This is a genomic window from Mesorhizobium sp. P2_B11 (assembly GCF_056404855.1).
Genome location: NZ_JBFUDF010000006.1, coordinates 388,513 through 499,255, shown reverse-complemented (window position 1 = coordinate 499,255; position 110,743 = coordinate 388,513). Strand labels below are relative to the sequence as shown.

The following is a 110,743-nucleotide window of genomic DNA, read 5'->3' as shown; positions in this document are numbered from 1 at the left end:
CGGACACATACCTTCGTCGCTGTGGCCGCCATGACGCGGCGGCAAACCTTAAGGATCTGGGTTCGTTATCATCCTGTTAGGGTTAATGGCCGGTAAAGGGACGTGGCCGATTTGGCGGCAATCGACAAAAAGCCGAGTAGTTTCACGGCCTTTGTTTACCCGCTGTCAGCAAACCCTAATGGCTGCTTACCGCCATCTTAACGCCTGAGTTACCATAGTTGTTTACGGTACTTCCTAGACTCATGTTCCGGAGCAGGAATGCATGTCCGTTCAGTCCGCGGCCGCAGATGTCGATGTCGACCTGAGACAGCTCTTCGCCAGCCTGGCGAGGAACTGGCTGCGCATCCTTGTGGTCACGCTCGTCGTCACCGGTCTCGCCTTCGCCTTCGCCTGGCTCGCCACGCCGCATTACAAGGCGACGACGCAGCTGAAAATCCAGCTGAGCGAATCGGCTTATACGCGGCCTGCCGGCACCAATGACGACGACAAACCTGTGCTCGATGCGGAAGGCGTGGCAACCGAGGTTCAGGTCATTTCCTCGTCCGACATTCTCAATAAGGTGGCTGAAGACCTGAACCTGGGCGACAAGCCCGAATTCAACGATGCGCTCGACATGTCGCCGGTGAGCTGGCTTCTGGTCACTGCTGGCCTGAAAAGCGACCCGCAAGAGATTCCGCTTGAAGAGCGCGTGCTGATGAAGATGCGCGACAATCTCAACGTCTATGGCGTGGAAAAGACGCGCGCCATCGCCATCGAATTTTCCTCGGAAGATCCCAAGCTCGCCGCCGAGGTTCCCAACGCCATTGCCGCCCGCTACCTGGCCTACCAGGCGGATGCCAAGACCAAGTCGAACGCCGCCGCGACCGCCTTCCTGGGGCCGGAGATCGACGAATTGCAGAAGCAGGTCAGGGATGCCGAGGCCAAGGTCGCGGCCTTCCGCTCCGCCCAATCGGACCTGTTGATGGGCGGCAACAATTCGGTTCTGGCGACACAGCAATTGTCCGAACTGTCGACGGAGCTGTCGCGTGTGCGGGCCAACCGCGCCTCGGCCGAGGCGACGGCCGAAAGGGTGCGCCAGGCTTTGCAGAATGGCGGCTCTCTCGATGCCGTGCCCGAAGTCCTGTCTTCCGACTTGATCGGCCGGCTGCGTGAGCGCCAGATCGAGCTGAAGACCAACATCGCCGATCTTTCCACCACCTTGCTCGACAACCATCCGCGCCTGCGGGCGATGCGGTCGCAGCTTGCCGATCTCGACGGTCAGATTCGCAACGAGGCCCAAAAGATCATGCGCGGGTTGCTGACGCAGGCGCAGACCGCCCAGGCACGCGAAAACCAGCTGATATCGGACGTCAACAAGTTGAAGGCGGCGTCGTCGCGCGCCGGCGAGGAACAGGTCCAGCTGGATGCGCTGCAGCGTGAGGCGAACGTCCGGCGCCAGCAGCTTGAATCCTATATGACAAGTTTCCGCGAAGTGTCCTCGCGCAAGAACTATCTGCCGGTCGACGCCAGCGTGTTTTCCGAGGCGCGCGTGCCGTCGGAACCCTATTTCCCCAAACTGGTCCCGATCGTCGGTGCCGCTTTCGTCGGCTCGCTGCTGCTGATGTCGGTCATCACGCTTCTGCAGGAGCTGTTTTCGGGCCGCGCCATGCGTCCGGCGCCCGGCGCCCGGTACGAGCGCATCGAGCAGGTCGCAATGCCGGCCATGTCGGCGCCGGTTGTCGAGCCGGAACCGGCGGCTGCGGTCGTGGACGTGGACGATCAGCGGACGGCCATGGAATCCGAACTGGAGCCAAAGGCGACGGTAACCGAATCGGCACCCACAGCGCAGGAAGAACCGGCGGTCGCAGACCCCGAACCCGAACCTGAGCCCCAATCGGCACGCTCCAGCCTTGGCGAAATCGATGTCGAGAAGGCGGCGGAAAAGCTGATCGCCAGTGGTGCTGCACGCGCTATCTTCGTCTCGCCGGAAGGCGATGAGGCGGCGGCCTCGGCCGTGCTGGTGGCGCGCGAGGTCTCCGACGCCGGCCTGCGCGTGCTGCTGCTCGATCTCACAGCGTCGGGTGCGGCCTCGCGGCCGATGCTGGACAGCGGACTGTTCCCCGGCATCACCAATCTGCTGGCTTCGGAAGCGCAGTTCAGCGACGTCATCCACGCCGACCTCTATTCCGACTGCCATGTCGTTCCCGTAGGCACCGCGGACCCGGTTCGCGCCATGCGCGCCGCCGACCGGCTGCCGATCATCATGCAGTCGCTGACCACCGCCTATGATCTGGTCATTGTCGAATGCGGACCGGCCGACGCGAACGGCATCAGCCGGCTGGTCGGCGACAGCACCGAGGTCTTCCTCTCCGTGCTGCAAGCCGACGACGAGGTGGCGCAGGCCGCCGTCAAGCTGATCGAAAGCGGCTATCCCGACCTCACTCTGGTGACGCCGATTGGCCATGAGACGCCGGGACACCCCGTGCCGGGACGACGTAGCGCCGCCTGAGACATCAGACACTTCACCTTAGGCGGCGCCCGCCAGTTTCTTGCCCCACCAGTCCATCGCGCGCCGGTTCCAAAAAGCCAAATCTGTCAGCTGTGCGGTGTGAAGAAACGCAAGCGCCTGGCCAAGCCTGTCAGGCTGCGCCGGGATCTAGCCTAACTCCAGGGTTGTCACGCCAAATATTCGGCGCGAGTCGACGTTCGGAGGCGGGCCTTTGTACATGCGGGTGGTGCTGAAGGTCGGCGTGAAACCAATCGCTGCAAGCGCCGCGGTGAAATCGATATTGCCGGCTGGAACGTCGATATGCAGGTCGCCGCCTTGGCATGCACCAGCCAGACTGCCCAACAGTTGCATCGCCGTCTCGGTGTCGTCGGCAAACAGCGGGCCGATTTTGTAACCCGAACGGCAGGGACGAGCCACGGCGTAACCTATGGTGCCGAGTGAACTGATCGCGGCGAACCCGACATGCGGTGGTTGCGGCCAACGGTGCAGGAAGGCTCGCCGGGGTGCGGGGAAGCATTGGGCGTCATAGGCGATGATGTCGGGCACGAGTTGCGTGGTTATCACGCGCATCCCTTCGCTACGGACGGACGGGATCGCGGTACGGCCGCTGAAGCGGATAGTTTCGTAAGCCGGCCTGAATCCCTTGCGCCGGTAGTTGGCCAGTTGCGCTGCGACGCCGTCGAGGCCGACTGTTCTGCCGGCCAGCCTGGCCATGCCGGCGCTCCACACCGCTTTGCCATGGCCTCGGCCGCGCATATCTGGTCGGCAGATGTAGAGGCCGATGAAACCGAATGTGCTGCCATAGGCGACAGCCGAGATGGCGGCGGCCAACTCGTTGCCGACGAAGGCGCCGATGAAGCCTTCAGGGTCGGTTGGCTGAAACGCGGCGGCGTCGTCAAGGCCAGGGTTCCAGCCTTCGGCGGCCGCCCAGTCGATAAGAACAGCCAATTCTTGTAGCGACAGTGCACGGATGGTCGGCTTCATGGCTCACTCCGCGGCGATAGTTCCGGGCGAGAAGGATTTCAGCACGCCGCGATAGGGCTTGGCCAGCGGGCTGGCATAGGCGCCGCGCTTCGAGGTCGAGAGCCCCAGTGCGATCAGCGCCTCAGCCTGTTTCAGCGCCGCGCCGACGCCGTCGATGACCGGCAGGTCGAACTCTTCCTGCAACCGATGGGCCAGGTCGGCCATACCGGCGCAGCCGAGCACGATGGCCTCCGCGCGGTCCTCCTCGATGGCGCGTGCGATCTCGGCGCGCAGTTTCGCCACCGCGCCCGAGGCCGGGTCTTCGAGGGAGAGCACGGGAATGTCGGCGGCGCGCACGCGGGCACGCCCGGCCATGCCGTAGCGCTGCACCAGTCCCTCGACAGGGACACGCGAACGTTCGGTGGTCGTCACCACGGTGAAGCGCTGGGCGATGAATGACGCGACGCTGAGGGCGGCCTCGCAAATGCCGATAACGGGGATGGCAGACATGGCGCGTGCGGCGTCCAGGCCGGTATCGTCGAAACAGGCAATGATGGCTGCCTGCGCGCCGGCACGCTCACCGGCAGCGATTTCCACCAGCAGGCCAGGCACGGCGAGCGCCTCGTCATAATAGCCCTCGATAGACGCCGGACCCATGGAGGAGGTGACGGCCACCACCTCTGTCCAGGCGCCGGCGACGGCTCGAGCCGCTGCCGCTATCGTCTCAGTCATGCTCGCCGTCGTGTTGGGGTTCACCACCAGTATCTGCACGATCACGTTCTCGCCCGGCGGCGGCCGACATAGAGGATAGCGCCCAGCGTCGCCAGGATCACCAGGAAGGAGAACACGGTGGTCACCGTGCCCAGCGCGTAGAGCACCGGGGTCGTGACGTTGGTGGTCATGCCATAGATCTCGAGTGGCAGCGTGTTGAAGGTGCCCGACGTCATCAGCGTCCGAGCGAACTCGTCATAGGACAGCGTGAAGCCGAACAGGCCGACGCCGATCAGGCTCGGCGCGATCATCGGCAGCACGACATGGGCGAAGGTCTGCCACGACGACGCACCCAGGTCGCGCGCGGCTTCCTCGTAGGCTGGCGAGAAGCGGTTGAAGACGGCAAACATGATGAGCACGCCGAAGGGCAAGGTCCAGGTCAGATGCGCGCCGAAGGCCGACGTGTACCAGGCTGGGCGGAGCCCGACCTGTTGGAAGACGACGCCGATGCCGAGCGAAATGATGATCGAGGGTACGACGAGGCTGGCCACCGCCAGATAGAACAATGCGGTGGCGCCGCGAAATTTCTGCCGGAAAGCAAGTCCCGCCAGCAGCGACACCACAACGGTGACGACCATCACCATCAGGCCCAGCACCAGTGAGCGCTTGAAGCTGCCGCCGAAATCGCCGACCGCCTGGCGCTCGAACAGATTGGCGAACCAGTGCAGCGACACGCCGTTGAGCGGGAAGGTCAGGCCGCCGGTCTCGCCCTGGAAAGACAGGATCAGGATCGCCGACAGCGGGCCGTAGAGGAACAGCACGAACAGCGTGAAGAAGGCCGCAAGCACATAGAATTCGAGGGTGCGTTTTTCGTGGCTCACCTCAGAGCTCCTTGCGGATGTCGACGATGCGCAGGATGCCGGCGACCATCAAAAGCACCAGCACCAGCAGCACGACCGCATTGGCGGCGGCCGCCGGATACTGCAGAAGCGACATCTGGTTCTTCATCATCAACGCCACCGAGGCGCTCTGGCCGCCCGACATCACCTGCACGGTGGAGAAATCGGCCATCACCAAGGTGACGACGAAGATGGTGCCGATCGCCATGCCGGGCTTGGCCAGCGGGATGACGACGTTCCACAGCACCTGCCAGCCTGAGGCGCCGGCGTCGCGCGCGGCCTCGAACAGCGAACGGTCGATACGCATCAGCGTGTTGAAGATCGGCGTCACCATGAACAGCGTGTAGAGATGCACCATGGCGAGCACGACGGCGAATTCGGAATACAGCAGCCATTCGATGGGTTTTGGCACCAGCCCCAATTGCACCAGCGTCGAGTTGATCAAGCCGTTGCGGCCGAGCACCGGGATCCACGAAATCATGCGGATGATGTTGGAGGTCAGGAACGGCACGGTGCAGACCAGGAACAGCACCATCTGCATGGCCGTGGTGCGGATATGGAAGGCGAGGAAATAGGCCACCCAGAAGCCGATGAACAAGGTCAGCGCCCAGACGATGGCTGCGAATTTGATGGTGTTGAGATAGGTCTTCCAAGTGACCCAGGAGCCAAGCACATCGGAATAGTTCGTCGTCAGGAAATCCGGATACATGGCGGCGAAGTCGTAATCCCAGAAGGACACGACGGCGATCATGATGATGGGCAGCAGCAGGAACGCGCCGAGGATGAGTGCCAGCGGTGCCGATTGGAGATAGGGCGTGACGGCGCTGAGGGACAAGCGGCGCCGCTTGCCGGGTGTGGCGGCTGCGATTGCGGGGCGTTCGAGCGCGACGGTCATCAATGCTCTCAGTGCAGGTTTGCGGAGCGGCCTTTCCTTCTCCCCTTGTGGGAGAAGGTGGCCTCGCGCAGCGAGGTCGGATGAGGGGTGTTCCAGCTTGGCAATGACGGCACTCCGTCCCGCACGCCTCATCCGTCTCGGCGCTACGCGCCGATCCACCTTCTCCCACAAGGGGAGAAGGTGAAGAGGAGGGGGCGCTTGTTCCTTACGCCGCGATGAACTCGTTCCAGCGCTTCACCATGTAGCGGTCCTCGTCCATCACCGAGTTCCAGCAGGCGACCTTGCCCATGCGTTCCTCGAACGAGCCGCCGTCGCGCACGGCGCCGGCCTTTTCCATGACGGTGCCGTCGGGCGCCTTGATCTCGCCCTTGGCCGGCTTGCCCTCGATCCAGTAGCCCCATTCGTCCTCGGTCATGAACTTCTTGGCCGAGACCATGTTGGCTGAGTAGTAGCCCTGGCGGTTGAGATAGCCGCCGACCCAGCCGGACGTGTACCAGTTGATGTATTCGTAGGCCGCGTCGAGCTCGGCGCCCTTGAGATGGGCGGCAAGGCCAAGGCCGCCGCCCCAGGAGCGATAGCCTTCCTTGAGCGGCTGGAAGCGGCAGGCGATGCCCTTGGAGCGCACGGCGGCCACGGCCGGCGACCACATCGACTGGATCACCACTTCGCCCGACGCCATCAGGTTGACGCTCTCGTCGAACGACTTCCAGAAGGCGCGGAACTGGCCGGCCTGCTTGGCCTTGATCAGGAAGTCGATCGTCTTGTCGATCTCTTCCTTGGTCATGTTGCCCTTGTCGGCATATTTGATGTTGCCGGTGGCCTCCATAATCATGGCCGCATCCATGATGCCGATCGACGGGATGTTGAGGATGGCGGTCTTGCCCTTGAAGGCCGGGTCCATGATGTCGGCCCAGGTGGTGATGTCGCGGCCGACGAGGTCGGGACGGATGCCGAGCGTGTCGGCATTGTAGATCGTCGGCACCATGGTGAACCAGTTGGTGGGGGCCTTGGCGAAGGTCTTTGAGTCCTGCGCCTCGACATAGCCGACCGTGTGCGGCGCGGTGCCCTGGGCGATGACGCTGTCGGGCGTCAGCTTGCCGGTTTTGAACAGCGGCACCAGCTCGTCGTAATATTTCAGCTTGCTGACATCCATCGGCTGCAGCACGCCGCTCGGGAACACCTTCTTGCAGATCCAGTATTCGATGTCGGCGATGTCGTAGCTGTCCGGCTGGGTCACGGCGCGCTGGGCGGCGGCGTCGGAATCGGTCGCCGTCATCTCAAGCGTGATGCCGAGGTCGGCCTTGCACTTGTCGGCGATGGCGTTGAGGTTCGACACGCCGGTGCCGAACTGGCGCAGCGTGATGTTGGACTGCGCCCAGATGGTCGGGAAGCCGGTGATGACGCCGGAGCCTGCGGCGAGGCCGACGGCGGCGGCGCCCGTCTTGAGCAGCGAGCGGCGCGAAATGCCAGTCTTGGTTTGCGGTGTGTTTGTCATGTCTATTCCCCTGTTTTGTTTTGCTTCGTTGAATTCATGAATGAAGGCGCCCGAGGACGATGGCATCCTCGGAATCCCAGGCGAGCGTTACGGCGTCGCCAATGGCGACGGGTTTGGCGAAGAAGTCGCAATCGTCGACGATGACCGTGAAGTCGTCGACGCCTGCGCCGGTCACCGAGAGCTTCACCGTGGCGCCGCGATATTCGATGTTGGAGACGATGCCGGTGAAGCCGAGGCCGGGCGAGGGCGCTTCACCCATGCGCACATGGTCGGTACGGATGGCGATATCGATTGGCGTCCCCACGTCCTGGCCCTGACCGCAGGCGGCGAGCGAGGTGCCGCCATTGACGTCGAAGACGACCATGCCGTCGCGCGCGCCGCTGACCCGGCCGGAGATGACATTGTGGTCACCCATGAAGCGCGCGACAAAGGCCGTGGCCGGTCGTTCGAACACATCGCGCGGAGGTGCCGCCTGTTCGATGCGACCGTCATTCATCACCACGATCAGATCCGCCAGAGCCATGGCCTCCTCCTGGCTGTGGGTGACGTGGACGAAAGTGATGCCGAGCGATGTCTGCAGCTTCTTCAACTCGGCCCGCATGCGGATTTTCAGGAACGGGTCGAGCGCTGAAAGCGGCTCGTCGAGCAGCAGCGCCTCCGGGTCGGTGATCAACGCGCGGGCGAGTGCGACGCGCTGCTGCTGGCCGCCGGAAAGCTGTGCGGGGCGTCGCGTCGCATAGGCCTCCATCTGCATTAGCTTGAGCATATCGAGCGCCTTGGCACGGCGCTTTTCCTTGTCGACCCCCTTCATCTTCAGGCTGAATGCAACATTGTCGATGAGGTCGAGATGCGGGAACAAGGCATAGGACTGGAACATCATCGCCGTGCCCCGCTTGGCGGGCGGCAGGTCGGTGACGACGGTGTTGCCAAGCCGGACATCGCCCGACGAAATGCTTTCATGGCCGGCGATCATGCGCAGCGTCGAGGTCTTGCCGCAGCCGGAGGGACCCAGCAGGCAGCAATAGGTGCCTGCCGGTATTTTCAGGCTGATGGCCTCGACGGCAGTCGTCGTTCCATAGACTTTCGAAACGGACACGATGTCGATCTCGGCGGCTTTGGACATTCAGGCTTCCCCGTTTGGTCGCATTAACCAAAGCATCATGCGTGCCAATTTCGGGGTCAGCGGCCAAGCGGTTGAATTGTCTGAAAAATCAAGCTTCGGCAGCACTGCCTATCCGGCGAGCTGCCTTGTGCATTGCACAAATTATGGGCGATTGTGCGCGATTTGCACAAGAATCGTATGCAATCTTTTTTAGCTTCGTGTCCACTTTGCCTCTCGTGCGCAGACGACGAGTCGCGCTAGAAGGGGGTGGGAACCATCGTCGCCATGAACATTGCCGATCAGATCTATTCCGCAGCCGACAGCGCCAATCAGGATCGCGCCCAGGCGATCCGCGACAATCTGCGGGACGCCATCGTCGACCGCCGGCTGGCGCCGGGCACCAAGCTGTCGGAAGGCGAGGTCGGCACGCTGTTCGATGTCTCGCGCACCGTCGCGCGCGCGGCGCTGCAGATGCTGTCCTTCGAGGGGTTGGTGCGCACCGAGCGCAATCGTGGCGCCTTCGTCGCCAACCCGTCGCCCGAGGAAGCGCGCCAGGTGTTCGCCTCGCGCCGGCTGATCGAGCCGGGCCTTGCCATTGCCGCCTGCGGGCGGGTCACAGCCACCGATATCGCCGCCTTCCGCGCCCAACTCGATGAGGAGGGCCGCTTCATCGCCGAACGCGGTCCGACCGCGCGGCGCTCCGAAATCAAGGCGTCAGGTGATTTCCATCTGCTGCTGGCTTCCGTCGCCGGCAATGCCATCCTGCAGCGCTTTATGGAGGAACTGGTTGCGCGCTCCTCACTCGTTATCGCCCTCTACGGGCGCTCTGGCGTGTCAGCCTGCGGGCATAGCGAGCACACGGGGATTGTCGGCGCGCTCGAGGCGGGCGATTCCGGGTTGGTGAGCCGACTGATGCTGCATCACATCGACCACATCGAGGCTGATCTCGATCTGCGTGTCAGAGCCGGTCCCGCGCTGCGCGAAGCTCTCAATTTTTGACGCTAGTTATCGTCGTCGGCAGTGGCGGGCGCTGCCTGTCCGGCCGCCTTTCGGCGCAGCATCTTGGTCAGCTTCCAGATCGTCGGGCTGTTCTTGATGAAAGCCTTCGCCCGCGCGCCTTGCCGCAGCGCCGATGCGAGCGCTCGTCCCTTCAGCGTCAGGGGCACCAGCACCTCGAAATGCTGGGTCTCGATATCGCACCAGAGCCGCTTGTAGGGCTCGTCGCCGACCGAGAAATCATAGACTTCGAAGCCGACCTCGCAGGCTTCCTGGATGTTGTCGAAGAACAGGAAATCGCCGGGGCTGGTGTGGCCGAGATCGTCCTCGGCAATGGCTCCGAATTCGCAGATCAGGCGTTTGCCCGACCGGCTCGAACCGGTGATGGCGCGCAGCTTGCCGGCGACTTCGAGCCCATGCAGCACAAAGGCCGGTTTCTCCTCGGCCAGCGCGCCGGCGAACAGGGCGCGGAAGAAAGAACGCACCTCAGGCTCGCCGAAGACATTGGCGATGCCCATCTTGGCGAAGCGGAATTCCTTCATCTCGAAGAAGGCATCGAGCAGCCTGTTCACCTCATCCGGTGTCCGCGCTTCAATGCGGCGATGACTGCCGACCGCCTCGAACTTGCGCGTCTGCGAACGGTGCTTCTTGCGTTTGCGCTTGCCGCTCGCGCGCGACAGCAAGGCATCGAAACCACCATCGAGGTCGACGGCGAGCGACAGGTTTGGGCTTGGAAAATTACAGAACGTCGCGAGCGGATTGGCAACGCCTTCGAGATCGGGCAGCAGCCTTTCCAGCGCAACGAGGTCGATGTCGCGGCGCGCCTTGCCGATCGCCGTCACCAGCCTGCGGATCGTTCCGGCATCGGTCTTTGCCAGCCAGCTCGGATCGGCGGCGGCGAAATTGCCGTTGGCGTGACGTCCGCCCATGAAGCGGGCGACACGGAATGGACCGGTTCGCGTGATTTCCAGTGCCAGCGAGAAGACCGGCCGGTCCTCGATTTTCAGCGTGGCGACGATGGCATCGGGATTGGCCTGCGCCGTCCAGGCACGGGCCCAGGCTGCGCTCTGCGCCGGCGCAAACAACGCCGAACGGCAAAATTCCCCGTAAGAGGCGAGCGCGGCAGCGTCGGCGATCGACACCGACAGGCCGGTCTGGTCGGCAGCCGTCGCGCGCGCAGACGCCTTGCTTGCGGCGAGCCGATTGCCGTCAAAAGACGCGGTGGCGTCAACCATACCTCAATCCTTAAGGCGTATTCGTCGCGATCAGGGAGTTCGCGTCGGCGCGTTCCGTGCTTGGATTGAGCCTAGGCGCAAAAGGTGAATGAATGATCGACGGCGGGGAGGCAGTTCGGAAACTGGCGCTTAACATCGCCCGCTTTACCGGCCTTGCACCGCTGGCCAAGCCCTTCGTCGGCGGCATCGGCGCCATCCTGATGTTGCACCGGGTCACCGCCACGCCGGAGAAGCCCGACGGCGTCAATCGCCACCTCAACATCGCCCCGCGTTTCCTCGACGCTCTCGTCGCCGACATGAAGGCGCGGGGCTATGCCTTCGTCACGTTCGACGAGGCGATCGAGCGCATCAAGGCCGGCGGCAAGGACGGCCAGTTCGCCACCATCACCGCCGACGACGCCTATCGCGACAACATGACCGAAGCGCTGCCGGTGCTGGAAAAGCACGACGCGCCGATCACCATCTATGTCGCGCCGGGTCTGATCGACGGCAGCGCCGATTTGTGGTGGGACGTGGTCGAGGACATCGTCAACGCGCGCGACCGGCTGACGCTGGCGACGGCGAAGGGACCGGTGACGATCGACTGCTCGACCCATGGCAGAAAACTCCAGGCAAATGCGCGCCTGCACGCATATCTGACGCTGGAGGTGCGCGAGGAGGATCAGCGCGCCGTGCTGCGCGAGCTCGCGCGCTCGAACGGCATCGAACTCGATGGCTTGCGCTCAAGCACGCTGATGACCTGGGACGATATACGCGCCATGGCCGCGCACAGGCTGGTGACCATCGGCGCACATACGGTCAACCACCGCAATCTGAAGCGGCTCGACGAAGCCGATGCGCGCCATGAGATCGGCGACGTCAGGCGCCAGTTGCAGGCGCAGCTGGGCGAAGAGCCGCGCCATCTCGCCTATCCCTATGGCTATGCCAGCGCCGTCGGCTGCCGTGAAGTCGGCTTTGCCCGCGATGCCGGCTACGCCTCGGCGGTGACGACCCGCCATGGCGTGCTGCATGCCGAGCATGCCGGCTTCCTGCACGCGCTGCCGCGCATTTCGGTCAATGGCCGCTACCAGAGCGTCGCCCATATCCGCACCATGCTGTCGGGCGTCACGACACCGCTGGCCAATGCCGGCAAGATGGTCGTGACGATTTAGGGCGTGACTCACAAGCGCGTAGCCAAATGCGGATCGAAGCCAGTTTGATGAAGGCAAGCTAGTTTGCTGCGACCTTGTCATATCGGGTTGCGATCCTTCGGCATTGCTTGATCACGAGCCTCGCCGGGCGACAGGCCAAGGCACACCGGCAGACCGTTGGCGTCCACTACGGCGAGCACCTTGCCGGTCAGTCCGTCACGCGCGCGGCCCAGAGCGGCAAATCAGGCGAATAGACTCCTCCTGGGGATACAAATACAGTTTGCCGCACTGAGAGCACCCCTGCGATGTCCGAGGAACGCGTTCAACGCCGCCTTGCTGCCATTCTGGCCATCGACGTGGTTGGCTATAGCCGCCTCACGGAGCGCGACGAGGTAGGTACCTTGGCTGCGCTCAAATCTCGGCGTCGAGAGATCCTTCAGCCAATGATCTCCAAACATCACGGTCGCATCGTCAAATTGATCGGGGATGGCGCGCTAATAGAGTTCGGAAGCGCAGTCAACGCCGTAGACTGCGCTGTCGAATTGCAGAAAGCTATGGATATCGCAAATGCAGATTTGGCTGGGGATCGACGCATTGTATTGCGTGCTGGAATTAATCTCGGCGATGTGATGGTGGAAGGCAACGATCTCTACGGCGACGGAGTCAACGTCGCGGCTCGACTCGAGAGTATGTCGGAGCCCGGGGGATTGTGCATCTCGGGAAGTGTCTTCGAGCAGATTAACGGCAAGCTGCCACATTCATTCGTTTCGTTGGGCCCGCAGACTCTCAAGAACATCGATCGACCGATCCAAACCTATCGGCTCGCGGGCAAGGATGGAGCCGCGGTGGTCACCTCCGCCGTTGAACTTTCCCTTCCCGTCAAGCCGTCAATAGTCGTCCTCCCCTTTGTGAATATGAGTGCTGACGCCGAGCAGGCGTATTTCGTTGATGGATTGGCGGAGGATCTGATTACCGACCTCTCCAAAGTGCCCGAGCTCTTCGTCATCGCCCGGAACTCATCCTTTGCCTATAAGGGCAGATCGGTAGACATCCGCCAGATCGCTCGCGAACTGGGCGTGAAATATGTACTGGAGGGCAGCGCCCGACGCGTGGCGGACCGTGTGCGGATCAATGCTCAGCTCATCGATGCACCCGCCGGGGGGCACATCTGGGCGGATCGCTTTGACAGGGACCTTGCCGATATCTTCGCTGCACAAGACGAAGTCGTCGGCAAGATTGTGGAGGGGCTGGCCGGCAAGTTGGCCGCGGCAAATCTGAAGGAGCGTTATCGGCCAACGAACCTGGGGGCCTATGATCTCTATCTACGGGGGCGGGCTGAATGGGCACACTCCACGGAGGCGGGAGTGGCGGCCATTCCCTTGTTCGAGCGGGCCATCGCGCTCGATCCTAACTACGCCGATGCCTATCGCTGGTTGGCGATCAGTCAGTGCGAGGCCTGGGTCTTTAGGAACCATCCGATGAACCCCCTTCGTCAACAGTCCATGGCGTCGGCAAGAAAGGCGATTGAACTCGATCCCGAAAATTCTGGCACGCATTGGGTGCTCGCGTTCATACTCCTCCTCGAGCGGCAGTGGGATGAGTCTGCCAAAGAGTACGAGATTTCGCTGCGGCTCAACCCGAACGATGCCGATGCTTGGGCAAACTTTGGGGACCTGAAGACCTATGAAGGTCGCGGAGTAGAGGCCCTCGCCTGCATCGAGAAGGCATTGCGCCTGAATCCGCGCCCGCCGAGCTGGTATTTCTGGTTACTCGGAGGTGCCCAATCCGCTGCCGGCAAGTATGAGCAAGCAGTGAAAACTCTGAGGAATGATGCTACATATCGAACCGAATCCAGGGTTAATTTGGCGTCGATTCTGGCTCGGCTCGGCAGGTTCGAGGAAGCGCGTGAAGAGGCCACGCTATATCTGGCAACAAACCCCCATTTCAAGATTAGCCATTGGGTCAAATCCCAGCCCTATCGCGACCTGGCCTTGCGAGACATGTACGTCGAAGGCCTTCGTAAGGCTGGCTTTCCGGAATGACTAACTTTTTACTCGACGGGGCCACCATGCTGGAGTCGGCTTAGGCCCCTTTTGCCAATGCAACGGCAACCGATAATGGCCGCTTTCGTCTCAGAAGCAGACATTCGTGCATGATCTAACCATGCGCTTTTATGAGTTCACGCCTCAGGCCGAGCGCTTTCAGCCTTTCGGCCGCGGCTCCAGGATCAGCCATTTGATGATGCCCATCGCCGGCAGTATCCAGAACAGGCCGCTGAACAGGAAGAACAGGAAATGCACCAGCGGACCGGATTCCGACAGCTGCGCCACCGCTATGATCGACGCGACCAGCGCATAGATGATGACCAGCGCCACCAGCAGGAAGGTTCCGATCAGCTTTTTCAGGCGGATGGGCATGAAGCGTTCTCGTTGATCGCCTTCGCTTAGGCCCAACCGGGCGCCTGTGCAACCTGTGACTTGCGGCGCGACGGCGTGCCGCGCCGTCCGGTCTTGTCAGCCGGGTTGCGATGGTTCACCAATCCGCCAGTTGCAACCGCCGGGACAAATCCATGGCCGCCATCTCAGCAGCCGCGCCCTACACGGCCCGCGACCGCGACCTCTCAAACCGGGCGCTGGTGCGCGGCTGGCTCTATGTCGTGCTTCTGGTGGTGTTTGCGCTGGTGCTGGTCGGCGGCGCCACCAGGCTCACCAATTCCGGCCTGTCGATCACCGAGTGGAAGCCGATCCACGGTGTGATACCGCCGCTCAACGACGCCGAGTGGCAGGAGGAATTTCAGCTCTACCAAAAGATCCCGCAATATGCCGAACTCAACAAGGGCATGAGCCTCGACGCCTTCAAGTCGATCTTCTGGTGGGAATGGGCGCACCGTATTCTGGCGCGCAGCGTTGGGCTGGTCTTTGGCCTGCCGCTACTGGTCCTGTGGGCAACACGGCGCATCGAGCGCGGGCTTGGGCTAAAACTGCTCGGCATTCTGCTGCTCGGCGGCCTGCAAGGCGCCATCGGCTGGTGGATGGTGGCCTCCGGCCTGGTCGACCGCGTCTCCGTCAGCCAGTACAGGCTGGCGACGCATCTGACGCTTGCCGCGCTGATCTTTACCGCCACCATGGTGGTCGCGCGTGGGCTGGCGCCGCATTCCGAGCCCGCCGCCGACCGTTCGACGCAAAGGCTGGCCGGTTTCATCGTGCTGCTGGCGCTGGTCCAGATCTATCTCGGCGGCCTGGTCGCCGGGCTTGATGCCGGCCTTTCCTACAACACCTGGCCGTTGATGGACGGCAAGATTATCCCCAGCGACCTGCTGCTGCTTGAGCCGGCCTGGCGCAATTTCTTCGAGAACCCGAAGACGGTGCAGTTCGTTCATCGGCTGGGCGCTTACACGGTCTTTGCTGTGGCGCTCTGGCATATGATCGCGACACGCCAGCGTCTTTCAGGAACGACACATGCGCGGCGCGCGACGCTGCTGTTTCTGCTGGTGCTGGTCCAGGCCTCGATCGGCATCGGTACGCTGTTGATGCAGGTGCCTTTGCACATGGCGCTGACCCATCAGGCTTTCGCACTGATCCTGCTGGGCTTTGCCGCCGCGCACTGGCGCGGCACAAAGGGCGCCTATCCGCTGCCGCACGAGATAGAAGTCAGAAGCTGAGCCGCACCTTCCGGATCGCTTCGGCGACCGATAGTTCGCGGTTCTCGTCGACCGCATTCTTATCCTCATGGTGCCACGCGGCTGACAGGCAGCCCCAGGCGATGCCGTGGTCGAGGATGGCGGCCGGCGTCTGGCCGAGCGTCTTGCCAAAGATGTCGGCCATATGCGCGATCCGCTCCGGATCGAGGCAGAGGTCGTCGCGCTCGAGCGGGTTGTAAAGCATGTTGGCGGCGTCGAAGCCGGGATCGCCGAGCACGCCCTTGGGGTCGATCGCCAGCCAGCCGCGCGCGCCGTGCAGGATGTTGTCGTGATGCAGGTCGCCATGCAGTGGCTTCACCGCATGCGGGGCATCGAGCAGCCGGTCCGCAATGGTAGCGGCCTCGACATATGGGCTAGGCTCTCCCGCGTCGCGATCGGCTTTGGCCTTTTTGAACAGGCTGGCAAACCGTGTCCGCAGTGGCTGCAGGTCCGGCGGGGCAGGGTGCTCTGACGGCGAAAACAGCTTCGCCATCACTTCGGCCGCGATTGCGGTCGCGGCGTTATCGCCCTCTTTGTCGAGAATCTCGGCAAGCAAGGTTTCGCCGGCATATTCGAGCAGCATGCGGTGGCCATCGCGGCCAAGCAGCCGCACCGCGCCTTCGCCGCGCCGCCAGGCGAGATAGTGCTCGCCGCGCAGCTCATCCTGGACATCGTCGAACGGCTTCAGCGCCTTGACGATGGCAGGTGAGCCGTCTTCGCGCCGCACCTTCCAGATGCGGCTTGAAAACGTCTCGGCAATAAGTTCGGGGGCGCTGACCTTCCAGCGCTTGGGAAATGTTGGCGCGTCCATCAGAGCAATTCCAGAAAAAGTGTCAGCGGTTTTTCGTCCGGAATTGCTCCAAACAAAGCGATAGAGCGGTTCGCCGTTCTCCGAAACGGTGAAACGCTCTAAAGACCGAGCATCAGGTCCATGTTCTGCACGGCCGCTCCCGAGGCGCCCTTGCCGAGATTGTCATAGACCGCAATCAGCAGCGCCTGCGCCCTGTCGTCATTGGCAAAGACATAGACCTTCATGCGGTTGGTGCCGTTATACACCTCGGGGTTTATCTCCGGCAGGCGCTCGGCGTGTGCATAAGGCGCCACCTCGACCACGCCGCCCTTGATGGCGGCAAAATGGTCGGCGATCGCAGCATGCAGTTCGGCACCGGTCGGCACATGGCCGAGGCCGCCGAGTTGCAGCGGCACCACCGTGATCATGCCTTGGGCGAAATTGCCGACCGCGGGCTGCATGATCGGATCGTGTGACAGCTTCGCATAGGTGCGCAGCTCCGGCACGTGCTTGTGCTGCAGGGTCAGCCCATAGACCTGGAATTCAGAGGCATCCTCGCCCTTGGCGACATAGTCCTCGATCATCGGCCGGCCGCCGCCCGAATATCCCGAAATGCCGTTGACCGTGATCGGGAAATCCGGCGGCAACAGGCCTGCCGTTACCAGCGGCCGCAGCGTCGCGATCGGCCCTTGCGGCCAGCAGCCGGGATTGGCGACGCGCTTGGCGTTGGCGATGATCTTGGCCTGAGCCTTGTCCAACTCGGCAAAACCATATTCCCAGCCCTCGGCGACGCGATGCGCGGTCGAGGCGTCGATCACCCTTGTGGTGTCGTTCTCGATCAGCGCCACGCTTTCCTTCGCCGCCGCATCCGGCAGGCACAGGATCGCGACATCGGCGGCATTGAGGAATTCGGCGCGCGCCGCCGTTTCCTTGCGGCGTTCGGTCGGGATCGAGATGATCTCGAGATCGCCACGCTCGGCCAGCAGCGCCCTGATCTGCAGGCCGGTGGTGCCGTGTTCGCCGTCGATGAAGATTTTCGGTTTCATATCCCAGAATATTCCCAGCTAGTTCGCCAAATTCCCTGCTCGTCCAAACCTATATGCCTTGGCCGTTGTTCGCGGCGCCGTGATTGCCGTTGTTCAACTCTTCGGCTCGCGCCTTACGTTCCGCCACCAGGCCGAGATAGTGCATGGCCACCATCGAACCGGCGATCGCCGTTATATCGGCGTGATCATAGGCCGGCGCAACCTCGACGACGTCGGCGCCGACAATATCGATCTGGCCGAGCTGGCGCAGCGTCGACAGAATCTTTGCCGAGGACGGGCCGCCGGCGACCGGCGTGCCGGTGCCGGGCGCGAAGGCCGGGTCGAGGCAGTCGATGTCGAAGGTCAGATAGGTCTTCCTGCCGCCGGTGCGGTCGACGATGGCATAGGCGATGTCGGACGCCCGCATCTCCTCGATCTCGTGGCCGTAGAGGATCTTGATGCCGAACGTATCGGGGGCGTGCGTGCGGATACCGATCTGGATCGAGCGGTCGGGATCGATGATGCCTTCATTGACGGCGCGGCCGACGAAAGAACCATGGTCGATGCGCTTGCCGTCGTCCGGCCAGGTGTCCTGGTGCGCATCGAACTGCACCAGCGCCAGCGGCCCGTGAATGGCGGCATGCGCCTTGAGCAGCGGCCAGGTGACGAAATGGTCGCCCCCGAGCGACAGCAGGAAGGCGCCAGATTTCAGGATTTTTGCTGCCTCGCGCTCGATCGTGCCGGGCGTCTTCTGGTGATTGCCCGAATCGAGCAGGCAGTCGCCATAATCGACGACCGAGAGATGCTCGAACAGGTCGCGCGAGAACGGATATTGCGGGTCGTTGTCGAGGATCGCCGAGGCGCGGCGGATCGCCTGCGGCCCGAAGCGCGCGCCCGGCCGGTTGGTGACGGCGGCATCGAAGGGAATGCCCCATACGACCGCGTCCGCGCCCTTTACGTCCTTGGTGTATTTGCGCCGCATGAACGACAGCGCGCCGGCATAGGTCGGCTCGAAGGATGCCCCCGTCTTGGAGCGAGCGGTGAAGGCGTTGTCGATGGTCTGGTTCGCCATTACGGGTCCTCTTTGTTCATCGGGCTGCCACAACTACAGAACCGGCACGCAAGATGCCAGTCACAGCTTGGCGAAAGGCATGGCGCTCTGCCGGGACCTCTCAATTCCGCTCTGGCGCGCTGCCGGCATGGTTTCAGCACGACTTTGTTGCAGCGGCGCGACAATCCACTAGCCGGCTTCGTTCACCTGGATGTCACTGACGTCGCCTATCCCCGGTCCGATCCGGCAAGGAGCGATTCTCGATGCGGACCATCTGCCTTCTGCTTTGCGCAGCATTTGCCGCCTTCACCGGCTCAGCCTCGGCAAGCGAAACCCGCGCCCGGCAGATTCTCGACCGCTTTGAACACGCCAACCAGTGGCGCGACCATGTCATGGTCGCCGCCCACCGCGCCGGCAGCATGCAGGCCGGCAAGACGCTCTATGCCGAAAACTCGCTCGCCGCCGTCGAAGGCGCGATCGCGTTGGGCGCCGAGATCGTCGAGGTCGACATCAGGCGTTCGAAGGACGGCGAATTCGTCGTTATGCATGACAGCTGGCTCGACCGCACCACAAATTGCAAGGGCGAGGTGGTCAACTACACGCTGGCCGAACTGAAGCACTGCAGGCTGGTGGTCGAAGGCACCGGTGCCGTCACCAATGAAACAGTGTCCACGCTGCGCGAAATGCTGCTGGCGACCAGGGATCGCATCCTGGTCAACCTCGACAACAAGCTCGATGTCCAGGCTCTGCCTGGCATGATCGCCATTGCCCGCGACCTCGGCATGGCCCAACAGGTGATCGTCAAGGAGAACCTGTGGAACCAGCAGCGGATCGACACCGTCAAGGCGGCGCTCGATGCTGCCGGCGGCGGCTTCCAGTTCATGCCGATCATCGCCGACGACGCGGTGCATGATGCTGCCTTTGCCGAACAAGTCGGCAAGGCCTTTGCGCCCGGCGCGATCGAACTGATCAACTGGCGGGCAGGGGCTCAGACGCTGACCGAGAATGGCGGTCCGTTGTTCAGCGCGCGCATGCGGGCTGTGTCGGTGCGGGGCGGCTGGCACATCTGGGCCGACACTTACGCCATCGTCAACAAACCGGGCGGCTTCCTCTCCGGCGGCCGCGGCGACGAACTGGCGGTCGCGGCCAGCCTGCCGGCCGAGACCTACGGTTTTTGGGCCGACCGCGGCGCCACGATCATCCAGACCGACGAACCGAAGGCGGCGATTGCCTGGCTGGCGGCGAACGGGTTTCGGGTGCCTTATGCGGATGAGGCGCGACCGGCCGAGCCGGCGAATACGGCGAGCATCAACTGAATATTCAACGCCGGCGCTGCACCCCACCCGGCGCTACGCGCCGACCTCCCCATCGAGGGGAGGTAGGGCGTTGGCGCCTTTGGAGCCCGACAGTCGCAATGATTGCGACGTAGGGAAGGCTGCCGTGACCTCCTACCTCCCCTCGATGGGGAGGTCGCGCCGCAGGCGCGGGTGGGGTGATAGCGCCACCCGCAAAAGTCTTTACGCCGCCTTCGCCACCCCATCCAACTCGGCCACCACATCCGCCGACAGCTCCAGCTCCGCCGCCGCCAAATTCTCCCTCAAATGCCCGACCGACGACGTCCCCGGGATCAGCAGGATGTTCGGCGAGCGCTTGAGCAGCCAGGCGAGTGCGACCTGCATCGGCGTGGCGCCGAGCCGCGCCGCCACGTCCGACAAGGTCGACGATTGCAGCGGGCTGAAACCGCCGAGCGGGAAGAACGGCGTGTAGGCGATGCCGTCGCGCGCCAGCTTGTCGATCAATCCGTCGTCGTGCCTGTGCGCCAGATTGTACATGTTCTGCACGCAGACGATCTCGGCAATCCCCCGGCCTTCCGCGACCTGCGCAGGGGTGACGTTGCTCAGGCCGATATGGCGCACCAGCCCCTTGCGCTGCAGCTCGGCAACAGCCGTCAGCTGCGCCTCGATCGAACCCTCGGTCGGACCCATCCCGAACATGATGCGCAGATTGACGACGTCCAGAATCTCAAGCCCGAGATTCCTGAGGTTGTCGTGGACAGCTTGCTCGAGTTCCGCAGGCGAATTGGCCGGCAGCCAGGAGGCATCGCTGCCGCGCCGCGCGCCGATCTTGGTGACGATGACGAGATCCTGGGGATAGGGCGCCAGCGCCTCGCGGATCAGCTGGTTGGTGACATACGGGCCGTAATAGTCCGAGGTGTCGATGTGGTTGACGCCGGACGCGACCGCCTCGCGCAGCACGGCAATGGCCGCGTCATGGTCCTTCGGCGGACCGAACACATGGGGGCCGGCAAGTTGCATGGCGCCATAACCAAGCCGCTTTACGGTGTGGCTGCCGAGGGTGAATGTGCCGGACTTTTGGATGGTGGACATGGTCGATCTCCTTTGAGGAGGCGAAGATAGACGCTGCTCAACCTCGGGATAATCAGGTACAATCCGTACAGCTTGTGCGGAATTACGAACAATGATGGATCTCAGCGATCTGAACGCCTTCGTGGCGGTGGCGCGTGCCGGCGGTTTTCGTGAAGGGGCTCGCGCCGGCGGCGGCAGCGCGTCGGGCTTGAGCGAAGCCGTGCGCCGCCTGGAGACGCAGCTCGGCGTCAGGCTGTTCAACCGCACAACGCGCAGCGTTGTTCCGACCGAGGCCGGCCTCAGCCTCTTGGGACGGCTTGGCCCGGCGCTGACGGAGGTGGAGGCGGCACTCGACGTCGTCAATGGCTTTCGCGACAGGCCGGCCGGTTCGCTGCGCCTGAATGTACCAAGCGTTGCCGCGCGGCTGATATTGCCCGGCATTGTCCCGGGTTTTCTCGCGGCATATCCCGGCATCCGGCTGGAGGTCATCGCCGACGAGAACTTTGTCGACGTTCTGGCGGCCGGGTGTGACGCCGGCATCCGCTATGACGACCGGCTGGAACAGGACATGATCGCGGTGCCGATCGGTCCGCGCGTCCAGCGCTTCGCCACAGCCGCCAGTCCTGCCTATCTCGACCGCCATGGAAGGCCACAGCACCCGAGTGACCTGCTTGGCCACGCTTGTCTGCGCGGCCGCTTTGCCAGCGGCGCGATGGTGCCGTGGGAATTCGAGCGCGACGGCGAGGTGGTGCGGGTCGATACGACAGGGCCGCTGATCGTGCGCATCGGCGGAGCGACCGATCTTGCCGTCGATGCGGCCATCGCCGGCACCGGAATTGTCGGCCTCTTCGAGGGCTGGCTTCGGCCGTACCTCGACAGCGGCGTCCTCGAGCCCGTCCTCGAACCCTGGTGGCAGGGCTTTTCCGGGCCGTTCCTCTATTATCCCGGGCGGCGTCTGGTGCCGGCGCCGCTGCGGGCGTTCATCGATTATATCAAGGCCGTCAGGTCCTGACACTCGACCGAGGCCGGCGCCATCACCCCACCCGGCGCTTCGCGCCGACCTCCCCATCGAGGGGAGGTAGGGCGTCGCGCCCTTATATCCTGGGAGCTCGCCGTACCTGTTGCATGCTCGTCGAACGAACTGCCGTGACCCCCTACCTCCCCTCGATGGGGAGGTCGCGCCGAAGGCGCGGGTGGGGTGACTGCCGAGACTTCAAACAAAAAGGCCGCCCGAAGGCGGCCTTTTCGATATCCAAAACTGCGTAGCGCTTAGCGCTTCGAGAACTGGAAGGAACGGCGGGCTTTCGCCTTGCCGTACTTCTTGCGCTCGACGACGCGGCTGTCGCGGGTCAGGAAGCCGCCCTTCTTGAGCACGGCGCGCAGTGCCGGCTCGTAGTAGGTCAGCGCCTTGGAGATGCCGTGACGAACCGCACCCGCCTGGCCGGACAGGCCACCGCCGACGACGGTGGCGACGATGTCGTACTGGCCGGCGCGGTTGGAAGCGATGATCGGCTGGTTGAGGATCATCTGCAGGACCGGGCGCGCGAAATAGGTCGCGAATTCCTTGTCGTTGACGACGATCTTGCCGGAACCCGGCTTCACCCAGACGCGCGCAATGGCGTTCTTGCGCTTGCCGGTGGCATAGGCGCGGCCCGACTTGTCGAGCTTCTGGACGTGGACGGGGGCTGCCGGCTGGGTGTTGGTGTTGCCGGTGGCGGCGCCCAGTTCTGCGAGCGAGGAAAGCTCAGCCATCTTATGCGACCTTCTTGTTCTTGGAATTCAGCTTGGCCACGTCGAGGACTTCTGGCTGCTGGGCGACATGCGGATGCTCGGCGCCTGCATAAACGCGCAGGTTCTTCATCTGGCGACGGCCGAGCGGGCCACGCGGGACCATGCGCTCAACGGCCTTCTCGACGACACGCTCGGGGAAACGACCCTCGAGCAGCTGGCGCGCGGTGCGCTCCTTGATGCCGCCGGGGTGGCCGGTGTGCCAGTAATAGACCTTGTCGGTGAACTTCTTGCCGGTAAACACCACCTTGTCGGCATTGATGACGATGACATTGTCACCATCGTCGACATGCGGGGTGAAGGTGGGCTTGTGCTTGCCGCGAAGATGATTGGCGATGACAGTGGCGAGACGGCCGACGACGAGACCCTCGGCGTCGATCAGGATCCACTTCTTCACCACATCCGCAGGCTTCTGCGAAAAGGTTGTCATGTTTTCTGCTCTCGGTTCTGACCTTCATAAGCGAAGGCGTTTCTTGTTGCTTGGATTGGCGATAAGGCGCTTGCCCGCCGCCAATAACAAAACGGCGGCCTTTGCGGGCCGCTGCTTCGGGAGGGCTTATAGGTGAGGTGCGTGTGCGCGTCAAGGCATAGGAAAAGCCTGCCATCGCCAAAAATATAGCAAAAACAATTGGTTGAGTAAAAGGTATTATTTTACCACATCATTTATCCGCCTCGGCGGGATCGAATAGGTGCCTGTGGCATGGGCTACCGTGTGTCCCTCCGGTCCGGCGACGATGTCGATGTCGAACACCATCAGGCTTCTTCCCAGCTTCAGGATGCGGCAATGGCCGTCGATCGGGCCGGCTTCGGCCTTGCGCATGAAATTGATGTTGAGGTTGACGGTGACCGAGAGCGCATCCGGCCCGGCGTGGCTGAGCACGCAGACATAGCCGCCAATGTCGGCCAGCGTGAACAGCGACGGGCCGGACACCGTGCCGCCGGGCCGCAAATGCCGCTCGTCCGCATTGAGCCGCACCGTGCAGCCGCCGGGGAACACGTCGATTGCCTGATAGAAGCTGAATTCGTCATTGAGCTGCGGGTAGACGCTGGCCATCAGCGCATTGACTTCAGCCGCATTCAGCACCGGCTTGAGATTGTCCTGGGCGGGCATGTCGGTTTCCCCTTGGCACCTGTGCCTGTATGAACGTGGTCCGGTGCCTGTTGCAACCGTCGCCGATGGCGTCAGATCAGCACGTCGCTTGTGCCAGCATCGGTTTCGGGGTGTTGGACGATCACGGATCAGATACTAGATTGTAGCCCATCCAACTCGACTGGGGAGAAGCGACCCATGGCCGAAATCGTTGCCATCAAGCCGCCCGAAGGTCCGGTCATCACCAGGCTGGACAAGGGGGTGCTGCGCCTGACGCTCGCAAATCCGCCCGCCAATGCCTTGTCGCTGTCCGTCATGGCGGCGCTGAGTGCCGAACTCGAGCACGCCAAGACCAACAAATCCATCCGCGTCGTCGTCCTGGCGGCGTCCGGAAAAGTGTTCTGCGCGGGCCACGACCTCAAGGAAATGACCGCGCGCCGCGCCGGACAGGACAAGGGCAGGGCGTTCTTCGAGCAGACGTTTTCGGCTTGTGCTGCGTTGATGCAGGCGATCGTGCGCCATCCGCTGCCGATAATCGCCGAGGTTGATGGCCTTGCCACCGCCGCCGGGCTGCAACTGGTCGCCAGTTGCGACCTTGCCATCGCCTCGCATGAAGCGACCTTCTGCACGCCGGGCGTCAATATCGGCCTGTTCTGCTCGACACCGATGGTGGCGCTGTCGCGCAATGTCTCGCGCAAGCAGGCGATGGAGATGCTGCTCACCGGCGAGACCATCGACGCGGCAACCGCCAAGGAGTTCGGCCTCATCAACCGCGTGGTGCCGCGCGAATACCTGAATCAGATCGTCACCAAATACGCGCAAACCATTGCTTCAAAATCATCTTTGGTGGTCAAGACCGGCAAGGAAGCCTTTTACGCGCAGGCCGAAATGGGGCTGGCCGACGCCTACGCCTATACCGGCCGCATCATGGTCGAGAACATGCTGGCGCGTGACGCCGAAGAAGGCATCGGCGCCTTCCTCGGCAAACGCAAACCGGAATGGACGGACGAATAGGTTTTTCGACCCATGGAACCGCGCATCTCCATCATCACCGTCGCCACCGACGATCTCGACCGCGCCGTGCGCTTTTATGAGGGCATGGGCCTCAAGCGCCATGCCGGCATCACCGACGGTGTAGCCTTCTTCCAGATGGGCGGCGCCATTCTCGGCCTGTTTCCGCGCCCAAGCGCCGAGGAGGATTCAGGCGTCGCCTTCGCCAAGGCGCCTTCCGCCGTCTATCTCGCCTACAACACCCGCTCCGACGCCGAGGTCGACGAGGTGCTTGCCATGGCAGAGAAGGCCGGCGGCAGGATCGTCAAGCCGGCCGGCCGCGCCTTCTGGGGCGGCTGGTACGGCTATTTCGCCGATGCTGACGGCCATGTCTGGGAAGTCGCCCACAATCCGGCCTTTCCGATCGCGGAAGACGGCACCATCTCGCTGCCCGACTGATCCCGCATGGCGTACCGCAAGCAACTGACGCGGCTGAAGGCGCCTTACCTCAAGCGCATCCTGCTCGATCCCGAGCGGGTCGAGGACTGGGAAAAATACCCCTGGAACCTGCCGCTGTTTCGCGGCCACGAATTCGAGTTCGAATTCACCACCCCGATCACCATCATTGTCGGCGAAAACGGTACCGGCAAATCGACGCTGCTTGAAGCCATCGGCGCTTTGGCCGGCTACGACGAGGCCGGTGGCGGCAAGGGCTACATGCCCGTTGACCACTCCGGTGCCATCGATAAGAGCGGCGCGGCGCTTGCGGACACGCTGCGCGGCCACTGGCTGCCGAAGGTCACCGCCGGCTGATTCTTCCGCGCCGAATCCTTTTACGCGGTGGCCCGTTATCTTGACCAGGCAGCGCTGACTTCAGGCGGTGCACCACCCGACTTCCTGTCCTGGTCGCACGGCGAGGGCTTCATCCGCTTCTTCGAGGAGCGCTGCCGCCGGCAAGGCATCTACATCCTCGACGAGCCTGAAAGCGCGCTGTCGCCGTCGCGGCAGATCGAGCTCTTGAAAATGCTGCGGCGCATGGACCAGTCGGGCACGGCGCAAGTTATCATGGCCACCCATTCGCCGCTGTTGATGGCCTGTCCAGGCGCTAGGCTGTTCCGCATCAGCCGTTTCGGCCTCGACCCGACCGATTTCAGCGATACCGACCATTTTCGCATGATGCGCGACTTCTGCACCGACCCGCAGGCGTTTATGGAAGAGGCGCTGCGGGAAGACGACGAGTGACGGTGCGGGCATGAGCGACGACGATCTCAACTGGCGGAGCGAACAGGCTTGCCGCGAAGCCTGGCCGGCAGCGGTAGAGACGGTTGTCGACGGCTGGCTGCTCAGGCGCTCTGGCGGCCGGATCCGGCGCAGCAATTCGGTAAACCCCTTGCGGGGCAAGCGCGGCACGCCTGAGAGCGTGCTCGATGTTGCCGAGGCCTTCTATCTCGATCATGGCCAGACGCCGCTGTTTCGGGTTCCCGACATTGCCGCCGAGATGGACACGCTGCTCGAGCGCCGCGGCTACGATTTCGAAGGCGGGACCATCCATCTCTATGGCGGGATCGACGAACTGGCTGATATCAGTGACGAGCACGTCACCGTGTCGCCGACGCCCAGCGAGGATTGGTTCGCCGCGCGGTTCCGCATGGGCGCCTATGACGACATCGATCGCCGCGTCTTTCGCGAGATGCCCGGGCTGATCACCGGCGACAAGGCGTTCGTATCCTGCGAGCGCGACAGCGAAATTGCCGCCTTGGCCTATGGCGTCATCCGCGATGGGCTGCTTGTGGTGGAGTCGGTTGAGACCGACAGCCGGTTCCGGCAGCAAGGCCTCGGCCGCAGGACGGTCGGCAGCCTGATCGGCTGGGCGCGGCGGGCAGGGGCCTCGGCAGCCTGCCTGCAGGTCGTCGCCGATAACGCGCCGGGCCGTGCGCTCTATGCCTCGCTTGGGTTCAGCCGTGAACTCTATCGCTATCACTACCGCAGGAAAGCCGCATGAACCACGACGCCTACGACAATGCCTATATCGGCGGCATTCTGAATTCGGTGAAGACCATCGCCATGGTCGGCGCGTCGGCCAATGACGTCCGGCCGAGCTTTTTCGTGCTGAAATATCTGTTGGCCAAAGGCTTTTCGGTGTTTCCGATCAATCCCGGGCAGGCCGGCAAGGAAATCCTTGGCCGCACAGTCTATGCCAGCCTTGCCGATCTGCCCGAGCCGGTCGACATGGTCGACATTTTTCGCGCCTCCGCAGCGGTGCCTGGCATTCTGAAGGAGGTGCTGAAGCTCGATCCCTTGCCGAAAGTCCTCTGGATGCAGCTTGGCGTGCGCGATGACGAGGCGGCAGCGCGCGCCGAGGCAGCCGGCATCAAGGTGGTGATGAACCGCTGTCCCAAGATCGAATATGGCAAGTTGTCCGGCGAGATCGGCTGGACCGGCGTCAACTCCGGCGTGCTGTCATCGAAAAAGCCGCTGATGCGATCGGGATTCCAGAGTTTTGGCGTGCGCCAGAAATAGACCGCGATCCCGAAAGCCATGCTCGGTTCCCAAGCGAGCAAAATTATTCCGGGAAGCGATGAAGTCCCCCGCGCGTTGATCGTAGATCGCTTGCCGAAAGGTATTTTCTTCTTTGCATTCGTGACCGCGCTTCGCCAAGAATGCCCGGCGATTTTCAAAAGTTCAGGAGAGGGAGGTTTCGATGACCCGTACGCCCGGTTTTAACACGCTCGCCGTCCATGCCGGCGCCAAGCCCGACCCGGCGACGGGCGCGCGCGCCACGCCGATCTACCAGACGACCTCCTTCGTCTTCGACGATGCCGACCACGCCGCGTCGCTGTTCGGGCTGAAGGCATTCGGCAACATCTACACCCGCATCATGAACCCGACCCAGGCGGTGCTGGAGGAGCGCATCGCCGCGCTTGAGGGCGGCACGGCGGCGCTCGCCGTCGCCTCCGGCCATGCGGCGCAGGTTCTGGTGTTCCACAATCTGCTGCGCCCCGGCGACAATTTCGTCGCTGCGACAAGGCTTTACGGCGGATCGATCAACCAGTTCGGCCATGCCTTCAAGAATTATGGCTGGGAAGTGCGCTGGGCCGACACCAACGACATCTCCACCTTCGAGAGCCAGATCGACGACAAGACCAAGGCGATCTTCATCGAGAGCCTGGCCAATCCGGGCGGCGAATTTGTCGATATCGAGAAGATCGGCGACGTCGCCCGCAAGCACGGCCTGCCGCTGATCGTCGACAACACGCTGGCATCGCCCTATCTGGTTCGGCCGATCGAGCATGGCGCCGATATCGTCGTGCATTCGCTGACCAAATTCATCGGCGGCCACGGCAATTCGATCGGCGGCGCCATTGTCGATGGCGGCACCTTCGACTGGTCGAAATCGGGCAAATACCCGATGCTGTCGGAGCCGCGCCCCGAATATGGCGGCCTGGTGCTGCACGAAACCTTTGGCAATTTCGCCTTCGCCATCGCAGCACGCGTGCTTGGCCTGCGCGACCTCGGCCCGGCGATCTCGCCGTTCAACGCCTTCCTGATCCTGACCGGTCTCGAAACCTTGCCGCTCAGGATGCAGCGCCATTGCGACAATGCGGTTACCGTCGCCGGCTGGCTGTCCAACCACCCCAAGGTCGCGTGGGTGAATTATCCCGGTCTGCCCAGCGACAAGAACAATGCGCTGCAGAAGAAGTACTCGCCGCAGGGCGCCGGCGCTGTTTTCACCTTCGGCCTGAAGGGCGGCTACGACGCCGGCGTCAAATTCGTCGAGGCGCTCGAACTGTTCTCGCACCTGGCCAATGTCGGCGACACCAAATCGCTGGTCATCCACCCGGCCTCGACCACGCACCGCCAGCTCTCCGACGAGCAGAAGGTCAAGGCCGGTGCGGGTCCGGACACGGTCCGGCTTTCTGTCGGTATCGAGGATGTCAACGACATCGTCGCCGATCTCGAACAGGCTCTGGCCAAGGTCTGATCATGGCTGAACCGAAATTCGTGTCCGTCGGCGTCGACACTGTCGACGCCGAGCATGGCGCCCCGGCGCCGGATCGCCTGATTGCGGGCGATCCAAAGTTTCGCACCTGGAATGTCGAGGAGCGCGACGGTGGCCTCTTTGCCGGCATCTGGGAAGCCACGCCCGGCAAATGGCGCATCGTCTATGATGAGTGGGAGTTCTGCCACATCCTGTCCGGTGTCTCGGTGGTGGCCGAGGACGGCGGCGAGGCGCGCACCGTGCGCGCCGGCGACAGCTTTGTGCTCAGGCCGGGCTTCAAGGGCAGCTGGGAAGTGCTTGAAACGACCCGCAAGGAATATGTGATCAAGCTCTGAAGGACTACTTCGGAAACGAAGTGAGGCAGGCTTCCGACGCCTTGTCGTGCATAGCCAGCGCATTCTCGGCCTCGGCATCACTGTCCGATATTTCGTCGCGATAATAGCGCGTCACCAGGTCGAGCCCCGCTTGCGTCATCCCTTGCGTCGGCATTTCGCGGGCAAGGCAGCCGCACAGGCCGAGCGCCCGGTCCGGCGTGCCGATCTTGCGGTTGCTCAGGATGAAATCCCGTGCCGGGCAGGCGTCGAGAAAGGCGTCGAAGTCGAGCTTTTGCGGCGGCTGGTCGCCATGGTTGATATAGGCCTGTGGCCATTGGCTTCTGCCGCTGGCAACCTCGCAGCCGATCGCGACGTCATAGGCATTGCCTGAAAGCGTTTGCCAGGCCGCCTCCTTGTCGCCGGTGGGATAGACGAAATTCTTGGCCAGCGAGGCCGCATAGAGGTCGAGATCTGCCTGCGAGAAGCCGACCGCCTGCAGCCGGTTGAACTGACATTGGCAATCGGTCGCCGCGCGCTCGGCTTCACCCTCTTCAGGCGGCTCGCTGACCTTCGATTTCTCACAGGCGGCAATGAACGTATCGCGGTTGAGCGATGTGATCGGCAGCGTCGAGATGTCGGCATAGCGCTCACCGTTCCAGCCGATCGTCAACTGGTCGGACTGGATATCGAAATAGCGGTTGCGCTTGAAGGTGCTGAGGCTGATCTTGTCCTGCGGCACCAGCCTGGCGCCCGGTATGTCGCCCAGCACCTCGCGGTAGCTGTCGCCTTCCAGCACGAACAGGAAATTGCCGCACGTCGTGCCGTCGCAACCCGGTTGATAGCGATAGGCGAAGATTTCGGGAAAGCCATCGAGATTGAGGTCGACGTCGATGGCGAAGGAGGTCAGCGGCAGACCCTTCACCCCGGTCTGACGGTCGAGCAGGCCGGTCGCCATTTTCTTGGCAATGGCCATGCTGTTTTCCCAGGCAATGTTTTCAGCCTGTTGTTGAGCGGACGCTCCGTCGATGCCGGCGCACAGTAGAACGAGGGCGAACGCGATCGCCCGCATTGGAAACAGTCTCATCTCGCAACCCCACGCCCGCAATCGTCAGAACCCGACGGCAAGCCTTTCCAGCCCATGGAAGTGGTAAGTGTCGCGGAAGCGCGGCTCCTCCGCAAGATGGAGGTGCGGCTGCCGCTCGAAAAGCGTTTTCAGCGATACCTGCAATTCCAGCCGCGCCAGCGGCGCGCCGATGCAGAAATGAATGCCGGCGCCGAACGAGACATTTTTTTGGTCCGCCCGGCCAGGCCGGAAGGCGCCGGGTTCGGCAAAGGCAAGTGGATCATGGTTGGCCATGCCGAGCAGCAGGCCGATCGTCTGGCCCGGTTGTACGATAACCCCTGATGTCACCTCGATCTCCTGATAGGCGTAGCGGGTGAACATGTGCAGCGGCGCGTCGAAGCGCAGGCATTCCTCGACCGTGGCGGCAGTCGCCTCCGGCGAGGTGAAGAAGCGGGCGGGATCGCCGCCTTGCGCCAAGAGCGTGCGCACGGCGTTGCCGGTCTGATGGACCGTCGCTTCGTGGCCAGCATTGAGCAGCAGGATGGCGGACGAGACCAGTTCGTCCTCCGACAGCTTCTGGCCATCCTCCTGCGCCGCGATCAGCAGCGACAACAGGTCGTCGCCCGGGTGCTTGCGCCGCTCAGTGACATAGCCGCGCAAAAAGTCGGAAAAGTCGCGCGCGGCGCGGTTGGCCGTTTCCTCGATCTCGCGTGTGCGGCTGTGCATGTACATGGCCACCATCTGGTGCGACCAGTCGAGCAGTTGCGGCCCCATTTCGACCGGAACGCCGAGCATTTCGGCGATGATGGTGATCGGCAAGGGCGAGGCGAAGGCAGGCAGCAGATCGACCTTGTCCGGTTCGAACCGGTCGATCAACTCGTTGGCGAGCGCTTCGACGCGGGGTCGCAACCGTTCGACCTGCCGCGAGACGAAGGCGCGGTTGACCAGGGTCCTGAGCCTGGTGTGCACCGGCGGCTCCAGCTCCAGCATCGAATTGGTCTCGATGCCGTCGAAGGCGGCAAGATGCGAGCGATCCATGCCGACGCCGCGTCTGTCCGGAACGCCGGTCGGGCTCTGCCGGCCGAAGCGGCGGTCGCGCAGCAGCCGGTTGACGTCGTCATAGCCGCCAAAACACCAGAAGCCGAACTCTTCCCAGAAGAAGGCGTTCGATGCGCCATGCAGGAAGGCGTAGGCGTCGTAAGGGTTCTGGAAAAACGCCGGCTCGTGCGGATCGAGCCGCAGGCGGCGCGTGGCTGGATCAAAGGCGAGGTAGGGCGGCATGGATTTGGTCATGCCAGACCATTAGCGCGGCTTGCCAGCTTGGTGCCAGACCGTATGTTGCCCACCCAAAGCCAATGGATTGAGCCAGCCGAACGGGCTGCGGAAAGACGGTTAGATGAATGTGATCGTGGTCGGTGCAGGCATTGCCGGTCTGTCGACAGCATGGTCGCTCGTCAAGGCGGGCCATAGCGTTTCCATCGTCGAACAAGGGCCGATCCCCAATCCGCTCGCAGCCTCCGGCGACCATCACCGCATCATCCGCCGCGCCTACCTGGCTGGGGCGGGCTATGGCAGGCTGATCGCTGAGGCCTATGCGGCCTGGGACGAGATGTGGGCCGATCTCGGCGAAAGCCATCTCGATGTCAGGGGCTTCCTCTGCGTTTCGCGCGAGCCGGGCGACAAGGCCGAGCAATACCGCGAACAGGCGAATTTCGCGTTCGAACTGCTCGAACCCGAGGCCGCAGTCGAACGCTGGCCGTTCCTCGAACCGGGTTCGATCCGCTACGCCTATGTCTCGCCGGAAGGCGGCGCGCTGCATTGTCGCAAGATCGCTTCCGGCCTGGCCGAATGGCTGCGGACAAACGGCGCCAACGTCTATGAAAACGCCAGGGTTGTGAGGGTCGACGCCGGGGCCGGCCATATTGTGCTGGCCAGCGGCGAAACCATGCAGGCCGACCGTATTGTCGTCACCGCCGGCGCCTGGGTGCTGAAACTGTTTCCCGAACTCGGCGGCGACTTGAAAACCTTTCGCAATGCGCTTGCCTATGTCGAACCGCCGGCGGACCTCAAGGCGGCATGGGAAGCGGCCCCGATCTTTTTCGATGTCGGTGGCGGCACCAACGGCTACATGATCCCGCTGTCGCGCGGCGCCGGCATGAAATTCGGCTCAGCCCTGCACAAGGTTCCGACCAGCGACGCCGACTGGAACCGCGAGCCGGTGCCGGGCGAGGGCGAGGCGATCCGCAATCTGTTTTCGCCGCCGATCGCCCGCATCGAAGAGTACAGGGTGACGGACGTCGTCACCTGCGCCTACACTTTTACGGCGGACGAGAAATTTTTCGCGCACGAGAAAGGCAGATGCCTGATCGTCTCCGCCTGCTCCGGCCATGGCTACAAATTCGGCGCAGCCGTCGGCAGGCGCGTCGCCGCCGCGCTTGGCGATGGCGATATTGCCGGTTTGAAGCGATGGTTGCGAGCGGAGGTGGCCTGACAGGTCCTATGCCGGACATTTCAAAAGAGACCATACTGGTTGAGCTAAAACGGTCGCTTCCGTCGTCTTACGTTGATTTTCTCAATCAGCATGACGGAGGCGAATGGGTCCGCGGCGACGACCTTGTCGTTACCTGGAGCGCGGCGCAACTGGTGCCGTTCAACCGTGAATACCGCGTTCAGACGCTTGCGCCTGGACTGATTTTGTTTGGCTCCGACGGCAGCGCGGAGGCCTATGGATTTGACATGCGCTCGCCGGCCATGTCCGTGGTTCTCGTTCCATTCGTCGGCATGAGCTGGGAATTGGCGATCGCCGTTGCTAAGGACTTTGGCGATTGGAGCAGGACCCTGAAGCCCGAGCAGGCGAACAGTTCCCACGCCGGAATGCAACTTGCGGAACTTACGCCGATCCTGCTCGGCGGGGATCCTGTCGATCCGGCCAATAGGGTCTGGCTGACGCGCAACCAGCATTTTGAGTATGTGCGGTTTTGGAACGACGTGGTCATGGCGGCCAACGCGAAGTCGGCGCCTCAATAGCACTCGACGACGTGCCGATCCCTAATCCTGGCAATGGCGCGCAAGATGCACGCGGCGCCAGCTGGTAGAACCTTCCCGCACCACCACCCGGCGCGCCACCCTTTGGTATGACGGCGCAATCTCGGTGACATGCCGCCGCTCGGGCCGCACCAGCACTTCATGCGCAACGCTCTCATATTCGGCCGGCAGCACGACCCGTCGGGTACGCGCGGGTTCAACCACCACCGTTTCGGCGACACGTGCGTAGCGGGCCTTGCGCCAGACCTTGCACAGCACCCGGCGGCCGTGGATGACGCGCCATTCCCAGGCATAACCGCCATTGTCGACCTGGACCGTGCGGTAAACGGTGCGGGTTCGGGCCGGCACGACCTCATAGGTGACGCGGGGCGGCGCGATCTGCTCGACGCGCTCGTACGTGCCGTAGATCGGCGGGTCGTAATCGACCAGCTGCCCGCCGGGGCTGACCATGACGTCTTCATAGAAAGTGTCATAGAGCGCCGGCCTGTGCACCGGCTCGTAGCACTCGACGGCGCGGCCGCCGGCGACCGCTTCGGACACCATGCCGAGACCGGCAAGGCCGGCAATGGCCAAGGAAACTGTCTTCCTGATCATGGCACTCCCCCTGTTTGAACGCGAGAACGCAGGTTCAACGTTGAATTGTAGGGTATGGTTCTCCCGGGGAAAGCGGTTTCGCCGCATTTCGTTAAGCGATGCGGTTAAGGAATTGCTACACCTAAAACCGTAGTTGGCCGCGTCCTGGCTTCCCCTTGCGCGGAAACCTTGATTCGACTTAACCAGATGGCTAGGAGAAGGCGGCCTTGCGCTAGGGTGAGCCGGCATCCTATTTACATCCTAACCGTCCAGAACCGATTCTGCCCGATTGCTCATATTTCCGGCGCCGGAATCCCCATCTCCAAAAAGGGATAGTCCATGAAGAACCCCGTCGAAACCTACATGAACCTCGTTCCGATGGTGGTCGAGCAGACCAATCGCGGCGAGCGGGCCTACGACATTTTCTCGCGCCTGCTGAAGGAGCGCATCATTTTCATCACCGGCCCGGTCGAAGACGGCATGGCGACGCTGGTCTGTGCACAGCTTTTGTTCCTCGAGGCCGAAAACCCGAAGAAAGAGATCAACCTCTACATCAACTCGCCGGGCGGCGTCGTGACCTCGGGCATGGCGATCTACGACACCATGCAGTTCATCAAGCCGGCCGTGTCGACGCTGTGCATCGGCCAGGCGGCCTCGATGGGCTCGCTGCTTCTGACCGCCGGTCACAAGGACATGCGCTTTGCCACGCCGAACGCCCGCATCATGGTTCACCAGCCGTCCGGCGGCTTCCAGGGCCAGGCTTCCGACATCGAGCGCCATGCCATGGACATCGTCAAGCTGAAGCGCCGCCTCAACGAGGTCTATGTCAAGCACACCGGCAAGAGCTACGAGGAGATCGAAAAGACGCTTGACCGCGACCATTTCATGACCGCCGACGAAGCCAAGGATTTCGGCCTCATCGACAAGGTCATTTCGTCGCGCGAGCCGGTCGAAGGCGTTGCCGCATAAGGCTGCATGGCAGTTGGATGGCGGGATAACGCGCTTTTGCTGGGATTTGCGGCATTTCGGCCACAATTGGCTGTTCCCTCGGCGGATGGGATTGCCTACGTTAATGCTATGTTGATTTTCGACGGCTTAGCTTTGGGTGGGGTTGTCGCGAATCATTGCTACGTTTTCTGATTTGTGTTTCGTACGGATTGCGTTGCGGGAGCCGGGACACTGGCGGCGGCGAATTCCCGCGATAGATAGAATATGCGCCGTTTCCGCCAGACCATCGGCGGGCGGCGATGAAAGGACAGGAAAATGAGCAAGGTCGGCAACAACAGCGGTGATTCCAAGAACACGCTTTATTGCTCGTTTTGCGGCAAAAGCCAGCACGAGGTGCGCAAGCTGATCGCCGGCCCGACGGTGTTCATCTGCGACGAGTGCGTCGAGCTCTGCATGGACATCATCCGCGAGGAAAACAAAACCTCGATGGTGAAGTCGCGCGAGGGCGTGCCGACACCGCAGGAGATCCTGAAAGTTCTCGACGACTATGTCATCGGCCAGCCCTACGCCAAGCGCGTGCTGTCGGTGGCCGTGCACAACCACTACAAGCGCCTGGCGCATGCCGGCAAGAACAACGACGTCGAGCTGGCGAAGTCCAACATCCTGCTGATCGGCCCGACCGGCTGCGGCAAGACGCTGCTGGCGCAGACGCTGGCCCGCATCATCGACGTTCCTTTCACCATGGCCGACGCCACGACCCTGACCGAGGCCGGTTATGTCGGTGAGGACGTCGAAAACATCATCCTGAAGCTGTTGCAGTCGGCCGACTACAATGTCGAGCGCGCCCAGCGCGGCATCGTCTACATCGACGAAATCGACAAGATTTCGCGCAAGTCGGACAATCCCTCGATCACCCGCGACGTGTCGGGCGAGGGCGTGCAGCAGGCGCTCTTGAAGATCATGGAAGGCACCGTTGCCTCCGTGCCGCCGCAGGGCGGCAGGAAGCATCCGCAGCAGGAATTCCTGCAGGTCGACACCGCCAACATCCTGTTCATCTGCGGCGGCGCCTTCGCCGGGCTGGACAAGATCATCTCGGATCGCGGCCGCAAGACGTCCATTGGCTTCGGCGCCATCGTCGCTTCGCCCGAGGATCGTCGCACCGGCGACGTCTTCCGCCTGGTCGAGCCCGAGGATCTCTTGAAATTCGGCCTGATCCCAGAGTTTGTCGGCCGTTTGCCTGTCCTGGCGACGCTGGAAGACCTCGACGAGCCGGCGCTGATCCAGATCCTGACCGAGCCGAAGAACGCGCTGGTCAAGCAGTATCAGCGGCTGTTCGAGATGGAGAGTGTCGACCTGACCTTCCACGAGAATGCGCTGTCGGCGATCGCCAAGCGCGCCATCGAGCGCAAGACCGGCGCCCGCGGCCTGCGCTCGATCATGGAAGCGATCCTGCTCGACACCATGTTCGAACTGCCGGCGCTGGAAGGCGTGCGCGAAGTGGTGATTTCGGAAGAAGTGGTGACCGGCAGCGCCCGGCCGCTCTACATCTATTCCGAGCAGAAGGAAAAGAAGGGCAACGTCAGCGCGTAGCCTTTCTGCCACCAACTGCCTTGATTTGAACGGCGCCTGCGGGCGCCGTTTGCTTTTGGTGGATTGAAACGGCCAATGCCCTGCAACGTTGGGTCGCATTTGAACGAGCAGGTTTGTGAGATGTTATCCCGGCGCCACTAGGCTCTTGGCGGGCAGTGGGGTAGCGGATGGCAATCCTTGACGTTGATTTCCGACCGGTTGCGGACGACCACACATCGTCTGAAGTCGCGCGGCTAAGGGCGGAGGCTGAAGCGCGGGCTGGCTCGCTCGACGATATGGCTTTGCGCGCCGCATCCTACTACGAGCTGTACACCGGCAGCGGTCGCAGCTTCCCGTTTACGATCATCGCCGCCCATGGAGCCTTGTGGGCGCACTGGTATCTCAAGCTGGCCGATGCCGCGGCGAGGGTGCTCGCGGTGATCGACGTCACCTCGACCTTGCCGCATGCGGAACGCATCGCCTCCTACGACAGGTTCGTCGACAAATTTCGCGACATCAACCGCGTGGTGTTCATGGAAACCTGGGTGACGCTGCATTTGCTGCGGCTCGACCCTGACCATCCGCATCTGGCCGATCGCATGCCAAAGCCGCTCAGACATGCGATCGCCGACGCCCAGAAGCAGGCTCTGGCGGGCCGCGAACCGAACAATGACGACAAGCGCCGGGTCTACCAGGACTATTTCAGGTGGGAGCAGGTCGTGGTCGTCGGGCCGCTGGTTCAGGCTGCAATCGACGAATTTCATTGGGAATTGGCATGCTGGTTCTGCCGCCGCCCCTGGGTCTGGTTCTCCTATTTCCGCGTCGGCAAGGCGCTGGTGTTCCGCGATTTCACCGATGCCGAGGAGCGCACGGAAAAGGGTCTGGCGGCGTTCGATTGGGCGGCACGCAAGGGCTGGGACAGGATCGAGGCCAACCTGCTCAGCAATCCGCTCTTTCCAAAACCTCGTATTTGACTGGCAAACAGCCCTTTTTGGGGTGGATTTTCGGCCGCTGCCGCAACGTTGCCTTGATGTTGCGCCCCTTTGCTGTTGCGGATGGGTCGCGTTGCAGGCGAACGGACCGCAATACGCTAGGAACCGCCGGTGTTAACCCTTGATCTTTGCCCCTTGTGCATCCAACTAACACTGGAAGGCCGTGGTGCCGAATTCTGTGCTGTAAAACTCCCGTCACAAACGGTGGTAGGCGGAACGACCCACGGTCGTTAATATGAGATTCGCGGTTGGCTAAAATTAGTGGCCGCGACATGAAAGGTTGGACAATGGCCAAAATATCCAAGGCTCCCAGCGACGGCGTCTTCGCAGTCCTCCCACTGCGCGACATCGTGGTGTTCCCGCACATGATCGTTCCGCTCTTTGTCGGGCGTGAAAAGTCGATCAAGGCGCTGGAAGAGGTTATGGGTCAGGAAAAGCAGATCCTGCTTGCCACCCAGATGAATGCCGCCGATGACGATCCCGAGCCCGATGCGATCTTCGACATCGGCACGCTAGCCAATGTGCTGCAATTGCTGAAGCTACCCGACGGCACCGTCAAGGTGCTGGTCGAAGGCGCTTCGCGTGCCAAAATCGTCTCGTTCACCGACCGTCCGGACTTCCACGAAGCCCGCGCTGCCGCGCTGGTCGAGCCGGAGGAGGAAGAGGTCGAGGTCGAGGCGCTCGCCCGTTCGGTCGTCACCGACTTTGAAAACTACGTCAAGCTGAACAAGAAGATCTCGCCCGAAGTGGTGGGCGCTGCCAGCCAGATCGACGACTATTCCAAGCTCGCCGATACGGTCGCTTCGCACCTCGCCATCAAGATCCCTGAAAAGCAGGAGATGCTGGCCACGCTGTCCGTCAAGGAGCGGCTGGAAAAGGCCATGGGCTTCATGGAAGCCGAAATCTCCGTCCTGCAGGTGGAGAAGCGCATCCGTTCGCGCGTCAAGCGCCAGATGGAGAAGACGCAGCGCGAATACTACCTCAACGAGCAGATGAAGGCGATCCAGAAGGAGCTCGGCGAAGGCGAGGACGGCCGCGACGAGGCCGCCGAGATCGAGGCGCGCATCAAGAAGACCAAGCTCTCCAAGGAGGCCCGCGAAAAGGCGGAAGCCGAACTGAAGAAGCTGCGGACGATGTCGCCTATGTCGGCTGAATCGACCGTCGTGCGCAACTATCTCGACTGGATCCTGTCGATCCCGTGGGGCAAGAACTCCAAGGTCAAGCAGGACCTGGCGTTCGCGCAGAACGTGCTCGACACCGATCACTTCGGCCTCGACAAGGTCAAGGACCGCATCGTCGAGTATCTCGCCGTGCAAAGCCGCCAGAAGAAGCTGAAGGGGCCGATCCTGTGCCTCGTTGGCCCTCCCGGCGTCGGCAAGACCTCGCTCGGCAAGTCGATCGCCAAGGCGACCGGCCGCGAATTCATCCGCATGGCGCTTGGCGGCGTGCGTGACGAGGCTGAGATCCGTGGTCACCGCCGCACCTATATCGGTTCGATGCCCGGCAAGGTCATCCAGTCGATGAAGAAGGCCAAGAAGTCCAACCCGCTCTTCCTGCTCGACGAGATCGACAAGATGGGCCAGGACTTCCGCGGCGATCCGTCATCGGCCTTGCTCGAGGTGCTCGATCCGGAGCAGAACTCGACGTTCATGGACCATTACCTCGAGGTCGAATACGACCTGTCGAGCGTGATGTTCGTGACGACGGCGAACACGCTGAACATCCCTGCGCCCTTGATGGACCGCATGGAGATCATCCGTATCGCCGGCTACACCGAAGACGAGAAGATCGAGATCGCCAAGCGTCACCTGATGCCCAAGGTGGTCCGCGACCACGCGCTGCAGCCGAAGGAATTTTCGGTCAGCGAGGACGCGATCCGCGGCATCATCCAGACCTACACCCGTGAAGCGGGCGTCAGAAGCCTGGAACGCGAGCTGATGAAGCTCGGGCGCAAGGCGGTGACCGAGATCCTGAAGACGAAGAAGAAGACGGTGAGCATCACGGCGGCGAACCTCGCCGACTACCTCGGTGTTCAGCGCTACCGCTTCGGTCAGGTCGAGGCTGACGATCAGGTCGGTGTCGTTACCGGTCTTGCCTGGACGGAAGTCGGCGGCGAGCTGCTGACGGTCGAAGGCGTCATGATGCCCGGCAAGGGCCGCATGACGGTGACCGGCAATCTGCGCGACGTGATGAAGGAATCGATCTCGGCAGCGGCCTCCTATGTCCGCTCGAGAGCCGTCGATTTCGGCATCGAGCCGCCGCTGTTCGACAAGCGCGACATCCACGTGCACTTGCCGGAGGGCGCCACGCCGAAGGACGGACCTTCCGCAGGCGCCGCCATGGCGACAGCCATCGTGTCGATACTGACGGGCATTCCGGTCCGGGCCGATGTGGCGATGACTGGTGAGATAACGCTTCGCGGCCGCATCTTGCCGATCGGCGGCCTCAAGGAGAAGCTGCTCGCCGCACTGCGCGGCGGCATCAAGAAGGTGCTGATCCCGGAAGACAACGCCAAGGATCTGGCGGAGATTCCGGACAATGTGAAGAACGGCATGGAGATCATTCCGGTCTCACGCGTCGGCGAGGTTCTGAGGCACGCGCTGGTGCGTATGCCGGAGCCGATCGAGTGGGTCGAGCCGGTCAATCCGCCGGCCACGACCGACAGCGCAGACGATGCCGGAAAGTCGCTTGCACATTAGAAATTACTAAAGTTGCAGTGCACAAAGAGAGAGCCGGGCCTTGCGCCCGGCTTTTTCATGTGAAAAACCCACCTTTTCCGGGCTTTTTCCAACTTTTTCCGCGCTTTTCGACTTGGTTGCGGGAACGCTTCTTTCTAAAGTCCGTTTCCTGCCGGATGAGTCGAAGAGTTCCGGTTTTTCTCATGGAAGGGAATTTTTATGAACAAGAACGAACTGGTTTCCGCTGTCGCTGAATCCGCGAGCATTTCGAAGGGTGACGCACAGTCGGCGGTCGATGCGGTGTTCTCCGTCATCACTGGCGAACTGAAGAAGGGCGGCGATGTACGGCTCGTCGGCTTCGGAAATTTCACCGTCTCCAAGCGCGCGGCGTCGACTGGCCGCAACCCGCAGACTGGCGCGGAAGTGAAGATTCCGGCGCGTACCGTGCCGAAGTTCTCGGCCGGCAAAGGCCTCAAGGACGCGGTCAACTAAGACCTATTTTTTCTTTTCTGAGATCAGAAAAGCCGGGCTTGCCCGGCTTTTCTTTTGCCTCGACCGCAACGCGGCACGGCGGGCCAGCCCGCTGAGGCTCGCCTTCAGCCCGCTGAGGCTCGCCTTCAGCCCGCTGAGGCTCGCCTTCAGCCCGCTGAGGCTCGCCTTCAGCCCACCGGCGCATCCGCGCGCATAAGACCTTCCTGCTTGAGATCGGCCCAAAGTGCAGCCGGCAGCCTGGCGTCGAGTAGCGCGCGGTTGCTTTCGACCTCGGCCGGCCGCTGGCCGCCGGGGATGACCGACACCACGGACGGGTGCAGCAGCGGGAACTGGAGCGCCGCTTCGATCAGCCTGACGCCATGGCGCTTGCAGACCGCCTCGATGCGTCCGACACGATCCATGATGTCCTGTGGCGCCTCGGAATAGTTGTAATAGGCGCCGGGCTTCGGGCCTGTCGCCAGGATGCCGGAATTGTAGGGGCCACCCAGCACGATGCCGATGCCGCGTGTCTCACAGAGCGGCAGGAAGGTGGCAAGCGCCTCCTGCTCCAGCAGCGTGTAGCGTCCGGCCAGCAGGAACAGGTCGAAATCGCCGCGCTCGGCCAGCGTCTGACAGACATCCCATTCGTTGATGCCGCCGCCGAACGCCTTGATCACACCCTGGTCGCGCAGCGCCAGCAGGCCGGAATAGCCCGAGGCCATGAACTCCTCGATGCGCCGGTCGGACGCTTCCCTGCTGCCATGGGTGAAGATGTCGAGGTCATGGACGAACAGGATGTCGATACGGTCGACGCCGAGCCGTTCCAGCGAGGCCTCGAACGAGCGCATGACGCCGTCATAGCTGTAATCGTAGACCTCGCGGCGCGTCGGCGTGTCGAAGAATTTTCCGATGCCGGTGCGCTCCTCCGGCAGGCAGGCGCGCAGCAGCCGACCAACCTTGGTCGACAGCACATAGTCATCGCGCTTCCTGCCGCGCAGGAAGGCATTGAGGCGCGTTTCGGCGAGACCCAGGCCATAGAGCGGCGCGGTGTCGTAGTAGCGGCAGCCGGTCGCCCATGCGGCCTCCAGAGTGGCATTGGCTTCCTCGTCGGGCACGGCGCGGTAGAGGTTGCCGAGCGGCGCGCTGCCGAAGCCAAGTTCGGTGAAGTCGATGCCGCCATTGCCGATGCGGTCGAAATGCCGTGTCTTCATGTCGCTTGAAATGTCCTGGATTGATTTGTCTGACATGACACTATCACGCCGCTGGCACAGCAAAAGCCGCGGCGGCTGTTGGACACGCATTTTCGCGGTGATAGCATGAACAAAAACAAGCCTTTCCCCTGAAATGCGCTACCGGAAATCCCGGCCACAACCCTGGCGGAACCCCGATGACGAATGCCGGCCCGGATATGTTCGCGACCGCCCTGCAGGAGCTGGGCGCCGTGCTGGCGCGGGTCGACGAGGCCGGCATCGACTCCGCCTGCCAAATGCTCGCCCGGGCACAGAAGATCGTTGTCTATGGCTGTGGCCGCGAGGCCCTGCAGCTCAAGGGCCTCGCCATGCGGCTCTATCACCTCGGGCTCGAGGTCTCGGTGGTCGGCGACATGAACACGCCGCCTGTTGGCCCGGGGGATGTCTTCCTGGTCAGTTCCGGTCCGGGCGAGACCACGACGGTGCTTACCCTGATGCAGGTCGCCCGTGACGCCGGCGCCACCGTGCTGCTGCTCACCGCCGAGGTTGGCGGCAGTGCGACCGCACTCGCCGACTTCACCTTGCTCATCCCGGCGCAGACCATGGCGCGCGACCAGGGGCCGCAAAAGAGATCGCTGCTGCCGATGGGCTCGGTCTTCGAAGGCGCGCTGTTCCTGCTGTTCGAGGTGATGGTGCTGAAGCTCAAGGGGCTGACCGGCCAGTCGTCCGAGGCCATGCGCGCCCGCCACACCAACATGGAGTAGGCGCGATGCGCTACGAATTGATGCTGCCGCACCAGATCCGCACGGCGATCGCCGAGAACTGGCCGGTGGTGCTGCCGCTCGGCGTGCTCGAATATCACGGCGAGCACATGGCCGTCGGCATGGACACGCTGGCCGTCATCAAGACGCTGGAGCTCTACGAAAAGGAGAGCGACATCGTCATCCTGCCGGCTTTCTACTACGGCGCGGCGAGCTACGCCGTGGCGGCGCCCGAAGGCAGCGGTTCGGTGCAGGTCGGCGGCAATCAGCTGGCGCCGTTTGGCGAAGAGCTGTTCTACGGCCTGCTGCGCATCGGCTTTCGCAACATCCATGCCATCATCCACCACCAGACCGAGAATTTCGTGGCGGGAATGCCGACCGATCTCGCCTTCAAGACCGCAGGCCGCCAGGCGATCTTCCGCTTCCTCGAAAAGCAGCGCGGCGAGGGCTGGTGGGGGGCAAACGAGATGGCCGACTATTATGCCGGCCACGCCGCCGGCGAAAACTTCTTCAACTGGGTGCAGGTGCATCCGCTGATGTCGGCCGAAATGAACGGCAAATACCCGTTCGATCATGCCGGTATCGGCGAGACGTCATTGATGCTGGCGCTATGCCCGGAGGCTGTCGATGCCGGGCGTTTTGGCGAGAATACCGGGTGGTATACGGCCAGTGCCAAGGACGCCTCAGCGGAGCTGGGGCGGAAGGGCGTGGCGATGATCATGGATCATCTCAAGGCGATACTGGGGCACTAGAGCGAAAGGCGCTCTAATTCAATATCGGCGACTTATGAGACCGATGGTTGAAGCCGCCATCATTACAAAAATGAAAACAAAAAAGATTATGAAGAACCAATATCTTACAGGTTCTGTTGACCTCCTGTGGGTCCTTCCTCTTGCCGGGAAAACTCCGGCCGATACGGCCGGATAGACGACCTTGGCAAGGAAGCCAAGCAGCCAGAAATCCGCCCATATCAATGCGGCGATTGCCAGAATTTCATGTATCTTCAAAAAAGATCCGTCCAAAACCGATGCAGTTTACAGGGCTCTATTACTTCACCGCCCCAGCCGTCATGCCCATGATCAGATAGCGCTCCAGCGCAATCCCGATCACCGCCAGCGGCGCGATTGCGGCTGTGGCGAGTGCTGCCATCGACCACCAGTTGATGCCTTGCGAGCCGGTCTGGCTCGCCACCATCACGGGAATTGTCTTGGCGTCGGTCGAGGTCAGAAGGGCCGCGAAAAAATACTCGTTCCAGCACAGCACCATGGCCAGGATGAAGGCGGCGACCATGCCCGGCAGCGCAATCGGCATGACGATGCGGAAAAACGCGCCCCAGATCGACAGGCCGTCGACGAGGGCTGCCTCCTCGAGCTCGACGGGGATCGAGTTGAACTGGTCGCGCATGATCCAGATGACGATCGGCAGCACCATCAGCGTGTAAAGCAGGATCAGCCCGATGCGTGTGTCGAGCAGACCGACCTCGCGGTAGAGCACCAGGAAGGGCAGGGCCAGCACCACCGGCGGCAGGATCAACTGCGACAGGAAGAAGAACGAGATGTCCTCGTTCTTGAACCAGGCGAACTGATAGCGATAACGGGTCAGCCCATAGGCGGCGAGGCTGCCGATGACGATCGCCAGGCTCGATGCGCCGACCGACGTGATCACCGAATTCATGAAGCGCTTGAAGAATTCCTCGCGCACCGTCGAGGTCTGGAAGATCGAATCCGGCGACAGGCCGAGCGAGCGCCAGCCCTTCCAGTCCGGCTGGAAGTCGACGAACGGGATCAGATGGCCCTGGGTGACGTCGACGGCCGTCTTGAACGAGGTGGTGATCGTCCAGTAGATCGGGAACAGGCAGATGAAGGCCCAGAACGCCAGCGCGCCATAGATGAAGACGCGGTTGGCCAGAAAACCCAGCGGCGAGCGGATTTCGGACGCGGCATAATCGGTGGTCTGGACGCTCATTGTCCCCCGTCAGTTCACATTGCGCACGAAGCGATTGGCGAATTTCAACAGCCAGGTCACGAACACCACGATGATGACAAGGTAAGCCATCGCCAGCATGGTGCCGTAGCCGACATTCGAGCGGTCGCGGTATTCGCGGTAGATGAAGCTCGACACCGAATCCGTGGCGCCACCGGGGCCGCCGGAGGTGACGGTAATGATGATGTCGGCCAGCTTCAGCTTGAAGATGATGCGCAGGATCACCGCCGTCACCGACACCGGCAGCATCAGCGGGAAGGTGACCTGCCAAAAAGTCTGCCAGGTCGTGGCGCCGTCGACGCGTGCGGCCTCCAGCACGTCGCGCGACATCGCCTGCAGACCGGCCAAGAGCATGATCATCATGAACGGGATGAAGGTCCAGGCATCGAGCACCATGATCGAGATGCGGGCGGTGATCGGGTTGGAGAAGAAGGCGGGGTTCTCCCAGCCGAGATGACGCGCCAGTGTCGCCGCCGGCCCGAAGCGGTATTCCATCAGCGATTTGCCGATCATCCACGACACCGCGACCGGCGACAGCATCAGCGGCATCAGGAAGACGACACGGAAGAACTTGCGCGCCCGGATCTGCGCGTTGAGCAGCAGCGCCAGGCCGAAAGCGATGACGTACTCGACCAGCACGGCCAGCACATAGAGCACCATGTTGAACAGCGCATTGCGGTAGTAGGGATCGGCCAGCATCTGCCAGAAATTGTCGAGCCCGTTGAACTTGCGGCCGGCGAAGGAGGACAGGTTCCAGTCTGTCAGCGCGATGTAGAAGCCGAACAATGTTGGGAAGATCACCATGGCGATGGTGAACAAAAGCGCCGGCAGCAGGAACAGCGCGCGCTGGCCGTCCTCGCCGCGCGTCAGCACCTGGCCGACGCCGAGCGCTACGCCCCACAGAATGTAGGCGTAGACGATAGGGCGCCAGGTATCGAAACCGAGCGTGGTGACTTCGCTCTTGTAGAGGATCTCCAGCGCGATCACCGCCAGCAGGCCGAGCGTGGCCAGCGCCATCACGGCAAAGCCAAGCTGCTTGCGGCCCGGCGAGATCAGATCGGCTGGACCGGCGTTTGCCGGCCATGCAGTGGTGGTCTGGTCAGCCACGCGTCCCCGTCCGTTCAAAAACTAAAACCTGCAACCGGCTCGAGCCGGTCAGGTCCGGCGGCTTGCACCGCCGGACCTGTTGTCACGATAGGATCAGCCTACACGCCGAGCGAGGCCTTGTAGAGCTTGATCTGGTTTTCGCGGCCGATCTGGTCGGTCAGCTTCTCCCAGGCCGCGGCAATGGCGTCGGCGCCTTCCTGCGCTTTCATCTTGCCGGCGAATGTGTTGGCCAGAATGTCCTCGGCAGCGGAATAATACTGGAAGATGCCGGGGATGCGCGGCTCGATCGCCGCGTTCGGATGGTTGTAGCTGTCGGCTTCCGACTTGAGATACGAGGTGATGAACGCCTCGTCGTAGCCTGCCGCAACCCATTCGGGAATGTCGAAATGCGAGTTGCGGTAGGGCTGGAAGCCGGACGGATACATCGCCGTCCAGATCGACAGGTCCTTGCCGCCGAGATGGGCCGCGGCCGACCATGCCGCCTTCTTCTTCTTTTCGTCGCTGTCGACGCGTGCCATGACATAGACGCCCCAGCCGAGATAGGCGCAGTTCGGCGCATAGTTCGGGCCGCTGGCGAGCTTGTCCCAGGCGCCGGTCTTGGAATTGTAGACATCGTCGGATCCCGGCAGGATCGAGAAGCCGGTGACGTCGCCGATGACCGACGAGTCATTGGTCTTGACGTTGGAGCCGACGTCGCCCCACCAGGTGACCATCGAACCCGTGCCGGCCAGGAACTGCTGGAAGGCGGTGGTGTTCGGGTCGGCATTGATCTGGTCGGCCGGTTCCGAAGGCAGCGCGTCGATGACGTCCTGGATGGCGCGCACCCAGGCCGGATTGTCGACGCGCGGCTTCATCGTGTCGGCGTCGAACAGCCAGGCCTTGTCGTCTGGATGCTTGGCATAGGCGGAGGCGCGGCTGCCAAGGAAGTAGAAGCCGAAACCGCCCCAGGCCTTGGGCGCATCGAGATAGCCAAACACGTCCTGGCCCTTGAACTGCTTGCCCTTGAGGAATTTTGTGACGGCCTGGACTTCCTGCCAGGTCTTCGGCACGCCCCATTCGGTGGTCGCGCCGCCATCCTTCCATGCCTTGGCGAGGTCGGCATCGGCAAACACGTCGGTGCGGTAGTTGAAGTTATGCGCATCGCCGTCGACGGTGATGCGATACTGCTTGCCGTCCCAGGTGCCGACCGGCGGCTGCAGATAGGCCACGACATCCTTCATGTCGATCTGCTCTTTGACCCAGTCGGGCATTTCGGAGGTCAGGCCCTTGCCGCAGACATCGCCTTCGAAGGGCGCGCCCATCTCGATGATGTCGAAATCGACGGTGCCGGTGGCGATCGACTGCTGCAGGCGAGCGTTGTAGTCGGCCTGCGCCAGGTCGATCCAGCTGATCTTGGCGCCGGTGTAGGCCTCCCACGGCTTCAGGAAGCCGCGGAACAGAACATTGTGAAGGTTCTGGTTGTTGAGGCCCATGAAGGTGAGTTCGACACCGGCGAATTCGCCTTCCTTGACGTTGGCCTTGGTGGCTTCCAGGCAGAGTTCGCCGACCTTCTGGAAGTCGGAATCCGTCGGCTGGCCTTTGCCGACACCGGGAATCTGCAGGATTTTCGAGCGCAGTTCGCTGGCGGCTTCAGCCGGGCGCGTTAAAGCGCCGAGGCCTGCACCGGAAGCGGCGGCGATAGCGGCCATAGAGGCCGCGCCTTTGAGTATGTCACGCCGGGTCGCACCCGCGCGGACGAGTTTTTCGTACAGACCGACTCTCATCTATTCCTCCCAGAACAACTGTCGTGAATTGAAATGCCAATCCCTCGGACGCCGAACGTCGGCGGTTCTCCTTTTATCATACGGGGACGTGGGACCCCACCCTGCGTCGCCTGGAGCTCCGATTTTCGGGAAAAAATCCGACTGTCGGATTGGCACTCGCCACTATTCGCGTAATCGATTACCTTGTCAACACGAATGACTTTTTATCGATAACATACTGACTTGCCCTTGCCGTTGGCAATGGCTAGCTTCACCGCAAGAAAAGGGGGGACGATGGCTCAAGTCGCGATCAGCAATGTGGCCAAGGCGTTCGGAACCGTCAAGGTCCTGCACGGAGTCAGTGTCGATATCGCCGACGGCCAGTTCGTGGTGCTGGTCGGCCCATCGGGCTGCGGCAAGTCCACGCTGCTCAGAATGGTGGCCGGGCTGGAAACCGTCTCGGGCGGCACCATCGCCATCGGCGACCGCATCGTCAACAATCTGCCGCCGGCCAAGCGCGACATCGCCATGGTGTTCCAGAATTATGCGCTCTATCCGCACAAGACGGTGGAGCAGAACATGGCGTTTGCGCTGAAGCTGCGCGGCACCGATCCGGCCGTGGTCGCCGAGCGGGTCAAGCGCGCCGCCGACATTCTCGACCTCAACCCCTACCTGAAACGCTATCCGCGCCAGCTCTCTGGCGGCCAGCGCCAGCGTGTCGCCATGGGCCGCGCCATCGTGCGCAACCCGCAAGTGTTCCTGTTCGACGAACCGCTCTCCAATCTCGATGCGAAGCTCCGCGTACAAATGCGCACCGAGATCAAGGAACTGCATCAGCGGCTGAAAACCACCACCATCTACGTCACCCACGACCAGATCGAGGCCATGACCATGGCCGACAAGATCGTCGTCATGCGCGATGGCCGTATCGAACAGGTCGGCGCGCCATTGGAATTGTTCGACCGGCCGGCCAATCTGTTTGTCGCCGGCTTCATCGGCTCGCCGTCGATGAACCTGCTCAAGGGCGTGGTGCGCAAGGGCGACAAGGTCGAGATAGCGGGCACGCTGTTCCCGATCGCTGCCGGCAGCGCCGCCAAGGAAGGCCAGGCCGTGGTCTATGGCGTGCGGCCCGAACATCTCGAAATCCACGCCGACGGCGTGCCGGTGAAAATCTCGGTGGTCGAGCCGACCGGCTCCGAAACCCTGGTCTTCGTGCGCTTCGGCGACGGCGAGATGGTGGCGCTGTTTCGCGAGCGCCACGACTTCAAACCCGGCGACACGCTCAATCTCAAGCCGCGCCTCGACCAGGTCCACCTCTTCGACGCCGAGACCGGCAACCGGCTCTGATTTTCCAATCGACTTTGACCAAACCTGTTTGACGAGGACTGCCATGCTCAAAGGGATCAACCCATTGCTCAACGCCGATGTGCTTCAGGCGCTGAGGGCAATGGGGCAYGGCGACGATCTGATCATCGCCGACACCAATTTCCCCGCCGATTCGGTGGCGCGCCAGACCGTGCTCGGAAAACTGCTGCGCATCGATGCGCCGGCGGCCGATGTGGTCAAGGCGGTGCTGTCGCTCTATCCGTTGGACACTTTTGTCGACGACGCGGCCGCCCGCATGGAGATCGTGGGCAAGCCCAACGAGATTCCGCCGGTGCAAAAAGAGGTGCAGAAACAGATCGACAAGGCCGAGGGCAAAGCCTGGCCGATGATCTCGGTCGAGCGCTACGCCTTCTACGAACGTGCCAAGAAGGCCTATTGCGTCATCCAGACCGGCGAGCGCCGCTTCTATGGCTGCTTCGCCTTCCGCAAGGGCGTCGTGCCGCCGGATGCGGAGTAGCACAATGCCATCCGGCCAATCTGTTGTCACAAAGCCTGTTGTCATATTGGGCGTCTTCGTCGCCGACACCGCCTATCGCGCCGATCGCCAGCCGCGCATGGGCGAGACCATCCTTGGCAATTCCTTCAAGCTGGGGCCGGGCGGCAAGGGCTCGAACCAGGCGGTGGCGGCCGGCAAGCTTGGCGCCGACGTCACCTTCCTGACCCGGCTCGGCGTCGATGCTTTCGCCGACATGGCCAAGGCGACCTGGAAAGATGCCGGCGTGAAGAGCGCCGTCATCGACACGCCGCAAAGCTATACGGGTGCGGCCTATATCTTCATCGAGGAGACCACCGGCAACAACGCCATCATCGTCAGTCCCGGTGCAGCGATGCTGATTACGCCTGATGACATCGAGGCCAATGCCGGCCTGATTGGCGGGGCTGGCGTCTTCGTCACCCAGCTCGAACAGCCGATCGACGCAGCTTTGCGCGCACTCGAGATCGCGCGCGGGGCAGGGGTGACCACCATCCTCAATCCGGCGCCGGCGGCAAAACTGCCCGACCGCATCTACGCGCTTTGCGACTACGTCACGCCCAACGAGACCGAGGCCGAGGAGCTGACCGGCATCAAGGTTGCCTCCATCGACGACGCCCGCCGCGCCGCCGACAGCCTGCTGCAAAAGGGCGTCGGCTCGGTCATCATCACACTCGGCGAAAAAGGCGCGCTGCTGCATACCGCGAACCGTTCCGACCATGTCCCCGTGGTCAGCGCCGGCCCGGTGGTCGAAACCACCGGTGCGGGAGATGCCTTCAATGGCGGCCTAGCCGCCGCCCTCGCCAAAGGCGTGGAGCCGCTGCAAGCAGTGCGCTTCGCCTGCGCCGTCGCCGGCATTTCGGTGACGCGGCCAGGCACGGCGCCATCCATGCCGACGCTGCAGGAGGTCGAGGCGCTGCTGGAGGGGATTTGAGGCCGCAGCGTTCTTGCATGGCCTCACCAGTCGCGATTGTCGTCCAGCCAGTATGCGCCAAGGCAGCCGAGTTGGCGCCGAAGGCCAAGCCGCCGCTTCGTGTCAAACGCCATCTGCGAGCGTGTCCAGAGAGCGCTGTTCTCGTTCGAATTGGGCACGATGGTATATCCACTCGCGACCAGTTGCAGCCTCATTTCCTCGAAGTGCCTTTTGAAACCGTTCTCGATCCGGCTTTGCGAGTAGCGTCGTCCGTGCAGGCATTCCTGGGCCAGGATGTCGGAATACATCTGGGCGCTGATCGTTCTCAACGCTTCTTCGGAGATCGGCTTGTGGCTGTCCTCGGACCAGCATCGCCCTGCCGACGCTACCAGCATCGCGGCCACCATGCCTGCCGACAACCTCTCCACTTTGGTCCTTCCCGACCGGGGTGTCATATTAGCCACAGATAATGTTAATCGGCAATCCGGTCTTGCGCCATTGGCATAGGTGTCCAGTAATGGGTCGCCGTGTCTGGCACCGCAATTGCAATGTCAGCAATGCCGGGGGCATCCGTCGCTCCTGGCAAGCCGGGGGGCGATCGGGGCCCGCCGCTTCTCAAAATGAGCGGCGGGCTCTTTAGTGCCGGTTTGAAAGCCGCCTGAATCGCCGAAACATTGGGTGCTGGGCCATTATGTATTTTCCGCAATTTCTGGTGGGCATGTTCGCAACGTCGTTCATCGTTGCGATCTGGGCCGACATTGCAACTGGCTCCGTCTGGAAGGCGCTCGGCTGGGCTGTTCTTGCAATGGTTATTCTTCAGCTTGGATACATCGGCCTTGTCGTCCGCCTGATCTACAAACGGGAATCGGAAGGCGTCGAGGGACATGGTGCGAGCGCGGCTCGAACCCGCAACCTCCGGCGTGACAGGCCGGCACTCTAACCGACTGAGCTACACCTCGCGCAGCATTGATCGCTGCAAGGCGACCCATCTGAACGAACGCATTCAAGGCGCCAAGGGGTAACTGCGGGACAGCGCAAGGAGGTCTTCGATGCTCTGGGTTGCACTGGTCATCGGCGCCTTGCTTGCGGGCAAGTGCCTGTCATTCGTCTCGACGCTTGCCGACACGGCGACCAAAATGGCTGGCTCCGCTCCTGAACCCAATTCTTATCAGGCCGACATGACCCCGGACTGGCTGATGGGCCTGATGGGCATCTGCTTCATCGAGCTGGTCGGGGCGGTCTGCGGCATCTGGTATTTTGAGGGATGGATCCTTGGCCTCGTCGCGCTGGTCGCAGCGATCGCCCTCCCTGCGATTTTCAACGTGGCGGTGCCACCGCGCCGAGGGTCGATCGTCTACTTGCGGAGCGCGGCATTCACGCTGCTGACCCACCCCAGCCGTGTGGAGATGATGGGCCGGCTGCTTGCCGCCCGACCCGATATTGCGCGATATCTGTGAAAGAATGCCTTGGCATTCAGACTTTCGGCCACTTCAAATCAGCGAACTGATTGAGAAGTGGCGCGAGTGACGGGGCTCGAACCCGCGACCTCCGGCGTGACAGGCCGGCACTCTAACCAACTGAGCTACACCCGCGCATTTGACGAGCACGTGTCAGCCGTGTTCGTCGTTGGGGCGGTGGATAAGGGGTTCGCCACCGGGTGTCAAGCGCAGCTAGGCAGCATAAACGCAAACAGGAGAAGGTTTTTTGACAGGCGGCGTTTTGCCCGGGAAAACCGCTATGCGGCTAAGCACGCGCCTGTTCATTTGGCCTTGCGAAGCCGGTTGCGACCGCTTAAAGGTCCGGCCCGGAGCGGGCGATTAGCTCAGTTGGTAGAGCGCTTCGTTTACACCGAAGATGTCGGCGGTTCGAGCCCGTCATCGCCCACCATTTTATTTTAAGGCAGAATTTCCACCCGGCTGGACCATCAAGTCGGTGAGTTTGCAGCTGCCTGGCTACAGAACAGTAACAGCGCTGGGCAGCCAGCACCCGAGCTCCCGACTCCGCCAGAAACGTCGATCTCCGCCCGGCTGACAGCCCAAAATCAAGTCTCACACCTTGGCGGTGTTCAGTAGCTGCATGTCGCCCATCCAAGCGGGACGATGAAACGAGAGCGGGCGAAGAAACATCTCCCAGCCACCTGGCGTCAAGCCGAACGCCGGACTTGCCAAAGGCTCTGCTTTCGATAAAACCGAGCAGACCAATAGTGCGTCTAACGAACCCTGCGGCGGAGTTGTTTCACGATGCTCTTCTTGGCAACTCTGGCGATAGAGGCTTTTTGGCCTGTGTGGTTGTTCTTGCTTTGCATTCTCGTGCTTATCCTTGCGCTTCGCCGTCCGCGCCCTCGGGTCGTTTTCGTAGCACAGCCGGGACAGGATATGGCGCAGCAGGCGAAGCAGATTCAGCAAGCGCAGGCTGATCACATTCGCGCCTTGCAGCAGGACTGGGACGCGTTGCCTTGGCATAGGAAATTGGCCAGCAATGGAAGGCCGAGGTAATCCGCGGCGGCGGCCTTTAGTTGGGCCGCGATCTACAAGCGCCGAGGGTGGGAAGCAGCGAGGTGATTCAGCATCTTCAACTGAAGATCGCGGTCGAGGATCATGGGAAAACGGTCCTCCTTTTGCCGTTGTTGTGAAAGCAACTCGTTCGAAGACCTAGGGCGAGATTCGCCCTATGATACAGGCGGTAAAATACCGGCGGTAGGTTCTCGGCAATCGCCTTTCACGCCCGCAAGTCGGCCGCGTATGATCGGTGGCGCGGGCGCGGCCACAACGGCCACGCCCGCCTTTCTGCTGCTGACAGACTACTGCTTGACGTAGCAGGCCTTCTTCACCCGGCGGATTGGGTCCTCGCCAAAGGTGTCGAGGCTGCACATAACGCCATTCCTGAAAACGCCTTGGACGTACTGGCCGCGCGCGCCGTAGCGGACCAGTTTGCGGCCACGGAAATCACAGTACTGATTCTCCCTGGCGCAGGCCACCCAGCGGCCACGGCCCTGGCCGTAGTCGTCGTCGCCGTAATTGTCGTCGTCATTGTCGCTGTAATCGTCACCGCCGCGCCGCGTCACGATATAGCAAGCCTTGTCGCGGCCGGGCGCGGGATCGCCAAAGATGCGGTTTGAACAAGGCACCGCGCGGCGGTCGAAAAAGCGGGACGTGGTCTGGCCGCGCGCGCCGTAAACCACTTCGGCTGGATAGGGCAGGCGGCAGATGCCACCCTCTTCAGCGCATCGCTGCATGCGCTGGGCCGACGCGGTGGCCGGGAAAAGAACAGAGGCGGCCGAGGCCAACCCGACCAGGCAAATGAATGTGAACACCATCCGGATCAGGGTGCTGGAGGTTTTTGACACGACTTGTCTCCCTTATTGATTCACGCGCCATCTTACAGCAGCCTACCCAAATGCAAGATGAACGAAAGCCATTGCCGACAGCCGGGATGAGCTGAATTTCTGTTTTCTGGCCAGGGAGCTGCCGCCACCGATCCGGATTTGGTAAGGGTCTTGGTCAGCAATCGACGGCTCTCCGGAGAGGCAGGACCATGATCGACCATCCCAGGCGCCTGCTGCTTCAGCTGATGTTCGTCTTCGCAATCTGCGGCACCGGGCACCTCGCCTATGCGGCAAAGGCCGGCGACGGTGTGGACCAGCCGGCCGCCAAAGCCGCCTTGCTCAAGGCCTATCCCGGACTTTTCACGATCAAGAGCAATGTCCTGACCTGGACCGACGGCACCACGATGGTGTGGGACGACGGCAAGCCGCGCGACGCCGAGGCGCTGCTGGAGAGCCCTGACATCGAAGACATGTTTCGCTACGTCTATCCGACGGCAGCGGAGGGCGCGCTGGTGCCTCCGGAGGATTTCGATCCCGGCCGCATCCGCAACGAAGCCTTCTTCGAGAAGCTTTACGGGGCAAGTGCCGCGGAAGTGGGCAAGCACATCGCCAACGTCAAATGGCTGCCGAAACTCGGCAAGAAAACCGTGCAGGTGACCGAAATTTTCGGCATCAACGACCGGCTAGGCAAGGTTTCCGATGCGCTGGAGGCTATGCCCGCGGAGCTCAGCCGTTACGGGCTCAAGCCCGGCGGCGGCTTTGTCTGGCGGCCCATCGCCGGCACAAACCGCCTGAGCGTCCACTCTTTCGGGGCAGCCTTCGACATCAATGTCGGTTTCTCCGACTATTGGTATAACAACAGAAACAAATCCGACCCGAAGGCGCACATTCCATTCAAGAACCGAATTCCGCTGCAAATCGTGGAATTGTTTGAGAAAAACGGCTTCATCTGGGGCGGGCGCTGGTATCATTACGACACCATGCATTTCGAGTACCGGCCTGAGCTGCTGCTTTACAAGAAACCCGGCTGATCAAAGCGGCAGCAGCCGTAAGGCACATACGCGGGGACGAAACCCGCCGATGCCGCCTTTATGCGCGTCAATAACGAAGCCCCAGGTTGGTGGCGGCTTGCCGGCCATTGGCGGTCGCGGCACTACAAACCCGGCGAAGATCGGCACGGATGTTTTCGGAGTTGAGCATCTCGGCGGCTTCCGGAAAGCCCTCGGCCAGCAACGTGGCAACAATCTCGGCCGGCGACTGGTGGAAACCATCTTCTGCCAAAGCCTGAGCCCTCTGGTAGATATGGCTGGTTCTGATGTTGTCTGCCATTCATAAGTACCTCCGTTGATTGGCACTTGATGAACAACTTTCGAGAAGTATTCGAGTTCCATACAACTTAGAGAGGAAGTTGTATCATCGACGCAGGGAGCGCCGTATCTTTCGCTGGAATGACCTCTCGTCGTCGGGAGGCGCGGTCCGGTCCGTGGCCGATCGATACAAGGATCAAGGCGGCAGCAGCCGGAAATCCTTGCCTTCGGGCAGCAACTGGCCGCCGTCGACGACGATGGTGGTGCCAGTGATGTAGCTGGCGTCGTCGGAGGCCAGGAACAGGAAGGCGTTGGCGACATCGCGCGGGCTGCCGAGGCGTCCCAGCGGGATGGAGTCCTCCATGTTCTTGATGTAGGCCGCGCCGCGATGCAGCTCGATCGCCTCGGTCAGGATGTTGCCGGGCTCGACGCCGTTGACGGTGATGCCGTAGCCGGAAAATTCCAGCGCCGCCGAGCGGATGAAGCCGTTGATGCCGGCCTTGCTGGCTGCGTAATGCCCGTGGCCGGGGCTGGTGACGTGCGGGCCGGTGATCGACGAAGTGTAGAGCATGCGCCCGTAATGCTGCGCCTTCATCGGCGCCAGCGCCGCCAGCGTGGCGTTGAACGTGCCGCGCAGATTGACCGCCATCACCCGGTCCCAGTCGTCCGGGCTGGTGTTTTCGATCAGCTGCCAGGGATAGATGCCGGCATTCTGCACGACGATGTCGAGACGGCCATGGCGGCTTAGCGTCAGCGCCACCGCGGCCTCGGCGTCGGCCATTTGCGAGATGTCGGTGCGGATGAAGGCGGCGCCAAGCTCGTCGGCGGTTGCCTGACCGGCTTCGGCCTCGCTGTCGGCGAGGACCAGCCTTGCGCCTTCTTCGGCAAAACGCTGGGCAATGCCTTTGCCGATGCCGCGCGCGCTGCCGACGATCAGCGCGACCTTGCCTTGCAGTCGTCCGGTCATGCGAGCCGTCCTCTCACGCGAGTCTTTGGCGAATGGTTTGCTTGAAGGCGTCGAGCAGCACGGCGGCGAGCACCAGCAGGCCGTGGATCACCAGAGTGAAATTGGCCGGCAGGCCCATCAGATTGATCGCCGTGTTAATGGCGGAGAGCAGCAGCACGCCGGCATAGACGCCGGGCAAGGTGCCGACACCGCCTTTCAGGCTGACGCCGCCGATGACGACGGCGGCAAAGGCGTTGAACAACAGCCCGGTGCCGAGATTGGCGCTGGCGCCGGAGGTGCGGATGGCCAGCAGCCAGCCGGCCAGCCCGGCAATGGCGCCGGCAAGCACGAAGGCGATGATCAAATTGCGGTTGACGCGAATGCCGGCACGGAAGGTCGCGGTCTCGTTGCCGCCGATCATGATCAGGTGGCGGCCGAATGGCGTCTTGGCCATGACTAGCGAAGAGATGACGAAACAGGCAATCGCGATCCAGGCGGTGAGCGGCAGGCCGGCGAGGCGCTGGATGGCGAACCAGCGGATTGCCGGCGCCAGGTCCTGTGCCGAGCGGCCGCCCGAGATGACCAGCACCAGGCCGCGCACCCAGATGTAGGACGCCAGCGTGATGATGAAGGCGCTCATCTTGAGCTTGACCACGAGGAATCCGTTGAGGGCGCCGATAATGCCGCCGACGGCCAGCGCAATGAGCAGCGAGACCGGAACCATAAGCCATTGCGGGCTGAACTGTATTCCGATGCCGATACCCGAGGAGCAGAACAGGATGCCGACGGTCATGGCGCTGAGCGCGGCCACCGATTCCACCGACAGGTCCATATGGCCGGCAATGATGACCAGCGACAGGCCGATCGACATCACGCCGAGAACGCTCGAGGCTTCGATGATGTTGGCGAAGATGCCGAGCTGGAAATAGTTCGGGATGAGAAGAGAAAAGACGATCAACACAAAGACCAGCATGAACCAGACGAGGTTGTCGAGGACGAACTCCAGGGCTTTGCGGGTGCGCGGGTTCATGGGCTGATCCGGTTGGCGCCCCCCTTGGAAATCAGGTTGAGAAATCAAACTGATTTCGTCGGGCTAAGGCGCGGATTCAAGTTCGCCATAGCATCCGTGGGATGCGGCGTTGCGACACGGCAGGCTCCGGGCCTGAACGGCCCGGAGCGCTTCGCTAAGCGACTATTCGACCGACTTGACGGTGTCCGTCGGCGGCTTCTGGTTGCCCCAGAAGGCCGGATTGTCGACGTTTTCCTTGGTGATGGCAGCACCGGGGATCTTGATGTTCGGTCCCCAGGCTTCCTTGGTCACGGTCGACTTCAGGCCGAGCACATCATATTCGCCGGGCTTGATTTCTTCCTTCTTGACGACCTTGTCCATGAACATGGCGACGGCCGCGGCCTGTGCGTAGAGCGGCTGTTCGACTTCGACATTGAGCCAGCCCTTGCGGATCAGGTCGAGACCGACCGGAGCACCGTTCGAGCTCATCAGCATGACGTCGCCCGGCTTCTTGCCGGCGGCCTCGAGCGAGGCGACGGCAGCGACCGAGAGGTGCGCGGCATGGCTGAAAATCAGGTCGATGTCAGGGTTGGCCAGCATCTGGTCGTTGACGATGGTCCCGGCTGCATCCGCCGCCCACTGCATGGCCGGCAGCGAGATGATCTTGACGTCCGGGAACGCCTTCATCTTCTCCTCGAAACCCTTCTGGATGTCGAGCGTGTAAGGGTCGCCGGGATCGCCGAGCACCTGCAGCACCTTGCCCTTCACCGAGCCGTGCTTGGCTTTCAGGAGTTTTTCCGCCTGGTCGGCGGCGACGTAGCCGATCTCGACCGTGCCCGCCACCGAAGTGAAGTCCGACGGGGTCGAGGTAATCTGGCGGTCGAATTCGACCACCGGAATGCCGGCGGCGCGCGCCGCTTCGATGGACGGTTTCAGCGCGTTGAAATCAACGGCGGCGAGAATGATCGCCGCCGGCTTCAGCGCAATGACGTCGTTCATCTGCGATTGCTGCGCGTCGGTCTTGTTGTCGGCGTTGAGTGTCTTCACCTCATAGCCGACCTGCTTGAGGAACAGCTCCAGCGCGCTCACCGAGCCGGTCTGGAATTCATCGAGCAGGGTCGGGACCATATAGTAGACGGTGCCCTTGGTCTGGGACATTGCCGGCGTGAGCGAGGCAAGAGCCAGTGCCAGGATACCGAAGACAAGAACTAATATTCGCTTCATGTCGTTCGCTCCTCTTTTATTACCGGACCCCTCTTGTGTCCCTCAACTTGCCGGTCCGGCACCGGCAAGCGTCTCACCGGTGATCATGTTGATCACCGCATCGGGACTTGTTTTGTTGCGTGCGACATCGCCGGCCACGACGCCCTGGCGGATCACCACGATCCGGTCGGCGACCTGAAAAGCCTGTTGCATGATGTGGGTGATGATGACGACGCCGATGCCCTGGTTGGCGACCTGGCGGATCATCTCGAGGCCGCGCCTTGTCTGCTCGACGCCAAGGGCCGCGAACGGCTCGTCGAGCAGCACCAGCTTGCCGCCCCAATGCACGAAGCGGTTGAGCTCGATCGCCTGGCGCTGGCCGCCCGAGAGGTGCTCGACATTGGTGCGCAGCGACGGAATGCGGGTGCCGGCACTGGCCAACGCCTTGCCGACGACGGCCTCCATGGCGCGCTCGTCGAGGATCGGGACGCCGAGCACCTTGCGGGTGATCTCCCGGCCCATGAAGAAATTGGCGACGACGTCGACATTGGTGCACAGCGACAGGTCCTGGTAGACGGTCTCGATGCCGGCAGCCTTGGCCTCCGCCGGCGATTTCGCCAAAAACTCCTTGCCCTCGAACAGCATGCGGCCGGAACTCGGCTCGAGGCCGCCGGCGATGATCTTGACCAGCGTCGACTTGCCGGCGCCATTGTCGCCGAGCAGCGCCACGACCTCGCCCTTGCCGATCGAGAAGCTGATGCCCCTCAAGGCGTGGATGGCGCCGTAATTCTTGGTGACGTTTTCGAGTACCAGCAGCGGTTCGGTCATGCCGCCACTCCCTTGCTGTGCATGAGGTCTGACCGGCGCTCGCGCTCGGCAATGAACATCTGGCCGAAGCGCGGTGAAAGCACGCCGGACACGGCCAATGCCGCAGCGCCGCGCAGCACCGAATGCTGGCCGCCGGTGGCGACCATCACGCGCGGGGTCTTGCGGTCGCGTCGCGCAGAGATCGAATTGGGAAGCTGCGCCGCCGCGCCGACCAGTCTTTCCAGGAGGTCGGTAGGGGCGAGCCCGCCGAGGATGACGGTTTCGGGATCGAACAGGTTCTCGATGGTGACGATGGCGTTGCGGAAGACCGGCGCGACTTCGGCCACCCAGGCGGCTTCGCCGATGTTGCGGCGGCGCAGCGCTTCGAGCGAGAGGTAGCGTTCGAGGCAGCCGTGGTTGCCGCACGGACAGAGTTCGCCGCCGGGAACGGCAGGGATGTGTCCGATCTCGCCGGCATTGCCCCAGGCGCCGCGCATCACCGCACCGTCATGGACGATGGCGCCACCAAGGCCGACGCCGAAATAGAGGTAGTAATATTCGGAATGGCCGGCCCCAAGGCCATAGAGGCGCTCACCCATGGCGGCCGCCGCCATGTCGGTTTCAAAGAAGGCCGGCAGCCCCGTCGAGGCCGTCAACCGTTCCGGCAGCGCGACATCCTTCCAGCCGGCCATCGTGGTCGGGCCGATAAAGCTCATCGATTCCACGCCGAACGGCCCGGGCAGCGCCATGCCGATGCCGAGTACGCGGCCGCCGGGCCGCAGCGCGGTCAATTCGGGCACCATGGCGCCGATCAGCTCGAAGGCATGGTCGGGCGTCGCGTGCGGCGCCTCGCGATGCGTGCTCTCGATGACGTCGCCGCTGAGATTGATCAGCGCAGCGTCGATGCCGAGCGGGGTGAGATGGATCCCAACGGCATAGCCGCCTTCAGGGTTGATCCGGAGCGTCGCCGGCGGCAGTCCGCGCCCGCGCGGCTCTTCGCGCAGCGACAGCACATAGCCGTGCTCTTCGAGCTCGCGCACGATGGTCGACACGGTCTGGACGGTGAGGCCGACGCGGCTGGCAATGTCGCCGCGGGCGATGGGGCCATGAAGACGGATCGACTCCAGCACGATGCGCCGGTTGTAGGGTCGTCCGAACTCCTGGTTGGTTCCCCGTAGTGCCATTTTCCCTCTCCCTGGGAGAGGCGAGACTTGCACAGGCAATTTATTCAGTCAAATGGAATTCAAAAATAATTTGTGACAGATCTGGCTCGAGATGCAGGACCTGTCCCATGCGCCGCGCTGGCCGATTGCCGTCGGGCTGAAACCACTTCAATGGTGAATGAGGTCAGGCGGGCGCGGGGCTTGCCTGACAAGTGATCCAGCAGGGAAAACCGATGATCGAATTGCCTTTTGCGCGCGGCGAGTACCAGCAGCGGCTCACGAAAATCCGCGCTGAGATGGCAAAGCGGGGGCTCGAGCTTCTTGTCATCAACGATGTCGCCAACCAGCATTACGTCACCGGCTATGACGGCTGGTCGTTCTACACGCCGCAGGTGGTGCTGGTTCCGATCGAGGAGGAGGCCGAGCCGGTGTGGATCGGCCGCGCCATGGATGCGGCCGGCGGCCTGCTGACGGCGTGGATGAAGCCGGAAAATGTAGTTGGCTTTCCCGAAGACCATGTGCAGCGCGCCGACCGTCATCCGATGGACTGGATCGCGGCCTGGATCGTCGCCAAAGGCTGGGGCAACCGTCCTATCGGTATCGAGCTCGAAGCCTACTATTTCTCGCCCAAGGCCCATGCGCGGCTCGTCGCCGGCCTGCCTAATGCGAAATGGCACGACGCCGACCTGCTGGTGAACTGGATCCGTGCCATCAAATCCGCGCCCGAAATCGCTTACCTGCGCAAGGCATCGAAGCTGGCAGAGGCGGCGGTCACGCGCGCCTATGAGATCATCGCGCCCGGCGTGCGCGAATGCGATGCGATCGCCGCCATCCAGGCGGCGCAGATCGCCGGCAGTCCTGACTTCGCCGGCGACATCACCGCGCTGCCGCCGACGATCCTCGGCGGCGAAAATGCATCGGCGCCGCACATCATGTGGAGCGGCCGACGGTTCGGCAAGGACGAGACGATTGCACTCGAATTGGCCGGCGTCTGCCGCCGCTATGCCGCAGGCCTCGCCAGAACGATGCAGCTCGGCAAGACGCCGACGCGTGTCGCCGACACCGCAAAGGCTGTCATCGAAGGCATGGACGCGGTGCTCGATGCGGTGAGGCCGGGCACATCGGCCGAAGCGGTCGAGGCGGCCTGGCGCACAGTCATCCAGCGCTACGGGCTGAAGAAGGAATCGCGCATTGGCTATTCCATCGGCGTCGCCTATCCGCCGGATTGGGGCGAGCACACGATCAGCCTGCGGCCCGGCGACAAGACGGTGCTGCAGCCCGGCAACGTCGTGCACTCCATTCTCGGCATGTGGATGGATGGCTGGGGTATCGAGGTCAGCGAGACGATTTTGGTGACCGAGACCGGCAATGAGACGCTGACGAAATTCCCGCGAGATATTTATGTCAAATCCTGACCGGCCGGTCGCAGCGGGTGGCACTGCGCCCGACATCGACGCCGGACTTCTCGACCGGATGATCGAGATCCGTCGGCATCTGCACCGAAACCCTGAGCTTTCAAACCGCGAGGCGGGCACGCAGGCCTATCTCCGGCAGATGCTGGCCAAGGAGGGGATTGAGGCTGTCCGCGACGTCGCCGGTTATGGCCTGGCGGTAGATGTGGTCGGCACTGGCCGGCCGTCGAACCGTAAACTGGTCATCCGCGCCGACATCGACGCTCTGCCGATCGAGGAAGAGTCCGGGGTCGACTTTGCTTCGGAAAACCCCGGCGTGATGCATGCCTGCGGTCACGACGCTCACACCGCAATGGGCTTTGCCGTGGCTACCCACCTGCATCGCACGCGCGACACCTTTGGCGGCACCGTGCGCCTCATCTTCCAGCCGGCTGAGGAAGACGAGCCGTCAGGCGGCAAGCGTGTGGTGGAGGAGGGGCTGCTCGACGATGTCGATGCGGCGATCTGCGTCCACGTCGATCCGTACACGGCATCCGGCAAGGTCGCCGTTGGCCCCGGCCCCTACACGCTCGCCTGCGATACGTTCGATGTGCTGGTTACCGGATCGGCGGCGCATGCGGCGAAACCCTATGAAGGCATCGATGCGCTGACCGTCGCCTGCTCGATGGTGAGCGAGTTGCAGAAGATCGTTGCGCGCGAGACCGACCCCTACGACCCGCTGGTCATCTCGGTAACCGCCATCAATGGCGGCAACGCCTACAATGTCACCGCCGGCAAGGTTACCTTTAAAGGCACCATCCGCAGCGGCAGCGACGCCACCCGCGAGCGCGCCCAACGGCGGCTTCGCGAGATACTGGAAGGAATCGCGGCAAGCCATGCCGCCAGCGTCCAGGTCGAGATCCACCAGGGCGAGCCCGGCGTCGTCAACGATGTCGAGATGACCGAGCTGATCCTGGCCGGCGCGAAGGCCGCCATCGGCGCCGACAATGTCCTTAACCTGCCGGGATGGAGCATTGCCGACGACTTTGCCTATTACAGCGAAAAACGCCCGTCAGTGTATTTCCGGCTCGGCATTCGCAACGAAGCGGTCGGTTCGGTCTATCCGCTCCACCACGCCCGCTTTCGCGTCGACGAGGTCGCATTGAAAGCCGGCGTCGCCACCATGGTTTCAGCGGCGACGCTGTTCTTGTCGACATCGGCGGATGATACCGCCTGACGGCACTCAGTACTTGATCGCCCGGCGCTCGATCAGCACCACGAGGCAGAACAGCACGATCGACAGGCCTGATGACAGCACGATCGCCGCATAGAGGCGGTCCGACTGATAGTTGAAGGACGCCTGGATGATCAGCGCCCCGAGCCCTTTGTCCGACCCGATCCATTCGCCGACAATGGCGCCGATGACGGCCGTGGCCGAGGCGATTCTGAGCGATGAGAACAGCATCGGCAAAGCGCGCGGCAGGCGCAGGCTCCAAAACACTTCCCAGCGTGTCGCCGACAGCACACGAAACAGTTCGTGCTCGTTGCTGCTGGCCGAATCCAGGCCGCGGATCATGTTGACCAGCGTCGGGAAGAAACAGATCACCGCCGCAATGACGATCTTCGGCGTCATGCCCAGCCCAAAGATCAGCATGATGATCGGCGACAGCGCCAGGATCGGAATGGTGTTGAAGAACAGCACGATCGGAAAATAGGCGGCCTGCAGCACACGGTTGTGCACGAACAGCACCGCCAGCAGCACGCCGGCGAGATTGCCGATGGCAAAGCCGGCCAGCGCCTCGATCAGCGTCGGCCAGAGATTGCCGATGAGCAGGGAAAAGCTCTTCTGGAAGACACCCAGTATGGCTGTCGGCGTCGGCACGATATAGGCGGGCACGCCGAGCCAGGGCAGCAGGAACTGCCAGGTCAGCAGGATGGAAGCGGCGCCGAGAACGGGCAGCGCAATCGCCAGCGTCGGTGGCAAAGGGTCCTGTCTCATGAGGCCAGTTCCAGGGCTTTGCGCAGCTCCGCCATGGCGGCGACGATGGCCGGGTCCTCGCGCGTGCAACGGTTGCCGTCCTGTTTGAACGGCCGCATATCGAGATCCTTGACCAGCCGTCCGGGGTTGGCGGCGAGCACGATCACCCGCTCGCCGAGATAGGCGGCCTCCGCAATCGAATGGGTAACGAACAGGATGGTCGTGCCGGTGCGCCGCCACAGTGCCAGCAACTCGTCATTGAGGCGGTCGCGGGTGATTTCGTCGAGCGCCCCGAACGGCTCGTCCATCAACAGCAGCTTCGGCTGTCCGAGCAGCGCGCGGGCGATCGCCACGCGCTGCCGCTGGCCGCCGGACAATTGGTGCGGCAGGCGCTCGCCAAAGCCGCCAAGCCCCATCAGCTCCAAAAGTTCCTCTGAGCGGTCCTCGATCTGGCGCGTCAGGCTGCCTTGCCCGACGCCGAGCGGCAGACGCACATTGTCGCGCACGCTGCGCCACGGCAGCAGGGTGGAATCCTGGAAGACAAAGCCGACATCCCGGCGCGAACGCACCGCATGCGGCGTGTCGCCAAGCACGCTGATCGTGCCGCCGAGCGGATCGAGCAGGTCGGCTACGACCCTGAGCAAGGTGGACTTGCCGCAACCCGATGGTCCCAGGATCGACAGGAACGAACCGGCCGCGACGGTTAGGTCGAGGCCGGTGAGCACCTTGACGGCCGAATGTCGGCCGCCATAGCCGACATCCAGCCTTCTTGCCTCGATCGCACTCACCATCAGGCAGCAGGCGCGTCGAGCTTGGGCCGGTCGGCGGCCGACAGTTCGAGGATTTTTGTCGTGTAGACGTCAGCCGCGGCAGGCCGGCCATTCGGGTACTGCCCGACCTTGTCCAGCAGCGCCAGCTGCTCCTCGATCGAGGCCGGGTCGAAGGTTCCCCAGCCATCCTTGGCTGTCGCGCCATCGAAGGAAAGCTTCAGCACCAGATTGACGGTCTTTTCTTCCCAACCAAGATCCATTTCCGGATAGGCGGCGACCATTTTCTTCACCGCCTCCTGCGGATTGGCGTGTACCCAGCCCCAGCCCTTGGCGACGGCGCCGATGAACTTCGCCAGCGTTTCCGGGTCCTTCTCGATTGCGGTATCGGTAGCGAAATATACATCGGCATAGGAGTTCAGCCCGAGATCGCGAACCAGAAGGTCGATGCGGTCGTCGCCGACGACGCTCAGCGCCTGCGTGTTGGTGATCCAGCCGCCAATGGCGTCGACGTCGCCGCGCACCAGCGGCGCCTTGTCGAAGCCGACATTGACGACGGTGACGTCGGCCGGGTCGATGCTGTTCTTGGCCAGGATCTCGTCGATGACGAAGCGCGCCGTCGGCTGGATGCCGATCTTCTTGCCCTTGAGGTCGGCAACGCCGCGGATCGGCTTGGCCGGCTTGGAGGTGAAGGCATAGGGTCCGGTGCGGAAGCCGCACGCGATGATCTTGACCGGCACGCCGCTGGCGCGCGCGGCAAAGAGCTGCGGCGTCTCGGAGAACTGGCCGAGCTGGGCCGAACCCGAGACCACCGGCGGCACGGTCGCGGAATTCGGTCCGCCCGGGCTGAACTCCACGTCGAGACCGGCGTCCTTGAAATAGCCATTGGCGACGGCGGCGATGTCGCCGATCTGGCCGTTCGACACCAGCCAGTCATACTGGATGACGACCTTGCCGGCCGCCTTGGCGCCCGGCGTCAGCACCAGCTGCATGCCGACCGATGCGGCGGCCACGACGGCGATGCCGGATGTCACGAAGCTGCGGCGGTTCATTTCGAAATGCTTGTTCCCACTCATTTTTCGCTCCTGTTGCAAGCGTTGCTCTGTTCATTGCGCACCGCTCCCACGGCGCGCTGTCGTCTACGGCTGTTCGTCGTGGTAGTCGCCGGGGCCGCCGTCGAGCCAGGCGTATAATTCCCAGAGCGTGTCGTCCGGGTCGGTGAAGTAGGCGCAGCGCGCGTTCCAGACATAGTTTTCCGGCGGGCCGTAAAAGGGCACGCCTTTGGCGCTGAGCTCGCTGTGCAGCCGGTCGATGTCGGCAGGCCTATCGAGCCTCACTGCGACGCAGACCTTGTGCGCCTGGCGCGGCGACCGGAGCTTCGACACGCCGGTGTGCTGGCTGATGTGGTCGATCTCCCATGCCGCCAGCGTCACGCCCTCGCCATGGAAATCGGCAAAGCCTTCGGCGCGGCGACGCAGCCGGAAGCCGAGTTTCTCGACATAGAAGTCGACTGTCCGCCCGATGTCCTCGACCAGAAGGCAGACATCCGAAATCGCGTGGTCAGTTCCGAGCGGCATGGCTAAATCCCTTTGCTGGTGCGCCGCACGGCGGGCAGCCTGACGCCGACGCGCTCAGCCGCGCCGATGATGTGGGCGCGCATCGCCGCTTCCGCCGCTGCGGGATCACCGGCGACCAGCGCCTCGTAGATGCGCACATGCTCACCGACATTGACCTCGACCAGATCGTGCAGCGGGTTGGTCTGCCGGGCGTAGTAGATCGAGCGGCGGATCTGCTCGCAGACGAAGGAAATGAAGGTGTGGATGTAGCTGTTGCCGGTGGCCCGCGCGATCTCGCGATGGAACAGAAGGTCGGCGTCGATGCTGCCTTCCTCCCAGCGCTCTTCGCCGCTCATGCGGTCGAGCGCCGCCTTGATGGCATCGAGATGCTCCTGGCCGCGCCGTTCGGCGGCAAGTGCAGCGGATTCGGCCTCGAGGATGCAGCGCAGCTCGAACAGCCGCTCCATATTCTGGCCTTCCCTGAGCGCCTCGCCGTCGATGCGGATCGAGGCCCGCTGCTCCGGCGCCAGCACGAAAGCGCCGATGCCTTGCCGCGCCTCGATCATGCCGTCGGCCCTGAGCTGGGCGATCGCCTCGCGCACGACATTGCGGCTGACGCCGAATTTTTCCGACAGCTCCTGTTCCGTCGGCAGCCTTGTGCCCGGGCTGAGATCGCCCGATTCGATCTCCCGACCGAGGAAGGTCGCGACGCGATGCGGCAGCGTTTCGACAGTGCCGATGGCGGCCAGTCTTTGTTTCATTAGGGGATCTCCGTTGCCGGCAGAAGGCAGCCGGGGTTCATCAGCCCTTGCGGGTCGAGTGCGTCTTTCAGAGTGCCGATGAGGCGGCGATGGGCAGGCGACAGGCCAGCCACGAAAGTGCGGTGGCGGGTGCGGCCGATGCCATGCTCGGCGCTGATCGAGCCGCCGAGCGCGTGGGCGATCCGGTAGAGCCCGGCGGTGATGTCGGCGCCTCTGGCGCGGGCCGCGCGCTCACCAAGGCCTTCCGGCGGCAGCACGTTGAAATGGATGTTGCCGTCACCGGCATGGCCATAGGCCAGTGGCAGCCATCCCGGATGTTCCTCAGCCACGAAGCGGCGGGCCTGACCGATCAGGGCAGGGATGTCCGAGATCCTCACCGAAAGATCGGTGCGCACATGATAGCCGCGCTTGGCCTGCCCCTCGACCAGCCCTTCACGGATCGCCCAAAAGGATCTTGCCTGGGCGCCGCTTTCGGCAAGCACGGCATCGATGACCTGGCCGCTCTCCATGGCCTCGGCGAGGAAATCGACCAGAAGGGTGCGCAGGTCGATCGCAGCACTGGCCGACAATTCGATCAGCACGTGGACGGGCGCCTCGACCGGCGACACCATTTTCGGGTCGATCAACCGCGCCAGCGCAATGCATTCCGAGCCGATGATTTCAAACGCCGACATCAGGTCGGCCGAGGCGCGGCGCGCCTGCCTAAACAGCGCGATCGCCGCTTCGAACGAGGCAAGACCGAGATAGGCGGTCTCGGTCCGGACCGGCTTCGGAAACAGTTTCAGCTCGACGCCGGTGATGATGCCGAGCGTCCCTTCCGAACCGATGAAAAGCTGCTTCAGATCGTAGCCGGTGTTGTTCTTGCGCAGGCCGGAAAAGCCGTTCCATATCTCGCCGTCCGGCAGCACCACTTCAAGGCCGAGGATGAGATCGCGCGCCATGCCGTAGCGCAGCACATTGATGCCGCCGGCATTGCTGGCCGCATTGCCGCCGATCTGGCAGCTGCCCTGGGCGCCGAGCGCCAGCGGAAACAGGCAATCCTGCGCGTCGGCGGCGTCCTTTATCGTTTGCAGGATGCAGCCGGCATCGGCCTGCAGCACGAAATTGTCGGCATCGACGCGGCGGATGGTGTTCAGCCGCTCCAGGCTGACAACCACCGAGTTTTTGGTCTCGATATCGATCGCGCCCGCCACCAGGCCGGTGTTGCCGCCTTGCGGAATGATGCCAAGCCCGAGCGAGGCGCAGAGCCTCACCACCGCCTGTACCTCGGCGACCGAAGCCGGCCGCAGCACGGCCAGTGCTGCGCCATGATGATCGCCCGACCAGTCGCCGAGATATTTCGCCATGCCGGCGGCATCGAGTGTGATGCCGTTCGGTCCAACCGCGCCCTGCAGGGCGGAAAGAGCGTCTGGCGATAGGGCATGGATGGTCATTGGTCGCCGTGAAATGATGTTGGGCTATAGGGTGATGCATATCATCCTACAACTGGCGTCGAGTCAACGAGGCTGTGCCGCGAACGGTGGACAAGTCACGACGGCACGGTGCTTGGGCGGCTATCTGCAGTTGGATGCAGTCACGCAGGAGAAGCGTGGCGGACCGTCATAGCGCCAGGATCACGCGACGTCCGAACGCGAAAGTCAGTGGGGCAGGGCGCCGAGCGAGGAGCTGGTTACCAACCGGGTCGCTTGACCCTTAGAGGTACTGCTCGACCTTCTTGCCGACGGTCAGGAAGCGCAGCGGATCGATGGCCTCGCCATTGTGGCGGACTTCGTAGTGCAGGTGCGGGCCGGTCGAGCGGCCGCTGCTGCCGGTCTTGCCGACGATGTCGCCGGCCGCCAGCTTCTGCCCGACGGCCACGTCGATTTCGCTCAAATGGCCATAGCGGGTGGCAAAGCCATTGCCGTGGTCGACCTCGACCATGCGGCCATAGCCGCCGTTCCAGCCAGCCTTGGTGACGACCCCGGCCGCCGTGACCTTGGCTGCCATGCCGATCGGTGCGCGGAAATCCATGCCCGAATGCAGGGCCGCGGTGCCGAGAATGGGATCGGTGCGCACCCCGAACGGGCTGGTGACGGAATGGCCCGGCGCAGGGTTGGCGAGCGGCAAACGCCGCGCCTCTTTCTTCAGCTGGTCGAGCGTATCCAGCGCCTCGTCGAGTTCCTTTACCTTGCTGTCGAACATCATCGAGCTGTCGAGCGGGATCAGCGGACCGCCGACATCGCTTTCGTCTTTGCCGAAATCGCTGTCGACCGGCAGCCCGGCTGCTTGCAGCGCCTGGGTAATGGCGTCGGCGTTCTTGTAGGCATTGTCGGCCAGGGTCTCGATGCGGGTGAGCTGCTGGCTCTCGATGGCCTTCAGCGAATCGTTGATCGAGACGAAGAGTTTGTCGGCACGGTCGGCCGCCGTTTCGCTGGGCAGCGGATCGGAGCGCGTCGACCACAGCGAGAACGGCCTGGTGTCGGCCGAACCGAGGCTGGCGACCGAATAGGCCAGGGGCTCGCTGCCGGTCAGTTCGGCATGCTCGTCGGGCTTTGTCGCGACATCCCCGGTGGGCGGCGTTCCGACTTCATTCTCGGCGCGTTCGAGGATCGGACCGAGGCGGCCATGGCGCTGGCTGAGCTGGCTCTGCCGCTCGAGCAGTTCGCTGACCTTGGTTTCCATCAGTTTCTGGTCGAGAAGCTGGCGGCTGGTGATGCGGTCGACCTGGGCGCGCAATGCCGAGATGCGATCTTCATAAGCCTGCTGCATGCGCGCCTGCCTGGCCGTGGTGGCGCCGATCAGATCGTCGCGCAACACCAGATAGGAGGTTGCCAGCAGGTAGCCGATGGCGATTGCCGCAAGTGCCGAGCCGAGAAAGGCGACGAGCCACGGCCGGATGGTGAAATGTCGGATTTCATTGCCCCGCGCAATGATGACCGTGTGGGGCTCCTTGCGCCTGCCGAAGACCGTTGACTGACCGGTTGGGTTCACGGGACCAAGCTTTCGTTACGACACCAACGAAGCCTGATTACACATCATTAAGGTTAACGGTCGGTGACTGTACTCAATCGCCCGCAACTCGACGGTTGCAGCGTCGTCATGGCGAGACCAAGAGCCAATAATGGTGGTTTAGGCCAGGCCGACGAGCGACAGCGCCTTGCGGCGGACGCGGCTCGCCAACAGCCGCGCCACCTCCGCCGTCGACTGAACCGGCGGCTGAACATGGATTGGAACCTCCACATAGACCGGAACTTGCACAACCACCGGCTTGGGCTCCGGCGGCGGTGGTCCAGGGGGTAGGTTCGATCCGGTGTCGCCCAACACTTCGGCAGCGAATTCAGACACCTGTCTCAATGACAGCTCAAGCCGTTTTGCGTCGAATTCGTTCGGCCCCGGCTTTGCCGGTTGGCCGGCCCGCAATTGCACAACGAACTCCGATCCCTGGTTTTCCCTAAGGCTGTCGATCGACAGGTCGAGAAGGTCCATATAGCCGAGTTCGAAGATCAGCAACTCGAACGACGCGGGGGTGAAGAACCAGGCGTGCGCATCCACATAAGGCGGATCCACTTGATTGACATCCCGTTGGTACTCCTGCCAGCAGTCGTCGAAACTGCGGTGGAATTTGAGCGGACCCCTGGAGCCGGCAAGCCATGCGCCCGAGCCGTTGCGGATAACCGAAAAGGCCCGCGCTTCAAGCAGCGTTTCCGGTGTATGGCGGATGCGCTTTTCCCGGTAGGCGGTCAACACTTCGCGCAGGCTGCTTGCAGGCTTGAAGACATCGAAGCATTTGCGCATGTCCGGCACGGCAAGAGAGACAATTCCACCCGGCCGCAGCAATCTCTGGACCTGCTGGAACAGGCTGAGAAGGTCGGGCGAATTTTCGATGGTGTGGCTGGCAATGAAGTAGTCGTAGCCGTCCGGATTTCTTGCCAGTGCCAGCGTGTCCAGCGGTTCCCCCCGCCAGACGATGTCAACCTCCTCGATCAGGCTCTCCCGCATGCGAATGCCGTCGGCTTTGTGGTTGCGCGCCTCAGCCCGCAGCGCCGCGGCGTCGCGAAAGTCGACGACGGTTGTGTTCCAGCCGTACTTCTTCGGCGCTATGGGGCTGTAATAGGGGCCGAGCTCGATGCCGCGCATGGTTTTGTCGAGATTGCGCCGAAGGTCGTCGAATCTGCTCACGCCAAATCCCCCTGTATATTAATCCCCTGTATATTTTTGTTGTTTTCCGGGGTCGTCAGAGCGCGCGCACCGCCTCGAGCACCGCTTCGGCATGGCCCTTGACCCGGACCTTGCGCCAGATGCCGGCGATCCGGCCGTCCTTGCCTATCAGGAACGTCGCCCGTTCGACGCCCATGTAGTTGCGGCCGTACATCGTCTTTTCGACCCACAGATTGTAGGCCTCGATCACTTTGCGCTCTTCGTCGGCAACCAGATCGACGGTGAGATCGTATTTGGTTTTGAACTTGTCGTGTTTCTTCACGCTGTCCGGCGACAGGCCGATCACGATGGCGCCGGCCTTTTCGAACTCCGGCTTCAGCTGCGAAAAGCTGATCGCCTCGGTGGTGCAACTTGTGGTGTCGTCCTGCGGATAGAAGTAAAGTACGACGGGTTTTCCCCGCAACGCGGCAAGGCTGAGCGAGCCGCCGCCATCACGCGGCAGGTCGAATTGCGGAGCAGCGTCGCCAATGTCGAGATCAGCCATATCGATGCCCTTGTTTGAGGTTACGCGGCCCTAGATCAGGAGAGAGAGCATGATGCCTGGACAAACGGAAACCGTTTGTCCGAGAAAACCGCCCCACACTTTTCGGCATCATGCTTTAGCCTGCATCGTTATAGTGTCGAGCGGGGATTCGTCCACGATCGAATTCGTACAACGGAACATTGCGTGGATCAGGAAGAACCGCAGCACGAGAAAATCCGGTTCAGGCGTGACGAGATCACCGACCTGGGGACTTTCCCGTCTGCCTGCAGCGTGCCGCCGCTCGGCAAGGCGCGGATCGGCCGCGGCTTTCGTATCCTTGCCCGAATGTTTGCCGGCGTCGTCGCCCTGGTGCTTTTGGCCGCGGCTGCCGTCTATGTCATCGGTGCCACCGGCATCGGCAGCGAGCGGCTGCGCGCGGAAGCCGAAACGGCGATCGAAAAACTCGCCGGTTTCGACGTCAATGTGGCCGTCGGTCCGGCCCGCCTGACACTGGACGGCTCGAGCTTCATTGCGCTGCAGGTCAAGGATGTCAGCGTCAAGACTGCCGACGGCAAGCCGATGGCCGATGCCGGGCGTGTGCGTTTCGGCATTCGTCTGATCCCGCTGCTCTCGGGCGAGGTGCGGCTGACCAGCGCCCGGATTTCCGACGCCCGCATCGTCACTGCGGCAATGCCGTCGGGAGGCGACTGGACAGCCGAGCTGCGCAATCAGGACGGCCTCATCGATCCGGAAAAACTGGCCGCCGCTGTCTTCGGCCACGTCAACCATGCGCTCGATGCCGTGCGCGAGGATTCGATGCGCCGGATCGATCTCAAGAATGTCGCGTTCGAACTGCCCGAGGCGGGCTCGGTCAAGCTGGTCACGATCGCCAACGCCACCGTGCTGCAATCTGGCCCGGGCAGCATGGAGTTTTCGTCCGAGGCTGATATCGACGGCCGCGCACTCACCGTCACCGCCACCGCCTCCCGCGATACGACTTCGCTGCGGATTACTGCGTTGAATGCGGCCATCGACATGGCGGCCATTCCAGAGACAACGCCAGAGGCCGGTGGGAAAACCGGCGCGATCGCGTTGAAGCTGACGGGGGCTGAAGGTTCCGGCGAGAGCGATTCCCGGCTGACGGCCTCGCTGTCGCTGACCGGCTCGGTGCTCGACCTCGGCACACGCGGGCTGTTGCCGGCCGATGTCGACGTCGACGCCACGCTTGTCTCCGGCTCCAACAAGATCGATGTCCGCAGGCTGGTTTTGAAGACCGGCCGTTCGACTTTCAATTTCGCCGGCTCGATCGGGCCCAAGCCGCCGACCGGAGCGGCGGGCGAGGAGCCTTCCTACCGCTACGACCTGACCAGCGACGGCTCGACACTGGCGCCTTCGGAATCGCCCGAGCCGGCGCTGAATTTCTTCGCCCGCATCGCCGGCGTCTACCAGACCAGGAGCCACAGGCTCGTCGCCGAGCAGATCGGCATCAGGTCGGGAACGGGCAGCGAGGTGCTGGGCACGGCCGCACTTGCCTTCATCGACAACGGACCGCCAGGCATTTCGCTCTCGCTCAACGTCCACGACATGCCGGTCTCGCACGTCAAGCAATTGTGGCCGTGGTTTTCCGCCAAGAATGCCCGGCTGTGGGTGCTGCAGAACCTGTTTGGCGGCCGCGTCGTCGACGCCAATTTGCAGTTCCAGGTCGTGCCGGGGCGTCTCGGCAATGGCGTGCCGCTTTCGGCCGGCGAGGTGTTCGGCCGGTTCCAGATCGAGGGCTCGCGCTTCGACACCGCCGGCCGCATCCCGCCGATCCGAGACGCCGTCGGCGAGGTTTCCTTCCACGGCAACGACGTCGACATCGCGCTGTCCTCCGGCAGCGTCTATATGCCGAGCGGCCGCACCGTTGCGGCAAGCAATGGCACCCTGGCGGTGAAGGCGGCAAACCACCCGCCGGTGATCGGTGCGCTCGATATCGACGTCGCCGGCGAGGCGCCGGCCATCGCCGAGCTCGCCTCCTACGAACCGATCAACGCCATGCGCCATGTCGGTATTGCGCCGGACGACCTGTCCGGCACGGTGACCGGCCACGTCAAGGCCGACATTCCGCTGCAGTCCGGTGTCGATACTTCGAAGCTCGATTGGCTGGTGTCGCTCGACTACAAGGACCTGTCGCTCGCCAAGCCGTTCGAAGACCAGACGGTGACCGATGCCGACGGTTCGATCGAAGTCGGGCCTGACAAGGCGGTGATCTCGGCCGATGCAAAGCTGAACGGCATTCCGGCGGAGCTCGATCTGGTCGAGCCGCTCGGGGATGACGGACCGCCGCGCAGCCGTAAGGTGGCCCTTGTGCTCGACGACAAGACACGCGCCAGCGCCATGCCTGGCCTGTCGCCGCTGATTTCCGGCACCATCAAGGTGGCGATCGACAAGAGCGGCGACGGCGGCAGCCAGAACGTCACGGTCGACCTGACCAGCGCCAGGCTGGATATTCCCTGGGCGGGCTGGAGCAAGGGGCCGGGCATTCCTGCCAATGCCACTTTCACCATGGCCAAGTCCGGCGATACGACGACGCTGTCCGACTTCGATCTCGACGGAAAGAGCTTTTCCGTCGAAGGCGATGTTGTGCTGGTCAAGGGCGCGCTGTCATCGGCGCGCCTTAGCAAGGTCGCCCTGAACAGGGGCGACGACGTAGCCGTGACGGTGAAGCGGTCGGGCAAGGGCTTTGCCGTCGACGTCCGCGGCAATGCGCTCGACGCCCGCTCGCTGATCAAGCAGTTCACCTCCGACGTCGACACCGCCACCAAGACCACCGGCACGGATGCGGTTTCGGTCAGCGCCGATGTCAATTCGCTGACCGGGTTCCACGACGAGGTCCTGTCCAATCTGAAGCTCGACTACAGCGCCGCCGGTTCCAAGGTAAACGGGCTCAAAGTCAGCGCCACGGCAAGTTCGGGCGCCGCCATCACCATCAGCAACACCGCAGGCAACGGCGCGCGCGCGCTCAACATGAAGTCGGCCGACGCCGGCGCCATATTGCGCTTCCTCAACATCTACGAACACATGGAAGGCGGATCGATCACGCTGGCGCTCAGCGGCGTGGCCGACGGGCCGATGCGGGGCCAGGTCGATTCGAGCAACTTCTTCATCGTTGACGAGCCGAAGCTCGCTTCGATCGTATCGACCACGCCAGCAGGCGACAACCGCAGCCTGAACGAAGCCGTCAAAGGCAAGATCGATACGTCGCGGGTAAAGTTCGAGCGCGGCTTTGCCGAGATCGACAAGGGAAGCGGTTACCTGAAGCTCGCCAATGGCGTGCTGCGCGGCCCGCGCATCGGCACCACGTTCCAGGGCACGCTCTACGACCAGAACAACAATATGGACATGACCGGCACGTTCATGCCGGCCTATGGCCTCAACCGCATTTTTGGCGAATTGCCGCTGGTCGGCGCGCTGCTCGGCAATGGCCGTGATCGCGGCCTGATCGGCGTCACCTACCGGCTCAAGGGCAACGCCAACAAGCCGGTGCTGGACATCAACCCGCTATCGGTGATCGCGCCGGGAATTTTCCGGTCGATCTTCGAATATCGCTGAGACTAGGCCGTAGACTCGTAAGCGCGCAGCCACAGCCAAGCAGGATCGAATTACGCCGATATGGAAGTTGCCAGTCGGTCAACCGGTTGCGGACTTAGCTCGGGTCCTCGTGCCACGGCTCGACGTCGCAAAGGGCGTCAATCCAGGCATGAAAACTTGGCGCAAGCTCATCGACGGTTCCAAAGTCGTGATCGAAGAACCAAATTGCCCGCATGTCGGCGCTGTCCCCGCCAAGCTGGTCTGCATTGAAGCAGAACTTGTTTCCGGACCCATCGCTCGCGATAGCGACAAGCCGATCAGGCATCCCGATCTGACGCCAGCCAAGCGTTTCCTCAACGATCTCCTTCGGAGAATAGAATTCATGAAGATCATGCAGGTCCAACTTACGCCCGACGATCGCGCCTAAAAGCGCGATCGTCGGACGAGGCAACCCCACGTCAAGTAGTGCTTGTCGATAGTCTTCGGGAAAGCGGACGCCTAGCTGCTGCTCAGCAGCACCCAAATCCTCCTCTGAGACTGAATCAGGGGGATATTCAGGGATGGTCCACTTCTCAACGAATCGCGAAAGTGACATGCGCGCTACCTTACAACGCGAAGTAGACCTAGCAGCTTGGGAAAGCATGGCAACGCCCGCTTTCCCAAGTCGTCTCGGCGAGCCCTGTTTATGCGTTGACAGCCTGCTCAGACCGGCCGCACCAGGACGTGCTTTTTCTTGCCCAATGAAAGCTTTGCGACGTTTTCCGGACTCAAATCCTGTGGCGTCACCATCCGGCGGTCGTCCGCCACCGGCTGGTCGTTGAGGCGCACGGCGCCGCCCTGGATGTGACGCCGTGCCTCGCCGTTGGACCCGGCAAGGCCCGCGGTGACCAGGAGCGACAGGATGCCGATGCCGGCCTCCAGCGCAGCACCCCCGACCTCGACGGTCGGCAGGGTTTCGGCGGTCACGCCTTCCTCGAATGTCTTGCGCGCAGTTTCCTCGGCTGCGAGCGCCGCCTCGCGGCCGTGCACGATGGCCGTGGTTTCCGTCGCCAGCACCTTCTTGGCTTCGTTGATCTCGGAACCGCCAAGGGCGGCCAGCCGCGCGATCTCCGACAGCGGCAGGCGGGTGAAGATCTTCAGGAAGCGCTCGACGTCGGCGTCCTCGGTGTTGCGCCAGTACTGCCAGAAATCATAGGGCGAAAAGAGGTCGCCGTTCAGCCACACCGCGCCCTTGGCCGACTTGCCCATCTTGGCGCCCGACGATGTCGTCAGAAGCGGCGTGGTCAGCGCATAGAGCTGCGGCGTGCCCATGCGGTGACCGAGATCAACGCCGTTGATGATGTTGCCCCACTGGTCCGAACCGCCCATCTGCAGCCGGCAGTCGTGGCGGCGGCTGAGCTCGACGAAGTCATAACCCTGCAGGATCATGTAGTTGAATTCGAGGAAGGACAGCGACTGTTCGCGATCGAGCCTGAGCTTCACACTGTCGAAGGTGAGCATGCGGTTGACCGAAAAATGGCGGCCGACATCCCTAAGGAACTCGACATAGTTGAGCTTCATCAGCCAGTCGGCATTGTTGACCATGATGGCGTCGTTGCCGGTGTCGCCGAAGCGCAGGATGCGGCCAAAAATGCGCTTGATGCCTTCGATGTTGGTGGCGATCGCCTCGGGCGTCAAAAGGCTGCGCTGGTCGTCACGGAAGGACGGGTCGCCGATCATCGAGGTGCCGCCGCCCATCAGCGCGATCGGCCGGTGGCCGGTCTCCTGCATCCAGTAGAGCATGGTCGCCGAAATCAGATTGCCGATATGCAGGCTGGTCGCGGTGGCGTCGTAGCCGACATAGGCGGTCACCGTTTCCTTCGCGAAAAGTTGATCCAGCCCGGTCTCATCCGAGATCTGATGGATGAAACCGCGCTCGCTCATGACGCGCAGGAAATCGGATTTGAAGGCAGACATTGTTTCTTCCTGAAAGCGCCAGGCCCCAACTGCTCGGCGTGATTTGAACGCGGGCGTTTAGCATCCAAGCGGCCGAAGCAAAAGTGGTTTCCGGTTTTGCGTCCGCGGAGACTGCATATGCTGCGCTCCCGCGCGCGCTTGCTTCATCGTGCCGGCTGGCGTAATGAGGCGCCGCGCCAACGGGTTCATGCAACCTTCGATCCGCTGGAACGGCACCGCACGGCATCCGCCAAAATGCCATATCCTGTGACAGAGCCCGACGCGACATATGCCGGACGCATTGATATCCATCGTCATTCCTTGCCGCAACGAGGCGGCGAACCTGCCGCTTCTGATCGACGAGATCGAGGCCGCGATGACCGGACGCGACTTCGAAATCATCGTCGTCAATGACGGTTCGACCGACGATACGGCTTCCGTGCTTGCCGCGGAGGCGGCCAAACGCCCGTTTCCGCTTCGTCAGCTGCGCCACGAAAAATCCGCCGGCCAGTCGCTTTCGGTGCGCTCCGGCGCCTGGGCGGCGCGCGGCGCCATCGTCGCCACCATCGATGGCGACGGCCAGAACGATCCCCAATACATCCCCGTTTTGGTCGACGCGCTGCGCCAGGCGGGGCCCGATGTCGGCGCCGCGCAAGGGCAGCGGCTGAAGCGCCGCGACAGCAAGATCAAGCAGCTGGCGTCGCGGTTTGCCAACTGGCTGCGTGGCGCGATCCTGCATGACGACACCCGCGACACCGGCTGCGGCCTGAAGGCGATCCATACCGATATCCTGCGCAAACTGCCGTTTTTCGACGGCACGCATCGTTTCGTTCCGGCGCTGGTCATCCAGGAAGGTTTTCGCGTCGTCCACTGCGACGTCGTCGACCGCTCGCGGCGCCACGGCAAGTCGAATTACGGCATCTTCGACCGTGGCCTGCAGGGCGCGCTCGATCTCGCCGGCGTCTGGTGGCTTCGACGCCGGCGCCGCCGCATGCCGAAGGTAGAGGAAATCACGCATGGCTAACGTGTTTCAGGAACTGGCGACCTGGCTGCATCAGGTTTTCATCAAGCAGTTCGATGCCTGGATCCTGCTCGGCTTCGTCGCCCAGTTCTTCTTCACGATGCGCTTTGTCGTACAGTGGCTCGCCTCGGAAAAGGCCAAGCGCAGCGTCGTGCCGGTCGCTTTTTGGTTCTTTTCCCTGTTCGGCGGCGGCCTGCTGCTCATCTATGCAATCGTGCGCCAGGATCCGGTGTTCATCGCCGGCCAGGCCATGGGCATGCTGATCTATGTCAGGAATCTCTGGCTCATCGCCAACGAGCGCAAAGCGGCGGCGATGACCAAGGTCGATTGAAGAAAGCCTGGGGTCGATTGGCGAAAGTCTGGGGTCGACTGAAGAAAGTCTGGTCAAGGCAGGATCCGGTGGTCGCAATGAACAGGAACTACGTCCTGCTTTTCCTGTTCAGCCTGCTGCTGACCGCCAGCGGGCTGGCTTCGCTACCGCCGATCGACCGCGATGAATCGCGGTTCGTCCAGGCCACCAAGCAGATGGTCGAAACCGGCGACTATGTCGACATCCGCTTCCAGGACATGTCGCGCTATCAAAAGCCGGTCGGCATCTACTGGCTGCAATCAGCGTCCGTGGCGCTGAGCGGCGAGGGGGCCGAGGCGCCGATCTGGGTCTATCGCCTGGTCTCGGCGCTGGGCATCGCCATTGCCGTTGTGGCGATTGCCTGGACAGGCACCAGTCTTTTCGGCGCCAATGCCGGCCTCGCGGCCGGGCTGATCATGGCGGCGATCTTCGCCACCGCCTTCGAAGGCCGCGACGCCAAGACCGACGCCATGCTTCTGGCCTGCTGCGTCGCGGCGCAAGGCGCCCTGGCGCGGATCTACACCGCCTCGCGCCGCAACGAAGCGGTGGCCGGCCATCTCTGGTGGATATTCTGGGTGGCGCAGGGCATTGCGATCCTGATCAAGGGACCGATCGCGCCTCTGTTGTCGGCGCTGACAATTGCCGCGCTGTTTGCGTTCGAACGCGATGGGCGCTGGCTGAAAAACCTGAAAGTCGGCCGCGGCCTTCTGATCGTGCTGTTGATCGCGCTGCCCTGGCTCGCGCTGATCACCTGGAAGAGCCATGGCGCGTTCCTGCAGCAGGCGGTCGGCAAGGACATGCTGGGCAAGGTCGCCTCAGGTGAGGAATCGCACGGCATTCCGCCCGGTTTCTATGTGCTGACCTATTCGTTGTTCATGTGGCCGTTCGGGTTGATCGCCGTCGGCGCCGGGCTGCAGGCGCTCAACCGCTTGCGCGACGATCCGCGCCTGCGCTTTTGCCTTGCCTGGTACATCCCGTTCTGGCTGGTGTTCGAGCTGATCCCGACCAAGCTGCCGCATTATGTGCTGCCGGCCTATCCCGGCATGGCGCTGCTGGTCGGCTGGCTACTGACCCTGCAGCCGGAGGACGCCAATGCGCCGCTCAAGCGCTGGCAGTCATGGCTTTGGTGGTCGACCGCCTTCGGTCTTGGCCTGGTCAGCATCGGCCTGGCCGTTGTCTGCGTCGGCGCGCCGATCTATCTCGCCAAGGCCTTCTCTTGGTGGAGCATTCCGGCCGCGCTTGCCGCGCTCGTCACCGGCTATCTCGCCTTTCCCCGCCGTTTGCAGGTGCCGCTGCCACGCATCGGCGCGATCGCGGCTGGCGCCGGCATCACCCTTGGCTTGCTGTTCGGGATGATTGCGCCGTCGCTGAAGCCGATATGGCTGAGCCCGGCGATCAAGGCCGCCGTCGACGCGAACCGTCCGTGCGACACGACCGTCCTTGCCTCGGCGCCCTATCACGAACCGAGCCTTGTCTTCCTGGTCGGAACCAAGACAATCCTGACCGATGTCGACGGCGTCGCTGGACACCTGCTCGGTGATCCCGCCTGCGCGCTCGGGCTGGCGCCTGTCGCCGATGAGAAGAAGCTGAACGACATGCTTGCGGCGCAAGGCAAGACGGCGAACCGCCTCGCCGAGATCGACGGCCTCAACTATTCCTCGGGCGATAGACTGTCGCTTGGCCTCTACCGGGTAGCCAAGTGAAAACCCTCGTGACGCCATCCGCGGTGTTTCGCCGGTCGCGCGACAATCTCCTCGACACGATGCGCATCGTGCGGCGGCGCCTGGCGACGCGCCCGGCCCGCTACCCGAAAATCCTGTGGTCGGTCTGGGCTGTGGCCTGGCTTTTGCTGACGGTCACGGTCTCGATCCGTTTCGACGACGCGGCGGGAGCGATGGTGGGGCGGTGGTCGCCCGACTTCAAGCGCTTCACGGAATTTTTCACCGTCTTCGGCCTGGGTGGCTGGTATCTCATACCGTCGGCAGTGGTGCTGCTTGTGGCGAATCTGACGGATTGGCGCAGTCTTTCCAGGCGCGCGCGGATGACCCTCTACAACTGGACCTCTTTTGCTTTCATGGTGGTGGGTTCGATCGCGGTGTCCGCCCTGGTCGTCAATGTCCTGAAATATGGCGTGGGAAGAGCCAGGCCGATGAATTTCAGCAAGCTCGGCGATCTGTCGCTGCATCCTTTTGCCATGGAGGCGAGCTTTGCCAGTTTCCCGTCGGGCCATGCCACGACGATGGGCGTCATTTTCGGACTGGGGTTGCTGATGTTGCCACAGCGCAAATGGATGCTGCTGGCCGTGACCCTTGCCATCGCGTCGACCCGGATTTTTGTCGGCGCACACTATCCGAGCGACACGGTCGCCGGCTTCGGTCTCGGTTGTGCCGTTGCCATCGCCAGCGCGCTGGTCTTTACACGCCTAGGATTTATCTTCCGCCACACGCCAAAGGGATTGCCGGTTCCCAAAACGACGTTCCGGCTGTTCCGGCGGGCTCGCAAACGTGCTCCGCGGCAAACGAATCTCGGCATTGGGGCAACCCGGGCAAACCATTGAATTTGCCTGCGCCTTTGCATCCAGCGATGTTAGCCGCTGCGGCTATTGGCTGTCGATGCCGCCCCAGGAACGTACCAGCCGGGCCATATCGGGCGCACCGGCGGCTTCCTTCTCCAGCCCTTCGGCGACACCGACGCGATCTGCGACAGGGCGGTTCTGGCTGACCTTCCACTTGCCGCTGATCTCGGCGATCTTGATCTCCAGCCCGATAATGCCCTTGATCTGCGACTGAATGAAGGTCGGTGGCGCGTCGGTCACCGCCCAGGGCTCCTCACGGGCGCCTTCCTGCGACAGCGTCAGCTCGGTGATCTGCTGTGCGATCCACTCCGCATCGTCGATCACTTTGACCGTGCCGCGTACCTGGACGATGGCATAGTTCCAGGTCGGCACGACCTTGCCGGTCTCGCGCTTGGTCTCGTACCAGGACGGCGTCACATAGGCATCGGCGCCCTGGAACACGACCAGCACGGGCGATGCCGGATTGTCGGCGAGCAGGCGCCATTGCGGGTTGGCCTTGGCCAGGTGTGCGCGCAGCCTGCCGTTCGGCCCGGCCTCGGCATCGAGCAGGAACGGAATAGCGTTGGCGACAGGGCCGTCAGTGCCGTTGGAGATCAGCAATCCCAGCGGATGGGCGCGGATCAGCCCGTGCAGGACGTCCTGGCGCGTCTCGATGAAATGAGGAGGTTGGTACATGATCGGTCACGCCTTCGTCGGCTTCCTGAACCGGTATTTTGCACCGTTCAGGCAGGCTACGCCACATGTCAGGCGTGCCAGATCATATGGATCAGCACAAACGGCATTCGCGCCCGCAACGGGCACGAATGCGCATGATACCGAATCCGGGGACCTTAGCGCAGCCGCTTCGGCCGCGGATCGGACAATTCGCCGGCCAGCCGCCGGTCGAGATAGTCGGCGCATTCCTCGAGCAGCAACTCAGAATCATTGGCGAAGAAATGGTTGGCGCCGGGCAACGTCTTCTGCGTGATGGTGATGCCCTTTTGCGTGTGCAGCTTGTCGACCAGGCCCTGGACGTCCTTCGGCGGCGCCACCTTGTCGGCATCGCCATGGATGATCAGGCCAGATGACGGGCAGGGCGCCAGGAACGAGAAATCATAGGTGTTGGGCTGCGGCGCGATCGAGATGAAACCTTCGATCTCCGGGCGGCGCATCAGAAGCTGCATGCCGATCCACGAGCCGAAGGAATAGCCGGCGACCCAGCAGCTCTTGGAATCCGGATGCAGCGACTGCACCCAGTCGAGCGCCGCGGCCGCATCCGACAATTCTCCGGTGCCGTGGTCGAATTCGCCCTGGCTGCGGCCAATGCCGCGGAAATTGAAGCGAAGCGTGGTGAAATCGCGCTTCTGGAACATGTAGAAGAGGTCATAGACGATCTTGTTGTTCATCGTACCGCCGAACTGCGGATGCGGATGCAACACGATGGCGATCGGCGCGCTCTTTTCCTTAGAAGGCTGGTAGCGGCCCTCCAGGCGGCCGGCCGGACCGGTGAAAATGACCTCAGGCATAAAATACTCCACGTGGCATAAGAATGCGCGGCGCCCGGAACAACTCTTTCCTCTGGCCTTGACGCAGGGCGAGCGTCTTCTTAGAAGCTAGTTTAGAATTGTTCAAAACTGGATAGCCAGCCGTGACGGCCCGGCCATCCCCGCCGCAAGCCGCGTAAATAGGACGTCTTGCCTTGCAATTTCAAGGAAATAACGCGCTATCCCTGCGGAATGGGTTTTGACGGGATCGATTGAGCAAAAATGGCCGCAGCACGCGCCTATCTCGACTACAATGCCAGCGCGCCGCTCATCCCTGAGGCGCGTGAAGCGATGATTGCCGCGCTCGATCTCGCAGCCAATCCGTCGTCGGTGCATGCCGAGGGCCGCGCGGCGCGCCGGCTGATCGAAAATGCCCGCCGCGACGTGGCTTCGCTGGTCAACGCCAGGGCCGAACATGTCGTCTTCACCTCCGGCGCGACCGAGGCTGCCTCGACGCTTTTGACGCCGGACTGGCAGATGGGCCGCGGCACTGTGCGCATGAGCCGGCTCTATGTCTGCGAAGCCGATCACCCTTGCCTGCTCAATGGCGGCCGTTTTCCCGCCGCGCAGGTGACGCGGATCGGCGTCGATGCCGACGGCATCGCCGATCTTGCTCAACTGACAGCCGCTCTGGCCGCGCACGACAAGGCCGACGGCCTGCCGCTGGTGGCCATCCACGCCGCCAACAACGAGACCGGCGTCCTCCAGCCGATCGAGGCCATCGCCGCAATCGTCAAGGCGGCGGGCGGCATTCTGGTGGTCGACGCCGTGCAGGCTGCAGGCCGCATTTCCATCGATATGTCAGCGCCTTACGCCGACTATTTGATTCTGTCGTCGCACAAGATCGGCGGCCCCAAGGGGGTCGGTGCCATCGTTGCGGCAGCCGATCTGATGATGCCGAAGCCGCTGATCAATGGCGGTGGCCAGGAAAAGGGCCATCGCGGCGGCACTGAAAACCTGGCGGCCATCGCAGGCTTTGGCGCCGCGGCACGGGAGGCTCTGGCTGGTCTGAACGACGTCAATGCGCTCGCGCACCACCGCGATGAGGTCGAAGCCATCATCAAAACACTGGTACCGGACGCAGAAATCTTCGGAACTGGCGCGCCAAGGCTTGCCAATACGACATTCTTCGCTATTCCCGGCGTCAAGGCCGAGACGGCACAGATCGCTTTCGATCTGGCCGGCGTGGCGCTGTCGGCGGGATCGGCCTGTTCGTCGGGCAAGGTCGGGCCGAGCCATGTGCTGAAAGCCATGGGTTATGGCGACAGTCTTGGCGCCTTGCGCGTGTCCATCGGTCACGCGACGAGCGCCGGGGATATCGATCTGTTCCGCACTGCGCTGGCGGGAATCGCCCAGCGCCGGGCGGGCAGGGAACAAGCCGCCTGAGGTGGTGGGGAGCATTGGACCGAAAAGTGTGAAAGCGGTTTTCGGACGATCCAATGCTCAGAGAAAGACCATTCAGGCCTTACGGCCTGGTAGAGCCGTGCGTTTGCAAGTGGCCGGGTGAATTCCCGGTCGAGACGCACTATATGGAACTTACGCCGCCTTCGGCGCCTCACGGGGCAGCCTTGGCGATGCCATAGTTTGAAAACTGTCGGGCCTTGACCCCGGCGTGGATGGAGAACGCTTATGCCTGCTGTGCAGGACACGATCGATCGGGTCCGAAAGATCGACGTCGACCAGTATAAATACGGATTCCAGACAGAGATCGCGATGGACAAGGCCCCCAAGGGCCTGAGCGAAGACATTATTCGCTTCATCTCGGCCAAGAAGGATGAACCGTCCTGGATGCTGGAATGGCGTCTGGAAGCCTATCGGCGCTGGCTGACGCTGGAAGAGCCGACCTGGGCGCGCGTCCACTATCCGAAGATCGATTTTCAGGACCTATACTACTACGCGGCGCCCAAGAGCACGCCCGGCCCGACCTCGCTCAGCGACGTCGATCCTGAACTGTTGAAGGTCTACGAGAAGCTCGGCATTCCGCTCAGGGAACAGGAAATCCTCGCCGGCGTGCAGAAGACCGACGCGTCAGAGCTCGAAGAGCCCAGCGACAACGTCTACAAATCAGGCCGTGTCGCCGTCGACGCGGTGTTCGATTCCGTCTCCGTCGTTACCACTTTCAAGAAGGAGCTGGCGCAGGCCGGCGTCATCTTCTGCTCGATCTCGGAAGCCATCCGCGAGCATCCGGAACTGGTCCAAAAGTATCTCGGCTCGGTTGTGCCGACTTCCGACAATTTCTACGCCACGCTGAATTCGGCAGTCTTCACCGACGGTTCCTTCGTCTTCGTGCCCAAGGGCGTTCGTTGCCCGATGGAGCTGTCGACCTATTTTCGCATGAACGAGAAGAACACCGGCCAGTTCGAGCGCACGCTGATCATCGCCGAGGAGGGGGCCTACGTCTCCTATCTCGAAGGCTGCACCGCGCCGCAGCGCGACGAGAACCAGCTGCATGCCGCTGTCGTCGAACTGGTGGCGCTCGACGATGCCGAGATCAAATATTCGACGGTGCAGAACTGGTACCCCGGCGACGCCGAGGGCAAGGGCGGCATCTACAATTTCGTCACCAAGCGTGGCGACTGCCGTGGCGACCGCTCGAAGATCTCGTGGACGCAGGTCGAGACCGGTTCGGCCATCACCTGGAAATATCCGAGCTGCATCCTGCGCGGTGACGATTCCCAGGGCGAGTTCTACTCGATCGCGGTCTCGAACGGCTACCAGCAGGTCGATAGCGGCACCAAGATGATCCATCTCGGCAAGAACACGTCGAGCCGCATCATCTCCAAGGGCATCGCTGCAGGCTTTTCGCAAAACACCTATCGCGGCCAGGTTTCGGCGCACCGCAAGGCAACCAACGCCCGCAACTTCACCAATTGCGACAGTCTGCTGATCGGCGACCAGTGCGGCGCGCACACCGTGCCTTACATGGAAGCCAAGAACTCGACGGCGCAGTTCGAGCATGAGGCGACGACGTCCAAGATTTCCGAGGACCAGAAGTTCTACGTCATGCAGCGTGGCATTCCTGAAGAGGAAGCGATCGCGCTGATCGTCAACGGCTTCGTCAAGGACGTCATCCAGCAGCTGCCGATGGAGTTCGCGGTCGAGGCGCAGAAGCTTATCGGCATCTCGCTCGAGGGCTCGGTCGGCTGACCGGACAAATATTCAGGAAACAAAAGAATGCTTGAGATCAAGAATTTGCATGCCCGCATCGTCGACGACGGCACGGAAATCATCCGCGGCCTGAACCTGACGGTGAAAGCCGGTGAGGTCGCCGCCATCATGGGGCCGAACGGCTCGGGCAAGTCGACGCTGTCCTACATCCTCGCCGGCCGCGAGGACTATGAGGTCACCGAAGGCGACATCCTCTACAACGGCCATTCGATCCTCGAAATGGACCCGGCCGAGCGCGCCACCGCCGGCATCTTCCTCGCCTTCCAGTATCCGATGGAGATACCGGGCGTCGCGACCATGGAATTCCTGAAAGTGGCGATGAACGAGCAGCGCAAGGCGCGCGGCGAGGAACCGCTGAAGATCCCGGAATTTTTGAAGCGGGTGAAGGAGGCGGCGGCCTCGCTTAACATGGACATGGCGATGCTGAAGCGGCCGCTCAATGTCGGCTTCTCCGGCGGCGAGAAGAAGCGCGCCGAAATTCTGCAGATGAAGCTCCTGGAGCCGAAACTCTGCGTGCTCGACGAGACCGATTCCGGCCTCGATATCGATGCGCTGAAGATCGTCTCGGACGGCGTCAACGCGCTGCGCTCGCCGGACCGCGCCATCATCGTCATCACCCACTACCAGCGCCTGCTCGAGCACATCGTGCCGGATAGCGTGCACGTCCTCTACAAGGGCCAGGTGATCAAGTCCGGCGACAAGTCGCTGGCGCTCGATCTGGAAGCCAATGGCTATGCCGGTGTGATCGGCGAAGCCGCGTGAGATGCCAGAGGCCAGACTGATGAACATGCACTCGACACCCCAGCGCACCCAGGCCGAAACGGCGCTGATCGACGCTTTCGGCGAGCGGCTGTCGCTGCTGCCGGGCGACGGCGCGGTGACGCTGAAGCGCGACGATGCCATCGAGGCGATCAAGCACGGCCTGCCGACCCGGCGCATCGAATCCTGGCACTATACGGACCTGCGCCGGCTGCTGACGTCGGTGCCGGCATTCGATTCCACGGCCGCTGCCAAAACGCTGGCGCCGATTGTCGAAGGCTCCGCAATCCTGGCCGTGCTGAACGGCGTCTCGAACGCGAAATTCCCTGTGATCGAGGGCGTGACCGTCCAGCGCCTGTCGGAAAAGCTGACCGACGGCTCCATTGCGCCGGGCCTCGACCCCTATGGCAGCGATGACGCCATCGGTGCGCTGAACACCGCCTTTGTCGCCGACGGCTATTTCGTCGACATCGCCGATGGCGCCGAACTGGAAAAGCCGATCGAATTGCAGAACCTGCAGGCCGGCGGCCAGGTGCATGTGCGCTTTCCCGTGCGTGTCGGCGCGGGCGCCAAGGCGGCTATCGTCGAGCGTCAGGCCGGCGAGGGTGCGGCGCTGGGCAGCTCGGTCAGCCAGCTGGTGCTGGGCGAGGGCGCCGAGGTGACCTGGCTGATCGTGCAGGAGCAGCCGGAAACGGCCACGCATCTCGCCCAGTTCAAGGCCCATCTCGGCAAGAATTCGAAGTTGACGCTGTTCTTCATGAATGCCGGCGGCAAGCTTGTGCGCCAGGAGATCGTCGTGAAGACGACCGGCGAAGGCGCCGACTTCAAACTGCGCGGCATCAACCTGCTCGCCGGCGACACCCACACCGACGTGACCATGGTGCTCGACCATGCCGTGCCGCACACGACCTCGACGGAAGTGATCCGCAATGTCGTGACCGGCAAGGCGCGTGGCGTCTTCCAGGGCCGCATCAACGTCCATCAGTACGCGCAGAAGACCAACGCCAAGATGGCCTGCAACACGCTGCTCCTGTCGGATGATGGCGAGTTCTCGACCAAGCCGGAGCTGGAAATCTTCGCCGACGACGTCGTCTGCGGCCACGGCGCCACCGTCACCGAGATCGACCACAACCACCTGTTCTACCTGATGGCGCGCGGCATCGACGAGAAGAGCGCGCGCGGCCTTCTGGTGAAAGCCTTCGTGGCCGAGGTGATCGAGGAACTGGACGACGAAACCATCGTCGAAGCCCTGGAAACACGGCTCGATGATTGGTTCGTGGCACATGGGTAAACGGTTTAGGGTCAGGGCGTCATCCTCAGGAGGATGATGGTCGAAACGATGGATCAGGTAGTTACTTCGACATCGCACGGACGCGGGCTTGGGCGGTTGCTGCCTTGGCTGGCGATTGCCTTCGCTGTCGTCGGGCTCTCTGCATATGCCCATGCATTGCGGTTCTCGATCTATCCGTCGACCGCATCGAGTCCCGTTTCCGATAGTCTGGACGGCCTTCCAGCGTTCTTGCAGTGGGCTGGTTGGGCAGCTCCGTTGCACTTTTTGATCGTGGGACTTGTTCTGTTGGGAATGGTTCGCCTGCTGAAGGGTTCGGGGACAGCCAAATCGGTCCTCTCCTGGTTGCTCCTGATATACGTTGTGCAGATCATAACGCTCCTCATCGCTCCGCTCAGCTCAACGACCTACGACTGGCTCTATCTGAACGGATTTTTGGGCGCCTGGATGGGCGATTTCGATCCCCTTGCAGGGATTTTTGTCCTGACGGGTGTGGTCGTTGCGCGCTACGGAGGCCGATTGCCTTGGCCGCAGGCTTTTCTGACCGGCATCTGCATTGCCCTCACCAGCTTCATTTTCGTCCTCTCCTGGTCGTGGATTGATGGAGCGGGCATTACCGTCCCGACAGCCTTTGCCATGATACTACGCGTGTGATCGGAGTTAGCTTTGGACGATATGAGCTCAACCACCCCCTATGATGTCGAGGCGATCCGCCGCGACTTCCCGATCCTGTCGCGCGAAGTCTACGGCAAGCCGCTGGTCTATCTCGACAATGGCGCCTCGGCGCAGAAACCGCAGGTGGTGCTCGACACGATCCAGCACGCCTACAGCCAGGAATACGCCAACGTCCATCGCGGCCTGCATTTCCTGTCCAATGCCGCGACCGACGCCTATGAAAAGGCGCGCGAGACGGTGCGCCGCTTCCTTAACGCGCCGAGCACCGACAACATCGTGTTCACCTCGAACACGACAGCCGCTATCAACACCGTCGCTTACGGCTATGGCATGCCCAATATCGGCGCCGGCGACGAGATCGTGCTGTCGATCATGGAGCACCACTCCAACATCGTGCCGTGGCATTTCATCCGCGAGCGGCAGGGCGCCAAGCTGGTCTGGGTGCCGGTCGACGATCTCGGCGCCTTCCACATCGAGGAATTCGAAAAGCGCCTGACCGACAAGACCAAGCTCGTCGCCATCACCCATATGTCGAACGCGCTGGGCACGGTGACGCCGATCAAGGAGATTGTCCGCATCGCGCATGCCCGCGGCATTCCGGTGCTCGTCGACGGCAGCCAGAGCGCCGTGCACATGCCGATCGACGTCCAGGATCTCGACTGCGACTTCTTCGTCTTCACCGGCCACAAGGTCTACGGGCCCTCGGGCATCGGCGTGCTCTACGGCAAGAAGGACATTCTCTCGGGCATGCGCCCCTTCATGGGCGGCGGCGAGATGATCGAGGAGGTGACGGAAGACATCGTCACCTACAACGACCCGCCGCACCGTTTCGAGGCCGGCACACCGCCGATCGTGCAGGCGATCGGGCTGGGTGCAGCACTCGAATACATGGAAAAAATCGGCCGCGAGCGCATCGCCGCCCACGAGGCCGATCTCAAGACCTATGCGCATGAACGGCTGCGGGCCATCAACTCGCTGCGCATCTTCGGCGATGCTCCCGGCAAGGGCGCCATCATCTCGTTCGAATTGCAGGGTATTCATGCCCATGACGTGTCGATGGTGATAGATAGGCAGGGTGTTGCCGTCCGCGCCGGCACCCATTGCGCACAGCCGCTGTTGAAACGCTTTGGCGTAACCTCCACATGCAGGGCATCGTTCGGCATGTATAATACAAGGGCCGAAGTCGACGCTTTGGCCGAAGCGCTTGAAAAAGCGCGCAAGTTCTTTGGATGACGACCATGGATGATGTGAGCCACACCACCGAGACCGCGCCGGAAGCAGCGATCAATCCGCTGGTTTCCGCCTCGACCATTCCCGCCGACGAACTGGCGCGGCTGACGGACGATATCGTTTCGGCGCTGAAGACGGTCTACGACCCGGAAATCCCCGCCGACATTTATGAACTCGGCCTGATCTACAGGATCGACATCGAGGACGACCGCTCGGTGAAAATCGACATGACGCTGACCGCGCCCGGCTGCCCGGTGGCCGGTGAAATGCCGGGCTGGGTGGAAAACGCCGTCGGCGCCGTCGAAGGCGTCTCCGGCGTCGAGGTCAACATGACCTTCGACCCGCCCTGGTCGCCCGACCGCATGTCGGAAGAGGCGCAGGTGGCGGTGGGCTGGTATTGAGGCTCACATGGAAGATTGGGAGATAGATCTTCCCGAATTCGTGCCGCCCTCGACGATGAAGCTGATGCAGCAATGGGGCGGCGACGGCTTTCTCAACAGCATGGGCAAACCCGCCGCATTTGACGCGTTTCTGAACGAAATGCCGTCAGGCGTCGCCGACGTGCTTTGCGCGGATATTCTGCTCGGCGATGTCCTGAATGGCACCTTTCATCAGTACTTCCACAATTCGTGTGGAATAACGATCGAGCGAGCCATTGGCGCGATGCGGCGGCTCGGCCTATCGGAGCATGCGGCTGCGGCGGAAAGTGCGTTGGCGGTGTTCGGCCCGAACTTTCCTCGGGACCGCCTGCAAAGAATGGATAGGATGGATGAGTTGCCGGAAACTGCATTCGATTTGGCCACCAACCAGTTCTATGCCGCTGAAGAGCGCCATCCGACGGCGATGCATAAGGTTTTGGAGCGGGCGGCCAATCAGTTGCTCGCAACGGTACAGTAACAGAGCCGGGGTTGCACCCGCCAACAAACTTCACCATTTTAGGTGAGGAATCATTCGGCAGGCCTTGAACCTGCATGGAATGGAAGAGGAAAGAGAATGGGACGCTTCGCCGTCATCACGATGACCGAAAAGGCCGCCGACCGGGTGCGCGAGATCGTCGCCACGCGCGACAACGCGCATGGCATACGCCTCGGCATCAAAAAGGGCGGCTGCGCCGGCATGGAATACACTGTCGACCTGGTGACCGAGCCCAACACCAAGGACGACCACATCGAGCGCGATGGCGCCCACGTCTATGTCGCGCCTGAGGCTGCCCTTTTCCTGTTCGGCACCGAGATGGATTTCGAGCAGACGACGCTGCGCACCGGCTTCACCTTCCACAACCCGAACCAGAGCTCGGCCTGCGGCTGCGGCGAATCCGTCGAACTGAAGCCAGCCGATCTCAAAGCGCTGGCAGAGGCGCGCGCGGCAACCGCTGCTTAACGTCGGGCGATGAGCGCCGAGGCATATCGCTGGCGGTGTGCTTGTTGCGGCGAAGAATTTACCGGCCTTCCGATGGACATTGCGTTCGACGCGCCGGTCGATCCAGACACGTTCGATGACGTTGCCCGATCAACGTTCCGCAAGAATGATGATTTTTGCGTGGTGAGCTACGCCACAAGGGAGACGGACCGGTTTATCCGTTGCCTGTTGCCTTTGCCGGTTCCTCAATTGGCCGACGAGTTCTGTTTCGGCGTCTGGATGTCGGTCTCGGAAAAGAGCTGGAATGTCTACCGGGACGGATATGACAGTGGCCAGTATGAAGAAGAACTCTGTTTTGGCTATTTGATGCACGAGATTCCTGAGTATCCAGGCTCGTTGCTGCTACATGCCAACGTTGTTTTTCAACCCGGCAATCAGCGTCCAAACGTATACCTGCATGACGCGGAACATCCTTTGGTCGCGGCACAATGCGACGGAGTGGATGTGACCCAGGTTGAGCGCTGGGTAGCCCTCACGCATCGCCCTTAAGGCTCACTTCACCCACATCTTCGTCCGCTTGTGCCAGTCGGCGATCGATTCTTCGGGATAGGCGTCGAACACCTTGTCTTGTCTGCCGATCACCGGCTCGACCCAGCTCGCCTTGTATTTCAGCATCAGATGCACCTTTTCCGGCGGCGTCGGCAGCTCGCTGTCGATCGCTGAGGCAAAGGGGTGGACCAGCTCCGGCCATGTCGGGTCGTAGAGCCACAGCGCCGAGCCGCATTTCCTGCAGAAATTGCGCTCGCCCGTCGAAATCTCGCAGTTTGGATGCTCGTCATCCTCGATCTCGGCTCGATAGACGCCGAGATTGCGCTTGCCCTTGATCTTCAGCGTCTTGTAGTCGGCGCCGAGATTGATGGCGAAGCCGCCGCCGCCCTGCTGTTTGCGGCAGATCGAGCAGTAGCACAGCATGAACGGCACCGGCGTGTGGCTCTCCACCTCGAAATGGACGGCATCACAGCGGCAGGATCCTTTGAGCAGAAGCGGCATGAAAAAACTCCGACGAATTTCGTTTTCAACCTGTCAGCATGGTTTTGGTTGCGGCGATGACAAGGCCAAATCCCGGTGACATGATCGCGGCATGGACAATGAACGCATAGAAGAACTTTTCGAGAGCCTTGGTCCGGTCTCGATCCGAAGACTGTTTGGCGGCAAGGGCATCTATTTCGACGGCGTCATCGTCGCCATCGTGCTGCGAGGCGAACTTAAGCTGAAGGCTGACGAACAAAGCGCCCCCGACTTCGAAGCCGCCGGCTGCCAACAATGGGCCTATACCGGCTCGCGACACGGCAAACTGGTCGCGATGCCGTATTGGAGCATTCCCGACGACGCGTTCGATGATCCCGACGAGATGAGGGTGTGGGCACGGCGAGCGTATGAGGCTGGGCAGCGGGCGGGGAAGTAATGTCCCCGCAGTGATGGTGCCGAATTTTCTTACAAGCGCCGAGGGACAGCACCCCTCTCTGGCCTGCCGGCCATCTCCCCCTCAAGGGGGGAGATTAGCAGCTTTGTCGACGGCGCGATTCTTTCAACGTTCGTGATTGGCGAAAGCCGGCGTGACATCCAATCTCCCCCCTTGAGGGGGAGATGTCCGGCAGGACAGAGAGGGGGGTGACGGAACGCGACAGTCGTAATCAGCGATGTATTGCGGACGCGTGAACTTACAAAGCCTTGGCAATCCTGGCCGCCAGCCGCGCATTGTTCTCGACCAGCGCAATATTCGTCTTCAAGCTCCGGCCGCCGGTCAGTTCGAGAATCTTCCCGAGCAGGAACGGCGTCACCGCCTTGCCGGTGACATTCTGTGCCTCCGCCGCCTTCTGCGCGGCCTCGATGTAGCCGGCCATCTCGTCGGCCGGGATTTCGTCATCCTGCGGCACCGGATTGGCGATCAGCATGCCGCCGCCGAGGCCAAGTGCTGCCCGGGTCTTGTAGAAATGCGCGATCTCTTCCGGTCTGTGCAGGGTCAGCGGGGCGCGAAAGCGCGACTGGCGCGACCAGAAGGCCGGCATGGTTTCGCAGCCATGGCCGATCACTGGCACGCCGCGCGTTTCCAGCACCTCCAGCGTCTTTTCGATGTCGAGGATGGCCTTGGCGCCGGCCGAGACGACAATGACGGGCGTGCGCGCCAGCTCGTCCAGATCGGCCGAGATGTCGAAGCTTTTTTCCGCGCCTTTGTGCACGCCGCCAATGCCGCCGGTGGCGAACACGTTGATCCCGACCATGTGAGACGCGATCATGGTGGCGGCGACCGTGGTGCCGCCGGTGCGTCCCTGCGCAACCGCAAAGCCGAGATCGGCGCGCGACAGCTTCATGGCGTCGCCGGTCATTGCCAGCGACTCGCGCTCGCCATCGGAGAGCCCGATCTTGATGCGGCCAGCGACCACGGCGATCGTCGCCGGCACCGCGCCATTGTCCAAAATGATCTTTTCGACATTGGCCGCCATGGCGCCATTGTCGGGGTAGGGCATGCCATGGGTGATGATGGTGCTTTCCAGCGCCACCACCGGCCGGCCGGCGGCGAGCGCTTCGGCCACCGGCGTGTGGATGTCGATGAAGGGGCGGGCGCTTTGCGGGGTCATGACGGTCTCCGATCCGGAGCAAGAAAGCTCCGGCAATGGCAATTGGCCGCCCTCATGCCATTTCCTGTGCGTCCGGCACAAGAGCCAGCGCTTCCGCAAAGGTCGCGGCGGTGAAGACCGGCACCGCGTCCGCACTTTCGATGGCGAGCGTCGCCGCGGCCACGCCTTCGCGCAGGGCCTGGCGCAAGATCAGGCCGCGCAGCAGGGCAGCGATGGTCGCACCGGCCAGCGCGTCGCCGGCTCCGGTGACGTCGGCGACCTTTCTCGGCGCCGGCGGCAGGATGGAGAAGGCGCCGGCTTCGTCGAAACCCAGCACCGGGCCATCGCCGGCCGTCACCACGCCACTCCTGAGGCCGCTGCAGCGCAGACCGTCGACGGTCTCGCGCTCGGTCGCATTGACGCCGACGCCGGCCAGCACCATGGCCTCCCGCCGGTTCATGAAGACCTGCGCGAGCTCCTTCAGCACCGGGATCAGCCGCACCACCTTGGCCGGCGAAATGGCAATGGCATAGACCGGCTTGTCGACAGCAAGCGCCACCAGCCGTTCGAGTGCCGAAGACGGGAGATTGGCGTCGCACAGCACCGCGTCCGCCATGGCGACCACCTCGCGCACCTTGGAGCGGCGCATCTGCTTGGGGAAGGCCAGATCGTAGAGCGCCATGTCGGCAAAGCCGGTGATCAACTCGCCGTCGCGGTCGATCAGGGCGGTGTAGCTCGGCGTCGTGCGGTCGAGGAACACCGCCGACAGATCGGCAATGCCGGCGTCAGCGATGGCGCGCGACACCGTCTCGCCCGCCGCATCGCCGCCGCGCATCGACATCAGCGAGGCCGAAACACCAAGCCGCGCGAGGCTGCGCAGCGCATTGAAGACACCGCCGCCGACATCTTCGCGCATCGTGCCGGGATTGGACGCCGCCGGCACATAAGCGCCGGACACCTGGCCGCGTCGGTCGATATGGGCGCCGCCCACCGCCAGGATTTTTGCAGATTTCACCATGCCGGCGATATGACCTTTGTTATTCCTGCTGCACAAGCGCTAGGCTGTGCGGCGGAGCTTCGCAGGCGAGCCAGCGATTCGGGCGGAGCCAAACCGCCGCACCGTCTGGACCAATGCGGAACGCGGCCGAAAACCAAACCACGAGACAAAAAAAGAACAAATCCGGATAAAGATTGTTTTTCAGATATTTGACCCCTCTTGCCAAACGAGAACAAAAAAGGTACAAACTGGGGCAGGGATTACGGATTGTCCGGCCTTCATTGACGACCAAGGGGTGATGTATCATGGCTCAGAATTCTTTGCGGCTTGTAGAGGACAAAGCGGTGGACAAATCAAAGGCTCTGGACGCGGCGCTGTCGCAAATCGAGCGCGCCTTCGGCAAGGGCTCGATCATGCGGCTGGGCGCCAATGAGCAGGTCGTCGAGATCGAAACCGTGCCGACCGGATCGCTTGGCCTCGACATCGCGCTTGGCGTCGGCGGCCTGCCGCGCGGCCGCATCGTTGAGATCTACGGGCCGGAAAGCTCGGGCAAGACGACGCTGGCGCTGCACACGGTGGCCGAAGCCCAGAAGAAGGGCGGCATCTGCGCCTTCGTCGATGCCGAGCACGCGCTCGACCCGGTCTATGCCCGCAAGCTCGGCGTCGATCTCGAAAACCTGCTGATCTCGCAGCCCGACACCGGCGAGCAGGCGCTGGAGATCTGCGACACGCTGGTCCGTTCCGGCGCCATCGACGTGCTGGTGGTCGATTCGGTTGCGGCGCTGACGCCGCGCGCTGAAATCGAGGGCGAGATGGGCGATTCGCTGCCCGGCCTGCAGGCGCGTCTGATGAGCCAGGCGCTGCGCAAGCTGACCGCCTCGATCTCGCGCTCCAACACCATGGTCATCTTCATCAACCAGATCCGCATGAAGATCGGCGTCATGTTCGGTTCGCCCGAAACCACCACCGGCGGCAACGCGTTGAAATTCTACGCTTCGGTGCGTCTCGACATCCGCCGCATCGGCTCGGTCAAGGACCGCGACGAGGTCGTCGGCAACCAGACCCGCGTGAAGGTGGTCAAGAACAAGCTGGCGCCGCCCTTCAAGGTGGTCGAGTTCGACATCATGTATGGCGAAGGCGTGTCCAAGACCGGCGAGTTGGTCGACCTCGGCGTCAAGGCAGGCGTGGTCGAAAAGTCGGGCGCCTGGTTCTCCTACAATTCGCAGCGCCTCGGCCAAGGTCGCGAGAACGCCAAACTGTTCCTGCGCGACAATCCCGACACGGCGCGCGAGATCGAACTGGCGCTCAGGCAGAATGCCGGGCTGATTGCCGAAAAGTTCCTCGAGAATGGCGGCCCCGAGCGCGGCGAAGACGACGGCTTTGAGGAAGAATCCGGCGCCATGTAAGGCAGCTGCCAGAGTTCGGCCATAAATCCGGCCTATTATCTGACGCTTAAGTAACAGAGTTCTTTAGTAATCGCGTTCAAAACCGCCGGCCTTCGCGCCGGCGGTTTTCGTTTTTGGGCAAGCGTGAAGGCAGCCTGGCAGCTGCCGGATTGGCCCAATTCCGTGTTTCTGGACAGGGTGAAGCCTGCCCGCTAAAAGGCCAAGTCGATCTTCTAAAGTGAGAGACCAGTTTCCGCCGGCCGTGCCGGCGGTTTTCGCGAAAAGGCAGCAGTCATGAGTGGCGTGAACGAGATCCGGTCGACTTTCCTCGACTACTTCCGCAAGGAGGGCCACGAGGTCGTGGCCTCGAGCCCGCTGGTGCCGCGCAACGACCCGACGCTGATGTTCACCAATGCCGGCATGGTGCAGTTCAAGAACGTCTTCACCGGCCTGGAGAAGCGTCCCTATTCGCGCGCCACGACCGCGCAGAAGAGCGTGCGCGCCGGCGGCAAGCACAACGACCTCGACAATGTCGGCTACACCGCGCGCCACCTGACCTTCTTCGAAATGCTCGGCAACTTCTCCTTCGGCGACTATTTCAAGGAGCGCGCCATCGAACTTGCCTGGAACCTGATCACGAAGGAATTCGGGCTGAACAAGGACAAGCTGCTGGTCACCGTCTATCACACCGATGACGAGGCGGCCGGCTTCTGGAAGAAGATCGCCGGCTTTTCCGACGACCGCATCATCCGCATCCCGACGTCCGACAATTTCTGGGCGATGGGCGACACCGGCCCGTGCGGTCCGTGCTCGGAAATCTTCATCGACCGTGGCGAGCACATCTGGGGCGGCCCTCCCGGCGGCCCCGAAGAGGATGGCGACCGTTTTCTTGAATTCTGGAACCTGGTGTTCATGCAGTATGAGCAGGTCACCAAGGAAGAGCGCATCGACCTGCCGCGCCCGTCGATCGACACCGGCATGGGCCTGGAGCGCATGGCCTCCATCCTGCAAGGGGTGGAAAGCGTGTTCGAGACCGATCTGTTCCGCCATCTGATCGATGCCGCGTCGTCCGCGCTCGGCCAGGGGCCGGACAAGGAGACGGTTGCCTCCTTCCGCGTCATTGCCGACCATCTGCGCTCGTCCTCCTTCCTGGTCGCCGACGGCGTGCTGCCGTCGAACGAAGGCCGCGGCTATGTGCTGCGCCGCATCATGCGTCGCGCCATGCGCCATGCGCAGTTGCTTGGCGCAAAAGAGCCGCTGATGTGGAAGCTGGTGCCGGCGCTGGTGCGCGAAATGGGCCAGGCCTATCCCGAACTGCTGCGCGGCGAACAGCTGATCACCGAGACGCTGAAGCTCGAGGAGACCCGCTTCCGCAAGACGCTGGTCCGCGGCCTCGGCCTGCTCTCGGAGGCGACGGAAACGCTGCACGCCGGCGATATGCTGGACGGTGAGACCGCCTTCAAGCTCTACGACACCTACGGCTTCCCGCTCGATTTGACGCAGGACGCGCTGCGCCAGCGCAGCATCTCGGTTGATCTCGCCGGCTTCACCCATGCGATGGAGCTTCAGAAGGCCGAGGCGCGCAAGCACTGGGCTGGCTCCGGCGACGCGGCCACCGAGACCATCTGGTTTTCGGTCCGCGAGCAGGCGGGCGCCACCGAATTCCTCGGCTACGAGACTGAAGCTGCGGAAGGCCTCATCCAGGCGCTGGTCAAGGACGGCAAGACCGTCGACAGCGCCGGCAAGGGCGATGCGGTTGCGGTCGTCGTCAACCAGACGCCGTTCTATGGCGAGTCCGGCGGCCAGATGGGCGACACCGGCGTGATCTCCGGCGAAGGGTTCTCGATCGAGATCACCGACACGCAGAAGAAGGCCGACGGGCTGTTTGTGCATCTGGGCAAGGTGGCGAGCGGCACGGTCAAGACCGGTGTTGCCGTCGAGCTCAAGGTCGACCATGCGCGCCGCACCCGGTTGCGCGCCAACCACTCCGCGACGCATCTGATCCACGAGGCGCTGCGCGAGGTGCTGGGCACCCATGTCGCGCAGAAAGGCTCGCTGGTCGCGCCCGAGCGCCTGCGCTTCGACATCTCGCACAACAAGCCGATCTCGGCCGAGGAGCTCGAAGAGGTCGAGCGCATGGCCAATGAAATCGTCGTCCAGAACAGCCCGGTGACGACGCGCCTGATGTCGGTCGACGACGCCATCGCCGAGGGCGCCATGGCGCTGTTCGGCGAGAAGTATGGCGATGAGGTGCGTGTCGTGTCGATGGGCACGGGCGTCCATGGCGCCAAGGCCAACCGGCCCTATTCGGTCGAACTGTGCGGTGGCACCCATGTGCGGGCGACCGGCGATATCGGTCTGGTGCGCGTCGTGTCCGACAGCGCTGTCGCCGCCGGCGTGCGCCGCATCGAGGCGCTGACCGGCGAAGCCGCGCGCAAACATCTCGACGAGCAGGACAGGCGTCTGAAGGCCGTCGCCTCGACATTGAAGATTTCGCCCGCTGATGTGCCGGCGCGCGTCGAGACGCTGCTCGAGGAGCGCAAGAAGCTCGACAAGGAACTGAGTGAAGCGCGCAAGAAGCTGGCACTGGGCGGCGGTGCCGCGGCCGGTGCGCCCTCCGAGAACGAGACCGTCGCCGGTGTCGGCTTCCTCGGCAAGGCGGTCTCGGGCGTGTCGCCCAAGGATTTGAAGCCGCTGGCCGACGCCGGAAAAACCTCGCTCGGCTCCGGCGTGGTCGTCTTTGTCGGCGCGGGTGAGGACAACAAGGCAAGCGTCGTGGTCGCCGTCACCGATGACCTCGTCGGCCGCTTCAGCGCCGTCGATCTGGTGCGCGTCGCCTCGGCCGCCTTGGGCGGGCAGGGCGGCGGCGGCCGGCCCGACATGGCGCAGGCCGGCGGGCCGGATGCCTCGAAGGCCAATGATGCCATCGCCGCGGTGAGGGCAGCGCTGGAAGCAGCCTGAAAGCCAGCCTATGCCCGATAGCCCCGGCAAGACGGTTCTCGTTCTCGGCGGCTATGGACTGATCGGCGAAGCCGTCGTCGAGCGCCTGCTTGGCGATGGGCATCAGGTGACTGGTCTCGGCCGCGATGTCGGTGACGCCGCGCGGCGATGGCCGGCGGTGCGCTGGATTGCGGCCGACATGGCCCGGCTGCTGACCGCTGAAGACTGGCTGCCGCTGGTCGCCGGCATGGATGCGGTCATCAATGCCGCGGGCGCCTTGCAAGACGGCCCGCGCGACCGCCTCGACGCTATCCACCGTGGTTCTGTGGTGGCGCTGGTTGCCGCCTGCGAACAGGCCAGTGTCAGCCGTTTCGTGCAGATCTCCGCCATCGGCGCCGATCCCGCCTCGGCGGATGCTTTCTTCAGCACCAAGGGTGAAGGCGACAAGGCTGTCGCGAACGCCTCGCTGGAGTGGTCCATTTTGCGCCCGGGGCTGGTGATCGCACCCGCCGCCTATGGCGGCACGGCGCTGCTGCGTGCGCTTGCGGCCTTTCCCGGTTTCATTCCTGCCGTCATGGCGGGCCAGCTAATCCAGACCGTGGCGGCCAGCGATCTCGCCGAAGCCGTATCGCGTGCAGTCACCGGATCCCTGCCGCCGCGTCTTTCCGTCGATCTCGTCGAAGCCGAGGCCCGCTCGCTGGCCGACGTGCTGGTTGCCTTCCGGGCATGGCTTGGCCTGCCGCCGGCCCGTGTCGTGCCGATGCCGGCCTTTCTTGGTGGGGTCGCGGCTGTTGTTGCCGATGGCCTTGGCCTGCTCGGCTGGCGTTCGCCTTTGCGCAGCGCAGCCCTTGCCGCCCTGGCGCGAGGCGTGACGGGCAACGCCAAATCCTGGAACGAGATTTCCGATCAAAAACTGCAGCCGCTGGAGGCAACGCTGGCCGCCATGCCGGCTCACGTCCAGGAGCGCTGGTTCGCCCGCCTCTGGCTGCTGAAACCAGCCGTGTTCGGCGTGCTCTCGCTGTTCTGGCTGGTCTCCGGCATTGTCGGCTTCATCAAGCAGGATGCAGCTGCCGACATTCTGGTCTCGCATGGCCTGTCGCCGGCCCTCGCGCTCGGGATGGTGCTTGCCGGGAGCATTGCCGACATCGTTGTCGGAGCGGCTGTTCTCGTGCGGTCGTTGGCGCGCTTCGCGCTGACGGGGATGATAGCCATCACCTTGGCCTATCTTGGCGCAGCAACCGCACTTGCGCCCGATCTGTGGCTCGACCCTTTGGGAGCAATGGTCAAGGCTGTTCCAGCGCTTTGCCTTGCCCTTGTGGCGTTGGCGATATTGGACGAGCGATGAGCCCCTGGGTCGACCTTCTGCGCTGGCTACACATCATCGGCGCCACGGTTCTGTTCGGCACCGGCGCCGGCATCGCCTTCTTCATGCTAATGGCGCAGCGCACCGGCCGCGCCGACATTGTCGCTCATGTCGCCGGCACGGTCGTCATCGCCGATACGATCTTCACCGCGACCGCGGTCATCGTGCAGCCGATCACCGGCGTGCTGCTGGCGCAAGCAATCGGCTGGCCGCTCTCCGAAGGCTGGATCGTGCTGTCCCTGCTGCTTTATGTCCTGACCGGCCTGTTCTGGCTGCCGGTGGTCTGGATCCAGATCCGCATCCGCAACCTGGCGCGGCAGGCGGCCGCTGAAAACGCGCCGCTGCCCGCAGAGGAAAAGCGCCTGTTTCGCATCTGGTTTGCGTGCGGCTTCCCGGCTTTTGCCGCCGTGCTTGCAATCCTGTGGCTGATGGTGACCCGGCCAGAAATAGCGTTCTAGACCGCCGTGTCTGCGGCTGCTCAATCGGCCTTTTCGGTCAAGGCAACGGCCTGCCGGGCGGCAATTCGGTCCCACCAGGCCCGGATGGCGGGGAAGTCAGCGAGCAGCTTTTGCCCCTCGGGTACCTTGAGGAAATAGGCGATGATGGCCGCCGCATGCAGGTCGGCCAGCGTCAGCTGGTCGCCCAGCAGCCACGGCCCGGGCGCTTTGAGAGAGGTCAGCACCCTGAGCACCGTTTCGGCCTGGCGCAGTCCGTTGGCGATCAGCACCTCGTCGGGCGTTTCCTTCTCCAGCCGCTCGACGGCGACGTCCCAGACCATCGCCCTGTAGCCATAGGCGTCGAGCATGCCGATGATCTGGTTCATGGTTGCGCGGCCGCGCGGGTCTTTCGGCTGCAGCACCGGACCGTCGAACGCCTCGTCGACATAGCGCGAGATTGCGCTGGTCTCGAACAGGCGAAAGCCGTCATGCTCGAAAGCCGGAATGCGGCCGAACGGGTGACGCTCCAGATACCAGGCCGGAATGCCCTCGGCCGCGAAGATGTCGAGAGGCACCAACTCATAGCCGACGCCTTTTTCCGCAAGCGTCAGCCGCGCAATGCGAACATAGACGCTGTAATCGGCGCCGTAGAGGATCGGCTTGATCATCGATCAGCCCTTCGCTGCTGCTCGCTTCTCGTCCGAAAAAAGAAGGCTCCTCTCGGAGCCTTCGTTGTCGGCTTACGCCATCGCCTTCTGCAGGTTCTCGTCGATCTTGTCGAGGAAGCCGGTGGTCGACAGCCAGGGCTGGTCGGGACCAATCAGCAGCGACAGGTCCTTGGTCATGAAGCCGCTCTCGACCGTCTGGATGCAGACCTTCTCCAGCGTATCGGCAAACCGCTTCAATTCGGCATTGTCGTCCAGCTTGGCGCGGTGGGCCAGCCCGCGCGTCCAGGCGAAGATCGAGGCGATCGAGTTGGTCGAGGTTTCCTCGCCCTTCTGATGCTGGCGATAGTGGCGCGTCACGGTGCCGTGCGCGGCTTCGGCTTCCACCGTCTTGCCGTCCGGCGTCATCAGCACCGAGGTCATCAGGCCGAGCGAGCCAAACCCTTGCGCCACCGTGTCGGACTGGACGTCGCCATCATAGTTCTTGCAGGCCCAGACATAGCCGCCTGACCATTTCAGGGCGGAGGCCACCATGTCGTCGATCAGCCGGTGCTCGTACCAAAGCTTCTTCGACTTGAACTCGGCTTCGAATTCCTGCTCGTAGACTTCCTGGAAGATGTCCTTGAAGCGGCCGTCATAGGCTTTGAGGATGGTGTTCTTGGTCGAGAGATAGACCGGATAGTTGCGCAGCAGGCCGTAATTCAGCGAGGCGCGGGCGAATTCGCGGATCGAGTCGTCGAGATTGTACATGGCCATGGCAACACCGGCGCCGGGCGCGTCGTACACGTCGTGCTCGATCACCTTGCCGTCCTCGCCGACGAATTTGATCGTCAGCTTGCCCTTGCCGGGGAAGCGGAAGTCGGTGGCGCGGTACTGGTCGCCGAAGGCGTGACGGCCGACGATGATCGGCTTGGTCCAGCCCGGCACCAGCCGCGGCACGTTCTTCATGATGATCGGCTCGCGGAAGATGGTGCCGCCGAGGATGTTGCGGATGGTGCCATTCGGCGACTTCCACATCTTCTTCAGCTTGAATTCCTCGACGCGCTGCTCGTCGGGGGTGATCGTCGCGCATTTCACGCCGACGCCCCATTTCTTGATGGCGTTGGCCGAATCGATGGTCACCTGGTCGTTGGTGGCGTCGCGGTGTTCGACGCCGAGGTCGTAATATTCGAGCTTCAGGTCGAGATAAGGGTGGATCAGCTTGTCCTTGATGAACTGCCAGATGATGCGGGTCATCTCGTCGCCGTCGAGTTCGACGACCGGGTTCGCCACCTTGATCTTCGCCATGGAAAGAATGCCTCGCTTTTGGGGAACAAAACGGCCTTGCCCGCATGGCTTTCGGCCGGGGATGCGGAGCGTATATCAAAGCCTATTTGGCCGCGCAAACGCCGATCCATGCAGAACGGGTCGTCTGGGCAGCGACCTAGTGTTTTTGCAAACGCTTCATTTTGGCGGGCGGATGTGGCAGGGAACGCTGAAAATGCCGCAAACAGCAGTTCATTGAGATCATGTCCGCCGCGCAACCTCCTGAAAACACATCCGCCGCCGGCCCGGCGATCATCCTGGTCGAGCCGCAGCTCGGCGAGAATATCGGCATGGTCGCGCGCGCCATGGCCAATTTTGGCTTGTCCGAGCTGCGGCTCGTCAATCCGCGCGACGGCTGGCCAAGCGAGAAAGCGCGCGCTGCCGCCAGCCGCGCCGACCATGTCATCGACGCCGTCACCGTGTTTGGCGACCTGGCGTCGGCGGTCGCCGACCTCAATTTCGTCTTCGCCACCACGGCGCGCGAACGCGACGGCTTCAAACCCGTGCGCGGGCCGGTCGAGGCGGGCAGGGCGCTGCGAGCGCGTCACATGGCCGGCCTGCGCACCGGCATCCTGTTCGGCCGCGAACGCTTCGGCCTCTACAATGACGAGGTCGGACTGGCCGATGAGATCGTCACCTTCCCGGTCGATCCCGGTTTCTCGTCGCTCAACATCGCCCAGGCCGTGCTTTTGATGTCCTATGAATGGATGAAGTCGGGCCTGGAGGACGAGACGGCAACCAATTTCTCCAGCCCGGAAATGAAGCCGGCGAGCAAGGAAGAGTTGCACGGCCTGTTTGCCTATCTCGAAGGCGCGCTCGAAGCGCGCGGCTACTTCCGCCCGGCGCCGAAGAAGCCGAAGATGGTCGATAATCTGCGTGCCGTCTTGACGCGCGCCGGTTTTGCCGAGCCGGAACTGAAAGTGCTGCGCGGCATCATCTCGTCGCTCGACCGGTTTTCGCCGGCCATGCCGCGCGGCGACGGCTCGCCGGGAGACGATCCGAGACGGCTTCCGGCCGCCGCGCGAAACCGGAAGACAGATCAAGAAAGTTAAGATCAGTAAGCTTCGAACGGCTGAAGTAACCGAATTTTATGTGCTTCTAATCCATTGTTGTCAAAACGATGGGGTGGCAAATGTTCACGTCCAATATCGGCCGCATGCGCTTCTTCTTCTACTCGCTTGGGGTGGCTTTCCTCGAGGCCCTGGCTGCTTTGGTGTGCATTGTAGGCACGATGGGCTTTGAGGGCTTCGTCAACTCCGTGCCTGGTCCGTCGCGGCAAGGCATGGCCGGTGCGGTCCTCGTCGTTTCGCTGCTGGCTGTGGTCATGCGCGGCAACATCGCCTGGCGGCGCAGCCGCGACGCCAACGGCAAGGGCTGGATCTTGTGGTCCTACATCGTGTTCTGCGCCATCTACGCCTTCCTGCAGGCAGGCACGTTGCTGGTACTGGATTTCAACAATCCGGAAAGCACGTCGGGCGGTTTGAATCTGCTTGCGCTGTCGATCTTCGGCCTTTGGTGCACGATCCTGGTGGCAAAGCCGGTGGCAGGCGTCAATATCGATGAGCTGACATCGGTTTTCGATTTCGAGGGTGCTGTTCCCTCGGCAGGCGGCCGGATGGCCAGCAGCGCGGCGCCCGTGCGCGCCGCCGCGCCGGCCACACGCTCAGCGCCATCTGTCCAGCCGATGGGCCGGCCAAAGCCCGCCGGCTTCGGCAAGCGCGGACTGTAGGGCGATCGCGAAAAAGCGATCTTCGCTGGCGCTTGCGCAAAACTTGGGTGAATTCGCCACTTCAAGACCATGATCGTTGCGGATAGAACGGCATCGGCCACATCACCGGCCAGCCCTTCTGATCTCCAGCCTCTTTCCATGGTCCGGCATCAATGAGCGATCGATCAAACCACCGCCCGATCCTGATGTTCGATTCCGGCGTTGGCGGATTGACCGTGCTGCGCGAGGCGCGCGTGCTGATGCCCGACAGGCGCTTCGTCTACGTCGCCGATGACAAGGCCTTTCCTTACGGCGCCTGGGAAGAACCGGCGCTGCAGGCCCATATCGTCGAGCTCTTCGCCAAGCTGCTCGACCGTTTTCAGCCGGCAATTTCGGTCGTCGCCTGCAACACCGCCTCGACGCTGGTGATCGATGCGCTGCGCGAAAAATTCCCGGGCCATCCTTTTGTCGGCACCGTGCCGGCGATCAAGCCGGCGGCCGAGCGCACCCGCACCGGGCTGGTCTCGGTRCTGGCGACGCCGGGCACGGTGAAGCGGCAATATACGCGCGACCTGATCGGCAAATGGGCGCAGAAATGCCATGTCCGCCTGGTCGGCAGCAACAATCTGGCCGGACTGGCCGAGGTCTATATGCGCGAGGGCTTTGTCGATGAAGAGGCCGTGCGCGCCGAGATCGCACCGTGCTTCGTCCAGCATGACGATTTGCGCACCGATATCGTCGTGCTCGCCTGCACGCACTACCCGTTCCTGGCCAACCGTATGCGCAAGACCGCGCCCTGGCCGGTCGACTGGATCGACCCGGCCGAAGCGATTGCGCGGCGCGCTCTGTCGCTGCTTCCCGCAGTCGACGGGCCGTTGCCGCAAGGCGAGCCCGACATCGCCGTCTTCACCTCCGGCAAGCCGGATTTCGCCATCAGCCGGCTGATGCAGGGTTTTGGCCTGAGCGCGCGCTAGGCTGGTTCGAAGACAACAAGGCGTTGATCCGGATCGGCCGAAACCAGCCTTAGCGTCAGGCCGTCACCCTGGCCGAACCCGGAGGCCTTCACATTGGCAACGACAGGCATGTCCGAGAGCTGAACGCGCATGCGCTGGTCTGCGACGTCGGTGACGACGGCCTTGAACATTTCACCCTCGCGTCCCCTAAGCATGACCGCCTCGGCAAGGTCGATGGCCGCGTGGTTGATCTGCGAAGCGCGGGCACTTGCGCGCCCCATCACCTTCGGCAGTCTGGCGAACGCGTCAGTGACGGCCTGCGGCACGGGTTGGCCGTTGGCGATTGCCAGCGTGCAGCGCACGACGTAGCGGTCGGCCAGCCGCCTCAGCGGCGCGGTGGCGTGGGCGTAGGTCGCAGCCATCGCCTCGTGCCACGGCACAACGCCGTCTTCATAGGGTTGGTAGGACGCGCCGGAACCGGCACGGCGGATTTCCAGCATCAGGGCGGCCTGTTTGCTGTTTGTCGGATCGAGGGTTCGCTGATAGTCGCGCAGACTGGTCGACGCAGGCCAGGACAAGCCAAGAGCCTGTGCCGCGTTGCGCAGTCTTTGCACCTTTGAATCATCCGGCGGCGCCATCACCCGGAACAGGCCGGTCCGGTGGGCAAGCATGGCGTCGGCAATCGCCATGTTGGCGGCCAGCGAAAGCGCGGCGTTGTCTTGCTCGGATTGCAGCAGCGGTCTGAACGCAAGCTGGAATGTGCCATCGGCGAGCTGTTCCACCTCTTGCTCGGGCGGGTCGACGCGGGAAGCGCCGCGACGCTCTTCGGCTGCCGCCATGCGCCGTGCAATTTCGGCGAAGCCGGCCGGAACATCGGCGGCTCGCACGCTGTCATAGGCGAGCTTGGCGCGGCTTTGAATGATTGCGCGCTCCGCGCCGTCCAGCTTTACCGCGCCGTCCTCGGCGATCCGAACCGTGAAGACAACAGCCGGACGCGGTCCGCTGGGCAACAGGCTCGCGGCACCCTCGGCAAGCACCGGGGGATAGAGCCCGGCCTTGCCGTCCGGCAGATACAGGGTCTCGCCCCGCGCCCAGGCTTCGAGATCCACCGCGTCGCCGTCCTCGACGAACCAGGCCACGTCGGCAATGGCATAGTGCAACAGAAGGTCGCTGCCGCTCGCCTCGATCGAAAACGCCTGATCAAGATCGGTGGACGTCGCCGGATCGAGTGTCACGAAAGGCATTGCCGTTCGGTCGGCATGCTGGCTGGGCACCCGCTTGGCCGCCGTCTGCGCCAGCGCCATGACGTTGGGCGGAAATCCGTCCGGCACATGGAACTCTGTGCGGATTTTTGAAAGGCCGTCAGCGAGTGCCTGCGAGGGATCGGTCAACGATTTCATGGCGCTGTCGTACACTGGCGTTCCGGACACGGGAAGGCCGATTGCCGGCAGCCGCCGAGCTGGAACCGTCACCGGAGCGCAACGTTTCTCCTTTCTGGCAGCAAAGGAGGAACCGATATGCCTGCAAAATCACAAGCGCAGCAAAAGGCCGCGGGCGCCGCGCTTTCGGCCAAACGCGGCGAAACCAAGAAAGGCGAACTCATAGGCGCTGCACGCGAAATGTATGAATCGATGAGCGAAAAGCAGCTTGAGGAATTCGCCGAGACCAAGCGCAAGGGGTTGCCTCAGAAGAAATCGGCTGACTGAGCCCCGAACCGATCCAAACAAAAAGCCCGCGGCCGAGACCGCGGGCTCTTCAGTTCAGGCCGCAGCCGAAACTACCAGCGCCACCAGCAGCGCTTCACCTTGTAGCGGATGACCTTCTTGTGACCGTGCCGCCAGACAACCTTCTTCTTGACCACGATGCGGCAGACCTGGTGGTGTTTGTGACCGTGCCAATGCCTGGCCATCGCCGGCTCGGGGACGGCAATCGACATCGATCCTGCCAGGACGGCTGCACTTACCAACGAAAGGAAGAATTTTTTCATACGACTTTTGGCTCCTCTGGCTCCAGTCCCTTTCTAATGCCGTCGGTAACGACCCCGCCACATCCGGCACCGCACTCAACGTCGGAAATGCTATATGGTTGCCGCAGCCGCCGCCAGCAGCGAGCTTGACACCGGTTAAATCTCCGTTTAACGAGCCCACCAACACCGGGCCGCAATGCCCGGTGGTTTCTTTTGCATGGCAAGAACCCGGGGAAAACAGGTTTATCGTTTCCTTGGTCTTGTTAAACTGACGTGTCCCGTGGGTTTTCCATCGCATTGCGTGGGAAACCCTGTCAGGTCTCGAAAACGGAGGCCAGAGGAGGGCGCGTTTCCTTCACCCGGACCATGAGGTTCCGGGTGGTTTGTTTTGAAAGGGAATGCGATGAGCAAGCGCGAATCCGCGAAGTACAAAATCGACCGCCGTCTCGGCGAAAACATCTGGGGCCGCCCGAAGTCCCCGGTCAACAAGCGTGAATACGGTCCCGGCCAGCACGGCCAGCGCCGCAAGGGCAAGCTTTCCGATTTCGGCCTGCAGCTGCGCGCCAAGCAGAAGCTGAAGGGTCACTATGGCGACGTCTCCGAAAAGCAGTTCCGCAAGGTCTATGAAGAGGCTGACCGCCGCAAGGGCGACACCTCGGAGAACCTGATCGGCCTGCTCGAGTCGCGTCTGGATGCGGTCGTCTACCGCGCCAAGTTCGTGCCGACCATTTTCGCAGCCCGCCAGTTCGTCAACCACGGCCACGTCAACGTCAACGGCAAGCGCGTCAACATCGGCTCGTACCGCTGCAAGCCGGGCGACGTCGTTGAAGTCCGCGAAAAGTCGAAGCAGCTGGTCATCGTTCTGGAATCGGTCGGCCTCGCCGAGCGCGACGTTCCGGACTACATCGAAGCCGATCACAACAAGATGGTCGCGACCTTCTCGCGCATCCCCGGCCTGGCGGACGTTCCGTTCGCCGTGCAGATGGAACCGAACCTGGTCGTCGAATTCTATTCGCGCTGATCGGTTTCTTCCTAGAGATATCAAAGGCCGCCCTCGAGGCGGCCTTTTTTCTTTTGCGCCGCGCTTTGCCAGGCATCGACCAAAAACCGATTTCGATTTTTGAGCCAATGCGCTAATCCGGGCGCAACAGGGATTTGGGCCGACGCGCCATGAACATGCTGCCAAACGCCGATTTGCTTGAGCCGGACGCCGAAGGCGGCTTCCATCCGCTGTTCGCCGACGTGCCGTCCTCGGTCGAGTTCAACAAGCTGCGCAAGCGGCTGTTGCGGCAGACCCGTCAGGCGATCGAGGATTTCGCCATGGTCAGGCCCGGCGACCGCTGGCTGGTGGCGCTGTCCGGCGGCAAGGATTCCTACGGCCTGCTCGCCGTGCTGCTCGATCTCAAATGGCGCGGGCTGCTGCCGGTCGACCTGCTGGCCTGCAATCTCGACCAGGGCCAGCCGAATTTCCCAAAGCACATCTTGCCGGACTATCTCAATGCGCATGGTATCGCCCATCGCATCGAATACCAGGACACCTATTCGGTGGTCACCGACAAATTGCCTGAGGGCAGCACCTATTGTTCGCTGTGCTCGCGGCTGCGGCGCGGCCATCTCTACCGAATCGCGCGCGAGGAGGGCTGTTCGGCGCTGGTGCTCGGCCACCATCGCGAGGACATTCTCGAAACCTTCTTCATGAACCTGTTCCACGGCGGCCGCCTTGCCGCCATGCCGCCAAAACTGCTCAATGATGACGGCGACGTCATGGTGCTGCGGCCGTTGAGCTATTGCGCCGAGGCGGATCTGGAAAAATTCGCCGCCGCGATGAAATTCCCGATCATTCCCTGCGATCTCTGCGGCAGCCAGGAAGGCCTGCAACGCAACGCAACGAAGGCGATGTTGGACGACATGGAAAAGCGCATGCCGGGCCGCAAGGATACGATGCTGCGCGCGCTGTCCAACACCAGGCCATCGCATCTGCTCGACCGTAAACTGTTCGATTTCGCTGCCCTCAATGGCAGTCTCACCGAAGGACAAGACCTTTCCGATGACATTTGACGACCGTGCGATCGACTGGCTGGCCGAGCTTCTCGCCGATGCAGCCAGGGCCGAGATCATGCCGCGCTTTCGCCGGCTGGGCGAGGGCGATGTCCGCCAGAAGACCTCGGCCGCCGATCTGGTGACCGAGGCCGACGTCAATGCCGAGCGGCTGATTACGGCAAGGCTGCTCGAGCGCTACCCCCAGGCGATGATCGTCGGCGAGGAGGCTTGCTCCGACAATCCGGCACTGCTGCAAGGGCTCGGCGATGCCGATCTCGCCTTCGTCGTCGACCCGGTCGACGGCACCTTCAACTTCGCCTCCGGCGTGCCGCTGTTCGGCGTCATGCTGAGCGTCGTGATCAAGGGCGAGACCGTGGCCGGCATCATCCATGATCCCGTCGGCAAGGACTGGTTGATCGGCGTCAAGGGCGCCGGCAGCCACATCCGCCATGCGCATGGCGCGCTGGAGAAGGTGCATGTCGCCGATGCCGTGCCGATCTCGCAAATGACCGGTTCGGTGTCCTGGCAATATCTGGCTGAACCGCAGCGCTCGCTTCTGGCGCGCAACCAGACCAAGACGCTGTCGCAGTTCGGCTATCGCTGCGCGGCGCATGAATACCGGCTGCTGGCCAGCGGCCATGCGCATTTCGTCGTCTACAACAAGCTGATGCCGTGGGACCATCTGGTCGGCGTGCTGATCCACGCCGAGGCCGGTGGCTACACCGCGCGCATCGACGGCAGCGCCTATTTACCGTCGCATGTCGACGGCGGCATTCTGGTCGCGCCCGACCGTGAAAGCTGGAAAGAATTGCGCCGGGAACTCTGGGCTGATTAGTAGGTCCAACTACCGACAGAAGCTTTCGTCAAGTATATTGGCTCTGTTATAGTGGACCAATCTCTTGCTAAGCCGGAAGCCGCGAAATGAAACATCGGTCTGCAATTGTTGCAGCGGGACTTGGACTTGCCCTGGTCGCCGGCGCCACTGAGACACGTTCGCAAGAGCGGGCGTGCGGCAGTCGCGATCCCGTCGATACCATAGACGAGATGTTTTCCGCGATCTATGCCTGCTGGCAGCCGCCACCGGGAAGCGCTGGCCTGACCCTGACACTGAGTTTCTCAATTCGCAAAAACGGCACGCTGATGGGCAAGCCGCGCGCCACTTTCTCCCATATGGGAGACGATGCCTCACTCAACCGGGTCTTCGTGTCGTCCGTGCTCGAAGCTCTCGACAAGGCGCTGCCGATGCCTCTTTCGGACAGCATGGGTGGCGCCATCGCAGGGCGCCCGCTGTTTCCTCGTTTCACGGCAGTGATTGAAGGCGCGTCCTGAAGCGCGTCGCCTAAAGGTGGCTGCGGTTCTGAGACAAATAAAACTCGAGGCGAAAACAGTCGCTCAATGCAGGTCGGTGACGTGCCCTGAAATGGGTGGGTTGTGCGGCTGGAACATCCTGCCGCGCTCGGCGATCAGGATCATCAGCAGCGCTGCGACCGAGACGCTGCAGAAGCCGGCCGCCAGCGGCGTCACCGTCCCGTTGAAGGCCTGGCCGATCAGCGCACCGATGATGGCGCCGAGAAATGTCTGCATGAAGCCCAGAATGGATGCGGCCGTGCCGGCGAGTTCGCCGAGCGGTTCCATGGCGAGCGCGTTGAAATTGGCGCCGAGCCCGCCGAAAGGCAGCATCGCCGAGGCAAAGAAGGTGATGAACAGCCAGAGCGGCATGTTCATTTCCAGCGAGACGACCAGCCAGGCGAGGCTGATGCAGAGGAACACAAGCAACGCGCCTTGCGACAGCCGGCGCATGCCGACCCGCCCGACCAGCCGCGAATTGAGATAGTTCGAGAAGGCGAGCACGGCGGCGACGCCGGCGAAGATCACCGGGAACAGCTCGCCGACATGGAAGATGTCGACATAGATCTGTTGCGCGGAACTGATGAAGCCGAACATGGCTGCAAAGATGAAGGTGCTGGCAAAGGCGTAGCAGAGCGTGAGGCGGTTGGTGAGCACGATGCGGAAACCACCGACGACGGATGAGACCGTCAACGGCCGGCGGTACTCTGGATGCAGCGTCTCCGGCAGCCGCAGCAGCGACCACGCCGATACGATCAGCGCCCCGACGGCCATTGTGACGAAGATCCAGTGCC

The 110,743-nt window shown here is 62.8% G+C and carries 110 protein-coding genes, 3 tRNA genes and 1 pseudogene (1 of these 114 cut by a window edge); 59 read left to right on the top strand and 55 right to left on the bottom strand.

The genetic code is table 11. The features are described 5' to 3' along the window. Positions 1–262 precede the first annotated feature (262 nt). Positions 263–2,488, top strand: a complete 2,226-nt coding sequence (locus tag AC1DYJ_RS21895; protein ID WP_477284811.1) for a GumC family protein — start codon at positions 263–265, stop codon at positions 2,486–2,488. 147 nt (positions 2,489–2,635) lie between these two features. On the opposite strand, the gene AC1DYJ_RS21890 is transcribed toward AC1DYJ_RS21895, so the two are convergent. From AC1DYJ_RS21890 to AC1DYJ_RS21865, 6 genes are all read right to left on the bottom strand, one after another. After that, complete coding sequence (locus AC1DYJ_RS21890; RefSeq protein WP_477284809.1) at positions 2,636–3,472, bottom strand: GNAT family N-acetyltransferase; 837 nt, start codon at positions 3,470–3,472, stop codon at positions 2,636–2,638. A gap of 3 nt (positions 3,473–3,475) precedes the next feature. After that, positions 3,476–4,222: an aspartate/glutamate racemase family protein gene (locus AC1DYJ_RS21885; RefSeq protein ID WP_477284860.1), complete on the bottom strand. Its 747-nt coding sequence runs from the start codon at positions 4,220–4,222 to the stop codon at positions 3,476–3,478. 2 nt (positions 4,223–4,224) lie between these two features. Beyond that, positions 4,225–5,043 carry an ABC transporter permease gene (locus AC1DYJ_RS21880; protein ID WP_477284808.1) on the bottom strand — a complete coding sequence of 273 codons (819 nt, stop codon included), beginning with the start codon at positions 5,041–5,043 and terminating at the stop codon, positions 4,225–4,227. A 1-nt stretch (position 5,044) separates the two neighbouring features. Then, positions 5,045–5,956, bottom strand: a complete 912-nt coding sequence (locus AC1DYJ_RS21875; protein WP_477284806.1) for an ABC transporter permease — start codon at positions 5,954–5,956, stop codon at positions 5,045–5,047. Between the two features lie 205 nt (positions 5,957–6,161). Beyond that, positions 6,162–7,451 (bottom strand): ABC transporter substrate-binding protein, encoded by a 1,290-nt coding sequence (locus AC1DYJ_RS21870; RefSeq protein WP_477284804.1) that lies wholly within the window; start codon positions 7,449–7,451, stop codon positions 6,162–6,164. A gap of 34 nt (positions 7,452–7,485) precedes the next feature. After that, positions 7,486–8,574 (bottom strand): ABC transporter ATP-binding protein, encoded by a 1,089-nt coding sequence (locus AC1DYJ_RS21865; protein ID WP_477284802.1) that lies wholly within the window; start codon positions 8,572–8,574, stop codon positions 7,486–7,488. A 264-nt stretch (positions 8,575–8,838) separates the two neighbouring features. Between AC1DYJ_RS21865 and AC1DYJ_RS21860 the strand changes: the two genes are divergently transcribed. Next, positions 8,839–9,552 (top strand): GntR family transcriptional regulator, encoded by a 714-nt coding sequence (locus tag AC1DYJ_RS21860; protein WP_477284800.1) that lies wholly within the window; start codon positions 8,839–8,841, stop codon positions 9,550–9,552. Positions 9,553–9,554: 2 nt separating this feature from the next. On the opposite strand, the gene AC1DYJ_RS21855 is transcribed toward AC1DYJ_RS21860, so the two are convergent. Next, positions 9,555–10,784 (bottom strand): GNAT family N-acetyltransferase, encoded by a 1,230-nt coding sequence (locus tag AC1DYJ_RS21855; protein WP_477284798.1) that lies wholly within the window; start codon positions 10,782–10,784, stop codon positions 9,555–9,557. Positions 10,785–10,876: 92 nt separating this feature from the next. Between AC1DYJ_RS21855 and AC1DYJ_RS21850 the strand changes: the two genes are divergently transcribed. After that, the gene (locus tag AC1DYJ_RS21850) at positions 10,877–11,935 is read left to right on the top strand and encodes a polysaccharide deacetylase family protein (protein WP_477426242.1); all 1,059 of its coding nucleotides are present in this window, start codon (positions 10,877–10,879) and stop codon (positions 11,933–11,935) included. Between the two features lie 284 nt (positions 11,936–12,219). Continuing rightward, a complete protein-coding gene (locus AC1DYJ_RS21845; protein ID WP_477284794.1) occupies positions 12,220–13,956 on the top strand; it encodes an adenylate/guanylate cyclase domain-containing protein in 1,737 nt (578 codons plus the stop codon). 159 nt (positions 13,957–14,115) lie between these two features. On the opposite strand, the gene AC1DYJ_RS21840 is transcribed toward AC1DYJ_RS21845, so the two are convergent. Further along, a complete protein-coding gene (locus tag AC1DYJ_RS21840; RefSeq protein ID WP_477232828.1) occupies positions 14,116–14,331 on the bottom strand; it encodes a DUF2842 domain-containing protein in 216 nt (71 codons plus the stop codon). Between the two features lie 152 nt (positions 14,332–14,483). Between AC1DYJ_RS21840 and AC1DYJ_RS21835 the strand changes: the two genes are divergently transcribed. Next, positions 14,484–15,575 carry a COX15/CtaA family protein gene (locus tag AC1DYJ_RS21835; protein WP_477284792.1) on the top strand — a complete coding sequence of 364 codons (1,092 nt, stop codon included), beginning with the start codon at positions 14,484–14,486 and terminating at the stop codon, positions 15,573–15,575. Here AC1DYJ_RS21835 and AC1DYJ_RS21830 read toward each other — a convergent pair. From AC1DYJ_RS21830 to speB, 3 genes are all read right to left on the bottom strand, one after another. Beyond that, a complete protein-coding gene (locus AC1DYJ_RS21830; RefSeq protein ID WP_477284790.1) occupies positions 15,565–16,404 on the bottom strand; it encodes an aminoglycoside phosphotransferase family protein in 840 nt (279 codons plus the stop codon). The two genes, AC1DYJ_RS21835 and AC1DYJ_RS21830, sit on opposite strands and share 11 nt — an antisense overlap. 98 nt (positions 16,405–16,502) lie before the next feature. Further along, on the bottom strand, positions 16,503–17,429 hold the full coding sequence (gene argC, locus AC1DYJ_RS21825) for an N-acetyl-gamma-glutamyl-phosphate reductase (RefSeq protein ID WP_477284788.1): 927 nt from the start codon (positions 17,427–17,429) through the stop codon (positions 16,503–16,505). Between the two features lie 49 nt (positions 17,430–17,478). Next, positions 17,479–18,480, bottom strand: a complete 1,002-nt coding sequence (gene speB / locus AC1DYJ_RS21820) for an agmatinase (protein WP_477284786.1) — start codon at positions 18,478–18,480, stop codon at positions 17,479–17,481. Between the two features lie 242 nt (positions 18,481–18,722). Here speB and AC1DYJ_RS21815 point away from each other — a divergent pair, with 242 nt between their 5' ends. Continuing rightward, a complete protein-coding gene (locus tag AC1DYJ_RS21815; protein ID WP_477284784.1) occupies positions 18,723–19,775 on the top strand; it encodes a glycerophosphodiester phosphodiesterase family protein in 1,053 nt (350 codons plus the stop codon). A 201-nt stretch (positions 19,776–19,976) separates the two neighbouring features. On the opposite strand, the gene AC1DYJ_RS21810 is transcribed toward AC1DYJ_RS21815, so the two are convergent. After that, positions 19,977–20,846, bottom strand: a complete 870-nt coding sequence (locus tag AC1DYJ_RS21810; protein ID WP_477284782.1) for an aldo/keto reductase family oxidoreductase — start codon at positions 20,844–20,846, stop codon at positions 19,977–19,979. Positions 20,847–20,937: 91 nt separating this feature from the next. Between AC1DYJ_RS21810 and AC1DYJ_RS21805 the strand changes: the two genes are divergently transcribed. Then, a complete protein-coding gene (locus AC1DYJ_RS21805; protein WP_477284780.1) occupies positions 20,938–21,837 on the top strand; it encodes a LysR family transcriptional regulator in 900 nt (299 codons plus the stop codon). Positions 21,838–22,094: 257 nt separating this feature from the next. On the opposite strand, the gene rpsI is transcribed toward AC1DYJ_RS21805, so the two are convergent. The 3 genes from rpsI to AC1DYJ_RS21790 all read right to left on the bottom strand — a co-directional run bounded on the left by rpsI (position 22,095) and on the right by AC1DYJ_RS21790 (position 23,724). Beyond that, positions 22,095–22,577, bottom strand: a complete 483-nt coding sequence (gene rpsI / locus AC1DYJ_RS21800; protein ID WP_027042360.1) for a 30S ribosomal protein S9 — start codon at positions 22,575–22,577, stop codon at positions 22,095–22,097. A 1-nt stretch (position 22,578) separates the two neighbouring features. Beyond that, the gene (gene rplM / locus AC1DYJ_RS21795; RefSeq protein WP_010915638.1) at positions 22,579–23,043 is read right to left on the bottom strand and encodes a 50S ribosomal protein L13; all 465 of its coding nucleotides are present in this window, start codon (positions 23,041–23,043) and stop codon (positions 22,579–22,581) included. A 216-nt stretch (positions 23,044–23,259) separates the two neighbouring features. Then, the gene (locus tag AC1DYJ_RS21790) at positions 23,260–23,724 is read right to left on the bottom strand and encodes a PaaI family thioesterase (RefSeq protein ID WP_477284778.1); all 465 of its coding nucleotides are present in this window, start codon (positions 23,722–23,724) and stop codon (positions 23,260–23,262) included. Between the two features lie 177 nt (positions 23,725–23,901). Between AC1DYJ_RS21790 and AC1DYJ_RS21785 the strand changes: the two genes are divergently transcribed. The 7 genes and pseudogenes from AC1DYJ_RS21785 to AC1DYJ_RS21755 all read left to right on the top strand — a co-directional run bounded on the left by AC1DYJ_RS21785 (position 23,902) and on the right by AC1DYJ_RS21755 (position 29,028). Then, positions 23,902–24,717 (top strand): enoyl-CoA hydratase, encoded by an 816-nt coding sequence (locus tag AC1DYJ_RS21785; RefSeq protein WP_477284776.1) that lies wholly within the window; start codon positions 23,902–23,904, stop codon positions 24,715–24,717. A 12-nt stretch (positions 24,718–24,729) separates the two neighbouring features. Beyond that, positions 24,730–25,152, top strand: coding sequence for a VOC family protein (locus tag AC1DYJ_RS21780; protein WP_477284774.1), 423 nt, complete (start codon positions 24,730–24,732; stop codon positions 25,150–25,152). A gap of 6 nt (positions 25,153–25,158) precedes the next feature. Continuing rightward, a pseudogene (locus AC1DYJ_RS21775) lies at positions 25,159–25,935 on the top strand (AAA family ATPase). Between the two features lie 10 nt (positions 25,936–25,945). Further along, positions 25,946–26,695, top strand: coding sequence for a GNAT family N-acetyltransferase (locus AC1DYJ_RS21770; RefSeq protein ID WP_477284772.1), 750 nt, complete (start codon positions 25,946–25,948; stop codon positions 26,693–26,695). After that, complete coding sequence (locus tag AC1DYJ_RS21765; RefSeq protein WP_477284770.1) at positions 26,692–27,213, top strand: CoA-binding protein; 522 nt, start codon at positions 26,692–26,694, stop codon at positions 27,211–27,213. Before AC1DYJ_RS21770 ends, AC1DYJ_RS21765 begins: the two co-directional genes overlap by 4 nt. Before the next feature lie 181 nt (positions 27,214–27,394). Beyond that, entirely contained in the window at positions 27,395–28,675 is a 1,281-nt protein-coding gene (locus AC1DYJ_RS21760) for an O-acetylhomoserine aminocarboxypropyltransferase (protein WP_477284768.1), read from the top strand. 2 nt (positions 28,676–28,677) lie between these two features. After that, positions 28,678–29,028, top strand: a complete 351-nt coding sequence (locus AC1DYJ_RS21755) for a cupin domain-containing protein (protein WP_477284766.1) — start codon at positions 28,678–28,680, stop codon at positions 29,026–29,028. Positions 29,029–29,032: 4 nt separating this feature from the next. On the opposite strand, the gene AC1DYJ_RS21750 is transcribed toward AC1DYJ_RS21755, so the two are convergent. Then, the gene (locus AC1DYJ_RS21750; RefSeq protein ID WP_477284765.1) at positions 29,033–29,980 is read right to left on the bottom strand and encodes a hypothetical protein; all 948 of its coding nucleotides are present in this window, start codon (positions 29,978–29,980) and stop codon (positions 29,033–29,035) included. A gap of 135 nt (positions 29,981–30,115) precedes the next feature. Further along, positions 30,116–31,363, bottom strand: coding sequence for a cytochrome P450 (locus AC1DYJ_RS21745; RefSeq protein WP_477426240.1), 1,248 nt, complete (start codon positions 31,361–31,363; stop codon positions 30,116–30,118). Between the two features lie 103 nt (positions 31,364–31,466). Between AC1DYJ_RS21745 and AC1DYJ_RS21740 the strand changes: the two genes are divergently transcribed. After that, positions 31,467–32,561 (top strand): NAD(P)/FAD-dependent oxidoreductase, encoded by a 1,095-nt coding sequence (locus AC1DYJ_RS21740; protein ID WP_477284761.1) that lies wholly within the window; start codon positions 31,467–31,469, stop codon positions 32,559–32,561. A gap of 8 nt (positions 32,562–32,569) precedes the next feature. Beyond that, positions 32,570–33,097, top strand: coding sequence for an SMI1/KNR4 family protein (locus AC1DYJ_RS21735; protein WP_477284759.1), 528 nt, complete (start codon positions 32,570–32,572; stop codon positions 33,095–33,097). 21 nt (positions 33,098–33,118) lie between these two features. On the opposite strand, the gene AC1DYJ_RS21730 is transcribed toward AC1DYJ_RS21735, so the two are convergent. After that, a complete protein-coding gene (locus AC1DYJ_RS21730; protein WP_477284757.1) occupies positions 33,119–33,709 on the bottom strand; it encodes a hypothetical protein in 591 nt (196 codons plus the stop codon). Between the two features lie 318 nt (positions 33,710–34,027). Here AC1DYJ_RS21730 and clpP point away from each other — a divergent pair, with 318 nt between their 5' ends. The 5 genes from clpP (at position 34,028) to AC1DYJ_RS21705 (ending at position 40,367) form a co-directional block, all read left to right on the top strand. Continuing rightward, a complete protein-coding gene (gene clpP, locus AC1DYJ_RS21725; RefSeq protein WP_477284756.1) occupies positions 34,028–34,657 on the top strand; it encodes an ATP-dependent Clp endopeptidase proteolytic subunit ClpP in 630 nt (209 codons plus the stop codon). Between the two features lie 294 nt (positions 34,658–34,951). Beyond that, positions 34,952–36,226, top strand: a complete 1,275-nt coding sequence (gene clpX, locus AC1DYJ_RS21720) for an ATP-dependent Clp protease ATP-binding subunit ClpX (protein WP_023682305.1) — start codon at positions 34,952–34,954, stop codon at positions 36,224–36,226. A gap of 167 nt (positions 36,227–36,393) precedes the next feature. After that, positions 36,394–37,179 carry a hypothetical protein gene (locus AC1DYJ_RS21715; RefSeq protein WP_477284753.1) on the top strand — a complete coding sequence of 262 codons (786 nt, stop codon included), beginning with the start codon at positions 36,394–36,396 and terminating at the stop codon, positions 37,177–37,179. A gap of 305 nt (positions 37,180–37,484) precedes the next feature. Next, on the top strand, positions 37,485–39,896 hold the full coding sequence (gene lon, locus AC1DYJ_RS21710; RefSeq protein ID WP_477284751.1) for an endopeptidase La: 2,412 nt from the start codon (positions 37,485–37,487) through the stop codon (positions 39,894–39,896). A 198-nt stretch (positions 39,897–40,094) separates the two neighbouring features. After that, entirely contained in the window at positions 40,095–40,367 is a 273-nt protein-coding gene (locus AC1DYJ_RS21705; protein ID WP_112392385.1) for an HU family DNA-binding protein, read from the top strand. Between the two features lie 167 nt (positions 40,368–40,534). Here AC1DYJ_RS21705 and AC1DYJ_RS21700 read toward each other — a convergent pair whose 3' ends face one another. Next, positions 40,535–41,557 (bottom strand): aldo/keto reductase, encoded by a 1,023-nt coding sequence (locus tag AC1DYJ_RS21700; RefSeq protein ID WP_477284858.1) that lies wholly within the window; start codon positions 41,555–41,557, stop codon positions 40,535–40,537. A gap of 176 nt (positions 41,558–41,733) precedes the next feature. Between AC1DYJ_RS21700 and AC1DYJ_RS21695 the strand changes: the two genes are divergently transcribed. Continuing rightward, positions 41,734–42,300, top strand: a complete 567-nt coding sequence (locus AC1DYJ_RS21695) for an SIS domain-containing protein (protein WP_477284749.1) — start codon at positions 41,734–41,736, stop codon at positions 42,298–42,300. Between the two features lie 5 nt (positions 42,301–42,305). Then, entirely contained in the window at positions 42,306–43,049 is a 744-nt protein-coding gene (locus tag AC1DYJ_RS21690; protein WP_477284747.1) for a creatininase family protein, read from the top strand. Positions 43,050–43,344: 295 nt separating this feature from the next. Here AC1DYJ_RS21690 and AC1DYJ_RS21685 read toward each other — a convergent pair whose 3' ends face one another. From AC1DYJ_RS21685 to AC1DYJ_RS21675, 3 genes are all read right to left on the bottom strand, one after another. Further along, positions 43,345–44,262, bottom strand: coding sequence for a carbohydrate ABC transporter permease (locus tag AC1DYJ_RS21685; RefSeq protein WP_477284745.1), 918 nt, complete (start codon positions 44,260–44,262; stop codon positions 43,345–43,347). Positions 44,263–44,271: 9 nt separating this feature from the next. Continuing rightward, positions 44,272–45,387 carry a carbohydrate ABC transporter permease gene (locus tag AC1DYJ_RS21680; RefSeq protein WP_477284743.1) on the bottom strand — a complete coding sequence of 372 codons (1,116 nt, stop codon included), beginning with the start codon at positions 45,385–45,387 and terminating at the stop codon, positions 44,272–44,274. Positions 45,388–45,485: 98 nt separating this feature from the next. After that, positions 45,486–47,150, bottom strand: a complete 1,665-nt coding sequence (locus AC1DYJ_RS21675) for an ABC transporter substrate-binding protein (protein WP_477284741.1) — start codon at positions 47,148–47,150, stop codon at positions 45,486–45,488. A 273-nt stretch (positions 47,151–47,423) separates the two neighbouring features. Between AC1DYJ_RS21675 and AC1DYJ_RS21670 the strand changes: the two genes are divergently transcribed. The 3 genes from AC1DYJ_RS21670 to rbsK are packed head-to-tail and all read left to right on the top strand — an operon-like array spanning position 47,424 to position 49,921. Then, entirely contained in the window at positions 47,424–48,476 is a 1,053-nt protein-coding gene (locus tag AC1DYJ_RS21670) for an ABC transporter ATP-binding protein (protein ID WP_477284739.1), read from the top strand. A 43-nt stretch (positions 48,477–48,519) separates the two neighbouring features. Further along, a complete protein-coding gene (locus AC1DYJ_RS21665; RefSeq protein ID WP_142868058.1) occupies positions 48,520–48,972 on the top strand; it encodes an RbsD/FucU family protein in 453 nt (150 codons plus the stop codon). A gap of 4 nt (positions 48,973–48,976) precedes the next feature. After that, positions 48,977–49,921: a ribokinase gene (gene rbsK, locus AC1DYJ_RS21660; protein ID WP_477284736.1), complete on the top strand. Its 945-nt coding sequence runs from the start codon at positions 48,977–48,979 to the stop codon at positions 49,919–49,921. 23 nt (positions 49,922–49,944) lie between these two features. Here rbsK and AC1DYJ_RS21655 read toward each other — a convergent pair whose 3' ends face one another. From AC1DYJ_RS21655 to AC1DYJ_RS21645, 3 genes are all read right to left on the bottom strand, one after another. After that, the gene (locus AC1DYJ_RS21655; protein ID WP_477284734.1) at positions 49,945–50,307 is read right to left on the bottom strand and encodes a hypothetical protein; all 363 of its coding nucleotides are present in this window, start codon (positions 50,305–50,307) and stop codon (positions 49,945–49,947) included. A 65-nt stretch (positions 50,308–50,372) separates the two neighbouring features. Then, positions 50,373–50,786: a hypothetical protein gene (locus AC1DYJ_RS21650; protein ID WP_477284733.1), complete on the bottom strand. Its 414-nt coding sequence runs from the start codon at positions 50,784–50,786 to the stop codon at positions 50,373–50,375. Continuing rightward, positions 50,786–50,856: transfer RNA gene (locus AC1DYJ_RS21645), tRNA-Asp, on the bottom strand. Before AC1DYJ_RS21645 ends, AC1DYJ_RS21650 begins: the two co-directional genes overlap by 1 nt. A 93-nt stretch (positions 50,857–50,949) precedes the next feature. Here AC1DYJ_RS21645 and AC1DYJ_RS21640 point away from each other — a divergent pair. Next, positions 50,950–51,357, top strand: coding sequence for a hypothetical protein (locus AC1DYJ_RS21640; RefSeq protein WP_477284731.1), 408 nt, complete (start codon positions 50,950–50,952; stop codon positions 51,355–51,357). 58 nt (positions 51,358–51,415) lie between these two features. Here AC1DYJ_RS21640 and AC1DYJ_RS21635 read toward each other — a convergent pair. Continuing rightward, positions 51,416–51,492: transfer RNA gene (locus AC1DYJ_RS21635), tRNA-Asp, on the bottom strand. Between the two features lie 219 nt (positions 51,493–51,711). Here AC1DYJ_RS21635 and AC1DYJ_RS21630 point away from each other — a divergent pair. Beyond that, positions 51,712–51,787 (top strand) — tRNA-Val (locus AC1DYJ_RS21630). Between the two features lie 161 nt (positions 51,788–51,948). On the opposite strand, the gene AC1DYJ_RS21625 is transcribed toward AC1DYJ_RS21630, so the two are convergent. Together AC1DYJ_RS21625 and AC1DYJ_RS21620 are read right to left on the bottom strand one after the other, a co-directional pair. Beyond that, positions 51,949–52,320 (bottom strand): hypothetical protein, encoded by a 372-nt coding sequence (locus tag AC1DYJ_RS21625; protein WP_477284729.1) that lies wholly within the window; start codon positions 52,318–52,320, stop codon positions 51,949–51,951. A 380-nt stretch (positions 52,321–52,700) separates the two neighbouring features. Then, a complete protein-coding gene (locus tag AC1DYJ_RS21620; protein ID WP_477284727.1) occupies positions 52,701–53,246 on the bottom strand; it encodes a hypothetical protein in 546 nt (181 codons plus the stop codon). A 188-nt stretch (positions 53,247–53,434) separates the two neighbouring features. Between AC1DYJ_RS21620 and AC1DYJ_RS21615 the strand changes: the two genes are divergently transcribed. Continuing rightward, positions 53,435–54,256, top strand: a complete 822-nt coding sequence (locus AC1DYJ_RS21615) for a M15 family metallopeptidase (RefSeq protein ID WP_477284725.1) — start codon at positions 53,435–53,437, stop codon at positions 54,254–54,256. A 67-nt stretch (positions 54,257–54,323) separates the two neighbouring features. On the opposite strand, the gene AC1DYJ_RS21610 is transcribed toward AC1DYJ_RS21615, so the two are convergent. The 6 genes from AC1DYJ_RS21610 to AC1DYJ_RS21585 form a co-directional block, all read right to left on the bottom strand. Beyond that, entirely contained in the window at positions 54,324–54,554 is a 231-nt protein-coding gene (locus tag AC1DYJ_RS21610; RefSeq protein WP_477284723.1) for a hypothetical protein, read from the bottom strand. Between the two features lie 174 nt (positions 54,555–54,728). Next, positions 54,729–55,499: an SDR family NAD(P)-dependent oxidoreductase gene (locus tag AC1DYJ_RS21605; RefSeq protein ID WP_477284721.1), complete on the bottom strand. Its 771-nt coding sequence runs from the start codon at positions 55,497–55,499 to the stop codon at positions 54,729–54,731. A 13-nt stretch (positions 55,500–55,512) separates the two neighbouring features. Next, the gene (locus tag AC1DYJ_RS21600) at positions 55,513–56,508 is read right to left on the bottom strand and encodes an ABC transporter permease (protein ID WP_477284719.1); all 996 of its coding nucleotides are present in this window, start codon (positions 56,506–56,508) and stop codon (positions 55,513–55,515) included. Between the two features lie 162 nt (positions 56,509–56,670). Further along, positions 56,671–57,711, bottom strand: a complete 1,041-nt coding sequence (locus tag AC1DYJ_RS21595; protein ID WP_477284717.1) for a sugar ABC transporter substrate-binding protein — start codon at positions 57,709–57,711, stop codon at positions 56,671–56,673. A gap of 42 nt (positions 57,712–57,753) precedes the next feature. Then, complete coding sequence (locus AC1DYJ_RS21590; protein WP_477284856.1) at positions 57,754–58,518, bottom strand: ATP-binding cassette domain-containing protein; 765 nt, start codon at positions 58,516–58,518, stop codon at positions 57,754–57,756. Further along, a complete protein-coding gene (locus tag AC1DYJ_RS21585; RefSeq protein ID WP_477284854.1) occupies positions 58,515–59,681 on the bottom strand; it encodes an ROK family transcriptional regulator in 1,167 nt (388 codons plus the stop codon). Before AC1DYJ_RS21585 ends, AC1DYJ_RS21590 begins: the two co-directional genes overlap by 4 nt. Positions 59,682–59,893: 212 nt before the next feature. Between AC1DYJ_RS21585 and AC1DYJ_RS21580 the strand changes: the two genes are divergently transcribed. Both AC1DYJ_RS21580 and AC1DYJ_RS21575 read left to right on the top strand, forming a co-directional pair. After that, the gene (locus AC1DYJ_RS21580) at positions 59,894–61,075 is read left to right on the top strand and encodes a M24 family metallopeptidase (RefSeq protein WP_477284715.1); all 1,182 of its coding nucleotides are present in this window, start codon (positions 59,894–59,896) and stop codon (positions 61,073–61,075) included. Beyond that, positions 61,062–62,288, top strand: a complete 1,227-nt coding sequence (locus AC1DYJ_RS21575) for a M20 metallopeptidase family protein (protein WP_477284713.1) — start codon at positions 61,062–61,064, stop codon at positions 62,286–62,288. Before AC1DYJ_RS21580 ends, AC1DYJ_RS21575 begins: the two co-directional genes overlap by 14 nt. 6 nt (positions 62,289–62,294) lie before the next feature. Here AC1DYJ_RS21575 and AC1DYJ_RS21570 read toward each other — a convergent pair whose 3' ends face one another. The 9 genes from AC1DYJ_RS21570 to AC1DYJ_RS21530 form a co-directional block, all read right to left on the bottom strand. After that, complete coding sequence (locus AC1DYJ_RS21570) at positions 62,295–63,050, bottom strand: ABC transporter permease (protein WP_477284711.1); 756 nt, start codon at positions 63,048–63,050, stop codon at positions 62,295–62,297. Then, entirely contained in the window at positions 63,047–63,820 is a 774-nt protein-coding gene (locus AC1DYJ_RS21565) for an ABC transporter ATP-binding protein (RefSeq protein WP_477284709.1), read from the bottom strand. The genes AC1DYJ_RS21570 and AC1DYJ_RS21565 overlap by 4 nt, the downstream gene beginning before the upstream one ends. After that, positions 63,820–64,848, bottom strand: coding sequence for an ABC transporter substrate-binding protein (locus AC1DYJ_RS21560; protein ID WP_477284852.1), 1,029 nt, complete (start codon positions 64,846–64,848; stop codon positions 63,820–63,822). Before AC1DYJ_RS21560 ends, AC1DYJ_RS21565 begins: the two co-directional genes overlap by 1 nt. 87 nt (positions 64,849–64,935) lie before the next feature. After that, positions 64,936–65,373 carry a VOC family protein gene (locus tag AC1DYJ_RS21555; RefSeq protein WP_477284707.1) on the bottom strand — a complete coding sequence of 146 codons (438 nt, stop codon included), beginning with the start codon at positions 65,371–65,373 and terminating at the stop codon, positions 64,936–64,938. Positions 65,374–65,375: 2 nt separating this feature from the next. Beyond that, positions 65,376–66,113: a FadR/GntR family transcriptional regulator gene (locus tag AC1DYJ_RS21550; RefSeq protein ID WP_477284705.1), complete on the bottom strand. Its 738-nt coding sequence runs from the start codon at positions 66,111–66,113 to the stop codon at positions 65,376–65,378. Beyond that, positions 66,113–67,546 (bottom strand): FAD-binding oxidoreductase, encoded by a 1,434-nt coding sequence (locus AC1DYJ_RS21545; protein ID WP_477426238.1) that lies wholly within the window; start codon positions 67,544–67,546, stop codon positions 66,113–66,115. The genes AC1DYJ_RS21550 and AC1DYJ_RS21545 overlap by 1 nt, the downstream gene beginning before the upstream one ends. A 259-nt stretch (positions 67,547–67,805) precedes the next feature. Beyond that, complete coding sequence (locus AC1DYJ_RS21540; protein ID WP_477284701.1) at positions 67,806–69,083, bottom strand: M23 family metallopeptidase; 1,278 nt, start codon at positions 69,081–69,083, stop codon at positions 67,806–67,808. A gap of 138 nt (positions 69,084–69,221) precedes the next feature. Next, positions 69,222–70,271 (bottom strand): class I SAM-dependent methyltransferase, encoded by a 1,050-nt coding sequence (locus tag AC1DYJ_RS21535; protein ID WP_477284699.1) that lies wholly within the window; start codon positions 70,269–70,271, stop codon positions 69,222–69,224. A 55-nt stretch (positions 70,272–70,326) separates the two neighbouring features. After that, positions 70,327–70,794: a peroxiredoxin gene (locus AC1DYJ_RS21530; RefSeq protein ID WP_477284697.1), complete on the bottom strand. Its 468-nt coding sequence runs from the start codon at positions 70,792–70,794 to the stop codon at positions 70,327–70,329. Between the two features lie 183 nt (positions 70,795–70,977). Here AC1DYJ_RS21530 and AC1DYJ_RS21525 point away from each other — a divergent pair, with 183 nt between their 5' ends. Next, positions 70,978–74,364: a hypothetical protein gene (locus tag AC1DYJ_RS21525; RefSeq protein WP_477284695.1), complete on the top strand. Its 3,387-nt coding sequence runs from the start codon at positions 70,978–70,980 to the stop codon at positions 74,362–74,364. Positions 74,365–74,458: 94 nt separating this feature from the next. On the opposite strand, the gene AC1DYJ_RS21520 is transcribed toward AC1DYJ_RS21525, so the two are convergent. Both AC1DYJ_RS21520 and tyrS read right to left on the bottom strand, forming a co-directional pair. Then, positions 74,459–74,938 carry an SMI1/KNR4 family protein gene (locus AC1DYJ_RS21520; RefSeq protein WP_477284693.1) on the bottom strand — a complete coding sequence of 160 codons (480 nt, stop codon included), beginning with the start codon at positions 74,936–74,938 and terminating at the stop codon, positions 74,459–74,461. Positions 74,939–75,045: 107 nt separating this feature from the next. Then, the gene (tyrS, locus tag AC1DYJ_RS21515) at positions 75,046–76,299 is read right to left on the bottom strand and encodes a tyrosine--tRNA ligase (RefSeq protein ID WP_477284691.1); all 1,254 of its coding nucleotides are present in this window, start codon (positions 76,297–76,299) and stop codon (positions 75,046–75,048) included. A 268-nt stretch (positions 76,300–76,567) separates the two neighbouring features. Between tyrS and AC1DYJ_RS21510 the strand changes: the two genes are divergently transcribed. From AC1DYJ_RS21510 to AC1DYJ_RS21495, 4 genes are all read left to right on the top strand, one after another. Beyond that, positions 76,568–77,302 (top strand): glycosyltransferase family 2 protein, encoded by a 735-nt coding sequence (locus tag AC1DYJ_RS21510; RefSeq protein ID WP_477284689.1) that lies wholly within the window; start codon positions 76,568–76,570, stop codon positions 77,300–77,302. Further along, the gene (locus tag AC1DYJ_RS21505) at positions 77,295–77,630 is read left to right on the top strand and encodes a lipid-A-disaccharide synthase N-terminal domain-containing protein (protein ID WP_142868074.1); all 336 of its coding nucleotides are present in this window, start codon (positions 77,295–77,297) and stop codon (positions 77,628–77,630) included. Before AC1DYJ_RS21510 ends, AC1DYJ_RS21505 begins: the two co-directional genes overlap by 8 nt. A gap of 77 nt (positions 77,631–77,707) precedes the next feature. After that, positions 77,708–79,351, top strand: coding sequence for an ArnT family glycosyltransferase (locus AC1DYJ_RS21500; protein ID WP_477284687.1), 1,644 nt, complete (start codon positions 77,708–77,710; stop codon positions 79,349–79,351). Next, positions 79,348–80,205 carry a phosphatase PAP2 family protein gene (locus tag AC1DYJ_RS21495; RefSeq protein WP_477284685.1) on the top strand — a complete coding sequence of 286 codons (858 nt, stop codon included), beginning with the start codon at positions 79,348–79,350 and terminating at the stop codon, positions 80,203–80,205. Before AC1DYJ_RS21500 ends, AC1DYJ_RS21495 begins: the two co-directional genes overlap by 4 nt. Positions 80,206–80,247: 42 nt before the next feature. On the opposite strand, the gene AC1DYJ_RS21490 is transcribed toward AC1DYJ_RS21495, so the two are convergent. Both AC1DYJ_RS21490 and AC1DYJ_RS21485 read right to left on the bottom strand, forming a co-directional pair. Beyond that, a complete protein-coding gene (locus AC1DYJ_RS21490; protein WP_477284683.1) occupies positions 80,248–80,898 on the bottom strand; it encodes an FMN-binding negative transcriptional regulator in 651 nt (216 codons plus the stop codon). A gap of 155 nt (positions 80,899–81,053) precedes the next feature. Continuing rightward, entirely contained in the window at positions 81,054–81,728 is a 675-nt protein-coding gene (locus AC1DYJ_RS21485; RefSeq protein ID WP_192253503.1) for an alpha/beta hydrolase, read from the bottom strand. Between the two features lie 240 nt (positions 81,729–81,968). Between AC1DYJ_RS21485 and AC1DYJ_RS21480 the strand changes: the two genes are divergently transcribed. The 10 genes from AC1DYJ_RS21480 (at position 81,969) to AC1DYJ_RS21435 (ending at position 90,774) form a co-directional block, all read left to right on the top strand. After that, the gene (locus tag AC1DYJ_RS21480) at positions 81,969–83,132 is read left to right on the top strand and encodes a cysteine desulfurase family protein (protein WP_477284681.1); all 1,164 of its coding nucleotides are present in this window, start codon (positions 81,969–81,971) and stop codon (positions 83,130–83,132) included. Between the two features lie 243 nt (positions 83,133–83,375). Further along, complete coding sequence (gene sufB, locus AC1DYJ_RS21475) at positions 83,376–84,893, top strand: Fe-S cluster assembly protein SufB (RefSeq protein ID WP_477284679.1); 1,518 nt, start codon at positions 83,376–83,378, stop codon at positions 84,891–84,893. Between the two features lie 27 nt (positions 84,894–84,920). Next, positions 84,921–85,676 carry a Fe-S cluster assembly ATPase SufC gene (gene sufC, locus AC1DYJ_RS21470; protein WP_477284677.1) on the top strand — a complete coding sequence of 252 codons (756 nt, stop codon included), beginning with the start codon at positions 84,921–84,923 and terminating at the stop codon, positions 85,674–85,676. A 19-nt stretch (positions 85,677–85,695) separates the two neighbouring features. Next, positions 85,696–86,964 (top strand): Fe-S cluster assembly protein SufD, encoded by a 1,269-nt coding sequence (gene sufD / locus AC1DYJ_RS21465; RefSeq protein WP_477284675.1) that lies wholly within the window; start codon positions 85,696–85,698, stop codon positions 86,962–86,964. Between the two features lie 36 nt (positions 86,965–87,000). After that, positions 87,001–87,615 (top strand): hypothetical protein, encoded by a 615-nt coding sequence (locus tag AC1DYJ_RS21460; protein WP_477284673.1) that lies wholly within the window; start codon positions 87,001–87,003, stop codon positions 87,613–87,615. A gap of 21 nt (positions 87,616–87,636) precedes the next feature. Beyond that, positions 87,637–88,869, top strand: a complete 1,233-nt coding sequence (locus AC1DYJ_RS21455) for a cysteine desulfurase (protein ID WP_477284671.1) — start codon at positions 87,637–87,639, stop codon at positions 88,867–88,869. 5 nt (positions 88,870–88,874) lie between these two features. Beyond that, positions 88,875–89,267, top strand: a complete 393-nt coding sequence (locus AC1DYJ_RS21450) for an SUF system Fe-S cluster assembly protein (protein ID WP_477284669.1) — start codon at positions 88,875–88,877, stop codon at positions 89,265–89,267. A gap of 7 nt (positions 89,268–89,274) precedes the next feature. Next, positions 89,275–89,763, top strand: a complete 489-nt coding sequence (locus tag AC1DYJ_RS21445; RefSeq protein ID WP_477284667.1) for a DMP19 family protein — start codon at positions 89,275–89,277, stop codon at positions 89,761–89,763. A gap of 96 nt (positions 89,764–89,859) precedes the next feature. After that, complete coding sequence (gene sufA / locus AC1DYJ_RS21440; RefSeq protein ID WP_023759793.1) at positions 89,860–90,246, top strand: Fe-S cluster assembly scaffold SufA; 387 nt, start codon at positions 89,860–89,862, stop codon at positions 90,244–90,246. Positions 90,247–90,255: 9 nt separating this feature from the next. Further along, a complete protein-coding gene (locus tag AC1DYJ_RS21435) occupies positions 90,256–90,774 on the top strand; it encodes a DUF2199 domain-containing protein (protein WP_477284665.1) in 519 nt (172 codons plus the stop codon). A gap of 3 nt (positions 90,775–90,777) precedes the next feature. On the opposite strand, the gene AC1DYJ_RS21430 is transcribed toward AC1DYJ_RS21435, so the two are convergent. Beyond that, the gene (locus AC1DYJ_RS21430) at positions 90,778–91,275 is read right to left on the bottom strand and encodes a GFA family protein (protein ID WP_477284663.1); all 498 of its coding nucleotides are present in this window, start codon (positions 91,273–91,275) and stop codon (positions 90,778–90,780) included. Between the two features lie 91 nt (positions 91,276–91,366). Here AC1DYJ_RS21430 and AC1DYJ_RS21425 point away from each other — a divergent pair, with 91 nt between their 5' ends. Further along, positions 91,367–91,690 carry a TfoX/Sxy family protein gene (locus tag AC1DYJ_RS21425; protein ID WP_477284661.1) on the top strand — a complete coding sequence of 108 codons (324 nt, stop codon included), beginning with the start codon at positions 91,367–91,369 and terminating at the stop codon, positions 91,688–91,690. 256 nt (positions 91,691–91,946) lie between these two features. Here AC1DYJ_RS21425 and AC1DYJ_RS21420 read toward each other — a convergent pair whose 3' ends face one another. Both AC1DYJ_RS21420 and AC1DYJ_RS21415 read right to left on the bottom strand, forming a co-directional pair. Continuing rightward, the gene (locus AC1DYJ_RS21420; protein ID WP_477284660.1) at positions 91,947–92,864 is read right to left on the bottom strand and encodes a pseudouridine-5'-phosphate glycosidase; all 918 of its coding nucleotides are present in this window, start codon (positions 92,862–92,864) and stop codon (positions 91,947–91,949) included. Between the two features lie 52 nt (positions 92,865–92,916). Beyond that, positions 92,917–93,861: a carbohydrate kinase family protein gene (locus AC1DYJ_RS21415; RefSeq protein WP_477284658.1), complete on the bottom strand. Its 945-nt coding sequence runs from the start codon at positions 93,859–93,861 to the stop codon at positions 92,917–92,919. A 284-nt stretch (positions 93,862–94,145) separates the two neighbouring features. Here AC1DYJ_RS21415 and recA point away from each other — a divergent pair, with 284 nt between their 5' ends. The 4 genes from recA to AC1DYJ_RS21395 all read left to right on the top strand — a co-directional run bounded on the left by recA (position 94,146) and on the right by AC1DYJ_RS21395 (position 99,986). Further along, a complete protein-coding gene (recA, locus tag AC1DYJ_RS21410; RefSeq protein WP_112561417.1) occupies positions 94,146–95,246 on the top strand; it encodes a recombinase RecA in 1,101 nt (366 codons plus the stop codon). A gap of 273 nt (positions 95,247–95,519) precedes the next feature. After that, positions 95,520–98,186, top strand: a complete 2,667-nt coding sequence (gene alaS / locus AC1DYJ_RS21405) for an alanine--tRNA ligase (RefSeq protein ID WP_477284656.1) — start codon at positions 95,520–95,522, stop codon at positions 98,184–98,186. A gap of 10 nt (positions 98,187–98,196) precedes the next feature. After that, positions 98,197–99,510 (top strand): SDR family oxidoreductase, encoded by a 1,314-nt coding sequence (locus tag AC1DYJ_RS21400; RefSeq protein WP_477284654.1) that lies wholly within the window; start codon positions 98,197–98,199, stop codon positions 99,508–99,510. Further along, positions 99,507–99,986 (top strand): DUF2269 family protein, encoded by a 480-nt coding sequence (locus tag AC1DYJ_RS21395; RefSeq protein ID WP_477284652.1) that lies wholly within the window; start codon positions 99,507–99,509, stop codon positions 99,984–99,986. Before AC1DYJ_RS21400 ends, AC1DYJ_RS21395 begins: the two co-directional genes overlap by 4 nt. A gap of 20 nt (positions 99,987–100,006) precedes the next feature. On the opposite strand, the gene AC1DYJ_RS21390 is transcribed toward AC1DYJ_RS21395, so the two are convergent. Both AC1DYJ_RS21390 and AC1DYJ_RS21385 read right to left on the bottom strand, forming a co-directional pair. Then, the gene (locus tag AC1DYJ_RS21390) at positions 100,007–100,633 is read right to left on the bottom strand and encodes a glutathione S-transferase family protein (RefSeq protein WP_477284650.1); all 627 of its coding nucleotides are present in this window, start codon (positions 100,631–100,633) and stop codon (positions 100,007–100,009) included. A 72-nt stretch (positions 100,634–100,705) separates the two neighbouring features. After that, positions 100,706–101,917, bottom strand: a complete 1,212-nt coding sequence (locus AC1DYJ_RS21385; protein ID WP_477284648.1) for an NADP-dependent isocitrate dehydrogenase — start codon at positions 101,915–101,917, stop codon at positions 100,706–100,708. 221 nt (positions 101,918–102,138) lie between these two features. On the opposite strand from AC1DYJ_RS21385, the gene AC1DYJ_RS21380 reads away from it, so the two are divergent. The 3 genes from AC1DYJ_RS21380 to murI all read left to right on the top strand — a co-directional run bounded on the left by AC1DYJ_RS21380 (position 102,139) and on the right by murI (position 104,617). Beyond that, the gene (locus tag AC1DYJ_RS21380; RefSeq protein WP_477284646.1) at positions 102,139–102,987 is read left to right on the top strand and encodes an RNA methyltransferase; all 849 of its coding nucleotides are present in this window, start codon (positions 102,139–102,141) and stop codon (positions 102,985–102,987) included. Positions 102,988–103,067: 80 nt separating this feature from the next. Beyond that, positions 103,068–103,664 carry a DUF805 domain-containing protein gene (locus AC1DYJ_RS21375; RefSeq protein WP_477284644.1) on the top strand — a complete coding sequence of 199 codons (597 nt, stop codon included), beginning with the start codon at positions 103,068–103,070 and terminating at the stop codon, positions 103,662–103,664. Positions 103,665–103,816: 152 nt separating this feature from the next. After that, positions 103,817–104,617: a glutamate racemase gene (murI, locus tag AC1DYJ_RS21370; RefSeq protein WP_477284642.1), complete on the top strand. Its 801-nt coding sequence runs from the start codon at positions 103,817–103,819 to the stop codon at positions 104,615–104,617. Here murI and AC1DYJ_RS21365 read toward each other — a convergent pair. Next, positions 104,614–105,996, bottom strand: coding sequence for an RNB domain-containing ribonuclease (locus AC1DYJ_RS21365; RefSeq protein ID WP_477284640.1), 1,383 nt, complete (start codon positions 105,994–105,996; stop codon positions 104,614–104,616). The genes murI and AC1DYJ_RS21365 overlap by 4 nt on opposite strands. 117 nt (positions 105,997–106,113) lie before the next feature. Here AC1DYJ_RS21365 and AC1DYJ_RS21360 point away from each other — a divergent pair, with 117 nt between their 5' ends. Further along, the gene (locus tag AC1DYJ_RS21360; RefSeq protein ID WP_477284638.1) at positions 106,114–106,302 is read left to right on the top strand and encodes a DUF3008 family protein; all 189 of its coding nucleotides are present in this window, start codon (positions 106,114–106,116) and stop codon (positions 106,300–106,302) included. 71 nt (positions 106,303–106,373) lie between these two features. On the opposite strand, the gene AC1DYJ_RS21355 is transcribed toward AC1DYJ_RS21360, so the two are convergent. Then, a complete protein-coding gene (locus AC1DYJ_RS21355) occupies positions 106,374–106,532 on the bottom strand; it encodes a hypothetical protein (RefSeq protein WP_477284636.1) in 159 nt (52 codons plus the stop codon). Between the two features lie 433 nt (positions 106,533–106,965). Between AC1DYJ_RS21355 and rpsD the strand changes: the two genes are divergently transcribed. The 4 genes from rpsD (at position 106,966) to AC1DYJ_RS21335 (ending at position 109,931) form a co-directional block, all read left to right on the top strand. Next, a complete protein-coding gene (gene rpsD / locus AC1DYJ_RS21350; protein ID WP_013895883.1) occupies positions 106,966–107,583 on the top strand; it encodes a 30S ribosomal protein S4 in 618 nt (205 codons plus the stop codon). A 149-nt stretch (positions 107,584–107,732) separates the two neighbouring features. Continuing rightward, positions 107,733–108,620 carry a tRNA 2-thiocytidine(32) synthetase TtcA gene (gene ttcA, locus AC1DYJ_RS21345; protein WP_477284634.1) on the top strand — a complete coding sequence of 296 codons (888 nt, stop codon included), beginning with the start codon at positions 107,733–107,735 and terminating at the stop codon, positions 108,618–108,620. Beyond that, positions 108,610–109,437, top strand: a complete 828-nt coding sequence (locus tag AC1DYJ_RS21340; RefSeq protein ID WP_477284632.1) for an inositol monophosphatase family protein — start codon at positions 108,610–108,612, stop codon at positions 109,435–109,437. Before ttcA ends, AC1DYJ_RS21340 begins: the two co-directional genes overlap by 11 nt. 86 nt (positions 109,438–109,523) lie before the next feature. Next, positions 109,524–109,931: a hypothetical protein gene (locus AC1DYJ_RS21335; protein WP_477284630.1), complete on the top strand. Its 408-nt coding sequence runs from the start codon at positions 109,524–109,526 to the stop codon at positions 109,929–109,931. Positions 109,932–109,994: 63 nt separating this feature from the next. Here the strand turns inward: AC1DYJ_RS21335 and AC1DYJ_RS21330 are convergent, their stop codons facing one another. After that, positions 109,995–110,743, bottom strand: the 3' portion of a protein-coding gene (locus AC1DYJ_RS21330) for a multidrug effflux MFS transporter (RefSeq protein ID WP_477284850.1). It continues 475 nt past the right edge of the window; the window shows 749 of its 1,224 coding nt (coding positions 476–1,224); its start codon lies beyond the right edge, outside the window — the gene reads right to left on this strand; the stop codon is at positions 109,995–109,997.

Bases quoted from the DNA above. Each gene is read 5' to 3' on its own strand.
- clpP (WP_477284756.1), top strand. From the start codon at position 34,028: ATGAAGAACCCCGTCGAAACCTACATGAACCTCGTTCCGATGGTGGTC.
- lon (WP_477284751.1), top strand. From the start codon at position 37,485: ATGGCCAAAATATCCAAGGCTCCCAGCGACGGCGTCTTCGCAGTCCTC.
- speB (WP_477284786.1), bottom strand. From the start codon at position 18,480: ATGGCGAACCAGACCATCGACAACGCCTTCACCGCTCGCTCCAAGACG.
- AC1DYJ_RS21595 (WP_477284717.1), bottom strand. From the start codon at position 57,711: ATGAAGCGAATATTAGTTCTTGTCTTCGGTATCCTGGCACTGGCTCTT.
- AC1DYJ_RS21455 (WP_477284671.1), top strand. From the start codon at position 87,637: ATGAGCTCAACCACCCCCTATGATGTCGAGGCGATCCGCCGCGACTTC.
- rplM (WP_010915638.1), bottom strand. From the start codon at position 23,043: ATGACAACCTTTTCGCAGAAGCCTGCGGATGTGGTGAAGAAGTGGATC.
- AC1DYJ_RS21450 (WP_477284669.1), top strand. From the start codon at position 88,875: ATGGATGATGTGAGCCACACCACCGAGACCGCGCCGGAAGCAGCGATC.
- AC1DYJ_RS21715 (WP_477284753.1), top strand. From the start codon at position 36,394: ATGGCAATCCTTGACGTTGATTTCCGACCGGTTGCGGACGACCACACA.
- AC1DYJ_RS21740 (WP_477284761.1), top strand. From the start codon at position 31,467: ATGAATGTGATCGTGGTCGGTGCAGGCATTGCCGGTCTGTCGACAGCA.
- AC1DYJ_RS21430 (WP_477284663.1), bottom strand. From the start codon at position 91,275: ATGCCGCTTCTGCTCAAAGGATCCTGCCGCTGTGATGCCGTCCATTTC.
- alaS (WP_477284656.1), top strand. From the start codon at position 95,520: ATGAGTGGCGTGAACGAGATCCGGTCGACTTTCCTCGACTACTTCCGC.
- AC1DYJ_RS21425 (WP_477284661.1), top strand. From the start codon at position 91,367: ATGGACAATGAACGCATAGAAGAACTTTTCGAGAGCCTTGGTCCGGTC.
- AC1DYJ_RS21555 (WP_477284707.1), bottom strand. From the start codon at position 65,373: ATGCCGCTCGGAACTGACCACGCGATTTCGGATGTCTGCCTTCTGGTC.
- AC1DYJ_RS21745 (WP_477426240.1), bottom strand. From the start codon at position 31,363: ATGACCAAATCCATGCCGCCCTACCTCGCCTTTGATCCAGCCACGCGC.
- AC1DYJ_RS21615 (WP_477284725.1), top strand. From the start codon at position 53,435: ATGATCGACCATCCCAGGCGCCTGCTGCTTCAGCTGATGTTCGTCTTC.
- AC1DYJ_RS21865 (WP_477284802.1), bottom strand. From the start codon at position 8,574: ATGTCCAAAGCCGCCGAGATCGACATCGTGTCCGTTTCGAAAGTCTAT.
- AC1DYJ_RS21650 (WP_477284733.1), bottom strand. From the start codon at position 50,786: ATGTCCCTCGACGCCTTCCGATTCCCGTTTGTAGATCAGGCGGACGAC.
- AC1DYJ_RS21565 (WP_477284709.1), bottom strand. From the start codon at position 63,820: ATGGTGAGTGCGATCGAGGCAAGAAGGCTGGATGTCGGCTATGGCGGC.
- AC1DYJ_RS21870 (WP_477284804.1), bottom strand. From the start codon at position 7,451: ATGACAAACACACCGCAAACCAAGACTGGCATTTCGCGCCGCTCGCTG.
- AC1DYJ_RS21355 (WP_477284636.1), bottom strand. From the start codon at position 106,532: ATGTCGATTGCCGTCCCCGAGCCGGCGATGGCCAGGCATTGGCACGGT.
- AC1DYJ_RS21760 (WP_477284768.1), top strand. From the start codon at position 27,395: ATGACCCGTACGCCCGGTTTTAACACGCTCGCCGTCCATGCCGGCGCC.
- AC1DYJ_RS21560 (WP_477284852.1), bottom strand. From the start codon at position 64,848: ATGAACCGCCGCAGCTTCGTGACATCCGGCATCGCCGTCGTGGCCGCC.
- AC1DYJ_RS21780 (WP_477284774.1), top strand. From the start codon at position 24,730: ATGGAACCGCGCATCTCCATCATCACCGTCGCCACCGACGATCTCGAC.
- ttcA (WP_477284634.1), top strand. From the start codon at position 107,733: ATGAACATGCTGCCAAACGCCGATTTGCTTGAGCCGGACGCCGAAGGC.
- AC1DYJ_RS21750 (WP_477284765.1), bottom strand. From the start codon at position 29,980: ATGGCCATTGCCAAGAAAATGGCGACCGGCCTGCTCGACCGTCAGACC.
- AC1DYJ_RS21590 (WP_477284856.1), bottom strand. From the start codon at position 58,518: ATGACCGAACCGCTGCTGGTACTCGAAAACGTCACCAAGAATTACGGC.
- AC1DYJ_RS21480 (WP_477284681.1), top strand. From the start codon at position 81,969: ATGGCCGCAGCACGCGCCTATCTCGACTACAATGCCAGCGCGCCGCTC.
- AC1DYJ_RS21695 (WP_477284749.1), top strand. From the start codon at position 41,734: ATGACGAATGCCGGCCCGGATATGTTCGCGACCGCCCTGCAGGAGCTG.
- AC1DYJ_RS21850 (WP_477426242.1), top strand. From the start codon at position 10,877: ATGATCGACGGCGGGGAGGCAGTTCGGAAACTGGCGCTTAACATCGCC.
- recA (WP_112561417.1), top strand. From the start codon at position 94,146: ATGGCTCAGAATTCTTTGCGGCTTGTAGAGGACAAAGCGGTGGACAAA.
- argC (WP_477284788.1), bottom strand. From the start codon at position 17,429: ATGAAACCGAAAATCTTCATCGACGGCGAACACGGCACCACCGGCCTG.
- AC1DYJ_RS21785 (WP_477284776.1), top strand. From the start codon at position 23,902: ATGGCCGAAATCGTTGCCATCAAGCCGCCCGAAGGTCCGGTCATCACC.
- AC1DYJ_RS21335 (WP_477284630.1), top strand. From the start codon at position 109,524: ATGAAACATCGGTCTGCAATTGTTGCAGCGGGACTTGGACTTGCCCTG.
- AC1DYJ_RS21770 (WP_477284772.1), top strand. From the start codon at position 25,946: ATGAGCGACGACGATCTCAACTGGCGGAGCGAACAGGCTTGCCGCGAA.
- AC1DYJ_RS21460 (WP_477284673.1), top strand. From the start codon at position 87,001: ATGGTCGAAACGATGGATCAGGTAGTTACTTCGACATCGCACGGACGC.
- AC1DYJ_RS21835 (WP_477284792.1), top strand. From the start codon at position 14,484: ATGGCCGCCATCTCAGCAGCCGCGCCCTACACGGCCCGCGACCGCGAC.
- AC1DYJ_RS21445 (WP_477284667.1), top strand. From the start codon at position 89,275: ATGGAAGATTGGGAGATAGATCTTCCCGAATTCGTGCCGCCCTCGACG.
- AC1DYJ_RS21735 (WP_477284759.1), top strand. From the start codon at position 32,570: ATGCCGGACATTTCAAAAGAGACCATACTGGTTGAGCTAAAACGGTCG.
- AC1DYJ_RS21810 (WP_477284782.1), bottom strand. From the start codon at position 20,846: ATGTCCACCATCCAAAAGTCCGGCACATTCACCCTCGGCAGCCACACC.
- AC1DYJ_RS21485 (WP_192253503.1), bottom strand. From the start codon at position 81,728: ATGCCTGAGGTCATTTTCACCGGTCCGGCCGGCCGCCTGGAGGGCCGC.
- sufD (WP_477284675.1), top strand. From the start codon at position 85,696: ATGAACATGCACTCGACACCCCAGCGCACCCAGGCCGAAACGGCGCTG.
- AC1DYJ_RS21510 (WP_477284689.1), top strand. From the start codon at position 76,568: ATGCCGGACGCATTGATATCCATCGTCATTCCTTGCCGCAACGAGGCG.
- AC1DYJ_RS21400 (WP_477284654.1), top strand. From the start codon at position 98,197: ATGCCCGATAGCCCCGGCAAGACGGTTCTCGTTCTCGGCGGCTATGGA.
- AC1DYJ_RS21490 (WP_477284683.1), bottom strand. From the start codon at position 80,898: ATGTACCAACCTCCTCATTTCATCGAGACGCGCCAGGACGTCCTGCAC.
- AC1DYJ_RS21670 (WP_477284739.1), top strand. From the start codon at position 47,424: ATGGCTCAAGTCGCGATCAGCAATGTGGCCAAGGCGTTCGGAACCGTC.
- rbsK (WP_477284736.1), top strand. From the start codon at position 48,977: ATGCCATCCGGCCAATCTGTTGTCACAAAGCCTGTTGTCATATTGGGC.
- AC1DYJ_RS21730 (WP_477284757.1), bottom strand. From the start codon at position 33,709: ATGATCAGGAAGACAGTTTCCTTGGCCATTGCCGGCCTTGCCGGTCTC.
- AC1DYJ_RS21505 (WP_142868074.1), top strand. From the start codon at position 77,295: ATGGCTAACGTGTTTCAGGAACTGGCGACCTGGCTGCATCAGGTTTTC.
- AC1DYJ_RS21605 (WP_477284721.1), bottom strand. From the start codon at position 55,499: ATGACCGGACGACTGCAAGGCAAGGTCGCGCTGATCGTCGGCAGCGCG.
- AC1DYJ_RS21855 (WP_477284798.1), bottom strand. From the start codon at position 10,784: ATGGTTGACGCCACCGCGTCTTTTGACGGCAATCGGCTCGCCGCAAGC.
- AC1DYJ_RS21700 (WP_477284858.1), bottom strand. From the start codon at position 41,557: ATGAAGACACGGCATTTCGACCGCATCGGCAATGGCGGCATCGACTTC.
- AC1DYJ_RS21675 (WP_477284741.1), bottom strand. From the start codon at position 47,150: ATGAGAGTCGGTCTGTACGAAAAACTCGTCCGCGCGGGTGCGACCCGG.
- AC1DYJ_RS21380 (WP_477284646.1), top strand. From the start codon at position 102,139: ATGTCCGCCGCGCAACCTCCTGAAAACACATCCGCCGCCGGCCCGGCG.
- AC1DYJ_RS21340 (WP_477284632.1), top strand. From the start codon at position 108,610: ATGACATTTGACGACCGTGCGATCGACTGGCTGGCCGAGCTTCTCGCC.
- AC1DYJ_RS21365 (WP_477284640.1), bottom strand. From the start codon at position 105,996: ATGAAATCGTTGACCGATCCCTCGCAGGCACTCGCTGACGGCCTTTCA.
- AC1DYJ_RS21705 (WP_112392385.1), top strand. From the start codon at position 40,095: ATGAACAAGAACGAACTGGTTTCCGCTGTCGCTGAATCCGCGAGCATT.
- AC1DYJ_RS21640 (WP_477284731.1), top strand. From the start codon at position 50,950: ATGCTCTGGGTTGCACTGGTCATCGGCGCCTTGCTTGCGGGCAAGTGC.
- AC1DYJ_RS21420 (WP_477284660.1), bottom strand. From the start codon at position 92,864: ATGACCCCGCAAAGCGCCCGCCCCTTCATCGACATCCACACGCCGGTG.
- AC1DYJ_RS21520 (WP_477284693.1), bottom strand. From the start codon at position 74,938: ATGTCACTTTCGCGATTCGTTGAGAAGTGGACCATCCCTGAATATCCC.
- AC1DYJ_RS21610 (WP_477284723.1), bottom strand. From the start codon at position 54,554: ATGGCAGACAACATCAGAACCAGCCATATCTACCAGAGGGCTCAGGCT.
- AC1DYJ_RS21685 (WP_477284745.1), bottom strand. From the start codon at position 44,262: ATGAGCGTCCAGACCACCGATTATGCCGCGTCCGAAATCCGCTCGCCG.
- AC1DYJ_RS21575 (WP_477284713.1), top strand. From the start codon at position 61,062: ATGTCAAATCCTGACCGGCCGGTCGCAGCGGGTGGCACTGCGCCCGAC.
- rpsD (WP_013895883.1), top strand. From the start codon at position 106,966: ATGAGCAAGCGCGAATCCGCGAAGTACAAAATCGACCGCCGTCTCGGC.
- AC1DYJ_RS21545 (WP_477426238.1), bottom strand. From the start codon at position 67,546: ATGACCATCCATGCCCTATCGCCAGACGCTCTTTCCGCCCTGCAGGGC.
- AC1DYJ_RS21580 (WP_477284715.1), top strand. From the start codon at position 59,894: ATGATCGAATTGCCTTTTGCGCGCGGCGAGTACCAGCAGCGGCTCACG.
- AC1DYJ_RS21585 (WP_477284854.1), bottom strand. From the start codon at position 59,681: ATGGCACTACGGGGAACCAACCAGGAGTTCGGACGACCCTACAACCGG.
- clpX (WP_023682305.1), top strand. From the start codon at position 34,952: ATGAGCAAGGTCGGCAACAACAGCGGTGATTCCAAGAACACGCTTTAT.
- AC1DYJ_RS21360 (WP_477284638.1), top strand. From the start codon at position 106,114: ATGCCTGCAAAATCACAAGCGCAGCAAAAGGCCGCGGGCGCCGCGCTT.
- AC1DYJ_RS21550 (WP_477284705.1), bottom strand. From the start codon at position 66,113: ATGAAACAAAGACTGGCCGCCATCGGCACTGTCGAAACGCTGCCGCAT.
- AC1DYJ_RS21890 (WP_477284809.1), bottom strand. From the start codon at position 3,472: ATGAAGCCGACCATCCGTGCACTGTCGCTACAAGAATTGGCTGTTCTT.
- AC1DYJ_RS21815 (WP_477284784.1), top strand. From the start codon at position 18,723: ATGCGGACCATCTGCCTTCTGCTTTGCGCAGCATTTGCCGCCTTCACC.
- AC1DYJ_RS21570 (WP_477284711.1), bottom strand. From the start codon at position 63,050: ATGAGACAGGACCCTTTGCCACCGACGCTGGCGATTGCGCTGCCCGTT.
- AC1DYJ_RS21840 (WP_477232828.1), bottom strand. From the start codon at position 14,331: ATGCCCATCCGCCTGAAAAAGCTGATCGGAACCTTCCTGCTGGTGGCG.
- AC1DYJ_RS21395 (WP_477284652.1), top strand. From the start codon at position 99,507: ATGAGCCCCTGGGTCGACCTTCTGCGCTGGCTACACATCATCGGCGCC.
- AC1DYJ_RS21530 (WP_477284697.1), bottom strand. From the start codon at position 70,794: ATGGCTGATCTCGACATTGGCGACGCTGCTCCGCAATTCGACCTGCCG.
- AC1DYJ_RS21435 (WP_477284665.1), top strand. From the start codon at position 90,256: ATGAGCGCCGAGGCATATCGCTGGCGGTGTGCTTGTTGCGGCGAAGAA.
- AC1DYJ_RS21830 (WP_477284790.1), bottom strand. From the start codon at position 16,404: ATGGACGCGCCAACATTTCCCAAGCGCTGGAAGGTCAGCGCCCCCGAA.
- AC1DYJ_RS21390 (WP_477284650.1), bottom strand. From the start codon at position 100,633: ATGATCAAGCCGATCCTCTACGGCGCCGATTACAGCGTCTATGTTCGC.
- AC1DYJ_RS21415 (WP_477284658.1), bottom strand. From the start codon at position 93,861: ATGGTGAAATCTGCAAAAATCCTGGCGGTGGGCGGCGCCCATATCGAC.
- AC1DYJ_RS21655 (WP_477284734.1), bottom strand. From the start codon at position 50,307: ATGGTGGCCGCGATGCTGGTAGCGTCGGCAGGGCGATGCTGGTCCGAG.
- AC1DYJ_RS21600 (WP_477284719.1), bottom strand. From the start codon at position 56,508: ATGAACCCGCGCACCCGCAAAGCCCTGGAGTTCGTCCTCGACAACCTC.
- rpsI (WP_027042360.1), bottom strand. From the start codon at position 22,577: ATGGCTGAGCTTTCCTCGCTCGCAGAACTGGGCGCCGCCACCGGCAAC.
- AC1DYJ_RS21385 (WP_477284648.1), bottom strand. From the start codon at position 101,917: ATGGCGAAGATCAAGGTGGCGAACCCGGTCGTCGAACTCGACGGCGAC.
- AC1DYJ_RS21765 (WP_477284770.1), top strand. From the start codon at position 26,692: ATGAACCACGACGCCTACGACAATGCCTATATCGGCGGCATTCTGAAT.
- AC1DYJ_RS21790 (WP_477284778.1), bottom strand. From the start codon at position 23,724: ATGCCCGCCCAGGACAATCTCAAGCCGGTGCTGAATGCGGCTGAAGTC.
- AC1DYJ_RS21895 (WP_477284811.1), top strand. From the start codon at position 263: ATGTCCGTTCAGTCCGCGGCCGCAGATGTCGATGTCGACCTGAGACAG.
- AC1DYJ_RS21875 (WP_477284806.1), bottom strand. From the start codon at position 5,956: ATGACCGTCGCGCTCGAACGCCCCGCAATCGCAGCCGCCACACCCGGC.
- AC1DYJ_RS21845 (WP_477284794.1), top strand. From the start codon at position 12,220: ATGTCCGAGGAACGCGTTCAACGCCGCCTTGCTGCCATTCTGGCCATC.
- AC1DYJ_RS21375 (WP_477284644.1), top strand. From the start codon at position 103,068: ATGTTCACGTCCAATATCGGCCGCATGCGCTTCTTCTTCTACTCGCTT.
- sufA (WP_023759793.1), top strand. From the start codon at position 89,860: ATGGGACGCTTCGCCGTCATCACGATGACCGAAAAGGCCGCCGACCGG.
- AC1DYJ_RS21500 (WP_477284687.1), top strand. From the start codon at position 77,708: ATGAACAGGAACTACGTCCTGCTTTTCCTGTTCAGCCTGCTGCTGACC.
- AC1DYJ_RS21690 (WP_477284747.1), top strand. From the start codon at position 42,306: ATGCGCTACGAATTGATGCTGCCGCACCAGATCCGCACGGCGATCGCC.
- AC1DYJ_RS21805 (WP_477284780.1), top strand. From the start codon at position 20,938: ATGATGGATCTCAGCGATCTGAACGCCTTCGTGGCGGTGGCGCGTGCC.
- AC1DYJ_RS21860 (WP_477284800.1), top strand. From the start codon at position 8,839: ATGAACATTGCCGATCAGATCTATTCCGCAGCCGACAGCGCCAATCAG.
- AC1DYJ_RS21755 (WP_477284766.1), top strand. From the start codon at position 28,678: ATGGCTGAACCGAAATTCGTGTCCGTCGGCGTCGACACTGTCGACGCC.
- sufC (WP_477284677.1), top strand. From the start codon at position 84,921: ATGCTTGAGATCAAGAATTTGCATGCCCGCATCGTCGACGACGGCACG.
- sufB (WP_477284679.1), top strand. From the start codon at position 83,376: ATGCCTGCTGTGCAGGACACGATCGATCGGGTCCGAAAGATCGACGTC.
- tyrS (WP_477284691.1), bottom strand. From the start codon at position 76,299: ATGTCTGCCTTCAAATCCGATTTCCTGCGCGTCATGAGCGAGCGCGGT.